General features: G+C 69.7%; 99 protein-coding genes, 6 tRNA genes, 1 other RNA gene and 3 pseudogenes (1 of these 109 cut by a window edge). 62 read left to right on the forward strand and 47 right to left on the reverse strand.

Annotation, left to right across the window (positions count from 1 at the left end; genetic code table 11):
* From DIZ27_RS01845 to ffs, 4 genes are all read right to left on the reverse strand, one after another.
* Positions 1-521: the 5' portion of a hypothetical protein gene (locus DIZ27_RS01845; RefSeq protein ID WP_109376665.1), read on the reverse strand. 1342 nt of this gene lie to the left of the window's left edge; the window shows 521 of its 1863 coding nt (coding positions 1-521); its start codon is at positions 519-521; the stop codon falls past the left edge of the window.
* Between the two features lie 291 nt (positions 522-812).
* Positions 813-2066 carry a phosphoribosylamine--glycine ligase gene (gene purD, locus DIZ27_RS01850; RefSeq protein WP_109376457.1) on the reverse strand — a complete coding sequence of 418 codons (1254 nt, stop codon included), beginning with the start codon at positions 2064-2066 and terminating at the stop codon, positions 813-815.
* Between the two features lie 126 nt (positions 2067-2192).
* A complete protein-coding gene (locus DIZ27_RS01855) occupies positions 2193-4472 on the reverse strand; it encodes a DNA polymerase III subunit gamma and tau (RefSeq protein WP_109376458.1) in 2280 nt (759 codons plus the stop codon).
* 74 nt (positions 4473-4546) lie between these two features.
* Positions 4547-4641: signal recognition particle sRNA small type (gene ffs, locus DIZ27_RS01860), an RNA gene on the reverse strand.
* A 73-nt stretch (positions 4642-4714) separates the two neighbouring features.
* Here ffs and DIZ27_RS01865 point away from each other — a divergent pair.
* A tRNA-Ser gene (locus tag DIZ27_RS01865) sits at positions 4715-4802 on the forward strand.
* A 98-nt stretch (positions 4803-4900) separates the two neighbouring features.
* Here the strand turns inward: DIZ27_RS01865 and DIZ27_RS01870 are convergent.
* Together DIZ27_RS01870 and DIZ27_RS01875 are read right to left on the reverse strand one after the other, a co-directional pair.
* On the reverse strand, positions 4901-6733 hold the full coding sequence (locus DIZ27_RS01870; RefSeq protein ID WP_109376459.1) for a stealth conserved region 3 domain-containing protein: 1833 nt from the start codon (positions 6731-6733) through the stop codon (positions 4901-4903).
* 14 nt (positions 6734-6747) lie between these two features.
* On the reverse strand, positions 6748-8349 hold the full coding sequence (locus tag DIZ27_RS01875) for a stealth family protein (RefSeq protein ID WP_258308189.1): 1602 nt from the start codon (positions 8347-8349) through the stop codon (positions 6748-6750).
* A 387-nt stretch (positions 8350-8736) separates the two neighbouring features.
* Here DIZ27_RS01875 and DIZ27_RS01880 point away from each other — a divergent pair, with 387 nt between their 5' ends.
* On the forward strand, positions 8737-8958 hold the full coding sequence (locus DIZ27_RS01880) for a hypothetical protein (protein ID WP_109376461.1): 222 nt from the start codon (positions 8737-8739) through the stop codon (positions 8956-8958).
* A gap of 94 nt (positions 8959-9052) precedes the next feature.
* Here the strand turns inward: DIZ27_RS01880 and DIZ27_RS01885 are convergent, their stop codons facing one another.
* The 3 genes from DIZ27_RS01885 to DIZ27_RS01895 form a co-directional block, all read right to left on the reverse strand.
* A complete protein-coding gene (locus DIZ27_RS01885) occupies positions 9053-11005 on the reverse strand; it encodes a copper resistance CopC/CopD family protein (RefSeq protein WP_109376462.1) in 1953 nt (650 codons plus the stop codon).
* Between the two features lie 206 nt (positions 11006-11211).
* Positions 11212-11820, reverse strand: a complete 609-nt coding sequence (locus tag DIZ27_RS01890) for a GNAT family N-acetyltransferase (protein ID WP_109376463.1) — start codon at positions 11818-11820, stop codon at positions 11212-11214.
* The gene (locus DIZ27_RS01895; protein WP_109376464.1) at positions 11813-13927 is read right to left on the reverse strand and encodes a penicillin acylase family protein; all 2115 of its coding nucleotides are present in this window, start codon (positions 13925-13927) and stop codon (positions 11813-11815) included. The genes DIZ27_RS01890 and DIZ27_RS01895 overlap by 8 nt, the downstream gene beginning before the upstream one ends.
* A gap of 316 nt (positions 13928-14243) precedes the next feature.
* Here DIZ27_RS01895 and DIZ27_RS01900 point away from each other — a divergent pair, with 316 nt between their 5' ends.
* Both DIZ27_RS01900 and DIZ27_RS01905 read left to right on the forward strand, forming a co-directional pair.
* A complete protein-coding gene (locus DIZ27_RS01900) occupies positions 14244-14540 on the forward strand; it encodes a type II toxin-antitoxin system VapB family antitoxin (RefSeq protein ID WP_109376465.1) in 297 nt (98 codons plus the stop codon).
* Between the two features lie 258 nt (positions 14541-14798).
* Positions 14799-15425, forward strand: coding sequence for a LytR C-terminal domain-containing protein (locus DIZ27_RS01905; protein ID WP_109376466.1), 627 nt, complete (start codon positions 14799-14801; stop codon positions 15423-15425).
* Positions 15426-15539: 114 nt separating this feature from the next.
* On the opposite strand, the gene upp is transcribed toward DIZ27_RS01905, so the two are convergent.
* Positions 15540-16175: a uracil phosphoribosyltransferase gene (gene upp / locus DIZ27_RS01910; RefSeq protein WP_109376467.1), complete on the reverse strand. Its 636-nt coding sequence runs from the start codon at positions 16173-16175 to the stop codon at positions 15540-15542.
* 362 nt (positions 16176-16537) lie between these two features.
* On the opposite strand from upp, the gene DIZ27_RS01915 reads away from it, so the two are divergent.
* From DIZ27_RS01915 to DIZ27_RS01950, 8 genes are all read left to right on the forward strand, one after another.
* Positions 16538-16726, forward strand: coding sequence for a hypothetical protein (locus tag DIZ27_RS01915; protein WP_109376468.1), 189 nt, complete (start codon positions 16538-16540; stop codon positions 16724-16726).
* Between the two features lie 359 nt (positions 16727-17085).
* Positions 17086-17625: a hypothetical protein gene (locus tag DIZ27_RS01920; protein ID WP_109376469.1), complete on the forward strand. Its 540-nt coding sequence runs from the start codon at positions 17086-17088 to the stop codon at positions 17623-17625.
* 50 nt (positions 17626-17675) lie between these two features.
* Positions 17676-18107, forward strand: coding sequence for a tRNA adenosine(34) deaminase TadA (gene tadA / locus DIZ27_RS01925; RefSeq protein WP_109376666.1), 432 nt, complete (start codon positions 17676-17678; stop codon positions 18105-18107).
* Positions 18108-18152: 45 nt separating this feature from the next.
* Positions 18153-18237, forward strand: a tRNA-Ser gene (locus tag DIZ27_RS01930).
* A gap of 104 nt (positions 18238-18341) precedes the next feature.
* Entirely contained in the window at positions 18342-18518 is a 177-nt protein-coding gene (locus DIZ27_RS01935) for a hypothetical protein (protein WP_109376470.1), read from the forward strand.
* The gene (locus DIZ27_RS01940) at positions 18518-18811 is read left to right on the forward strand and encodes a Dabb family protein (protein WP_109376471.1); all 294 of its coding nucleotides are present in this window, start codon (positions 18518-18520) and stop codon (positions 18809-18811) included. The genes DIZ27_RS01935 and DIZ27_RS01940 overlap by 1 nt, the downstream gene beginning before the upstream one ends.
* A gap of 170 nt (positions 18812-18981) precedes the next feature.
* The gene (locus tag DIZ27_RS01945) at positions 18982-19971 is read left to right on the forward strand and encodes an RNA polymerase sigma factor SigF (protein ID WP_375231921.1); all 990 of its coding nucleotides are present in this window, start codon (positions 18982-18984) and stop codon (positions 19969-19971) included.
* A gap of 245 nt (positions 19972-20216) precedes the next feature.
* Positions 20217-21119: an RNA polymerase sigma factor SigF gene (locus DIZ27_RS01950; protein WP_109376473.1), complete on the forward strand. Its 903-nt coding sequence runs from the start codon at positions 20217-20219 to the stop codon at positions 21117-21119.
* Between the two features lie 151 nt (positions 21120-21270).
* Here DIZ27_RS01950 and DIZ27_RS01955 read toward each other — a convergent pair whose 3' ends face one another.
* The gene (locus DIZ27_RS01955) at positions 21271-21468 is read right to left on the reverse strand and encodes a hypothetical protein (RefSeq protein WP_109376474.1); all 198 of its coding nucleotides are present in this window, start codon (positions 21466-21468) and stop codon (positions 21271-21273) included.
* Between the two features lie 260 nt (positions 21469-21728).
* Between DIZ27_RS01955 and DIZ27_RS01960 the strand changes: the two genes are divergently transcribed.
* The 3 genes from DIZ27_RS01960 to DIZ27_RS01970 are packed head-to-tail and all read left to right on the forward strand — an operon-like array spanning position 21729 to position 24444.
* On the forward strand, positions 21729-22223 hold the full coding sequence (locus DIZ27_RS01960) for a MarR family winged helix-turn-helix transcriptional regulator (RefSeq protein ID WP_109376475.1): 495 nt from the start codon (positions 21729-21731) through the stop codon (positions 22221-22223).
* Between the two features lie 13 nt (positions 22224-22236).
* Positions 22237-23937, forward strand: a complete 1701-nt coding sequence (locus DIZ27_RS01965; RefSeq protein ID WP_181383334.1) for an MDR family MFS transporter — start codon at positions 22237-22239, stop codon at positions 23935-23937.
* 9 nt (positions 23938-23946) lie between these two features.
* Positions 23947-24444, forward strand: a complete 498-nt coding sequence (locus DIZ27_RS01970) for a PPOX class F420-dependent oxidoreductase (protein ID WP_109376477.1) — start codon at positions 23947-23949, stop codon at positions 24442-24444.
* A 42-nt stretch (positions 24445-24486) separates the two neighbouring features.
* Here DIZ27_RS01970 and DIZ27_RS01975 read toward each other — a convergent pair whose 3' ends face one another.
* The 5 genes from DIZ27_RS01975 to DIZ27_RS01995 all read right to left on the reverse strand — a co-directional run bounded on the left by DIZ27_RS01975 (position 24487) and on the right by DIZ27_RS01995 (position 29947).
* A complete protein-coding gene (locus tag DIZ27_RS01975; protein WP_109376478.1) occupies positions 24487-25260 on the reverse strand; it encodes a TetR/AcrR family transcriptional regulator in 774 nt (257 codons plus the stop codon).
* Between the two features lie 80 nt (positions 25261-25340).
* The gene (locus DIZ27_RS01980; protein ID WP_109376667.1) at positions 25341-26867 is read right to left on the reverse strand and encodes an MFS transporter; all 1527 of its coding nucleotides are present in this window, start codon (positions 26865-26867) and stop codon (positions 25341-25343) included.
* A 250-nt stretch (positions 26868-27117) separates the two neighbouring features.
* Positions 27118-27858, reverse strand: a complete 741-nt coding sequence (locus DIZ27_RS01985; protein ID WP_181383335.1) for a response regulator transcription factor — start codon at positions 27856-27858, stop codon at positions 27118-27120.
* 97 nt (positions 27859-27955) lie between these two features.
* Entirely contained in the window at positions 27956-28918 is a 963-nt protein-coding gene (locus DIZ27_RS01990) for an amidohydrolase family protein (protein WP_258308190.1), read from the reverse strand.
* A gap of 123 nt (positions 28919-29041) precedes the next feature.
* On the reverse strand, positions 29042-29947 hold the full coding sequence (locus DIZ27_RS01995; protein ID WP_109376481.1) for a DUF2797 domain-containing protein: 906 nt from the start codon (positions 29945-29947) through the stop codon (positions 29042-29044).
* Between the two features lie 147 nt (positions 29948-30094).
* Between DIZ27_RS01995 and DIZ27_RS02000 the strand changes: the two genes are divergently transcribed.
* The 8 genes from DIZ27_RS02000 (at position 30095) to DIZ27_RS02035 (ending at position 42241) form a co-directional block, all read left to right on the forward strand.
* Complete coding sequence (locus DIZ27_RS02000; protein ID WP_109376482.1) at positions 30095-30526, forward strand: hypothetical protein; 432 nt, start codon at positions 30095-30097, stop codon at positions 30524-30526.
* Between the two features lie 54 nt (positions 30527-30580).
* Positions 30581-31132 carry a potassium channel family protein gene (locus DIZ27_RS02005; RefSeq protein WP_109376483.1) on the forward strand — a complete coding sequence of 184 codons (552 nt, stop codon included), beginning with the start codon at positions 30581-30583 and terminating at the stop codon, positions 31130-31132.
* A gap of 982 nt (positions 31133-32114) precedes the next feature.
* Positions 32115-33662, forward strand: a complete 1548-nt coding sequence (locus DIZ27_RS02010) for a class I SAM-dependent DNA methyltransferase (RefSeq protein ID WP_219933579.1) — start codon at positions 32115-32117, stop codon at positions 33660-33662.
* Positions 33659-35197, forward strand: coding sequence for a class I SAM-dependent DNA methyltransferase (locus DIZ27_RS02015; RefSeq protein WP_109376484.1), 1539 nt, complete (start codon positions 33659-33661; stop codon positions 35195-35197). Before DIZ27_RS02010 ends, DIZ27_RS02015 begins: the two co-directional genes overlap by 4 nt.
* A complete protein-coding gene (locus DIZ27_RS02020) occupies positions 35194-36411 on the forward strand; it encodes a restriction endonuclease subunit S (RefSeq protein ID WP_181383336.1) in 1218 nt (405 codons plus the stop codon). The genes DIZ27_RS02015 and DIZ27_RS02020 overlap by 4 nt, the downstream gene beginning before the upstream one ends.
* A 42-nt stretch (positions 36412-36453) precedes the next feature.
* A complete protein-coding gene (locus tag DIZ27_RS02025) occupies positions 36454-39405 on the forward strand; it encodes a type I restriction endonuclease subunit R (protein ID WP_109376486.1) in 2952 nt (983 codons plus the stop codon).
* A 176-nt stretch (positions 39406-39581) separates the two neighbouring features.
* Positions 39582-40766 (forward strand): DUF262 domain-containing protein, encoded by a 1185-nt coding sequence (locus tag DIZ27_RS45045; RefSeq protein WP_146228895.1) that lies wholly within the window; start codon positions 39582-39584, stop codon positions 40764-40766.
* 392 nt (positions 40767-41158) lie between these two features.
* Positions 41159-42241: an AAA family ATPase gene (locus DIZ27_RS02035; RefSeq protein ID WP_181383337.1), complete on the forward strand. Its 1083-nt coding sequence runs from the start codon at positions 41159-41161 to the stop codon at positions 42239-42241.
* A 414-nt stretch (positions 42242-42655) separates the two neighbouring features.
* Here the strand turns inward: DIZ27_RS02035 and DIZ27_RS48675 are convergent, their stop codons facing one another.
* Together DIZ27_RS48675 and DIZ27_RS02045 are read right to left on the reverse strand one after the other, a co-directional pair.
* The gene (locus DIZ27_RS48675; RefSeq protein ID WP_109376489.1) at positions 42656-43090 is read right to left on the reverse strand and encodes a helix-turn-helix domain-containing protein; all 435 of its coding nucleotides are present in this window, start codon (positions 43088-43090) and stop codon (positions 42656-42658) included.
* A gap of 294 nt (positions 43091-43384) precedes the next feature.
* Positions 43385-45448 carry a hypothetical protein gene (locus DIZ27_RS02045; protein WP_146228897.1) on the reverse strand — a complete coding sequence of 688 codons (2064 nt, stop codon included), beginning with the start codon at positions 45446-45448 and terminating at the stop codon, positions 43385-43387.
* A gap of 783 nt (positions 45449-46231) precedes the next feature.
* Between DIZ27_RS02045 and DIZ27_RS02050 the strand changes: the two genes are divergently transcribed.
* Complete coding sequence (locus tag DIZ27_RS02050) at positions 46232-46765, forward strand: NUDIX hydrolase (RefSeq protein ID WP_109376491.1); 534 nt, start codon at positions 46232-46234, stop codon at positions 46763-46765.
* On the opposite strand, the gene DIZ27_RS02055 is transcribed toward DIZ27_RS02050, so the two are convergent.
* Positions 46743-48083, reverse strand: a complete 1341-nt coding sequence (locus DIZ27_RS02055) for a helix-turn-helix transcriptional regulator (protein WP_109376492.1) — start codon at positions 48081-48083, stop codon at positions 46743-46745. The two genes, DIZ27_RS02050 and DIZ27_RS02055, sit on opposite strands and share 23 nt — an antisense overlap.
* Before the next feature lie 125 nt (positions 48084-48208).
* On the opposite strand from DIZ27_RS02055, the gene DIZ27_RS02060 reads away from it, so the two are divergent.
* The 4 genes from DIZ27_RS02060 (at position 48209) to DIZ27_RS46745 (ending at position 51726) form a co-directional block, all read left to right on the forward strand.
* A complete protein-coding gene (locus DIZ27_RS02060; RefSeq protein ID WP_109376493.1) occupies positions 48209-48439 on the forward strand; it encodes a hypothetical protein in 231 nt (76 codons plus the stop codon).
* Between the two features lie 247 nt (positions 48440-48686).
* On the forward strand, positions 48687-49130 hold the full coding sequence (locus DIZ27_RS02065) for a hypothetical protein (protein WP_109376494.1): 444 nt from the start codon (positions 48687-48689) through the stop codon (positions 49128-49130).
* 70 nt (positions 49131-49200) lie between these two features.
* Entirely contained in the window at positions 49201-50037 is an 837-nt protein-coding gene (locus DIZ27_RS02070) for a protein kinase (RefSeq protein WP_109376495.1), read from the forward strand.
* 1563 nt (positions 50038-51600) lie between these two features.
* Positions 51601-51726: a hypothetical protein gene (locus tag DIZ27_RS46745; protein ID WP_258308191.1), complete on the forward strand. Its 126-nt coding sequence runs from the start codon at positions 51601-51603 to the stop codon at positions 51724-51726.
* Here the strand turns inward: DIZ27_RS46745 and DIZ27_RS02075 are convergent.
* Positions 51707-52111 (reverse strand): winged helix-turn-helix domain-containing protein, encoded by a 405-nt coding sequence (locus tag DIZ27_RS02075; RefSeq protein WP_109376496.1) that lies wholly within the window; start codon positions 52109-52111, stop codon positions 51707-51709. The genes DIZ27_RS46745 and DIZ27_RS02075 overlap by 20 nt on opposite strands.
* Before the next feature lie 185 nt (positions 52112-52296).
* Here DIZ27_RS02075 and DIZ27_RS02080 point away from each other — a divergent pair, with 185 nt between their 5' ends.
* From DIZ27_RS02080 to DIZ27_RS02115, 8 genes are all read left to right on the forward strand, one after another.
* A complete protein-coding gene (locus tag DIZ27_RS02080) occupies positions 52297-52653 on the forward strand; it encodes a hypothetical protein (protein WP_109376497.1) in 357 nt (118 codons plus the stop codon).
* Positions 52650-52847 carry a hypothetical protein gene (locus DIZ27_RS02085; RefSeq protein ID WP_109376498.1) on the forward strand — a complete coding sequence of 66 codons (198 nt, stop codon included), beginning with the start codon at positions 52650-52652 and terminating at the stop codon, positions 52845-52847. The genes DIZ27_RS02080 and DIZ27_RS02085 overlap by 4 nt, the downstream gene beginning before the upstream one ends.
* A complete protein-coding gene (locus DIZ27_RS45535; RefSeq protein ID WP_309074834.1) occupies positions 52844-54262 on the forward strand; it encodes a cell division protein FtsK in 1419 nt (472 codons plus the stop codon). Before DIZ27_RS02085 ends, DIZ27_RS45535 begins: the two co-directional genes overlap by 4 nt.
* Before the next feature lie 46 nt (positions 54263-54308).
* A complete protein-coding gene (locus tag DIZ27_RS02095; RefSeq protein ID WP_109376499.1) occupies positions 54309-55010 on the forward strand; it encodes a DUF2637 domain-containing protein in 702 nt (233 codons plus the stop codon).
* A 157-nt stretch (positions 55011-55167) separates the two neighbouring features.
* Positions 55168-56652, forward strand: coding sequence for a replication initiator (locus tag DIZ27_RS02100; protein WP_109376500.1), 1485 nt, complete (start codon positions 55168-55170; stop codon positions 56650-56652).
* A complete protein-coding gene (locus DIZ27_RS02105; RefSeq protein ID WP_109376501.1) occupies positions 56649-56831 on the forward strand; it encodes a helix-turn-helix domain-containing protein in 183 nt (60 codons plus the stop codon). Before DIZ27_RS02100 ends, DIZ27_RS02105 begins: the two co-directional genes overlap by 4 nt.
* On the forward strand, positions 56831-58114 hold the full coding sequence (gene xerC, locus DIZ27_RS02110) for a tyrosine recombinase XerC (protein WP_109376502.1): 1284 nt from the start codon (positions 56831-56833) through the stop codon (positions 58112-58114). Before DIZ27_RS02105 ends, xerC begins: the two co-directional genes overlap by 1 nt.
* Positions 58115-58239: 125 nt before the next feature.
* A complete protein-coding gene (locus DIZ27_RS02115) occupies positions 58240-58434 on the forward strand; it encodes a DUF1918 domain-containing protein (RefSeq protein WP_109376503.1) in 195 nt (64 codons plus the stop codon).
* A gap of 94 nt (positions 58435-58528) precedes the next feature.
* On the opposite strand, the gene DIZ27_RS02120 is transcribed toward DIZ27_RS02115, so the two are convergent.
* Together DIZ27_RS02120 and DIZ27_RS02125 are read right to left on the reverse strand one after the other, a co-directional pair.
* A tRNA-Arg gene (locus DIZ27_RS02120) sits at positions 58529-58601 on the reverse strand.
* A gap of 189 nt (positions 58602-58790) precedes the next feature.
* Positions 58791-58881, reverse strand: a tRNA-Ser gene (locus tag DIZ27_RS02125).
* A gap of 411 nt (positions 58882-59292) precedes the next feature.
* Between DIZ27_RS02125 and DIZ27_RS02130 the strand changes: the two genes are divergently transcribed.
* Positions 59293-63873 carry a PAS domain-containing protein gene (locus DIZ27_RS02130; protein ID WP_109376504.1) on the forward strand — a complete coding sequence of 1527 codons (4581 nt, stop codon included), beginning with the start codon at positions 59293-59295 and terminating at the stop codon, positions 63871-63873.
* A gap of 98 nt (positions 63874-63971) precedes the next feature.
* Here DIZ27_RS02130 and DIZ27_RS02135 read toward each other — a convergent pair whose 3' ends face one another.
* From DIZ27_RS02135 to DIZ27_RS02145, 3 genes are all read right to left on the reverse strand, one after another.
* Positions 63972-65624 (reverse strand): long-chain fatty acid--CoA ligase, encoded by a 1653-nt coding sequence (locus DIZ27_RS02135; RefSeq protein WP_181383338.1) that lies wholly within the window; start codon positions 65622-65624, stop codon positions 63972-63974.
* A 124-nt stretch (positions 65625-65748) separates the two neighbouring features.
* A complete protein-coding gene (locus DIZ27_RS02140; protein WP_109376505.1) occupies positions 65749-66309 on the reverse strand; it encodes a SigE family RNA polymerase sigma factor in 561 nt (186 codons plus the stop codon).
* A gap of 266 nt (positions 66310-66575) precedes the next feature.
* Positions 66576-66899 (reverse strand): hypothetical protein, encoded by a 324-nt coding sequence (locus tag DIZ27_RS02145; protein WP_109376506.1) that lies wholly within the window; start codon positions 66897-66899, stop codon positions 66576-66578.
* Between the two features lie 358 nt (positions 66900-67257).
* Here DIZ27_RS02145 and DIZ27_RS02150 point away from each other — a divergent pair, with 358 nt between their 5' ends.
* Both DIZ27_RS02150 and DIZ27_RS02155 read left to right on the forward strand, forming a co-directional pair.
* Positions 67258-68139 (forward strand): bifunctional DNA primase/polymerase, encoded by an 882-nt coding sequence (locus DIZ27_RS02150; RefSeq protein WP_109376507.1) that lies wholly within the window; start codon positions 67258-67260, stop codon positions 68137-68139.
* A gap of 266 nt (positions 68140-68405) precedes the next feature.
* Positions 68406-68984 (forward strand): DinB family protein, encoded by a 579-nt coding sequence (locus DIZ27_RS02155; RefSeq protein WP_109376508.1) that lies wholly within the window; start codon positions 68406-68408, stop codon positions 68982-68984.
* Between the two features lie 36 nt (positions 68985-69020).
* Here DIZ27_RS02155 and DIZ27_RS02160 read toward each other — a convergent pair whose 3' ends face one another.
* The 4 genes from DIZ27_RS02160 to DIZ27_RS02175 form a co-directional block, all read right to left on the reverse strand.
* Entirely contained in the window at positions 69021-69395 is a 375-nt protein-coding gene (locus DIZ27_RS02160; protein ID WP_109376509.1) for a transcriptional regulator, read from the reverse strand.
* Positions 69392-69802, reverse strand: coding sequence for a hypothetical protein (locus DIZ27_RS46750; RefSeq protein ID WP_258308192.1), 411 nt, complete (start codon positions 69800-69802; stop codon positions 69392-69394). Before DIZ27_RS46750 ends, DIZ27_RS02160 begins: the two co-directional genes overlap by 4 nt.
* Positions 69803-69847: 45 nt before the next feature.
* A complete protein-coding gene (locus tag DIZ27_RS46755) occupies positions 69848-70285 on the reverse strand; it encodes a hypothetical protein (RefSeq protein WP_258308193.1) in 438 nt (145 codons plus the stop codon).
* Positions 70286-70739: 454 nt separating this feature from the next.
* The gene (locus DIZ27_RS02175) at positions 70740-71027 is read right to left on the reverse strand and encodes a hypothetical protein (RefSeq protein WP_109376510.1); all 288 of its coding nucleotides are present in this window, start codon (positions 71025-71027) and stop codon (positions 70740-70742) included.
* A 291-nt stretch (positions 71028-71318) separates the two neighbouring features.
* Here DIZ27_RS02175 and DIZ27_RS46760 point away from each other — a divergent pair, with 291 nt between their 5' ends.
* Complete coding sequence (locus DIZ27_RS46760; RefSeq protein WP_258308194.1) at positions 71319-71684, forward strand: DUF6083 domain-containing protein; 366 nt, start codon at positions 71319-71321, stop codon at positions 71682-71684.
* A 161-nt stretch (positions 71685-71845) separates the two neighbouring features.
* On the opposite strand, the gene DIZ27_RS02185 is transcribed toward DIZ27_RS46760, so the two are convergent.
* The gene (locus DIZ27_RS02185; protein WP_219933581.1) at positions 71846-72817 is read right to left on the reverse strand and encodes an EamA family transporter; all 972 of its coding nucleotides are present in this window, start codon (positions 72815-72817) and stop codon (positions 71846-71848) included.
* Between the two features lie 52 nt (positions 72818-72869).
* On the opposite strand from DIZ27_RS02185, the gene DIZ27_RS02190 reads away from it, so the two are divergent.
* Both DIZ27_RS02190 and DIZ27_RS02195 read left to right on the forward strand, forming a co-directional pair.
* Entirely contained in the window at positions 72870-73394 is a 525-nt protein-coding gene (locus DIZ27_RS02190) for a MarR family winged helix-turn-helix transcriptional regulator (RefSeq protein ID WP_109376671.1), read from the forward strand.
* Between the two features lie 308 nt (positions 73395-73702).
* Entirely contained in the window at positions 73703-73906 is a 204-nt protein-coding gene (locus tag DIZ27_RS02195) for a hypothetical protein (RefSeq protein ID WP_109376511.1), read from the forward strand.
* 134 nt (positions 73907-74040) lie between these two features.
* On the opposite strand, the pseudogene DIZ27_RS02200 reads toward DIZ27_RS02195, so the two are convergent.
* The 3 genes and pseudogenes from DIZ27_RS02200 to DIZ27_RS02210 all read right to left on the reverse strand — a co-directional run.
* A pseudogene (locus DIZ27_RS02200) lies at positions 74041-74127 on the reverse strand (IS5/IS1182 family transposase); the annotation flags it as partial.
* 252 nt (positions 74128-74379) lie between these two features.
* Complete coding sequence (locus DIZ27_RS02205) at positions 74380-75867, reverse strand: penicillin-binding protein 2 (protein WP_109376512.1); 1488 nt, start codon at positions 75865-75867, stop codon at positions 74380-74382.
* A gap of 122 nt (positions 75868-75989) precedes the next feature.
* Positions 75990-76508: a GNAT family N-acetyltransferase gene (locus DIZ27_RS02210; RefSeq protein WP_109376513.1), complete on the reverse strand. Its 519-nt coding sequence runs from the start codon at positions 76506-76508 to the stop codon at positions 75990-75992.
* Positions 76509-76584: 76 nt separating this feature from the next.
* Between DIZ27_RS02210 and DIZ27_RS02215 the strand changes: the two are divergent.
* Positions 76585-76973, forward strand: a pseudogene (locus DIZ27_RS02215) (alpha/beta fold hydrolase); the annotation flags it as partial.
* Between the two features lie 53 nt (positions 76974-77026).
* On the opposite strand, the gene DIZ27_RS02220 reads toward DIZ27_RS02215, so the two are convergent.
* Together DIZ27_RS02220 and DIZ27_RS02225 are read right to left on the reverse strand one after the other, a co-directional pair.
* A tRNA-Ser gene (locus tag DIZ27_RS02220) sits at positions 77027-77113 on the reverse strand.
* A 64-nt stretch (positions 77114-77177) separates the two neighbouring features.
* The gene (locus DIZ27_RS02225; protein WP_109376514.1) at positions 77178-78722 is read right to left on the reverse strand and encodes a S1C family serine protease; all 1545 of its coding nucleotides are present in this window, start codon (positions 78720-78722) and stop codon (positions 77178-77180) included.
* A 318-nt stretch (positions 78723-79040) separates the two neighbouring features.
* On the opposite strand from DIZ27_RS02225, the gene DIZ27_RS02230 reads away from it, so the two are divergent.
* The 3 genes from DIZ27_RS02230 (at position 79041) to DIZ27_RS02240 (ending at position 81882) form a co-directional block, all read left to right on the forward strand.
* Positions 79041-79868 (forward strand): glycerophosphodiester phosphodiesterase, encoded by an 828-nt coding sequence (locus DIZ27_RS02230; protein WP_109376673.1) that lies wholly within the window; start codon positions 79041-79043, stop codon positions 79866-79868.
* 206 nt (positions 79869-80074) lie between these two features.
* Positions 80075-80713 (forward strand): ATP-binding protein, encoded by a 639-nt coding sequence (locus DIZ27_RS02235; RefSeq protein WP_109376515.1) that lies wholly within the window; start codon positions 80075-80077, stop codon positions 80711-80713.
* A 203-nt stretch (positions 80714-80916) separates the two neighbouring features.
* Complete coding sequence (locus DIZ27_RS02240; RefSeq protein ID WP_109376516.1) at positions 80917-81882, forward strand: DUF5926 family protein; 966 nt, start codon at positions 80917-80919, stop codon at positions 81880-81882.
* A 493-nt stretch (positions 81883-82375) separates the two neighbouring features.
* Here DIZ27_RS02240 and DIZ27_RS02245 read toward each other — a convergent pair whose 3' ends face one another.
* Positions 82376-83041, reverse strand: a complete 666-nt coding sequence (locus DIZ27_RS02245) for a bifunctional DNA primase/polymerase (RefSeq protein ID WP_109376517.1) — start codon at positions 83039-83041, stop codon at positions 82376-82378.
* 639 nt (positions 83042-83680) lie between these two features.
* On the opposite strand from DIZ27_RS02245, the gene DIZ27_RS02250 reads away from it, so the two are divergent.
* Entirely contained in the window at positions 83681-85138 is a 1458-nt protein-coding gene (locus DIZ27_RS02250) for a PP2C family protein-serine/threonine phosphatase (protein ID WP_109376518.1), read from the forward strand.
* Between the two features lie 168 nt (positions 85139-85306).
* On the forward strand, positions 85307-86818 hold the full coding sequence (locus tag DIZ27_RS02255; protein WP_375231922.1) for an aminopeptidase P family protein: 1512 nt from the start codon (positions 85307-85309) through the stop codon (positions 86816-86818).
* 93 nt (positions 86819-86911) lie between these two features.
* Here DIZ27_RS02255 and DIZ27_RS02260 read toward each other — a convergent pair whose 3' ends face one another.
* Positions 86912-87376 carry an ATP-binding protein gene (locus DIZ27_RS02260; protein WP_109376519.1) on the reverse strand — a complete coding sequence of 155 codons (465 nt, stop codon included), beginning with the start codon at positions 87374-87376 and terminating at the stop codon, positions 86912-86914.
* A gap of 220 nt (positions 87377-87596) precedes the next feature.
* Between DIZ27_RS02260 and DIZ27_RS02270 the strand changes: the two genes are divergently transcribed.
* The 9 genes from DIZ27_RS02270 to DIZ27_RS02310 all read left to right on the forward strand — a co-directional run bounded on the left by DIZ27_RS02270 (position 87597) and on the right by DIZ27_RS02310 (position 97766).
* On the forward strand, positions 87597-88424 hold the full coding sequence (locus tag DIZ27_RS02270) for a hypothetical protein (RefSeq protein WP_109376520.1): 828 nt from the start codon (positions 87597-87599) through the stop codon (positions 88422-88424).
* A gap of 271 nt (positions 88425-88695) precedes the next feature.
* Positions 88696-89445 carry a YcnI family protein gene (locus tag DIZ27_RS02275; protein ID WP_109376521.1) on the forward strand — a complete coding sequence of 250 codons (750 nt, stop codon included), beginning with the start codon at positions 88696-88698 and terminating at the stop codon, positions 89443-89445.
* 92 nt (positions 89446-89537) lie between these two features.
* Positions 89538-90194, forward strand: a complete 657-nt coding sequence (locus tag DIZ27_RS02280; protein WP_109376675.1) for an SCO family protein — start codon at positions 89538-89540, stop codon at positions 90192-90194.
* Complete coding sequence (locus tag DIZ27_RS02285; RefSeq protein WP_109376522.1) at positions 90191-90649, forward strand: copper chaperone PCu(A)C; 459 nt, start codon at positions 90191-90193, stop codon at positions 90647-90649. Before DIZ27_RS02280 ends, DIZ27_RS02285 begins: the two co-directional genes overlap by 4 nt.
* A gap of 13 nt (positions 90650-90662) precedes the next feature.
* Complete coding sequence (locus DIZ27_RS02290; RefSeq protein ID WP_109376523.1) at positions 90663-92750, forward strand: copper resistance CopC/CopD family protein; 2088 nt, start codon at positions 90663-90665, stop codon at positions 92748-92750.
* Between the two features lie 6 nt (positions 92751-92756).
* Complete coding sequence (efeB, locus tag DIZ27_RS02295) at positions 92757-94049, forward strand: iron uptake transporter deferrochelatase/peroxidase subunit (RefSeq protein WP_109376524.1); 1293 nt, start codon at positions 92757-92759, stop codon at positions 94047-94049.
* A gap of 70 nt (positions 94050-94119) precedes the next feature.
* Positions 94120-95052, forward strand: coding sequence for a prephenate dehydratase (gene pheA / locus DIZ27_RS02300; protein ID WP_109376525.1), 933 nt, complete (start codon positions 94120-94122; stop codon positions 95050-95052).
* A 636-nt stretch (positions 95053-95688) separates the two neighbouring features.
* Positions 95689-96966 carry a serine--tRNA ligase gene (gene serS, locus DIZ27_RS02305; RefSeq protein ID WP_109376676.1) on the forward strand — a complete coding sequence of 426 codons (1278 nt, stop codon included), beginning with the start codon at positions 95689-95691 and terminating at the stop codon, positions 96964-96966.
* On the forward strand, positions 96963-97766 hold the full coding sequence (locus tag DIZ27_RS02310; RefSeq protein WP_109376526.1) for an HAD family hydrolase: 804 nt from the start codon (positions 96963-96965) through the stop codon (positions 97764-97766). Before serS ends, DIZ27_RS02310 begins: the two co-directional genes overlap by 4 nt.
* Positions 97767-97794: 28 nt before the next feature.
* Here DIZ27_RS02310 and DIZ27_RS02315 read toward each other — a convergent pair.
* The 5 genes from DIZ27_RS02315 to DIZ27_RS02335 all read right to left on the reverse strand — a co-directional run bounded on the left by DIZ27_RS02315 (position 97795) and on the right by DIZ27_RS02335 (position 101732).
* Positions 97795-97884, reverse strand: a tRNA-OTHER gene (locus tag DIZ27_RS02315).
* 304 nt (positions 97885-98188) lie between these two features.
* Complete coding sequence (locus DIZ27_RS02320) at positions 98189-98908, reverse strand: ABC transporter permease subunit (RefSeq protein ID WP_109376527.1); 720 nt, start codon at positions 98906-98908, stop codon at positions 98189-98191.
* A 13-nt stretch (positions 98909-98921) separates the two neighbouring features.
* Positions 98922-99833, reverse strand: coding sequence for an ABC transporter ATP-binding protein (locus DIZ27_RS02325; RefSeq protein ID WP_109376528.1), 912 nt, complete (start codon positions 99831-99833; stop codon positions 98922-98924).
* A complete protein-coding gene (locus DIZ27_RS02330) occupies positions 99830-100747 on the reverse strand; it encodes a hypothetical protein (protein ID WP_109376529.1) in 918 nt (305 codons plus the stop codon). Before DIZ27_RS02330 ends, DIZ27_RS02325 begins: the two co-directional genes overlap by 4 nt.
* Positions 100737-101732 carry an ABC transporter ATP-binding protein gene (locus DIZ27_RS02335; protein ID WP_109376530.1) on the reverse strand — a complete coding sequence of 332 codons (996 nt, stop codon included), beginning with the start codon at positions 101730-101732 and terminating at the stop codon, positions 100737-100739. Before DIZ27_RS02335 ends, DIZ27_RS02330 begins: the two co-directional genes overlap by 11 nt.
* 301 nt (positions 101733-102033) lie before the next feature.
* On the opposite strand from DIZ27_RS02335, the gene DIZ27_RS02340 reads away from it, so the two are divergent.
* From DIZ27_RS02340 to DIZ27_RS02360, 5 genes and pseudogenes are all read left to right on the forward strand, one after another.
* On the forward strand, positions 102034-102582 hold the full coding sequence (locus DIZ27_RS02340) for an RNA 2'-phosphotransferase (RefSeq protein WP_109376531.1): 549 nt from the start codon (positions 102034-102036) through the stop codon (positions 102580-102582).
* An 84-nt stretch (positions 102583-102666) separates the two neighbouring features.
* Positions 102667-103134, forward strand: a pseudogene (locus DIZ27_RS02345) (hypothetical protein).
* Between the two features lie 260 nt (positions 103135-103394).
* A complete protein-coding gene (locus DIZ27_RS02350; protein WP_109376532.1) occupies positions 103395-104267 on the forward strand; it encodes a DUF72 domain-containing protein in 873 nt (290 codons plus the stop codon).
* A 9-nt stretch (positions 104268-104276) separates the two neighbouring features.
* A complete protein-coding gene (locus DIZ27_RS02355; RefSeq protein ID WP_109376533.1) occupies positions 104277-105173 on the forward strand; it encodes an LLM class flavin-dependent oxidoreductase in 897 nt (298 codons plus the stop codon).
* Between the two features lie 144 nt (positions 105174-105317).
* A complete protein-coding gene (locus tag DIZ27_RS02360; protein WP_109376534.1) occupies positions 105318-106226 on the forward strand; it encodes an HAD family hydrolase in 909 nt (302 codons plus the stop codon).
* A 15-nt stretch (positions 106227-106241) separates the two neighbouring features.
* On the opposite strand, the gene DIZ27_RS02365 is transcribed toward DIZ27_RS02360, so the two are convergent.
* The 5 genes from DIZ27_RS02365 to hisC all read right to left on the reverse strand — a co-directional run bounded on the left by DIZ27_RS02365 (position 106242) and on the right by hisC (position 114965).
* A complete protein-coding gene (locus DIZ27_RS02365; RefSeq protein WP_109376535.1) occupies positions 106242-107300 on the reverse strand; it encodes a peptidoglycan DD-metalloendopeptidase family protein in 1059 nt (352 codons plus the stop codon).
* A 179-nt stretch (positions 107301-107479) separates the two neighbouring features.
* On the reverse strand, positions 107480-111022 hold the full coding sequence (gene cydD, locus DIZ27_RS02370; RefSeq protein WP_109376536.1) for a thiol reductant ABC exporter subunit CydD: 3543 nt from the start codon (positions 111020-111022) through the stop codon (positions 107480-107482).
* A 12-nt stretch (positions 111023-111034) separates the two neighbouring features.
* Entirely contained in the window at positions 111035-112039 is a 1005-nt protein-coding gene (gene cydB / locus DIZ27_RS02375; protein WP_109376537.1) for a cytochrome d ubiquinol oxidase subunit II, read from the reverse strand.
* An 18-nt stretch (positions 112040-112057) separates the two neighbouring features.
* On the reverse strand, positions 112058-113563 hold the full coding sequence (locus tag DIZ27_RS02380) for a cytochrome ubiquinol oxidase subunit I (protein ID WP_109376538.1): 1506 nt from the start codon (positions 113561-113563) through the stop codon (positions 112058-112060).
* Positions 113564-113885: 322 nt separating this feature from the next.
* On the reverse strand, positions 113886-114965 hold the full coding sequence (gene hisC / locus DIZ27_RS02385; protein WP_109376539.1) for a histidinol-phosphate transaminase: 1080 nt from the start codon (positions 114963-114965) through the stop codon (positions 113886-113888).
* Positions 114966-115343 lie beyond the last annotated feature (378 nt).

The following is a 115343-nucleotide window of genomic DNA, read 5'->3' on the forward strand; positions in this document are numbered from 1 at the left end:
GGGGAGCCGATCACCAGCACGGGCGCGGCGACGGTCGTCCGGCGGTGCGGAGGCCGGCCCGAGCCCGCTATGTCGCCGTGTTCCTCGACGGGCGGGGGGCCGTGCGCCGGGTGGGTGCGGTCCTCCAGCCAGCTGTCGCAGTCCGGGGTGAGCGCTATCGCGGACGGAACGGGGACATCGAGCCGGTCGGCGAGGTCGCGCACCATCCGGTACAGGTCCGGGGCCGCCCCCTCGGCGATCGGGACCGTCGGACTCACGGCGGGCCGGGCACGGGCGACGACCAGGGCGACTCCGGCGGCGGCGAGCAGGACCAATACCGCGAGCGGCGTGAGCGTCCAGCGGACGACGTCCCAGCCGGTGCCGACGAAATGGCCGGTGGAGCCGCCGACGAGCAGGATCACGGCGACGGCTGCGGGCAGCAGGGCGACGGCCAGTGCCCTGCTGCGCAGGCGGAGTACCGCGAGCGCCCGTGAACGCGCCGACTGCGCGCCCGCATCCCTGCCCATGCCACCTCCGCTCATGCTCATGCCCCTGCCTCACCCCCTCCCGACGGTCCTGACGCTCTCCTGGCGCTGCCCACTCCCCACTGTGACACCCGTCACTGACATCGCAATGCCGGTGAGCCAAGTGCCGGAGCGTGCCGGAACACTTGCGCGGCACCCTAGTTGGGGCCCCGGCCCTCGTCAGCCGGATGGCGCATCGGTCACTCGATGGAATGGCTCAGGGCAAAGGTGAGTGACGGACGGCAAAGTTCGGGCCCCGGATCCTGAGGCGGATCGGGGCCCGTGGGGTTCATCGGTGTCTGCGAGGGCTCATGTGCCCTTGGCCGCCTCCGCCGCGATGTCCGTGCGGTGCTGGGAGCCGTCGAGGCGGATGCGGGAGACCGCGCGGTAGGCACGGTCGCGGGCCTCGGTGAGATCCGCGCCGGTCGCCGTGACGGACAGCACCCGGCCGCCCGCGCTGACGGTCTCGTCGCCCACCTGCTTCGTCCCCGCGTGCAGCACGTACGCGTGCGGGGCGTCCTGGGCGACGACCTCGTCCAGGCCGGTGATCGGGTCGCCGGTGCGCGGGGGGCCGGGGTAGTTGTGCGAGGCGACGACGACCGTGACGGCGGCGTCGTCGCTCCAGCGCAGCGGCTCCAGGTCGGCGAGGTTGCCGGTGGCGGCGGCCATCAGCAGTCCGGCCAGCGGGGTCTTCAGACGGGCCAGCACGACCTGCGTCTCGGGGTCGCCGAACCGGGCGTTGAACTCGATCACGCGCACACCGCGCGAGGTGATCGCGAGACCGGCGTAGAGCAGGCCGGAGAAGGGGGTGCCGCGCCGCCGCAACTCGTCGACGGTCGGCTGCAGGACCGACCGCGTGACCTCGTCGACCAGCTTCGGATCGGCCCACGGCAGCGGGGAGTACGCCCCCATGCCGCCGGTGTTGGGGCCCGCGTCGCCGTCCAGCGCGCGCTTGAAGTCCTGGGCGGGCTGGAGGGGCAGCACGGTCTCGCCGTCGGTCACGGCGAAGAGGGAGACCTCGGGGCCGTCCAGGTACTCCTCGATGACCACCTGCCGGCAGGCGTCGGCGTGTGCCCTGGCCACCTCGATGTCATCGGTGACGACCACGCCCTTGCCGGCGGCGAGCCCGTCGTCCTTGACGACGTGGGGAGCGCCGAAGGCGTCGAGGGCGGCGGCGGTCTCGGCGGGGGTGGTGCAGACGTACGACCGCGCCGTGGGCACGCCCGCACCCGCCATGACGTCCTTCGCGAAGGCCTTGGAGCCCTCGAGCCGCGCGGCCTCCTTGGAGGGACCGAAGGCGGCGATGCCCGCTTCGCGCACGGCGTCGGCGACACCGGCGACGAGGGGGGCCTCCGGGCCGACCACCACGAGGTCCACGCCGAGCCGTGCGGCCAGCGCGGACACGGCCGCGCCGTCCAGGGCGTCGACCTGGTGCAGCTCGGCCACCTCGGCGATACCGGCGTTGCCGGGGGCGCAGTGGAGCGCGGTGACGTCGGGATCGAGGGACAGAGAACGGCACAGGGCGTGTTCGCGGGCACCGCTGCCGATGACGAGGACCTTCACGGGGTCAGCCTAACGGGACCGGCGGCGTTCGCCTTGTGCGGGCTTCCGAAGGACCGGGGCGGACGGGTTCGTGTGTTCCTCCAATCCACCCGGCCACTCGGCTCGTTCGGGTCCATTCGTTCGTGCCTACTCGTTCATGAGCTCCTCGATCACGGTCGCACCCAGCTCCCGGACGATCAGCTCCTGGCCGGAGAGGGCGGACTCGTCCAGGTCGGGGTCGTCCTCCTCGGGGACGTCGTCCTCGGGGGAGACGGGGGGCGGTGGTTCCGGAGCGGAGGGCCGAGGCGCCGGTGCCGGAGCGGGCACGGGGGGCGCCTGCTGTGTGGAGGCGTACCCAGACGGACCGGACGCCCCCGACGGCTGGGCGGCCCCGGAGCGTTGACCGGCGCCCACACTCCCGTGACCACCGCCACCGCCGCCCGACCCACCGCCACCGTCGCCGTAACCACCGGCGCCGTAGCCCGCAGCGCCGCCGCCGTTCCGGCCCCCGGCGGGGGCCGGAACCGCCGCACCGCCCCCGGACGGGTCGACGACGGCCTCGATCTTCCACTGCACGTTGAACTGCTCACCCAGGGCCTGCCGCAGCACGTCCTCGCTGCCGCTGCTCAGGAAGTTGTCCCGCGCGCCGGAGTTCACGAAGCCGATCTGGAGGGTCGTACCGTCGAAACCGGTCACCTGGGCGTTCTGGCTGAGCAGAATCCAGGTGAACCGACGGCGGTTCTTGACCACCTCAAGGATGTTCGGCCAGAGCGCGCGGGGATCGAGCCCGCCGCCACCGCCCCCGGAGGGCCCTGGGCCCACCTGGGATGCCTGGGGCGCGGGGGCGAGGGCGGGGGCGGAAGCACCCGGAGCGGCGGCCTGGGGCCGCCCGCCGCCCGCCGCCGCGGCCGTCGGCCAGCCGCCGGGCCGGCGACCGCCTCCGGCGGAGGCCGCGGTGGGCCAGGCCCCCGGGGCGGGCGCACCGGGCGCGGGCTCGCTCGGCCCCGCAGCGGGCGGAGCCGCCGAAGCCGCAGCCGGGGGCTGAACGGGAGCCGGAGCCGGAGGCGCGGCAACCGGAGGCACCGGAGCCGGAGGCTGCACCGGCGAGGACGAGAGCGAGGGCGGGGCCTGTCCCCGAGCCGCGGCCCGAGCCGCGGCCGGACCGCCCCCCGGCGGAACCGGGGCGCCCTCGGCTCCCCCGTGGGCACCGCCCCCCGGCACGTACCCCATGGCCGGCATGCCGGCGGCGGGACCGCCCGCCGAGAAGTTCACGCCCCGCTCGATCCGGTCCAGGCGGGCCATGACCGACCGCTCGTCGCCGTACGCGGCGGGCAGCAGCACGCGGGCGCAGATCAGCTCGAGCTGGAGCCGGGGCGAGGTGGCGCCCCGCATCTCGGTGAGCCCCTCGTTGACGAGGTCGGCGGCGCGGCTGAGCTCGGCGGCGCCGAAGACACCGGCCTGGGCCTGCATCCGCTCGACGACATCGGCGGGGACGTCGATGAGCCCCTTCTCGGCGGCATCCGGGACCGCGGCGAGGATCACCAGGTCACGGAGGCGCTCGAGCAGGTCGGCGACGAACCGCCGGGGGTCGTTGCCGCCCTCGATCACGCGGTCGACGACCTCGAAGGCCGCCGCGCCGTCACCCGTCGCGAACGCCTCGACCACGGAGTCGAGCAGCGAGCCGTCGGTGTACCCGAGCAGGGAGGTGGCCATGGCGTACGTCACACCGTCGGGCCCGGCGCCGGCGAGCAGCTGGTCCATGACGGACATGGAGTCACGCACGGATCCGGCACCGGCCCGCACGACGAGCGGCAGCACACCGTCCTCGACGTGGCTGCTCTCCTTGTCGCACACCTCGCCGAGGTAGTCCCGGAGGACCCCGGGCGGCACCAGCCGGAACGGATAGTGGTGCGTACGCGACCGGATCGTCCCGATGACCTTCTCGGGTTCGGTGGTCGCGAAGATGAACTTCAGGTGCTCCGGAGGCTCCTCGACGACCTTGAGCAGGGCGTTGAAGCCCTGCGGGGAGACCATGTGGGCCTCGTCGATGATGTAGATCTTGTACCGGCTGTGGGCGGGCCCGAAGAACGCCTTCTCGCGCAGGTCACGGGCGTCGTCCACACCACCGTGGGACGCGGCGTCGATCTCGATGACGTCGATCGAGCCCGGCCCGTTGCGCGCGAGGTCCTGACAGGACCGGCACTCGCCGCACGGCGTCGGCGTGGGGCCCTGCTCGCAGTTCAGGCACCGGGCCAGGATGCGCGCGCTGGTCGTCTTGCCGCAGCCTCGCGGACCGCTGAACAGGTACGCGTGATTGACCCGGTTGTTCCGCAGCGCCTGCTGCAGCGGGTCGGTGACATGTTCCTGCCCGATGACCTCGGCGAACGACTCCGGGCGATAGCGGCGGTACAGCGCGAGAGACGACACACCTACGAGGTTATAGGCGCCCACCGACATCGGGCCCCGCCCTCGGGCGCCCCCGCGCGTACGGGCCAGGAGACGCGAACGCCCCCCACGCACCCGCCAGAGCCGACCTACCCTTGCTGCCTTCCGGCCCTGGGGGAGTTCAGTCAGATAGCGCCGCGTGAGGGGCTGCGCAAAGGCTACCTCATGTCGCGGTGAGGGAACGAGTTCGCGAGCACTCCCCTCGGTCATGTAATGTTCCTGCCGGAGGATTCGCCTAGTGGCCTAGGGCGCACGCTTGGAAAGCGTGTTGGGGGCAACCCCTCACGAGTTCGAATCTCGTATCCTCCGCCAGTGCCTCACCGGGCACGAAGTCGAAGGGCCCCACCGTTCGCGGTGGGGCCCTTCGACGTGTTCCGGGCCCTCCCTACGGGGTACCTCGCCCGTGCCCGTCAGTCGCGCAGCTGGGCCCCCTCCCGCGCCGGCTGCGGCAGGAGACTCGCCGTGAGCGGCGCGACCGGGCGCGGGGTGGTCCGGGCCGCTCTTTCGAAGCGGCTCGGGAACGGGTACTTCCGCTCCAGGAAGGCGCGGATGGCGGTCCGGGCCGCCGCCCTGTCCGCCGGGGCGGTGTCCACGTCGTTGAGGCAGAAGAAGTCGATGTCCTCACCGGCCGCGAGGCGGGCCAGGCGCCGCCTCATGTCCGGTGCGCCCAGTTGCACGTAGCGGAAGCGGTAGTCGGCCGGGACGGCCCGGCCGGTCGCGATCGCCCAGTGGTGGTGGAGCGTGGACGCCGGGGCGACGTCGGAGGTGGAGCGGAAGCGCGAGTAGGAGGTCCGCTCGAGCTCCTCGATCCCGAGGCTCTCCATCTCCCGCAGGACCGACAGCAGCTGGGGATGCGGAGTGTGCAGCGACTTGTGGGTGATGTGCCTGCCGTGGAAGCGCCTGATCACCTCGCGGGTGTTCTTGCCCGCGGAGTTCGGGGCCGGCTCCAGTGGGTGCGGGGCACCGACGCCGAGCTTCAGCGGGGACAGCGGGATCCGGGCGATGCCGTTGCCGTGGAAGAAGTGCTCGGCCCGTACCGGGCGGTTGATGAAGACGTCGTCGTTGAAGTAGAGGTAGTGCTCCGGCAGACCCGGGATGTGATGCAGCCGACTCTCTATCGCGTGCGAGTTGAAGACGGGAAGCGCGTCGGCCGGGAGGATGTCCCGGTGGTCGACCACGGTCAGACCCTCCGCGTCCGGGTCCAGCCAGGCGGGGATCTGGGAGTCGGTCACGAGGTAGACGTGCCGGACGAACCCGGCGTACATCCGCAGCGAGCGCAGCGAGTACTTCAGCTCGTCGTGGCTGGTGTAGCGGGAGGCGCCGGTCTCGCGCGGAGCGATGACACCGTCGGAGAGCACCTGATGGGCGTGGCGCTTCGCGGCCATCGCCGGGTCGTCCCCGTCGACCCAGGTGTACACGGCGTCGACGGGGAAGCGCACCTCGTCGATGCCCGGCTCGGCGAACGGGGCGAACGTCGGCACGCTGCGGTGGCGGCACGCCACCGCGGCGGGCCGCTGCGCCGCCACCGGGAGCACTTCCGACACGGGGTTGCGGCGCGGGGCGACGAGTGCCGGGCCGAAGACGTCCGGCAACCGGCTGCCGGGCACGGTGAGCCAGGAGGGGTCCGTGCCCGGGGCGGCGAGGTCCCGGCCGTGGCACCAGAACTCGATGTCGCACCCCGTTTCGAGGCCGGTGAGCACCTGCCCTCCCGGGCCGAGGCGCACCGTGCCGGTGCGGAGCACCGAGGCCCGCCTCAGCGCCCGCGGCAGCTTCCCGTCGGCCCACAGCGCCGCCTTCGTCACGGCGCCGTCCGGTCCGACGGTGCCGACGTACCCGGCGGTGTCGGCGAAGCGCTGGGCGGCCTGCGAGAGGATCACTCCGCGGTACGTCTCCTCGACGCCGATGACCTGTCGCGGCGCACCGTGCCCGTGGTCGGCGGGGACCAGGAAGTACGGGACGCCGAGCCCCTCCAGCAGGGCGCACACCCGCTCGAGGTCGGCTTCGGCGGCGTCCGCGGCGGTGTAGTCGGCGACCGTGCGGCCGTACAGCCGCATCGGTCCGAAGGTGACCCGGCGCAGCCCGGGGACGGTGGCCCGCAGGCGCCGCCGGGAGCGCGCCGCGCGCAGCGCCCAGAGCCGGGTCGACGGCCAGAGCCTCAGGCGCACCAGCGAGCCCTGGGCGGCCCGCACGCCCCCGAGCGCTCCGAGGCGGTGACGGATGTCCGTGCTGTCCGTGCCGCGCATGCTCCCGGCCCCCGTCACTTCTGCTTCTCGAAGGGGCTCGCGAAGGGGAAGTAGTGCTCCAGGAACTCGTTCATCCGGACACCGACCTGCTCCCGCTCCTCGGGCGGCACGTCGACGTCGTTGAGGCAGAAGAAGTCGAAACGGCGGTTGCGGCGCAGATCGGCCAGGCGTCGTTCGGCGTCCGGGCGGCTGATGTTCACATACCGGAAGCTGTACTTGCCCGGCACGCCGCGGCCGGTCATCAGCGCGTACTGGTAGAGCAGCGGGGCCGTCACGGCGATGTCCTGCGGCGAGCGGAAGCGGGACGCCGTGGTGCGGCGGATGTCCTCCGGGAAGAGCTCCTCGAGCGCCTCCAACGTCTTGCGTTGCTGCGGCAGCGGGGTGTGCATGAAGTTGTTCGTCGTCATCCGCCCGAACTTCTCCAGCAGCAGCCGACGGACGTTCTTGCTCGCGGAGTTGGTGGCCGTCTCCTCGGCGTGCGGCTTGCCGACGCCTATCTTGAGCGGGGACACCGGGATCTTCATCAGACCGCTGCCGTGGAAGAACTGTGCCGCGGTGACCCGGCGACCGACGAACACGTCGTCGTTGAAGTACAGGTAGTGCTCCGACAGGCCCGGGATGTGGTGCAGCCGCGTCTCGATCGCGTGTGAGTTGAACACCGGAAGGACGCCCTGCGGGAAGATGTCGCGGTGGTCGACGACCGTGATCCCCGGGGCCCGGTCGTCGAGCCAGTGCGGCTTCTGGCCGTCGGTCACGATGTAGATGTGCCGGACGAAGTCGGCGTACATCGCGAGCGAGCGCAGCGAGTACTTCAGCTCGTCGTGGCTGGTGTAGCGGGAGGCGTTGGTCTCCTTGTCCAGGATCTCGGCGATGCCGCGTTCCTGGTACCGGGCCCGCTTGGCCCTCATCTCCGGCTCCTCGCCGTCCACCCAGGTGTAGACGACGTCGACGGGGAAGGTCACGTCGTTCACGGTCGGCAGGGTGAGCGGGACGAAGCTCGGCAGCTCCCGGTCGCCGACCCGCACCGTGGCCGGCTTCTGCTCGGACGCCGGCAGTACGTCCGTGATGCCGTTGTTCCGCGGTGCGACGAGGGACTCGGCGAAGATGTCCTCGGACGCCTGCGGCTGCACCTTGGCCAGTCGGCGAGGCCCGTCGTCGGAGGCGAGGAGCTGTGCCCCGTCCTCCCAGAACTCGATGTCGCAGGCGAGTTCCGGCCCGGCGAGCAGCTGGCCCGAGGGCCCCAGGTGGTTCTCCCCGACCCGCAGTATGGGGGCCGTACGCAAGGGGGTCGGCAGTACGCCGTCCATGAACAGTGCGGGGTGCTTGAGTTTCGCGCCGGGCAGCGGTCTGCCGATGAACACCGCCTTCCCCGCGTTCTGCGCCTCGAGGGCGGTGAGGAGACGCTCCCGGTCGACGGCGTTCACGCCGACCGTGTGGCGCGTACGCGAGGCCGGCACCAGGAAGTAGGGGATGCCTCCCTGCTCCAGCGCGGCGACGACCAGGTCGAGGTTGGCGGCGGCCGCGTCGGCGGCGCTGAACCGCGTCACGACCCGTCCGTAGAGCTGCTGGCCGCGCACCGCCACCGGGCGGAGCACCGGGTCCGTGGTCGCTGCCATGCGGCGCCGCCGCATGGTGCGCAGCTGCCACACCCTTTCGGCGGCTTTTCGTTCGACTCGCGGTCTCATCCGCCGGGCAAAGGAACGCACGGTCACGTTCTGAGCTCCTCTACATGAAGCCTTATGAACCCTTGAACATCTCTGCGCTAACCAGACAGATACATGCGACGAAAGGTTGTGGAAGAGTTCCTCAAGAGTTCACAAATGGCCGACTGCGTGCACAACTGACCCACAGTCGGGCATCGGAGGGAGTCGTTGCCCGATGGGGCGGTCGCAAGGCGCCGGGCGCATACGGACACGTGCGACCGCCCGGCTCACCGGATGCGTGCGCGCCTTCGACGATCACGCCCTGGGCCCCCACGGGCACACAGGCCCATACTGGTGGCGATGACAAAGCCAGCTGCACCGAAGCGCATTCTGCCCACCAGCCCCTTCAAGGCCCCGGTCGCGCCGCCTCCCAAGCACTTCGCGGTGGGTGACCAGGTCACACACGACATGTACGGTCTCGGCCGCGTGATCGGCATCGAGGACGGAATCGCGGCACTCGTGGATTTCGGTTCGGCGCGGGAGCGGATCCTGAGCCCGTACGCCAAGATGAGCAAGCTCTGACCGGCTCCCCGGGCTGAAGTCCGGGGACTCCCGGCCTCCTCGCCGGTGCCGTGCGGGTCCGTTCCCGCACCGGTGCGGTCCCGGTGAGGGCGCCTCAGGGGTCGATGCGAATGGGGTGGGATTCGGTCACCTGGTCCACGTCCGAGACCCTGACGGTCGCCTTCATCGTCCAGGTGCCGGGAAGGGGGAGGGTGAGATCGCTGGTGGCCCAGTAGCCGCCGCGGTCGGTCAGGCCCGCGTCGATGGGGCCGACGTCCTTCTCCTCGAGGGTGAAGGACAGGCGGAGCTCCGGGATCGAGTCCAGGGCGCCGTTGGGGGCGAACGCCACCGCCTGGATGCCGTTCTCCCCGACCCGGCCCGGGTCCAGGGTGATCTGCACGCTGCCCCTCCCGCCGGGGGTGCCGATGGCGTAGGGGATGGTGACCACCGTCGCCGCGGGCAGTCCGGCGATCGGGGCGCTCTCGGCCGCATCCGCCGCCTCGGCCTCGGCGCGGGCCGGGAGGGTGCTGGTCAGCACCGACGTGATCAGCAGCACCACGGCCGCCACGACCGCTTCCGCCAGGACGGAGACGCGCAGACCTCGCCGATGGCGGTCGGGAGCGGACGCCTCGGGGGCGGGGGCATCGGGAGCGGGGGCGTCCGGTTCGGGTGACGTCCGGGCGTCGGGGGGCAGGGGTGCGGGAGGTGCGGAGGGTGTCTTGCCCGGGGCGGAGGCGGTCACGAGTTCCGGGACCCGTTGCCGCGTCGCCGACGGTGCCTTCTCCGCAACCGCAATCGCAACCGCTGCCGGTGCCGGTGCCTCCGCCGTCTCCCCGTCCGCCGCGTCCGTCGCCGGCGCCGTCTCCGTCGCCGGCGCCGCGGCCGTCGCCAGGCGGGTGGTCCAGCGGCGGGACAGGGCCGCCGCCAGGAGCAGTACGACCGTCATCACGAGCTTGGCGGTCAGGACCCTCCCGTACGCCGAGTCCCCGAGCGCCGTCCAGGAGCCGAGACCCCGCCAGGACTGGTAGACGCCGGTGACGACCAGCACCGTCACGGAGAGGAAGGCGAGGCGGGAGAAGCGGATGACCGTGGCGACGGGCAGCGGGGCCCCGGCGCGGAACAGGGTGGTGAGCAGGGCCACGAGGCCGCCGAGCCAGCAGGCCATCGCCAGCAGGTGCAGCACGGACGACGCCATCGCCAGCGGGACCTGGATACCGGCCGAGGCGTGTTCGGCGGCCGCCCAGGTCAACGCCAGCGCGACGGCCAGGACGCCGCCCACGGCGAGCTGGGCGGGCGGTGTCCGGTCGCCGGCGTCCGGCTCACGGCGGCGGGTGAGGCGGGGCAGCCACAGGAGGACGGCCGCCGTGAGCACCAGCAGCGCCACCCGGGCCAGCATGGCGATGCCCGGCCGCCCGGTGAGGATGCCGGTGAAGGCCGAGAGGTCGAACGCCGTCGCGGGCGACGTGCCCTTCTCGTACGGGGCCCGCAGGACGAGGAGGACCAAAGTGGCCGTCAGCAGCGTCCACCAGCCCGTGACCAGCGGCATCCGCAGCGGGGCGGTGTCCGGCGGGCGGCACAGGGCCGCGAACGCCACCGTGCCGATGAGCAGGGCGGCGGCGACGTACGCGAGGTAGCGGCCGGTGTTGTAGAGGCTCGAGGTGACCGGGTGCTCCGTCGGGGCCTCGGGTGCGGCGGGCGCGGCGGGCGAGGGCTTGCCGATGGAGAACGTGAAGGCACCGGAGACGGGGTGGCTGTCCGCGGAGACCACCCGCCAGGCGACCGTGTAGGTGCCGTCGTCGAGCCCGTCGGGCAGGTCGACACGCGCGGTGTCGGACCTGCCGTCGGCGTGCCGCGGCTCGCCCAGCTTCACCCGGTGGTTGTCGGGGCTGTAGACGCGGAACGAGTCGTCGAGCAGGGCGACGGACTCCGTGAAGGTCAGGGTGACGTGCTGCGGGGCGGACTTGACGACGCTTCCGTCCTCGGGGACGGCCTCGCGGACGGCCGCGTGCGCGCTCGCCGGTCCGGCGCTGCCGAGGAGGAGCAGCACCAGCACGGTGCCCAGCAGCACCAGCCCTTGAAGTCGCCGGGTTCCGCGGCCCGTTCCTGCGTCGCGTCCGCCATCGCCCACCGCCCGGCTGCCCCGTCGCTGCACCTTGTTCCCCGCCTTTCGGCAATCCGGCTTCAGGCTGAGTACGGACGGGGGGCGCAAAACACTCACCTCCCCCGGGGAAACCACGGCTTCCCCGGGGAGCCACGGCGGCACGGGCAAAGCCGTCACCCGCCGAGGGCCGCCTCCCGGGTGAAGAAGGCGAGTCGGGCCCTCTTCTCCGGCAGGTACACGTCCGGCAAGTCGATCTCGGGCAGGACGACCGCGGGGCCGGCCGTGAAGCCCTGCCGCAGGAAGCGGGCGATCGCCTTCTCGTTGGCCACGTCCGGGTCGACCACCACGCGCTCGCGGTCCAGGCCCAGCAGCACGAACGTGACGACGCCGGCGATCAGCGCGGCCGTCCACCCGGGGCGCGCGCCGCCCGGTGCGGCGGGCGCGAGCAGCAGATGGAGGCCGATGTCGCCGGGTTCGACGGGGTAGCACTCACCGACCCGGTCGGCCTCCGGTTCGTAGGTCTGGAACAGGGCGGCCGGCTCACCGTCCTTGACGAGGAGGTACGCGTGGTGGGTGTCGAGCGTGTCCATGTGGGCGTAGATCTCGGCCACTTGCCGCTCGGTGAGGCCGTTCATGCCCCAGAAGACGGCGCGTTCCCCGCTCACCCAGCGGTGCAGCAGGGGCGCGTCGGCCGACGGGGCGAGCGGCAGGACGCGCAGGGAGCCGAAACCGTCGACCACCTGCTCGTGGACGGCCGCGCGGGAGTCGTACGGGTCAGACATCGGTCTCCTTCCGCAACCGCGCCCAGTCGGTGACGACCGGGACGAGATCTCCCGTGAGCCACAGGGCCAGTTGGTCTCGGTGATGGGGTGATCCGGGGACGCCCGAGGCGCCGAGCGGCACCACCCAGCGGCTGTCCTCACGGCGGGCCAGGTCCCAGACGTACCGGGCGGCCGGGCCGCGTGCCGCGAGGTCGGTGAGGCCGGGCACGGAGGAGGTGCACAGCACGCAGTCGTGGTCGCCCGACAGACCGGGTTCGTCGTACGGCGTCGTGGGCGGCAACGCCCGCCAGGGCGCCGACCGGTGGGTGTCGCCCCAGGTGCCGGCAGGCGGCCGGACGGCCACCTCCTCCAGTGCCGCGCGGACCGCGGCCGGGCGGTCGATGCCGTACAACTCCTCTGCGGTGAGGAGGTGTTCGAGCGCGAAGCCGATGCGCGGGAGCAGCGCCAGCCAGGGCAGGAAAACCTCCGGCCAGGCCGGGGACGTGGTCAGTGCGGCGAACGCGGGGTGCTCCGCGAGCCGCCGTACGACCGCGCCGCGCACCGCGGCGAAGACAGCCGCGTCGGCGCTGTCCGCGTCCATGCGCCGGTCCCAGCGCAGCAACCGGTCGCGCAGACCGGCCGCCGGACCGGTCAGGCCCTCGAGGGCGGCGAGGTGGTCCAGCAGGGCGGTGGCGGAGGCGAGGTGGGTGTCCATGTGGAGGGCGGGCATGTCGGCCGCGGACCAGTGCTCCTTCCGCGCGAGCAGGGCGGCGATGCGGTCGGCGCGGTGCGGCGGTGCGAACTCGACCCCGAGGGGGGAGGCCGGGCCGCGCTGGTTCGCCATCACGGCGACACCGTCGGTCAGCCCGGCGCGCGGTGGCTCGTGCCATCCCTGCCAGTCGTGGCCCGGCTCCCACGCGGGCACCGGACGGGTCCCGTTGGCCTCGGCCCGGACCGGCACCCGGCCGGCCACCCGGTGCAGCGTGCCGCCTTCGGTGTCGGCGGCCTGGATCACGTTGACGGGCTCGGCCCACAGGTCGACGGCCCGGTCCACGTCGGCGACCCGGCGGGCCCGCAGCAACGGCAGCAGGGCACCGAAGCCCAGGTCCCCGGTGACGCGCGGCGGGTAGCGCAGGGCGAGAGCGACCGGGGGCACGCCGGGCTCGGGCACGCCGTCGTCGAGGCCCTCGGGGCCACCGATGACCACCGGCCCGCGGTCGGTCTCGATCACCTCGACCCCGACCGGTTCCTCACCGGCGACCTCGATGGTCTCGGTGTGCCGGGCGGCCCGCCGCCAGACCCCGTCCGGACCGAGCGCCTCCACGCCTGCGCCGGTGCGCCGGAGTTGCTCCCGGTAGAGGTCCTGGTAGTCGGCCATGGCGTTGGTGATCGCCCAGGCGACCGTGCCGGTGTGACCGAAGTGGGCGATGCCGGGGACACCGGGCACGGCGAGGCCGACGACGTCGAACTCCGAACAGGACAGGTGGATCTGCTGGTAGACGCCGGGGTCCTCGATGAAGCGGTGCGGGTCCCCCGCGATGACGGCCCGCCCGGTCACCGTCCGCTCCCCGGCGACCAGCCAGCCGTTGCTGCCGGAGCTGTTGGGGCCGTCGGCGGCGAACAGCCCGACGGCGTCCGCGCCGAGGTGCTCGGCGACCCGCTCGCGCCAGAGCTTCGCGGGGAAGCCGGCGAACAGGATGTGCGTGGCGATCCAGACCGCGAGCGGTGTCCAGGGCTCCCAGCGGCCGGGCGTGAGGCCGGTGCGAGCGAACTCGGGGGCGGTGGCGGAAGCCAGCCCCTCGTTGACGCCCGCCACGTACGCCCGTAGCCAGTGCGCCGTCTCTGCATCCCGTCGTCCCTGTCGTCCCCGTCGTCCCCGTCGTTCCAGCTCGGCGAAGCAGCGGCGGGCCGTGTCGGCCAGGCGGGCGCGGCGGGCGAAGCGGTCCCAGGGGAGGGCCTCGGGGCCGAGGAAGGACGCCGAGGTGCCCTGCGCCCTGTGCCGCTCGACCTCCAGTTGCCAGGCGCGGTCGAGGGCGGTGACCCGGCCCTGGAGACGGGCGAGTTCGATCGCGTCGTCCGCGCGCAGATGCGGAATTCCCCAGTCGTCCCGAAAGATCTCACCGGCCACTGTGCCCCCGTTCCTTTAGGTTAGGCTCCCCTAAGTAAGCCGTGGGCGGAATCGTACGCGAAGGGTGAGTACGCGATGGGGCGGGGTCGGCAGGGCCACGGGGTACGCGAAGGCGACCGCGAAGTGGTCACGGCGTCAGCCACGTGTCCTGCCCCAGGTGATGGGCCGCTCGGGAGATCGTCCACGGGAGGAATGCGTCGGCAACCCGGCCACACCCACCCCCTTTGACGGAAATCGACCACGACTCGCCCGGACTTGCCCACGTGTCCGAGCCGTGAGGCTGCGCCCGGAACGTCTTGACCGGTAGGCTTTCCGTGTGATCTTCAAGCGCATCGGAAACGGCCGGCCGCACCCCGACCACGGCCGGGAAAGCACCCGGCAGTGGGCGGACGTCGCGCCGCGCCCGGTCCGCCTCGATCAGCTCGTCACGACGAAGCAGCAACTCGACCTCGAGACCCTCCTCGCCGAGGACTCGACCTTCTACGGCGACCTCTTCGCGCACGTCGTGAAGTGGCAGGGCGATCTCTATCTGGAGGACGGCCTGCACCGCGCGGTGCGGGCGGCGCTCCAGCAGCGCCAGGTGCTGCACGCCCGCGTCCTCGAGCTGACCTGACCCTCCCCCGGACTCCGTCCGGGGGGACCCCAGCCGCCGGCACGTCCGCGCGGAACCGACCCCGGCCCAGGAGCCCTCGGCGTGCCGCCGGGCACCTTCGGCTTCCCCCGGTCGACCCGCCCGCGGCCCCGGGCGAAACCTGACCGAGCCCGCTTTGGCCCTTTCGGGTTGGACTGCGTGGCATCCGATGATCATCTAGTAGGCATTACCGGCGGAGCGCACTACGCTGCGCCCATGAGCATGCTGACTCCTCCCGGCATGGGCGGCCAGTACCGGATCCGGGGTGACAAGTACCCGCGGATGCGCCGACCCCGTCGCCGCGGCAGGCTCGTCGCCCTGGCCACCGCGTCCCTCGCGGTGCTCGGCGTGGCCGGCTGGGGCACGCTGCAGCTCTTCGACGTCTTCACCGGCGACAAGAACCCCGCCTCCGCGGTCGGCGTCAAGGCGGGCTGTGCCCCCAAGGCGAGCCCCTCGCCGAGCCCCAGTCCCGCCCGCAGCGCCGCGCTCCCCGAACCCGGCCGGATCACGGTCAACGTCCTCAACGCCACGACCCGCAGCGGCCTGGCCCAGAAGACCGCCGACGAGCTGGAGAAGCGCGGCTTCAAGATCGGCGACGTCGGCAACGCGACCGAGGAGTACGACAAGAAGGTCAAGGGCACCGGTGTGCTGCTCGGGCCCACGTCCGCGCTCAAGTCCTCGCTGCCGGTGCTCGGCGCTCAGCTCGCCGACGCCGAACGCCGTACCGAGGCCTCCCGCAAGGGCGGCGAGCTCGACCTCATCATCGGCGACGGCTTCACCCGGCTGACGGCGAAAGCGGACGCCGACCGGGCCCTGACCGCACTGACCGCCCCCAAGCCGGCGCCCACCGCGAAGAAGAGCTGCTGAAGCCGCGGCGGCCGCACGGGAGCACGGCACCCGGACGGCCGCGGGACAGGGACCCACGCGCGCACCGGACGAGGGTCCACGCGCACTACCGGGCTGCCACTCGGCCCTGTTCGGCTATTCGGCCGCCCCGTACATCCGGTCCCCCGCGTCGCCGAGGCCCGGCACGATGTAGCCGTGCTCGTTGAGGCGCTCGTCGACCGACGCGGTCACGACGGTCACCGGGGTGCCGGCCAGCTCGCGCTCCATGACCTCGACGCCCTCCGGCGCGGCCAGCAGCACCACGGCGGTCACGTCGTCCGCGCCCCGCTTGATCAGCTCCTGGATCGCGGCGACCAGCGTGCCGCCGGTGGCGAGCATCGGGTCCAGGACGTACACCTGGCGGCCGGACAGGTCCTCCGGCATCCGGGTGGCGTACGTCGCCGCCTGCAACGTCTCCTCGTCGCGGATCATGCCGAGGAAACCCACCTCGGCGGTCGGCAGCAGCCGGACCATGCCGTCCAGCATGCCGAGACCGGCCCGCAGGATCGGTACCACCAGCGGGCGCGGGTGGGACAGCTTGACACCCGTGGTCGGCTCCACCGGCGTCCGGATGTCGACCTGTTCGGTGCGCACGTCACGCGTGGCCTCGTAGGCGAGCAGGGTGACCAGCTCGTCGGCGAGGCGACGGAAGGTCGCGGAGTCGGTGCGCCGGTCGCGCAGCGTGGTGAGCTTGTGTGCGACCAGGGGGTGGTCGACGACGTGGAGACGCATGTCCCCACATTAACCGGGCCGAGCCGGGCCCTGCTCCCCCGTGGGTGGCAAGCTCTTCGGCCCGCGACCACTCCTTCGCTGGCGTCAAACCGCCTGTCCGGGGGAAAGTGGGAGGGACGGACTGGGGTGATGAAGCAATGCCTGAACGGGATTCCCGAGACGAGCCGTCGACACGCGGGACATCCGGAGCACGCGAGATACGTGACATGCGCGGCATACGCGAAATACGCGGCATACGCGGAATACGCGGCATACCAGGAGCACCCGGTGCACCCGGAGCACGTGGAAGACGCGGAGCACCCGGCGGCACGCCCGGCACTTCCGGCGAGTCCGACGCATCGGAGGCGTCCTACGCATCCGGCGTGTCCGGCGTACCCGGTATGACCGGCCCGCCCGGGGCGGACGAGACGGAGGCCGAGCGGCGGCAGCGCCGTGCCCGGTTCCTGCGCGAACTCGCCGAGGCCAGGGAACTGCGCAACCGGGTCCAGCCGCGCCGCGCCAAGGCGGCCCGGCTGCGGCACGCGATGCGCATGCGGACCTTCCGCTGGTAGGGCCCCGCGAGGAGTCCCCCGCCGGGCCCCCGGTGGGGGCGGCGCCGAAAGGGTGAGCCGGGCGCGGGAAGCTCACGACGCATGCGGGTGTTTGCCGCAGTGGCCCTACGGGCTGGACGGGCAGAGCCGCGTACGATCCGCGTATGGCGAGGGCGAGCGCGCCGACGGGTCCCCTACGGGAACACCGGCGGCGTGGGTGCAAAACTGCCGGACACAGGGGACCGAAGACATCCCCTGACGGCCTTGTTTCTGCCACGATTCCGAGTGGGCGGGGGCGGGGCTCGAAGAGCACTCCCCGTCCGCAACCTCCGCCGGGGGGACCCCCGACCGGCACACCTAAGACCAGTGGGAGAGTCACGGTGTACTTCGCCGCACTGCTCGCGCGCACCGAAGACGGGTGGGAAGCGAGCGACACGGAACTCGACGATGTGGAGACCCTGTCGGATCTGGCCGACCTGGCCCGGGAGGCCGCACCCGACGAGGACACGGTGCTCGTACTGATCGAGCAGGAGGACGGCTGGTTCGGCGTCGTCCGCGTGGACGGCGAGGAGGACCCTCGTATCTACGTGTCCGACGCCGCGGCCGCCGCCCGCAGCAGTTACGGCGAGATCCTGCTCACCGACGAACTGCTCGGCCGGGAGCCCGGGGACGACGGCACCGACCTGGACGCCCTCGACCTCGACGGCACGGAGGACGGTGAACCGGACGACGACGGCGCCGACGAGGTCGTCGCGGGCGCCGGCTCCGGCGAGTCCGTGCCGCACGGGCCGGTCGGCGACGCCCGGGTCCTGGACGACCTGGGCGTGAGCGAGAAGGAACTGCGTTCGCTGTCCGGAGACGCGCTCGGCGAGATCGCCGAGGTCCTGGGCGCCTCGGAGGTCCTGGAGACCGTCCGCTGACCGGGAACACCCATCCGCCCGACCCGGTGCGCGACCCCTGGCGGGCCGCGATGCGGCTCGCCCTGGACGAGGCCGAACTGGCCGTCCGGGGCGGGGACGTACCCGTCGGCGCGGTCGTGCTGGCCCCGGACGGCAGCACCGTGCTGGCCTCCGGGCACAACGAACGCGAGGCCGGTCCCGACCCCACGGCCCACGCGGAACTGCTCGCCCTGAGGCGGGCCGCCGCGAAGCTGGGGGAATGGCGGCTGGCCGGCTGCACCCTCGTGGTGACGCTGGAACCGTGCACGATGTGCGCGGGCGCGATCCAGCAGTCGCGGGTGGACCGGGTCGTCTACGGCGCCCGGGACGAGAAGGCCGGCGCGGTCGGCTCCCTCTGGGACGTCGTCCGCGACCGGCGACTCAACCACCGGCCGGAAGTCGTCGAGGGAGTGCTCGCCGAGGAGTGCGCCGATCTGCTCACGGCGTTCTTCCGGAACCGCTGAATACCGATTTCAAACCATCGCGCCCCTTGCTGTAAGGTCTCCCTCGGTAGCGTGTCCGAGCGGCCGAAGGAGCTCGCCTCGAAAGCGAGTGTGGCGCAAGTCACCGTGGGTTCAAATCCCACCGCTACCGCTCTTGAAGGGCCTCGTCGGCAGACGGGGCCCTTCGTGCGATCATGGGCCCGCCCGGCACGTACGGGTGACGCCGGTGCACCACAGTGACAGGGGAGGGCCGCGATGGCGGTGAACGCGAAGAAGGTCGCCGTTTATGTCCTCGTGGTCTTCGCGCTGTATGTGATCATCACGGATCCCCTCAAGGCGACCGGCTACGTCCAGATAGTGTTCGAGGGCATCTCCGACGCCGCGAACGCCGTCGGCGACTTCATGACCTGGCTCGCGAACGGAGGAGGCTGATGATCCGCCATCTGGTCCTCTTCAGGCTGAACGAGGGTGTCGAGCGCGACGATCCGCGCGTCGTGCGGGGCGTGGAGGCGTTCCGTTCGCTCGACGGCGAGATCCCGGAGATCCGTTCCTGGGAGTGCGCCTGGAACATCAGCGACCGGCCCATCGCCTACGACTTCGTCATCAACTCGGCGTTCGAGGACGCCGACGCGCTGCGCCGGTACGTGGAGCACCCCAGGCACCAGGCGGGTGTCGGGCTGTGGCGCGAGTTCGCCACGTGGGTGATCGCCGACTACGAGTTCTGAGCCTCCGCCCCGGAAGCCCTCCACCATGACAGTGGAGGGCTTTTGCGCATCATTAGGAATGAACCGCCCCTCAACACGGAATATGCGGTGCTTGCACATACTGAGCATGTCTTGTGATGCTATGACCGCTTTTGACGGATGAGTCGACCGATGAAGAGGTGGCGTTGACCGTGTCGGCCAATACTGCGCCGCCCCAGGACCAGGTGTCCGCCCTGACCCCGGCTCCGGCTCAGTCCCCGGACTCGACCGCCCCGGACCCGACCGCCCCGGACCCGACCCCAGCCCCGGACCCGACCCCGGCTCACCCCTCGACGCAGTCCTCCGCGCCCCCGCCCACACCTCCGCCGACGGCCGAACAGCCACCGGCCCCGAAGCCCGCCCCGTCACCGGCCAAGCGTCGCGGCGCCGACACCCGGGCCCTGACCCAGGTGCTGTTCACCCAGTTCAAGGATCTCGAGCCGGGCACGCCGGAGCACACCCGGGTGCGCACGGCGCTCATCGAGGCCAACCTGCCGCTCGTGCGCTACGCCGCCGCCCGCTTCCGCTCCCGCAACGAGCCGATGGAGGACGTGGTCCAGGTCGGCACCATCGGGCTCATCAACGCCATCGACCGCTTCGACCCGGAGCGGGGCGTGCAGTTCCCGACGTTCGCGATGCCCACGGTGATCGGCGAGATCAAACGGTACTTCCGCGACAACGTCCGCACCGTCCACGTACCGCGCCGGCTGCACGAGTTGTGGGTGCAGGTCAACAGCGCCACCGAGGACCTCACGACCGCCTTCGGACGCTCCCCGACGACCGCCGAGATCGCCGAACGGCTGCGCATCAGCGAGGAGGACGTACTCTCCTGCATCGAGGCCGGGCGGTCGTACCACGCCGCCTCCCTCGAGGCCGCACAGGAGGGCGACGGGCCCCCCGGCCTGCTGGACCGGCTCGGTTACGAGGATCCGGCACTGGACGGCGTCGAGCACCGCGACCTCGTCCGGCACCTGCTCGTCCAACTTCCCGAGCGGGAGCAGCGGATCCTGCTGCTGCGGTACTACAGCAATCTCACCCAGTCGCAGATCAGTGTGGAACTCGGCGTCTCGCAGATGCACGTGTCCCGGCTGCTCGCGCGCAGCTTTCAGCGGCTGCGGTCCGCGAACAGGATCGACGCGTAACCCGAAAGGGGCAATCGCTCACTAGTGCCCATCTTGGCGCTTCTGGGCTGAAACACCGCCAGTTCCCTTGTTTCCAGGGCTGATTCGTCACTCGGATGTCGACATGTCACTACAGCGCGTTGCCGACATGTGACATTCTGCGGGAAGCGCGTTTGCCGAGGCTCCGGCTCCGGTATTCAGGTGAGGGCTGCGTTCCTCGGACGGGAACGTTCGCCCCGACCGTCCCGCGACCCAAAGGGGGTGGCATGTCCGCAGACCAGGGCAGCTCGAAGGTGCTCACGCTCGCGGAGAGCGAGACAGCTCCCAATGCTCTCGACGCACTCGGCCCCATCGATGACGTCCCGGCCCTCGCGGCCGCGCCCGCTCCAGAGCTTCCGGACACGGCGGCCATCGACACCCGCACCCTGTCCCGCTCCCTGTTCCTGCGGCTCGCCGCACTCGACGAGGACAGCCCGGAGCGCGGCTATGTCCGGGACACCCTGATCGAACTCAACCTCCCGCTGGTGCGGTACGCCGCGGCGCGCTTCCGCTCGCGCAACGAGCCGATGGAGGACATCGTCCAGGTCGGCACCATCGGGCTGATCAAGGCGATCGACCGCTTCGACTGCGAACGGGGCGTGGAGTTCCCGACGTTCGCGATGCCGACGGTGGTCGGCGAGATCAAGCGGTTCTTCCGCGACACGTCGTGGTCGGTGCGGGTGCCGCGCCGGCTGCAGGAGCTGCGCCTGGCGCTCACGAAGGCCGGCGACGAGCTCTCCCAGAAACTCGACCGCTCCCCGACGGTTCCCGAACTCGCCGCGGTGCTGGGCGTGTCGGAGGAGGACGTCGTCGACGGACTCGCGGTCGGCAACGCGTACACGGCGTCCTCGCTGGACTCCCCAGCCCCCGAGGACGACGGCGGCGAGGGCTCCCTCGCGGACCGCCTCGGCTACGAGGACACGGCACTGGAGGGCGTGGAGTACCGGGAGTCGCTCAAGCCGCTGCTCGCCAAGCTGCCGCCCCGCGAGCGGCGGATCATCATGCTGCGGTTCTTCGCCAACATGACCCAGTCACAGATCGGCGAGGAGGTCGGCATCTCCCAGATGCACGTCTCCCGGCTGCTCACCCGGACCCTGGCCCAGCTGCGTGAGGGCCTCATCTCGGACTGAGCACGGCTGAGCCACCGGTCGGCGGAGCGTCGGCGACTGCCGCCGCTCCGCCCCGGGAACCCCGTCCCGGAACCTCAAGTTCCGGGACGCGGACCTCCGGCCGCCGGAACGCCCCTCGTGGGCGTGACGGCGGCCTTCGCGCGTCCGGTCGTCAGGCCAGCGCCAGCCAGGCCACCGCCGCGACGATCGCCACGGCGACGACGACACCGATGATCAGGCCGATACGCGGACCGCCACCGCTCGTCGCGGCGGCCTGCTGCCCCTGAGGGGCGTCGTCGACGAACGCGCGGAACATCTGAGTGCTGCCGGCGGGGTCGTGGTTGCCCTGGGGGGCCTGGGAGTTAGCCATGGCCCGAGACACTAGCGAATTGCCGACGCGAGCCCCAAGTGGGGGCGTGCGTAACGCGCCTGACCGCCTCCACCATCGGTCGGGCCGTCCTCGGGCGCGGGACATCCGGCCCTGAGCACGCGACGCCGGGGGACTCACCTGCGGGTTTACGATTCGCAATACTTGCCTTTGCCAAGTTTTAAGGCGCCCGCACCCCTTTTTGCTTGTCTGTGGCAACCATCGACTTCTATCGTTGCCCTAAGCAACAAATGGGAGGTGTGATGGCCGAGCAGGCTCAGTACGAGGAGCTCGTACGGCAGCTCAGCGCTTTCAGCGCGGTGAAGCGGGAGCTCCGCCGGAACATGCCGGCCGACTGTCACAGCGGCTCCGCCGCCGTGTTGACGGCACTCGGCCGCCACGGCGACATGCACATGAGCAGGCTCGCCGAGCTGCTCGTCCTCGACCTGTCGGTCACCAGCCGCCACGTCGCCCATCTGGCCGAGCGCGGGTGGATCGAGCGCTCCCCCGACCCGGCCGACAAGCGCTCCCGCATCCTGCGCGTCACCCCGGCGGGCCACGCCCGGCTCGGCGAGCTGTTCCGGCGGACCACGCACCTGCTCGCCGAGCGCCTGGACGACTGGTCCGACGAGGAGATCGGGCAGCTCACCCAGCTCATGGCCCGGCTCAGGGACAGCTTCGGCGACTGCCGTCCCACGCCCCGCGCGACGCCGCCGCCCAGCCCCGCGGAGAGCACGTACACGCCCGCACACACTTAAGAGAAGGAAGCCCATGGCAACGACCACACCGACCGGTGTGCGAGCTCATGCCAAGCACGGGGGAGGCTCCACGAACAGCACTGCCCCGATGACCCACCGGCAGATCCTGGAGGCACTGTCGGGCCTGCTGCTCGGCATGTTCGCCGCGATCCTGTCCTCCACCATCGTCTCCAACGCCCTGCCCGAGATCATCACCGACCTCGGCGGCGGTCAGAGCGCCTACACCTGGGTCGTGACGGCCGCACTGCTGTCGATGACGGCGTCCACCCCCCTGTGGGGCAAGCTCGCCGACCTGGTCAGCAAGAAGGCGCTGGTCCAGCTGGCCCTGATCGTCTTCCTCCTGGGCTCCGTGTTCGCCGGCATGGCGCAGAACTCCGGCATGCTGATCGGGGCCAGGGTCGTCCAGGGGCTGGGCGCCGGCGGGCTGACCGCGCTGGCCCAGATCATCATGGCCGCGATGATCTCCCCCCGGGAACGCGGCCGTTACTCCGGCTACCTGGGCGCGACCTTCGCGGTCGCGACCGTGGGCGGCCCGCTGGTCGGCGGCGTGATCACCGACACCTCCTGGCTCGGCTGGCGCTGGTGCCTGTACGTCGGTGTGCCGTTCGCGCTGATCGCCCTGGTCGTCCTGCAGAAGACGCTGCATCTGCCGGAGACCAGGCGCAAGGTGAAGGTCGACTGGGCCGGCGCCTTCTTCATCACCGCGGCCGTCAGCCTGCTGCTGATCTGGGTCACCTTCGCGGACGACAGGTTCGCCTGGCTGTCCTGGCAGACGTACGTGATGCTCGGGGGCGCGCTCCTGCTCACCCTGGTCTTCCTCTTCACCGAGACGAAGGCCTCCGAGCCGATCATCCCGCTGCGGCTGTTCCGCAACAGCACCATCACGCTGGCCTCGGTCGCCTCGTTGTTCGTCGGTATCGCGATGTTCGTCGGCACCATCTTCTTCAGTCAGTACTTCCAGCTGGCGCGGAACGAGTCCCCGACCATGTCGGGCGTCCTGACCATCCCGATGATCGCCGGCCTGTTCGTGTCGTCGACCGCCTCCGGTCTGATCATCACCCGGACCGGCAAGTGGAAGGCCTGGCTGGTCTCCGGCGGTGCGCTGCTGACCGCCGGCCTGGGGCTGCTGAGCACCATGCGCTACGACACCCCGTACTGGCACATCGGCGTCTTCATGGCGCTCATGGGCCTCGGCGTCGGCATGATGATGCAGAACCTGGTGCTGTGCACCCAGAACCAGGTCGCCCCGAGCGACCTCGGGGCCGCCAGTTCGGTCGTCACCTTCTTCCGGTCGCTCGGCGGCGCGGTGGGCGTCTCGGTGCTCGGCTCCGTGATGACGACCCGGATCAGCCACTACGCCGAGGACACCATCGGCACGCTGAGCCCGCAGGAGCAGGCCGGTGCCGCCAAGGCGCTCGGCTCCGGTGAACTGCCGGACATGGACCTGCTGCCCGCGGGCATCCGCACCTGGCTGGAGAGCGCCTACGGACACGGCATCGCCGACCTCTTCCTGTACGTCGCCCCGGTCGCGTTCCTCGCCTTCCTGGTGACCCTGTTCATCAAGGAGGTCCCGCTGCGGACCACGGGCGCGCTGACCCAGGCCGCCGAGGCACAGGTCGACGCCCGGGTACCGGCGACGGTCGCGGCGGCGACGGGGACGGTCGAGGCCTCCGGGCCGGAGTCGCGCCGTTCTCCGGACGCCGAGTCCACCTAGGCTGCCCCCATGGCACCGAACATCGCGACGAACACCCGTGTATCGCTCGACGAGTTGCTGGACTTCGTACGACCCCGGCACCGCGCGATCCTGCTGACCCGGCGGGCCGACGGCAGCCCCCAGGGCTCCCCGCTGACCTGCGGGGTCGACGACTCGGGCCGGATCGTGGTCTCCACCTACCCGGAACGCGCCAAGACGCGCAACGCCAAGAGGGACAGCCGGGTGAGCCTGATCGTCCTCAGCGACGAGTGGAACGGGCCCTGGGTGCAGATCGACGGCACGGCCGAGGTCGTGGACCTGCCCGAGTCGGTGGAGCCGCTGGTGGAGTACTACCGGAACATCGCCGGGGAACACCCCGACTGGGACGAGTACCGGGCGGCCATGGTCAAGCAGGGCAAGTCGGTCATCCGGATCACCCCGGAGCGGTGGGGGCCGGTGGCGACGGGCGGGTTCCCGGCTCGGCTGGTCGAAGGGGAACAGGAAGAACAGGAAGAGCAGGGGAAGTAGGCAGAAGGGACAGGGGAGCACGAGGGGGGAGCGTGGGGCGGGTCAGCCCCTGCTTCGGGCCACCATCGCGTCGATACCCGCCACCAGCAGGTCCAGGGCGAAGGCGAAGTCCCGCTCCATCATCTCCTCGACCGTGTCGCCGCCCCGGGCCTCCATGACCTTCGTCGACTCCTCGACGACCCCGGCGGCACCCGGCCACCGCGCCACCTCGGTCATGGCGTGCCGGTGGTACTCGTCGAGGGTCATCCCGGTCGCGGCGACCCGGGCGTGGAAGTGGCTCTCGATCGTGCCGTATCCGTACACGAACTGGAAGACTGCCGAGATGGCACCGGTGATGCCGTGTGCCGGCAGCCCCGTCCTGCGGATGACCTGCTGCACGGCCCCGGAGAACGACAGCGATCGGGGCCCGATGTTGAGGAACCTCCCGGCCAGCGGTGACAGCCAGGGGTGACGCACGAGCATGGCCCGGTACTCCCCGGCCAGCGCACGCAACTGGTCGCGCCAGTCCTCGTCGGCGTCCGGGGCGGGCAGGGTGAGACCGTCGTAGGCCGTGTCCAGGGCGAGTTCGAGCAGGTCGTCCTTGGTGTCGACGTACCAGTAGACGGACATCGCCGTGACGTTCAGCTCGGCCGCGAGCCGTCGCATGGAGAACTTGTCCAGGCCCTCGGCGTCCAGCAGCCGCACGGCGGCCTCCGTGATCCGCTCCCGGTCCAGTCCCGACGGCTGTCCGCCGCCGCGCCCGCCGCGCCGGGCCCTGTCCTCCAGCCAGACGCTGGGGCGCGCCGAGCCCCCGGACCGCTGGGCTGCCCTCGCCATGGCGCACCTTCCTCGACTTTCCGACGCCGTTTCATGCTAGGGCCTGTCCGGGTCCCCGCAGGGACGCGGACGTGCGGGGACTACCCGGCCTGCGTCCCCGTGTCCGCCCTGCCCGCCCGGTGCAGCAGCGCTGCCGCCAGCAGCCCGCCGAGCAGCACGGCCAGCGCCCCCACCAGCTGGCTGGTCTCCAGTCCTGAGGAGAACGCGTCGGTGATACGGCCCCGTTCGCCCGCCGAGTCCGCCGCGGCCAGCGCCGCCGGGAGCGAGCCGGCCTCCACCGGGATCAGCGCGGCGAAACGGGCGCCCAGCACCGCGCCCAGTACGGCGACCCCCAGACCGTTGCCGAACTCGGCGAGCGTGCCGTTGATCCCGGCTCCGACGCCCGCCTTCTCCTGGGGGATGGAACTCATGATCGCGTGGGCCATGACCGGGTTGGCGACCGCGGTGCCCACCCCGATCAGGACCAGGCCCAGCAGGGTGCCCGGGTAGCCGTGCGCGGTGAGGGTGGCGATGGACACCAGCCCGCCGGACATCAGCGTCATGCCCAGGGCGATGGAGACCGGCACGCCCATCCTCGCCGTCGCCTTCGCGGCCAGTCCGGTGAAGTTGAGCGCGACGACGGCCAGGGCCAGCGGCGCCGTACGCAGGCCGGCCTCCAGGGGGCCGTAGCCGAGCACGAACTGCAGGTGCTGGGTGAGCAGGAACAGTGCGCCGCCCATGCCGAAGGTGATCAGCGTCGCCCCGGCGACCGCACCCGTGAACCGGCGGTTCCTGAAGAAGTTCAGGTCGAGCATGGGGTACGGGACGCGGCTCTCCCAGTAGGCGAAGACGCCGAGAACGGCGACGGCGGTGAGCGCGGTCACCAGGACGCGGACCGAGGTCCAGCCGTGCTCGGGCCCGGAGATGATCGCGTACACCAGGGCCGTCATGCCGACGGTGGAGAGCAGTGCGCCGAGCAGGTCGGGCCGCTCGCCCTCCGGGTTCTTCGATTCCGGGACGAGCGCCACGACGGCGACCAGGCCGAGCGCCGCGATCGGCAGGTTGATCAGGAAGATCGCGCCCCACCAGAAGTGGTTCAGCACGAAGCCGCCGAGGAGCGGGCCGGTGGCGAAGCCGAGCGCGTTGACCGCGCTCCAGACGCCGATGGCCCTGGTCTGCTCCTCGGGCGGGAAGATCTGCATCGCCACGGCCAGCGTGGTGGTCAGCAACAGGGCGCCGCCGATACCCATTCCGGCCCGCGCCGCGATCAACTGGCCCGACGAATCGGCCAGTCCGGCCACCAGCGAACCGGCACCGAACAGGGCCAGACCCGCGGCCAGCATCTTCTTCCGGCCGTAGCGGTCCGCGGCGTTGCCCGCGCTGAGCAGCAGGCCCGACTGCACGAGCGAGTACGCGTTGATCATCCACTGGATGTCGGCGGTCGACGCGTCCATCTCGCGGGTGAGCGAGGGGATCGCCACGTTCAGGACGGTGTTGTCGAGCAGGACGGTGAGCTGCGCGAGACAGATGACACCGAGGATCAGCCAGCGCCGGGGGTGCCCCCGGGGCCGCGGCACCCGGTTGTCCGAGACCCGGTCGGGGGTCTGCTCCTGGGGAGACGGGGACATCGTCATGCTGTACACCGTAGAATAGTTCTTATACGACGTACAGTCGGCCGGCCCGAGTCCGGCCGACGCACGCGGGGCGCCCTCGTCCGGCCGGCTGTCGAGCCGCTCGTACAGGTGCGACCACGACACGAGTGGGGGTCACGGTGCTGATCGCCTCACACACCACCGCGGTCAGTGCACGGAAACGACTGCACGGAAACGACGACGGGCCGCGTCCGCAGGGTGCGCGGGCACGGTCGTCGCCGTTCGCTCACGAGACCGCGGGCCTGATCATGTATCCGGCGCCGCGCCGGGTGTGGATCATCGGCTCCCGGCCGGCGTCGATCTTCCGGCGCAGATACGAGATGTACAGCTCGACGACGTTGGCCTTTCCGCCGAAGTCGTAGGACCAGACCCGGTCGAGGATCTGCGCCTTGCTGAGCACGCGCCGCGGGTTGCGCATCAGGAAGCGCAGCAGTTCGAACTCGGTGGCGGTGAGGTGGATGTGCTCCCCGCCCCGGGTGACGTCGTGGCTGTCCTCGTCGAGGGTGAGGTCGCCGACGACCAGCACGGACTCCGGCCGGCGGTCGACCGCGCCGGAGCGCCGGATCAGCCCGCGCAGCCGCGCGACGACCTCCTCCAGGCCGAACGGCTTGGTCACGCAGTCGTCGCCGCCCGCGGTCAGGCCCGCGACACGGTCCTCGACGGCGTCCTTGGCGGTGAGGAAGAGGACGGGGACGTCCGGCTGCTCGCGGCGCAGCCGTCCGAGAGTGGACAGCCCGCCCATGTCCGGAAGTGTCATGTCCAGGATGACAACGTCGGGCCGGAACTCGCGCGCGGCACGGACGGCGCCCTGGCCGTCCCCCGCGCTGCGGATCTGCCAGCCCTCGTAGCGCAGGGCCATGGACAGCAGTTCGGTGATCGACTGCTCGTCGTCCACCACAAGCACCCGGACGGGACTCCCGTCCGGCCTCAGCAGTTCGGCGCGCCCCCGGGGCGAGGTCGTGGTCATGCTCCACACCGTCGCGGGGGCCTCTGAGAGCGCCCTTTCGGAAGTCTGTGATTTCCCTGAGAAACGCCCCGGCATCCGTCCCCGGGGGGCCGGATCCTCAGGAGGCCGACGGCCCCTCACTCTCACCCAGGCCGAAGAGACGGGCACCGTTGTCGTGGCACACCGCCCGCAGCCAGGCCTGCCCGAGCCCGAGCCGCTCCAGGGCGTGGAGCTGGTGGACGTACGGATACGGGATGTTGGGGAAATCCGTGCCGAGCAGGATCCGGTCGCCGAGGTCGGCCAGCCGGGGCAGGGCCCGCCGGGGGAACGGCACCATGCGCTCGGTGAAGTCGGTGAACGCCATGGTGGTGTCCAGCCGCACCTCCTCATAGCGCGCGGCGAGGTCGAGGAAGTCCTCGTACTCGGGCATCCCGAGGTGCGCCACGATCAGCCGCAGCCGGGGATGCCGGGCCAGTACCCGCGCGATCGGCTCGGGTCCGGTGTGCTTTCCGGGCGCCCGCCCGGAACCGCAGTGGATCACCACCGGGACGCCCGCCTCGGCGAGCACGCCCCAGGCCCCGTCCAGCAACGGGTCGGCCGGGTCGTACGCCCCCACCTGCACATGCGCCTTGAAGACCCGTGCCCCCGCTTCGACGGCCTCCCGGACCTGCGCCTCGGCCCCGGGCTCGGGGAAGAGCGTGGAGGTGTGCAGGCAGTCCGGCGTACGGCGGGCGAAGTCGACCGCCCAGCCGTTCAGCCACCGCGCCATGCCGGGCTTGTGCGGATAGAGCATGGCCGTGAAGGCGCGGACTCCGAACTCCCGCAGCAGCCCGGCCCGTTCGCTCTCCTCCTGCCGGTAGGTGATCGGCCACTCGACCCCGCCGGTCAGCGGCCCGAGCGCGTCGAAGTAGGCCCACACCTTGCGCAGCACCCGCTCCGGCATGAAGTGCGTGTGCACGTCGACGAGCCCGGGAAGCCCGAGCCCCTCCCAGAACCGCCGCACCTCGGCGGATTCCGCTACGGATTCCGAAGCCGGTGCCCGTTCCGGCGCTGCTGCCGGTGCCGTGGAGTGATCACTCATGCTGCCACGATCACCCCTGACCGCGCCCCGGGTCCACTCCCGTGCAAGGAGAACGGACCGGAGACCGAACAGCACCGGACAGTCCGGCCGAGCCCGCAGACCCGGAACGAAGCCGGGCCGGGATCAGAACAGCCCGTCCTGCACCCCCGCCCCCTCACCGGTCCCCTTCAGCGCCCTCACCGGCAGGTCGAACCCCCGCCCCGCGCCCGGCACCAGCCCCCACCCGGCCAGCAACCGCGCATCCAGCACCACGACCCCGCTCCCGCCGAGGCTCCGGCTCCCACCTCCCGTCGCCAGATGCAGATCCGGCCCGGCGGCGGCCACCAGCTCCCCGCTCGCCGCACCTCCGGCGACCAGCTCGCTCACCTCCCCCGCGGCGGCCGGCACCCCGGCCAGCCCGAACACCCGCACATGATCGACGGGCCGGAAGGGCGCACGGTCGAGCGACTCGGGCCACCCGGTCAGGGCGAGGGCCCGCGCATGCAGCTCCGCGAGCTCCGCCGCCCGCTCCGCCTCCGTGTCCGGAAGCACCGCCCGCACCGCCCGCTTGTCGGCGTACGGAATCCGGTCGGGCACGTGGAGCGCGGCACGCAGCAGCTCCTCGGCGCGCCGAGCCGCCATCAGCGGCCCGATCCCCAGCCAGCTGAAGCAGACAGCTCCCTGCTCCAGCAGCCGCGCCGGCCCCCGCTCCACCGCGGTGATCCCGACCTTGACCATCCCCGGCCCGAACCACGCCAGGTATACGCGGTACGGCCGCGGATCGTCCGCGAGGGTGTCGGCGGCCACGGAATGCGCCCGGTCCAGCCGCGCACACTCCTCGCAGCGCGCCCCCGTGCTCCGCCCCGGCACCACCGCGCCGAGCGGGCACGCATGGCCCCGCGCCCCCACGCATGTCCGCACGCCCCCTTCCTCGACCCCGAAGGCCACCCGTTTCCCCCAGGTCAGCGCGGTGCGCCGACCGGCCTCCCACTCCAGCACGGGACCGTCCGCCGACCAGCGCAGTCCCGAGCACTTCCATGTCCGTGCCATCCCTCACGAGAGTAGGGCCACCCACTGAAATCGACTGCCATCGACGGTGGCAGGCGCCTCACCGCCCACCGAGGTGCCGCCCGCCCGGCCCGGTGCAAACCTGGAGGAGGAGCCGTACCGCTCGGGGACGACCGAAAGGGCGAACACATGGCCAGCAACGTCGGCGGAACGCAACACCGGACCGAATGGGCACCACGGAGCACCTGGGCGATGGGCTGGACCGCGGCCGCGGCAGTGCTGATGACCTTCGGCGGGATCATGGCGATCTTCGAGGGGATCTCCGCCATCGCCAAGGACGACATCTTCATCACCACCCCCAACTTCACCTACGCGTTCAGCCTGACCGGCTGGGGCTGGATCCATCTGATCCTCGGCGCCCTCGCACTGGTCGCAGGGCTCGCCCTGTTCACCGGGGCGACCTGGGCCCGCGTCACGGGTGTCGTACTGGCCGGACTGGGCATGATCTCCAACTTCGTGTGGCTGCCCTACGCGCCGGTCTGGTCGATCACCCTCATGATCATCTACGGATTCGTCATCTGGGCCCTGTGCGCACCGCGCGGCGAGCCGAGCCATACCTAGGACACCGGACACCGGACACCGGAACCCTTCGCCCCTGCCGACCCCGGCACCCCCATGGGCAGCGGCCGCAAGCCCTTCACGCCCCGGACCCCCCTGTGGCGCTGGCTCGTCCAGACGGCCGGCGCGACCCTCATGGTCGTCGCCTACTTCCTGCTCCCCCTCGACGGCCTGGGCCCGCAGCGCCCCGCCCTGAGCTGGACCTTCTTCGTCCTGGCCCTGGCGCTCATAGCCGCCCTGCTGCTCCAGCAGATCGTCCATGTCCTCCTCAACCATCCGCACGCCCGGCCCGGACTGGTCATCCCCCTGCTGATGTGCCTGGCCATCCTGGTCTTCGCGACGGCCTACCAGGCCCTGGCCCGACACCCCGGCGAAATGATCGGCCTCAGCACCCGCCTGGACGCCCTCTACTTCACGCTGGTCACCCTCGCCACCATCGGCTACGGCGACATCACCCCGCACGGCCAGGCGGCTCGCCTGGTCGCCATCCTCCAGATCCTCTACACCTTCATCTTCCTCACCGCGGCGGCCACAGCCCTGAGCCACCAGCTCCGCACGGTGTTCCTGCACCGCGGAACCGACCGCCGTCGCCACAAATCCGGAACCTGAACCGGCGGCGCACGGACAACGCGAAAACCCAGCTGGACACCCAGCGGGGCTCTCACACTGTGCACTCGGCAGGATGCGAACCTGCAACCTTCTGATCCGTAGGATCGGGCAGCACGCCATGAGGACGGCTCACGGCCTTGGGCTTCGATCGCTGACATCCGTGATCATGCGCGTCTGTGTGCTGCCGTTGCCGTCAGAGCTGCCGTCAAGTGTCGGCGCCCGTCGCAGCCTCAACGAACCCGCTGCTGACGCATCAACCGCACCGGTCTCAGACCCCGAGCTGAACAGAGCTCTCCTGTGAGTTGCAACTTCTCCTACCAGTTCAAGGGCCCGAGCGAAGCGCGGGCTGGCCCCTCTGCGTTTTCGGCGTTGGGCCGGCCCCTGGGGCCGCAAGCACGTTACGACCCAGAAGCAGAAACCTAGACGGGCAAACCACGGTCAGAACGAGCCTCCGGCGGGGGGCGCTCAGGCTCCGAGACGGAGGGGGGGCACCGTCCGCGAGTGCAGGCCGAGTAGTGGCGTGCGCGGGGAACTCCCATCCCGTCTGCCATCGGCCCAGGCAGAGCCGAGCAGACGGGATGGGAGCTGGGTAGCGGTGGCGGGTTGAGGATCAGGCATCGTGTGCGGCAGGAGTCCGAGGTATGGGGCCTACCCGTTGGTCAGCGCACGTCCCGGTCCGCTGACCCTATGTCGTTCACCCCACCGAGCGACAGCAGCGAGACACGGCTGCTCCACAGCCCGAGACCCGCCTAACGCGACCTTGGTTGGCCTTCGTGGGAGCAGATCACAGAGTGAGTTGCCCCGCTCCCACCACTGGCGTGTGGGCAGCCGTCCTAAACTGTCACGGCCACCTGCAGCCGACGCTGGCCGCTCCGAACATCCCCTGGAGCCTCCGGGATAACCTGACGGACCGCGAGGATGCCAACCAACTGCCACCCTTCGCACATTTCCGGATGCTTTACGTACAGAACGGAGTCTCACTGTGGCCCAGCAGGAAGCGTCTGAGCAGCTGGAACTGCTGCCAGATGCGGCCGGAGGGCTCACGCTCAGTGAGCTGGAGTCGCATTTGCTCGGCGCAGCTCATCTCCTGCGGGGGCTGGTCGACCAGGCTGACTTCAAGAGCTACATCTTCCCGCTGCTCTTCTACAAGCGTCTGTGCGATGTCTACAGTGAAGAGTTCGACGACGCTCTCGCACATTCCGACGGAGACCGCGACTTCGCAGCTAAGGCGGATCAGCACCGTTTCGTCATCCCGGAAGGCCATCGCTGGGAAGATGTCGTAGCGGCGCCCGATGAGAAACTCGGCCGCGCACTCACTGACGCGCTACGCGCAATCGAGAAGGCCAATCCGGAGACACTTGACGGTATTTTCGGTGACACACCCTGGACCAACCGCGACCGAATTCCACCCCACGTATTGCGAGCGCTCCTCAACCACTTCTCCGCACGATTCCTGGGCGATGCACACACAGACTCCGACCTCCTTGGTCAGGCATACGAGTATCTGATCAAGAAGTTCGCGGATCTGTCTAACAAGAAGGCTGGCGAGTTCTATACACCTCGCGCCGTGGTCGAGCTGCTGGTGAACATCCTCGCCCCGAAATCGGGCGAGACGGTATATGACCCGGCATGTGGCACCGGCGGGATGCTGATCGAGGTAACCCACCACTTCGCTCGAAAGGGAGTGGCTCCCCAGCTGCTGTGGGGAAAGATCTTCGGCCAGGAGAAGAACCTCACGACCTCGGGCATCGCCCGCATGAACCTCATCCTGCATGGGATCGAGGACTTCCGGGTGGCGCGCGGAGACACCTTGCGCGAACCCCGGTTCTTCGCAGCAGACGGAAGCCTGCGGGCCTTCGACTGCGTGATCGCGAACCCCCCGTTCTCGCTGGCCGCGTGGGGTGAGAAGGGGTGGGCCAGAGACCCATACGGACGGGGCGAGACTGGTGTGCCGCCGCGCAGCACGGCTGACTGGGCTTGGGTCCAGCACATGCTCGCCTCTATGCGGCCCGGCACCGGCAGAGCGGTTGTCGTACTGCCACAAGGCATTCTCTTCCGGGACGGCGCCGAAGCCCGTATCCGCAGGAAGATCATCGAGTCAGACGCGATAGAAGCCGTCATTGGACTTGGGGAACGTCTTTTCTACGGCGCGCCGCTGGCTGCCTGTGTCCTCGTGCTGCGGGCGAACAAGCCCAAGGACCGACAGAAGAAGATCCTCTTCATCGACGCTGCCGACCAGTTGCGCAAAGAGAGCAAACAAAACGTACTGGAGGCCGAGCACACCTCCCGAATCCTGGGCTGGTATCGCGCCTTCGCGGACATCAAGGAGCGCAGCCGCTTGGTGGGTCTGCCGGAGATCGAGAAGAACGATGGCAGCCTCAACATCGCACTCTACGTAGGAAAGGACCGCTCGGCCGGGCTACCCCCGTTGAGTGAGGCCGTCGCCGCCCTGGAAAGCGCCCTGGTGGACGCCGCAACAGCCGAGACCGAGCTTCGTGATCGGCTCAAGGAATGGAGGCTCCTCGGATGAACGGCACCAGAAGCACGGCGGACGTGCTGCCCGGAACGGATGTAGCAGCGGAGCAGTTGAATCAGCGGGAACTGGAGAACTACCTGTGGGGAGCAGCGGTCCGGCTCCGGGGACTCATCGACGCTGGTGACTACAAGCAATTCATCTTTCCGCTGCTCTTCTTCAAGCGGATCTGTGACGTGCACGACGAGGAGCGCGAGCAGGCCCTTGCCGCGTACGACGGGGACGCGGAGATGGCGGCGAAGGAGGAGAACTACCAGTTCCAGATTCCCGACGGTCACCACTGGGCAGACATCCGACAGACCCGTTCCGGGCTTGGCTCGGCGCTCGCCAAGGCTATGAAGGCCATCGAAAAGGCTAATCCGGAACAGCTCTTGGGAGTCTTCGGGGATGCCCAGTGGACGAACACCGAACGGCTCTCGGACGCCACGCTTCGTGACCTGCTGGAACACTTCTCCACGCAGATACTCTCCCTGGCCCGGGTCCCGGAGGACGAACTCGGCCAAGGGTACGAGTACTTGATCAAGAAGTTCGCGGACGATTCCGGGCACACGGCTCAGGAGTTCTACACGAACCGAACGCTAGTCCGGCTCATGACCCGGATGCTCGAACCAGAGCCTGGAGAGACGGTCTACGACCCAACCTGTGGCACGGGCGGCATGCTGGTCACTGCAGCGGCCGAGCTGAAGCGCCAGGGGAAGGACCATCGGCAACTCACCCTGTACGGGCAAGAGTTTAATGTGATGACCTCCTCGATCGCCCGCATGAACCTCTACTTGCATGGCATTGAGAACTTTTACATCGAGCGCGGGGACACCCTCGGCGAACCACTGTTCTTCGAAGGCGACGGGCTGCGGCGCTTCGACGTGGTACTCGCCAACCCCCCCTACTCGATCAAGCAGTGGAATCGCCGGCTCTTCGCCAAGGACCCTTACCAGCGGAACATGTGGGGTGTGCCGCCCCAGGGGAGAGCGGACTACGCGTTCTTCCAGCACATCGCCGCCTCACTGCACCCTGAAACGGGCCGGTGTGCCATCCTCTTCCCCCACGGTGTGCTCTCCCGGGAGGACGAGCGGGCCATGCGGGAGAAGCTGATCGAGTCCGATCTTCTGGAGTGTGTACTGGGACTCGGTCCGGGGCTCTTCTACAACTCGCCGATGGAAGCATGCGTAGTGGTTTTGCGCACCCGGAAACGACCAGAGCGGAAGGGAAAGGTCCTTTTCATTGACGCGGCGCACCTGTTTGAGCGGGTGCGAGGCCAGTCATTCCTGAGCGAAGATCACATTGCGGAAATTTTGGCTGCGTATCACGGGTGCCAGAACATCAACGGATTTACCCAAGACATGGATAAGGATGCGCTGCTCAGCAGGGGGTCCGACCTGGCGATAAACCGCATCGTGGGTACGCGGTCGTCGGAGAGTACGAGCGACGGACAGGTGCCGCTGCAACAAGCCCTTACTGAATGGGACGTACACGCCGCCAACACGGCTCGTCACCTGGCCGGACTGATCGCGCAGTTGAAGGGAGGGGAGTGAAGGTGCAGGAGGAGGCTTGGCGTACGGTACGGTTCGGCTCGCTTGTGCGACAGGTGAAGGACTCGACAAATCCCGTGCAAGACGGGTTGGAGCGGTTTGTGGCGGGCGAGCATATGGACTCCCGGCAGCTGCACATCACCCGCTGGGGAGAGGTGAAGGGGAGTTCCCTTGGCCCTGCGTTCCACCGCAGGTTCCGTCCCGGTCAGGTGCTCTACGGATCCCGGCGGACCTATCTACGCAAGGTCGCCTATGCCGAGTTCGAGGGGGTCTGCGCGAACACCACGTTCGTGATGGAAAGCGCCGATCCCGGTGAACTTATCCCGGACATTCTGCCCTTTTTGATGATGGCAGACTCTTTCCACCATCATTCGAAGTACTGGTCGCGAGGGTCAGTAAACCCCTACGTGAATTGGCCTGACATCGCCAAGTACGAGTTCCTTCTCCCGCCACCGCCCGAGCAGCGACGAATCGCCGAACTTCTGTGGTCGTTCGAACGCGCCTCGCGGGCGAAGGCCGCAGCGCTTGAGGCCGCGCGGCAGGCAGAGCTCACCGCACTCGCCGAACTGTACGACGAGTCGGAGTGGCCAGTGCGTCGAGTGGACGAGGTGGGGGAGGTGCAGCTGGGTATGAAACGTGAGCCCAAGGTGCACCAGGGGTCGGATCTACGTCCCTATCTCCGTGTCGCAAACGTCGGGGACGATGAGCTGTTCCTGGACGACGTTCTGGAGATGAACTTCGCCCCCTCCGCCTTCGCCAAATACGCGCTACGGCCGAAGGATGTGCTGCTCAATGAAGGGCAAAGCCTGGAGTATGTAGGCCGCGCGGCGATGTATCGTGGGGAGATCGAGGACTGCTGTTTCCAGATGACCCTGCTGCGCTTCCGTGCGAGCGATGAGGTGCTACCAGAGTTCGCTCTCGGCTGGTTCCGCCGCTGCCAGCGCCTCGGGGCATTCGCCCGGGTAGCCAAGCGCACCACATCCATGGCTCACCTTCCTGCTGGCCTCCTCTCGGCGCAGCCGATCCCCGTCCCCCCTCTCTCTGTCCAGCAACGCGTCGTCGAGCGGCTCGAAGCCGCCCGGGGGCTACGCACCGCCCTCGTCGAGGACCTGACACAGACGCGTAATCTGATGCAACGCACCTTGAACGTGCTGTTGCAAGGCCCGGGCGCGTCGGCAGACAGGGCGATAGTTGCGGGCGCCGATGGCATCAAGTAAGGCGCGGATGAGGGGCATCTGAGGGTGAGTGAGGGGCGGGGAATGTTTAGCGAGAAGGACACGGTCCAGGCGTTCGTCACTGACCGGCTCACTGCCCTGCCGGAGCTCGCGTGGATCCAGCAGGACACTCAACGGGATCGGGCCGAGCAGGACGTTCTCGTCGAGTCCGAGCTGCGCGACGCTCTGATCCGTCTCAACCCGACCATCTCGGCCGACCCCGATCTCGCCGACGAGGTGCTCTACCGGCTCACCGCGTTGATCCGGTCCGCACGGGGCGAAGGCATAGTCAAGGCCAATGAGGACTTCCGCTCCTGGCTACTCGGCGAAAAGTCGATGCCGTTCGGGCCGGACCACGAGCATGTCGCCATTCATCTGGTCGACTTCGACGAGCCGGCCCGTAACCGCTACCACATCAGCACAGAGGTCACTTTCTGCCGCGGTGCGACCCGTCGCCGTTTCGATCATGTGCTTTGGGTCAACGGGATTCCCCTGGTCGTGGGCGAGACGAAGTCCGCCACGCGCGCCGGCATAACGTGGGCAGACGGTGCCCTCCAACTCGACGGCTACCAGGACAACGTGCCGGAGTTCTTCGTCCCCAACGCCCTGTGTTTCGCCACTGATGGACGCGACCTACGCTACGGCAGTCTCCGGCTACCCCTTCACCTCTGGAGCCCTTGGTGGTCTCCGGGGCTGCGGGAGCAGCATCCCGAGCCCGGCCGCGAGTACCTCCGGCAGGCCGTCGACGGTCTGCTGAACCCGTTAACGGTTCTGGACATCATCCGGAACTTCACCGTTTACAGCACTGACGACCGTCACCGGAAGATCAAGAACGTCTGCCGCTATCAGCAGTACGAAGCTGGCCGGCGGATGGCCGACCGGGCCGCTGCTGCAGCGCAGGATCCAGACGCGCCCCGACAGGGACTGGTGTGGCACTTCCAGGGCTCCGGCAAGTCCCTACTGATGGTTTTCACGGCTCAGGCACTGCGCACCGATCCACGCACCGGAGCTCCCACTGTGCTGATCGTGGTGGACCGGCTGGACCTGGATACCCAGATCACCTCCACCTTCGGCGCCTCGGACATCCCGAACGTGGTCACGGCGGGCTCCGGCGACAATCTCGGGATCATGCTCGCGACGGGCCAACGGAAGATCATCGTCACCACCATCCACAAGTTCCAGAATCTGGACCGGGTCCTGTCCACTCGCCGTGACATCATCTGCCTTGTCGATGAGGCGCACCGCACCCAGGACCGGGACCTGGGGCAGAAGATGCGCGACGCCCTGCCCGGCGCCGTCTTCTTCGGACTGACCGGCACCCCGATCAACCGAACCGACGTCAACACCTTCAAAACGTTCGGCTACGAGAAGGATCCCGGACGCTACCTCTCGCGGTACACCCAGGCTGACTCGCTGCGTGACGGGACGACGCTTCCGCTGCACTTCGAGCCTCGTGACGCGCGTTTCCGGATCGACGGGGAGGTCATAGACGCCGAGTTCGAGAAGCTCGCCGAGCGGCTCACCCCACGCGAGAAGGCCGCCATGGCCAACCGGGCCGCCCGTATGGGGGCGTTGATCAAGGGTAGTGAGCGCATTCGCATGGTGTGCGAGGACATCGCGCGACACTTCCAGGAGAAGGTGGAGCCCGAAGGCTTCAAAGCACAGGTGGTGGTCTTCGACCAAGAGGCGTGCGTCCGTTACAAGAAGCATCTGGATGCGGTACTAGGGCCGAAGACCAGCGAGGTCGTGATGTCCACTCAAGGGCAGCCTCAGGAGATCCAGGAGCGCTTCGGGCGGGACAAGGACGAGGAGGCGGCGCTGCTGGACCGCTTCCGTGACCCAGACGATCCGCTCAAGATCCTCATCGTGACGGCGAAACTGCTCACCGGATTCGACGCCCCGATCGTGCAGACGATGTATCTGGACAAGGTCATGCGTGACCACACGCTGCTTCAGGCCGTCTGCCGGGTCAATCGCCCGTACCGGCGTCCGGGCAGTGAGCAGGCAAAGTCGCACGGCCTGATCGTGGACTACCTCGGCGTCTTTGCCCGCCTGGGGCAAGCGATGCGTTTCGACGAGCGGGCCGTCGAGCGTGCGGTGACCAATATCAAGGAGTTGCGGGACCAGTTCCCCGATGCTCTGCGTAAATGTCTGGACTTTTTCCCCGGAGTGGATCGTGCTGAGGACGGCTACGAGGCTCTGTTCACGGCTCAGGACAAGCTTCCCGATGACGGGACACGAGAGGCGTTCGCAGAAAAGTTCGCCCGGCTGTCCCGTCTGTGGGAAGCGCTGGCCCCGGACCCGAAACTGAGCAAACACGTCGACGACTACCGTTGGCTGGTGAAAGTGCACCAGTCCGTACGGCCTAGCAACGCCACGAGCCCTCTGTTGTGGCAGGTGCTCGGTCCCAAAACGCGCGAGCTGGTCAACGCCCATATCCACGCGGATGTGCCACCCGAACGGCTCGAGACACTCATCATCGACGCCAGGATGGCTGAGTACTTGCAGCGCGTCCCCGACAGGGGGATCCGGCAGCTTGAGCCCCGGCTTCAGGACCGGCTGGGCCGTCGCCGCGGTGAGCCGCGCTTCGACTCCCTGGCACAGAAGCTGGAGCGACTGCGTCAGCAGTACGAGACGGGTCAGCTGGTGAGCCGAGAGTATCTCTACCAGCTGCTGGACCTCGCGGAACAGACCGCGCGGGCAGAGGCCCAGGCAGAGGCTGAAGTGAAGGAGCAGGACCCGAGGGAACAGGGCAAGTACGCACTCACCCGGCTGTTTGAGTCGTCCCGCTCAGAGGGCACACCCGTGGCGGTCACGAAGCTCGTCGAGGAGATCGACAACATCGTCGACGCGGTGCGCTTCCCGGGATGGCAGCACACGGCGGGTGGTGAGCGCGAAGTGAAGAAGGCGCTGCGCCGCACGCTGGTGCGCTACCAACTGCAACGAGATGAAGAGCTCTTCCAGAAGGCGTACGACTACATCCGGCAGTACTACTGAGGTGGCCCTCGGATCATGACCCATCGGATGTCAGTGCTCGGCCGTATTGTGCCACCAGGCATAGATTTCACCCGCACCTCCCAGGCCGGCACTCAGCCCAGACGCGAGAGGAGGCGATCGTCATGACCCCGGCTCACGATCTGCGAGCCTCGGCGACCCGACCTACCGTCGTGACCGTGCGCGAAGCTCTCGCCCAGCTCCGCGACGGACAGCTACGCCAGGCGTCCGAGCCGTCCAGCAACGCGGAATGGTCAGACCACCATAAGCACGTGCTACTCGACTCCGTCCTCCGCGGCTGGCCAATCGGCACACTACTCGTAGCGCGTGAAGCAGATGGATCGAGAGTCCTGCTGGACGGTCAGCGACGCCTGGCAGCGCTTGAGGAATTCGTACGCGGCGACCTATTGGTCGACGGTAGACTCGCCCCTCCTGCCCGTGCCCTGCGGGAATCCGATGGAAAGACATACGACGCTCTGCCCCAGGGCCTGCGTACGGCGATCGACGACTACCCACTAGTGCTCCTTGAGCTCAACGAACTACCACCCGCCGAGTTGCGAACCGCCGTGCTGCGACTCAACGCCGAAGCCGGACTGACCGAAACGGGCCGCAAGCTCGTCGAATCGGGTTCGTTCGGTGAGCAAATCCGGGGCCTCGTGGCTGCGGCAGCCGACTGGGGCCTGGGGGAAGAGCGCGTCGGTTTCGGGAACGTCGGTCTGGCCTACGAGGATGTGATCAGTAGGGTGCTGGTCGCCGCAGAAGCTGGCAGCGTCCAGGCCGCAGCAGTCGGCAGCGAGCAACTCAATCATCGGCTGCGCTCTGGTGACGCGGTGGCCGACCACACCCGAGAAGAGGTGGCTGGCGCTCTCAAAGGGTTGCTGTCGCTGCCTGCACTCGACTTGCCAGCCGTTCGGTTCACCAAACCGACTCTACTGAGCTGGATGCTCGTGATGGTTCGGGCCCGGCGCGCGTTCGGTGCCGGCGCCGAACACCACCTCGGTTTTCTCCTCGAATGGCTAGAGCCGGAACGCCGGAGGCGAGCCGCCGAGCTCGGGCCGGGAGCAACTCCGCCGCTCAGGACCACTTTCCGTGAACTGCCGTACGATGCCCTGCTCGAGCGGTTCAACGAAGTGGCAGCGGTCGGCGCGCACACACCCGAATCGACAGTGCTGCGGGATGCGATCGCCTGGCTATTCCTTGTGGCCACAGGAGGCGCCCCATCGCGCCGGGCTTCCCCCGTTCCGGACGTGCTGCGCATGTATGCGGCGCTGACTAACGCAAATGACGCGCCATTCACAGAAGACAGGATCGATCAAGTGCTCTGGGAAGACGGAGTGCTGAAGTCCTGGGGGGAGTGGAGTTGAGCCGGGACGCTGAGGATGAGGAGGTCCTCCGCCGGGCCCAGATCGAGGATCAGTACCGCAAACTGGCCAGGGGCCAAGTACGTTCGCCGCTGCGTAAGGTCGAAATCAATGGGCACGCCCACCTCGGGTCGTTGACCGCTGAGATGGCGCCAGGCGTCACACTCCTGTGCGGGGTGAGCGGCGCAGGAAAGACACAGTTCCTAAGAACACTCGCACGGCATCTGCGGCGGCAGGCCCCTTCGGATGGATTGTCGCACCCCACTGCCGTACGAATGACGGGCCAGTCACGGCACCAGAAGAGCGACCGCAACGGACCGGCGACAGGCGACGTGGAGCTCGCTGACGCTAAGGCCCCGTGTGTATACATCGACACCGCGCGGGAATGCTTCGATGTGCTGACCCAGGTAAGCCGAATTCCTGCGCACGAGCTCGAAAGCGAGCGTGCCACGGCCGAGAAGGCACCCCGCAGTGCCTGGTTCGACCATGCGTTGGGCACCATCATGGGACGCCCGTATGACCTGGCTACACACCAGGAGCTGGACCGCCGCTCCCCCGCCTCCGGCGAGCCACCCACCTGGTTCTACTACGAGCTCAGTCGACACGGCGAAACCTACGGGCCGGGGCAGATGAGCTTGGGCGAGCTCGCAGCCTGTGTCATCTTGCGCGCTCTGCGTGGAGTGGCGCGCGGCAGCATCGTGCTGCTCGACGAACCCGAGAACTTCCTATCTCCTCGCGCGCGCGAACGGCTACTCGACATCATCGTCGCCCGCGCGGTCAAAATGGAACTTTCGGTCGTCCTCGCCTCGCACTCACCGGAGTTCGCCTACCGCCTACCCAACACGTCTCTGCGCACCCTGGAGCGTGGCGTGGGCGCCACAGCTCAGGCAACCATCTCGGCTGGCGCCATTCCTGCTCAGGTCAGCCGGAAGCTAGGCATGGCTCCGCGGACCGAGGCAGTACTGCTAGTCGAGGACCGCTTCGCCCGAATGATGTTGGAGGAGTTGCTCCGCTGCCACTTGCCGGAGTTGGCCCCCCATCTGCGTGTGCAGGATGTTCGTGGGGCTGACACCGTCGCAACCGTCGCACGTGTTCTGGGACCGACGAGACCTGCTGTGGCATTTCTTGGCGTACTGGACGGAGATACACGCTCCGAAGCGGGTCGTCAGGGGGAATGGCTGGAGTACCTGCCGGGCCACCACGACCCCGAGTTAGTCGTTATGCAAATGCTCCAGTTGCGCACGGGAGCGGCAGCCAGTGAGCTCGGGGTGGCGGAGGAGGCCCTGAAGCGCGCACTGGAAGAAGCACACGTCCACAACATTCACGACCAGCCTGCCGTCGTGAGCGATCACACGGGTGTGGACGAGGTTCGACTGGTCTCCTTCGCGGTGCGCAGAATCCGCTCTGTTCCGGATTTCCGTAGGGACACCGATCGACTCATGGAACGGATCCGCACACTCGTCGCCCCTTCTCCGTGAATATGACCAACCGGGAGGCGGAAATGGCTCCTTAATTCCTCGTCTCTTGCATCTAGCATGTACTTGCCCTGAGAGCACTTCGATTCCCTACTCAAGGGCGACGACGCCGTCGGGCGGAAAGGCGGCATCCGCCTTCTCGAAGAGTCCTTCCCCGCTGCCGTAACCACTCTGATAGGGCGGCTGGGTAGGAAATCGCGGTCTCGGCACAGGCTTTCTGGTCGAACAGATCCGCCTCAGCCTGTCCACCGATGGCCCCGGTTCCACGCGTAGGATTTCATCGCAGCTCCCAACCCATGGGCAACCGTAAGCGGCGTGGTTGAGAGTGCCGGCTGCTGATCTGTCAGCCACCACCTTGACGGTGGCTTCGGCAGCCCGGCGAGCACCACACACGCATACGGCAGTGCCGCCTTGGTGTCAGCCCGCGGAGTGGAGATAGCGCTGCACAGTTCTACGGGAGCAACCAAGCTCTTGCGCGATGTCATCGATCCGCCAGCCGTCCCGACCCAGACGAATGGCCGTGAGAGCTCGGTCCGGCAGGAGCTTTGCCCCCTTGGGAAGCCGGAGCATTGCCACGACGCGGTCGCGGTCTGCGGGGCCGAGGCCGCCGTACCAACCGTGACGGGCTTCCGGGTCCTCTGCCCGCAGCGCGAGGGCTAGGCACTCCAAGCGGCCCGCGCAGCCGACGCACCCTGCCAAGGGCCCCTCGGCGGGCCGCTCCCCGTCCATCGGGTGGTAAAGATTCACATCCACGTCCCTGCATGCGGCCCGTGTGGTGTCCGGCGGCTGAGACGACTGGATCAGATCGCGAAGCTCATGCTCGCGGTCGGCGAGAAAGTGCAAGCTGTCCATCGAGTGCTCCAGCTCGGGACCATGTCCGGTCTCCGGTGAATGACCGGGGTGAGCTGGGAGCTGCCCGGCACACCCACTTGATGTCTCCCAGGCCACGCCCGGTGTGACGGCAAGCGGCAGCGGACGCGGTTCGGCCCCAAGGGGTACCGGCTTTCCAGGCTTCGCCCGATAGGCCGGCGTTGCCGCCCTCACCCTGATCAGGTGGGTGGGCCTCGCCGTTCATCCGCGTCGCGTTCCCGGCGCGCGACCGGGTTGCTCTACCTGCCGGGAGGACTCCCGGGAGGCACTAGTGATTCAGGCGGCGTCGTCCTGCGGACAGGTGTCTTCGTCGGCCAGCTGATCACCGAACTCATCGTCCGGCTCGTCGTCTACCTCGTCGTCAAGGTCGGCGTCGAGCTCGTACGGGTCCTCAGCGATGATTCCATGTCGCTGGATGCTTCGTTGCTGCCACACAGGCAGTTTGAACAGGACATCCTGCAGGAGGTTCCGCCACGCCTCGCAGTCACCTCGGTCGGCACCCAGCGAATCGATGGCACGGGTCCCGTCGTCGGCTCGGACCGCCTCCACGGCCTTGACCGCACCCTCGACCGCCTGGATCGATGTGGCCAGGTCGTGCAGAGCGTTCCCGAGAATCTCAGCCGCATTCCGGGGAGCCGGTGTGGGCGATGGACCCTCGCCGACAGGAGGAAACGTACGGCGGAGGTCTGCGTCGGTGACGAGAATGTCGCGGCCGTCGTCGTTCTGGAGGACCTGTCCTGTCTCGTCAACCTTGCGAGTCCTGCGACCCGCCGCAGAGTCGAGAAGAGTCTGCTTCAGTTGATGCACTCCGTGCCGGGTGCTGCGCATACGGTCGATGACCTCGCCTGGGTGCCGACGATCAGGTTGATCGTTGTTTTTCGTGCCGCGGTCACCCGTGAGCTGGCCGTTGATCACCAACGGGTAGGCGCTGCGGGCCGCGAGTTCCCGGGTCGCCACGCCTGGTTCCCCCTTCCCCACCTCCTCGAGCGCGGCTTGAGCGAGCTCCTTCGTCCCACGGAACGTAGCTTCCCAATCCTTGGCCAATTCGCCCGGGAATGCCGACTTCAGGTACTTGCGCATCCGTTCCCGCTTGCGAGAGTCCTCTTCCGAAACCGAGCGCATGACCAGGGAGGAAGCTACGTCGAGCAGCAGCTTGGTGGTGATGTTCTTACGCGTGCTCTGTCCGGTGATGGCGACCCGCACGGCGGCGTGGACCGACTGGTCACGCTCTGCAAAGAGCCGGACAATCGCCGCCGCTCGCACGGCCGGATCGTCGTTGAATCCAGCGGCCTTCGCCTGGTCGGGGGAGAGGGCACCGCGCAGCCAGTCGGCCTTGGCGCCAGTGATCAGTTTCCGCCGCTCGATCTCGTCCACCACGGCGTCGGCAAGCGCCTCGTTCTCCGCAGCCTCACCCCATGGCTTGGGAGAGTCAACGTGCCGGAGCGCGACCAACGACTTCACGGCGACGCCGAAGTCGGCGGTGGTCCCGTCGTGCGGCTCGAAACCGACGAGCAGCAGCGCCGGAAGCCGTTCACAGCGCACGGTGACCGCCACTTCGGGTTCGACCTGCGCCGGGTCGCCCGCGGTCGTGAGCGCCTCATTGAGCTTGCGGATGTGGGAACGCAACTTCGTCGTGTCCCTGATGTAGGGAACGTCGGCAGACCTGAGGTCGAGCAGGTCGTGGGCACACGTCACGCGGCTCGACCCCTCGACGGTGACCGGAACCGTCACCCCGGGAGTGCTGTCCTCGTGCTGAAAGGCCGTCGCGGCCAGCCAGACCTCCGTCATCACTCCCTGGTGCCGGAGGGACTCCCTCCAGTCGTTGTGATCGAGCACGTACTCCTTGGCTAGTTGCGCGGCCCACGCGAGGTGCTCCTGGTTTGCGAGCCGCTGCACGAGTTCCGGGCGCTTCCCTGACGCTGCGATCGGCTCGGCCAGCGGACGGAAGCGTGTGCTCTCGCCGGTCCCGATCAGGTTCGAGGCCGGGTGCCGCCGCGACGGGCCGATCCGCGGGTTCCGCGGGTCCGGGATGACGTGGCGCGCCCATACGTCAGCCCGGATGGCCAAGATCACGCCGCCGGGCACCCGCAGCCGCTCAGGGGACTCCGCCGCCCGGCGGGCAGCGGATGGGTCCACGACTGCCTGTGCAAGGGCCAGTGCTGCGGGGTCGCCCATGGCAAAGTGTTCGATGAGTTTGTCGGCAAGCTTCCGCGTTGCGGACGCCAGCGCAGGCATGGGCAGTGCCTCGACGGGGCGTGGCAGCACAGTTTCGCCCGCGCCAGATGATGACTCCATCAGGTGTTCTCCGATCTTCGTCCCGGTGTCCGTCCAGGCATGCACCTGGACGCCGTGGTCGTCCAGGGAGATCGGTCACGCTGTTTCCCGTTCTCCCCCTCGGCTCGCCCGGGCAAGACCCGATGTGTCCGAGACGGCATCAGCACGCTCGACCGCGCTTCCGAGACGTACCGGCTTCGGCTGCCGGCGTTGTCGCCCACCGCCCCTATGGCGAAGGTGAGGAGCTTGAGTCCGCTGATGTGACTGCCTGAAAAACGCTAGCAGCAGGGGTGACATCCACTCAGCACCTCTTTGTTACATGCCTGTTGGCCACAAAACTGTGCTAGGAGGCATGCCCTGGGGCTGTGCTTCTTTGCCACTGCTCGTCGGATGGTGGCGTTCCGCCGAGTGGTGTGGGCATCCGGACCCTGTTGGCCCGGATGCCCTGTGGCCGGTCGCCACCACCGAGCAACCCGGGCAGCTGCATTAAGCGGAGCAGGGCAGACCACCAGATCGAGCGGGGAACAGCGGGGAACCACGGTGAAAGCAGCCGGGCCCGAGGAGGCCTCATACCGACCGTTCGCGCAGGTCAGCGCCCGAATCAGCCGCAAATGATCGCAGCTTCCCAAGTTGGGGTGATCTGGTGTGCCCCGGGCCCGCAGCAGGGCATACGCCGGCTCGACGACACTCCGCTATTCCCTGAATCCTTTCTCTTGGCGCTTAGCTGCTTCAGCAGGGGTGCGGGGCACGCGCTGGGCATCTCGTCAAGGTGACGTGAAAAGAGCCGAACGTGCGCCCTGCTCCGGATCGGTCTGAGATCCTGAAGACCGATCGAGAGGGGCCGCAGGTATGGAGTGGAAGACCCACGGTGAGCGACAGATCTACACCAACAACTGGGTGAATCTGTGTCTGGTCGACGTCCAGCAGCCCGACGGGCGCAGGTGGGAGTACCACGTCGTCCGCCTCCGGCACTTGGCCGTGGCCGCTGTGGTCAACGACCGCCAAGAGGTCCTGATGATGTGGCGGCACCGCTTCATCACCGAGTCGTGGGCCTGGGAACTGCCCATGGGCCTGGTGGAAGTCGGCGAGACGCCAGAAGAGGCGGCGGCCCGCGAGGTGTTGGAGGAGACGGGCTATCGCCCCGGCGCCATCAAGCCCCTGGTCTACGCCGAGCCGGCCAACGGGATCACCGACTCACAGCACCACATCTTCCGCGTCGACGGCGCCACGTATGCCGGACCGCCCACCGAGAAGAACGAGTCTGATCGCATCGAGTGGATCCCCCTTGCAGAGGTGCGCGGGATGATAGACCGCCGGGAGATCGTGAGCAGTGGATCGCTCGTCGGCCTGCTGTATCTGCTCATGGATGAGGCGATCCGCTGACCGGTGGGAGGAGTGCCCGTAGCCGCGCTTCGAACGCCAGGGCTACGGGCTCCTGCCTGCTCGGGGCCAACTGGTCGTAAAACTCCCTGAGATGCCCAGTCACTCGCTCCGAGGACACCGTGGAAGCGGACTCCAGGGCTTCCGTGGCCGTATGGCACGCCTGGTCAAGCTTGCCCTGGTCCAGCTGTGTCCTCGCCAACCAGAACGAGTGGAACGCACGGCCGCGCTGGTTGCTGCGGTCCTCTCTGCGCAGCGCATCCGCGATCAAGGGTTCGGCGGTCGCGGCCTCACCCAACCGTCCGTGAGCGATGCCTGTGTCGACCAGGAGCTTGGGCTCATCGAAGTAGGTGACCCAGGACGGGTCGGGGTCGCTCGTTCTGATCTGTTCGAAGTGACGGTGTGCCTCCCCGATCGCCCGGTGAGTGGAGTCCCTGGCGCCGAGGGTGGCGTGGGCGAAGGCTTCACGCATGGAGAGCATGGACAGGACGCGTGGCGTCGTGCCGAGAGAAGAGCGGGCCTGGTCCTGCGCGGCGGTCACCAGGGCAAGGGAGTCTGCCGGTTTGTCCTGGTAGGTGGCTTGCAGGCTCATGCAGGCGAGGACGTTGGCCATGAACTGGCGGTCATCGATCTCCTTCGCCAGTTGCAGAGCCTCTGTGAAATACGTGCGGGCCTGGTTGTACTGGCGGGCGTCGAAATAGGTCCAGCCGGTGAGGCGTGCCAGCTCCGCGGCGACTCCGTACAGGCCGTTCTGGATCGCCGGCGCTCGGCTCTCCTTCAAGAGGCCGACGACATAGCGCAACTGGCCGACGATGGCTGGCCGCAGTGCCTCGCCCCCGTGTTGGTTGTCTCGCTTCCAGTAGTCCTCGATCGACGCACGGAAGGCTTCCAGCGTGGCTGTGCTGAGGCTGGTCCGGGTAGTCAGGGCCAAGATGCTGTCCACATCCGGACTCGGCAGGGATTCCGGCGTCTGCTGCTCCGGGTCCGGCTGTTGCGGTGCTTCGCGCTCGGTGACGACGAGAGCCTGGGGCGTTTCCCACGGACGTCGGGCCAGCCCGAGCATGTGTCCCGGGATACGCAAGCCGTCCGCGATGCGCTCGATGACGTCCATGTGCAGCAGCTGGCGGCGGCCCGCGATCACTTCCCCGACTCGGCTGGGCGTCAACTCGCAGCGTCTGGCGACCATCGACGGGTAGATGCCCGCTCTCGTCTTCATCAGCCGGAAGACTCTCGCGAAGTCCCGCACTCGACACGCACTGATCATCTCGGGATCGGTGAGCAGCCTGGCAGGCAGTTCCTGCGGCCGGTCGGCGTCGGGCATTGGGCAAGCTCCCACACTTCGAGGGCTACGCAACGTCGCTGGTTCTCTACTTGCCGCGATGTTACCCAAGTTGGGTAATCAGCCTGACCTTTTAGTCGTGGTCCCTGAATCGCGATGCTCCTTGCATGGCGAGCAACCAGCAGACCAGACCAGGCATCGGTGAACTGGCGAAGGACAGTGCCAAGGGACGTCTCGGCGTCGTCATGGGTGAGGTCGGCGGCCGTGTGCAGATAAGGCCGATCGGCGGCGGCACGGAGTGGGATGCCATGCCGGACAACGTGGTGGCGCCGAGTGCGCGAGAAGAGCTGAGCGCACGCCTGGCCGTCAGGAACGGCAACAGCCGGGATGGGCTGTGATGCGCGCCATCGGGCGGTACGCGGGAGTCCTGTTCATCGTCATGGTCAGCGGGTCGTGTGGCCTGGTGATCGGCATGGCTCTCAGCATCCGCCAGTAGACCGGCCACCCCGGACGGGTGCCAATTCCAAGGCTCCCCACCCCGTCCGGGGCGGTCCTCCAAGCCCGCTCCTGGTCGTAACCGGGCAGGACTCAGCGATCAAAGCGGGTGGTAAATGCCCCGCACCATCTCATACGAGGAGATTGAGCATGACGGCAACGGCGAACGATCAGAGGACCGGTCGCGCGGTGGCTGGCGAGGAGCTGTTCGAGAGCCTCGCCCACTTCGTGGTCGCCCACAACGAGCAGTCGCCCGAGAGGGCCCAGCGGATCGCGGATCAAGCAGTCGCGTTCCTGGTCACGGCGGCCACCGCCACCGTCCCCATGGTCCCCTCGGACGACGTGGACCTCGGCCTGCACGCGCTCATCCTGCACACGAAGGAGTACGCCGAACTCTGCGAGCAGTACGCGGGCCGCTTCCTGCACCACAACCCGAAGCCGGGCGGGGGTGCCCGCGACCCGGAGAAGGTCACCGCTTCCGCTCGCGCCATGAAGGCCGCCGGGTTCATGGTCTTCGACGACCTCTGGACCGTGAACGGTGAGAACCTCGCGCAGTGCGACTCCGACTGCGGGCGACCGTACGGCCAGGCGTAGCACGCGACAACAGCGGCGCGGTCGGCCTGTGCTCGTGGCCGGCCGCGCTCGCCAGGAAGGAGAGGCTCCCTTGTTCGGCCCGATCCCTGAATTGCCGATCGTGGTGCTCGACGCGCTCATGCCCACGGCGCAGCACTTGGTCATCAACCGCCGGGGCTCCACGGTGTGGGAGGTGGAGAGTCATCGAGGGCGGTACGCCGTGAAGCTCGGCTATCCGATCGAGGCGACGCCCGACTGGCCTGCCCAGCCTTGGACCGCTCTTGCGCCCGCTCGCGAGGGGGCCGTTCTGTATCGCCTCGGCTTCGACGACGTCGCGTATGGCGAGTGGGAACGCGGAACGTGGAACTTTCAGCTGTGGCACGAAGGGCCGGACCTGTACCGGCTGTGGGAGCCGTGCCGTCAGCGAGTCTCGTCCGTCGAACCGCACACCGATGTGGCGCTGGGCTGCGTCGAAGCGCTGGCGGAACTTCATGCGAAGGGCTGGGCACACGGTGATGTGCAGCCCGCCCACTTCATCATCGGGCCGGACCGAACCCATCTGATCGACCTTGCCCTTGCCCGGGGCGAACGCATCCCCGAGGGGTACGACTTCCCGTTCCGCGGCTGCCTCGTCCACTACGAGGCTCCAGAGATCGCACGCAGCGTGCTCGCCACTGGCGAAGCCGAACCGACACGGGCAGCCGATATCTACGCCCTCGGGGCCTCCCTGCTCATCTCCGCCACAGGCTGGCGGGCGGTCGAGTACCCCGACGATGCTCCACGCCGTGTGCAGAGAGAGGCGGTGGCGAGTGGTCGGCGACGGCGTGTGAAAGTCCCCGGTGAGCTGGGCGAACTGATCGACGCGATGCTCAGCACTGCCCCGGAGGACCGCCCCACCATCTACGAAGTGGGTAAGGCCCTGAGCTGATCCCGAACCCACGGCTCGTCCTCCGCGCCTCATGCGACGGAGGCCAACAACAAGAGGCCGGACCACCCCTCAGCCTGGACAGCAATCCGGGGTGGTCCGGTCGCGGAATCCCTGATCAGGACCCCGGTGCCGATGGTACCGGGGCAGTCGGCGTGCTCGGATACGGGTGCGACTGCAACTCCGGTCCCCTGTTGCTGAGTTAGAGAGGATCACTGTTGCGGTCCGGCGACCTGAATCCCAGTTCTGACCTGAGCCACCGAAAGTCAGCCACGATGGCGGGCGTGCCGACCGAGCACCCGTCACGTGTGTTTCCAGCAACCCCCCGCCGACCTCAGCCACGCTTCTTCGATTCGTCACGGCCCTCGCCTCCATCCCGGCCTGGGCGTTGTCGACGTAGATGCCTTACGCATGGGCGTGCCTGCGGCTTTGCGCTCTGTCGGCTGCGGAGCGTGGGCCGGTGGGGTGGAGGGGACCCGCTTGATCGGTGTCGGCCTGGTCCTGGTGCTCGGACTGGTCGGGCTGCTTCCTGGTCTGGCTGTCCGCCTTGCTGGTGCTGCGCGCTGAGCGGGTGGGGGCCGGCGCAGCGGTGGCGGAGACAAGGAGCGGCGGCGGCCCTTGGCCGCCAGCGCGCGCGGACCGCCGTAGGCGGGCCGCCTTGATCCAGTAAAGAAACTCTGAACAGCTCCGGCGCGCTGGGCCTTGGTGCGTCATGCGGCCATGCGCTGTCCGCGCCTTCCCCATCGGCTCCGCCGCTTCGGCACCGCTTCGGACACTTATAGATGCATTGCCTCCTATTAGTTCCGGCGGTCGGCGGAATCTATCCACAGGTTGGCCGGTCCAGGGTTGGACCTGTGGATAAGCCGACGCCTTCGTTGTGCGCCCGCGATCGTGGTCGCCCCTTCGCGGTCGGCGGTGTGGTCGGCGGCGAGTGGTGGGCCAGCACGGAATCCCTGACAAGCAGTGATAGGGGTCACATGAAGAAGGTGGCGGGGAGCGTCACACCAGGGCGGGATTTTCCACCCGTAGCAAATGAAGGCGGGGATCGCCGACCACTGCGGAGGTGTCCGCTTTCGGTGATCTGCTGTCGCACACGCCGATGTCCGGCATGACTGAGCCCAAGAGAGGCGGAGCAGTGAGCGGGATCACATCGACTTGGTGTCACGCGAGACCCGAGAAACCAACCTCTATGGGCGCCCTCCGAGACGGGGCGGCTGAACATAGCCGACGATCGCCGGTTACCCAAACCGGCGATTTTCCAGACTATTGAGGCACTGCCCGGATGACAAGAAAGGACGACTGGCGGTGAGCGCGCAGCGATACGGGCCCGCCCGGCGGGACGCGAATGAAGGTTGTTGCCCGTCCGACGGGAGCCCGGAGCTGTGTGCCGCGCACCTGTCCGGTTCGGCCGATAGACCTGACTCAACAGCCGCGATGACGGCTTGCCGAGTGGTTCAGGCAAGCCCTGATCCGGCGGTGGTTGACCGCTGGGCAAGCCTTCGGACAAGCCCTCAGCGGTTGGCTGCACTCGATACGCGACAACGGCACAACAACGAACGGGTGGACATGACCAAGCACGAGGCGGCGCTTATCGCGGCGAAGCTCAAGAAGGTCGAGGAAAAGGTGGCGCTGCTGGAGGACCTGGCGCGTCGCGTCCTCGAAAAGGAGGCCGCTACTTCTTCGCCTCGCTGATGCCTAGCCGCTCCATAAGGACGTCGATCACGTTGTCCAGTCGAGTGCTTAGGGCATCGATTCGTTCGGATAGTTCGAGGTATTCCGGCGTGGGCATGTGCCCGCTGCCTGCCGTCGCGGGAGTGCCGGCCTTCGGGTCGGCCCCTGCGGGGAGGGGGTCCGCGACGAAGTTGCCCCGACCCGGCATGGTGTGGATCAGCCCTTCGTCGCGCAACATGCGCAGGGCGGAACGCGCGGTCATGTTCGCGATCTCGTAGGTCGCCTCCAGGTCGCGGGACGAAGGGACCCGCTCCCCCGGCTTGAGGCGCCCGGAGCGGATTTGCCGTCGTAGTTCCTCGGCCACCAAGCGGTACGGCGGAGTGTCGGAATCCTTGGGCAGCTTCATAGCCCGAGGGTAGCGGGCCTGGCTCGCTTACCGCAGTAAGACCTTGATGCACCCCTGCTTCTGTACGACTCCCGTACGAAGTAGGTGCGATGTGCGCTAGGCGCTTGACGCACCTATCGGAGATAGTGCACAGTTGATCTCGCTTCGCCGCCCGGCGGAGCACCTGCCGAAAGGACGTAACACCCATGGCTCGTATCCGTGTTGGCCTGCACTCCACCGCGTCGTTCATGGTCGGCACCCTGCCGGTGCCGAAGTACGCGGACGCTGAGAAGACCCAGTTCGCCACCGACCGCGAGACCGGCGCGAAGCTCTACACGATCACCCTCTTCTTCATGGAGGAGGGCCGCGCCGAGGCGATGAAGATCACCGTTCCGGAAACCGGTCTCCCCAACGGGCTGAAGCCGGGCATGCCGGTGATGCCGGTGGAGTTGTTCGCCACCCCGTGGGCCCGGATCTTCAACGGTCAGCTCTCGGACGGCATCGCCTACCGCGCTGACCGCCTGGACCTGGCCCTCCCTGCCCCTGCCGCTGACGCGGCGTGACCGGCACCGTCGACGCCTCCCGCACCTGCCGCGACGACATGCTTCGGCGCGTCGCGGCGGTGTGGGAGCGCGAGAGCTACCCGCCCGGTGAAGCCCTCGCTCGCGCGGAGATCTGCCTCATCATCACCGGGCCTCCTGTCCCCTGGGCCGATCGCGTGGCCGCACTCCGTAAGCAAAGGAAGGAAGCGAAGTGACCCTGCACGACATGAGCGAGGTGATGGGCTACGCCCCGGTTCTGGTAGGGGTGGGATTGGCAGGTCTCGTCGCATGGGCTTCCGTGTGGGTGGTCCGCTACCTGCTGGCCGACACAATGATGCGGGCCAGCATCCGGCAGGCCATACGGGTGCGCCGGATCTGGAAGCGGTTCGCTCCCATGGCGGGGCTGTCCGTGACGGACAAGACCCCGACCGCGATGGCGTCACTGTCCAACACGGACGGCAAGCCGCCCAAGCCCCGGGTGTTGACACCGACCCTGCAGGTGAGGCCCGACCCGTTCGGCGTGGTCGTGAGGGCCGGTTGCCTGCCGAAGGTGGGGCTGGAGGAGTTCCAGAAGGCTGCGCCCTACTTGGCGGACGCCTGGCGGTGCACGCGGGTGTCCGTCTCCCAGGACAAGCCAGGCCACGTCCTCATCCGCGGGGTGCGGGTGGACCCGTTGATCACCAAGACCTCCCACACGCCCACCGGGAAGGTGCCGGAGGAGCTGGCGACGTGGAACCTGGGGGTGGACGAGTACGCCCAGGCGGTGAGTGTCGACCTGGCGGAAGTGCCGGGCGTCACCGTGGCCGGCCTGCCCGGCTTCGGGAAGACCTCGCTGATCAACCGGTTCATCTGCGACTGCGCACCCTCCCCGGCGGTTCAGATCGCGGTGGCGGACGGCAAGGTGATGGCTGCCCACGAAGGCGACTACGCCGACCTCATGGGCCGCCTGTTCGCCTTCGTCGGAAGCGATCTGAAGGAAGCCAACGCCCTTTTCTGGAAGCTCGTGCGGCTGCGCCGCGCCCGGTCCACCGCGATCAAGACCGTGCTCGGCCGCAAGGACATGTGGCACGGTGGCCCGTCTGTCGCCTGGCCGTGGGTGGTGCTGATCATTGATGAGGCGCACACCTACTTCCGCGACCACAAGGGCTCCGACAAGGAGACCAAGCAGCTCGCCGCACTGGCCGCGCAGAACGCCCGGCTGGTGGAGGAGCTGGTGAAGATGGGCCGCTCGGTGGGCATCCTCGTCATCCTCGCCACGCAGAAGAGCACGGGCGACGCAATCCCGACCTTCATCCGCGATGTGTGCCCAGTCGGCCTGTCCTTCGCGCAGAAGACCACTGACGCGGCCGTGGCCGCCCTCGGCGACGACATCCGCGACTGGCCCGATGCCAGCCCGACCCTGCTGCAGGAGCCGGCCTACGTCGGCGTGGCGGTCATGAAGACCAACGGGCGGAAGGGCTTCACCCGCCTGCGCACCCCGTACGTCGGTGAGGACGACTCCGCCCACGTCGCCGCCCGGACGGCCCACCTCACCGCCGACCCGGCCGACCTGCTCGCCGCCCAGTTCCCCGGCATCGACCTCACCAAGGACGACCCGGACGACGACTCCGTACCGCCGCTGGCGGCCTGACCACAACGCCCGTTACAGGCTGACCTTTGAAAGGAGGTGAACCCCTGTGTCTGAGGACCGGATCACCCAGCGCACCGTGACCGTGGTCATGGTCATCATCGCCCTCCTGGCGTTCGTCTTCTCCTTTGGCAACGTCTGGGCCCTGGCGCTGCGCCTGGGCGTCCCCGCCCCCATCGCACCCCTGATCGCCCCCATGGTCGACCTGTCGGTGGTCGGGCTCCTGGTCGCCCTGCGCTATCTGTCCCTGCGCGGTGTCCCGCCCGAGCAGATGAAGGCGGCCACCCGGCTGATGCACTTCTCCGGATTGCTGACCCTGGCCCTCAACGTCGCCGAACCCATCGTCGCCGGGCACTATGGCCGCGCTGCCGTCGACGCCGTTGCCCCCTTGCTCCTCCTGGGCTGGGGAGCTGTCGGCCCACAGCTCCTGCGCTCCTTTCACACAGTCGCCGTCAATGCGGCCGACCTGGCCTCCGCTGTCGATCCGGAACCAGCCCGAACGCCCGACCTGGCCCCGGCCGAGCCGGAACCCTCCCCGACGCCGGCACCGCCCGTCATGCCGGAACCGGCCCCGGCCACTCCGGCCCCGGCCGCCCCTGCCATCAAGGTTCCTGAGTCGCTGCTCACCGAAGCACGCTCCATCGCCGCGGCCCACCACTCCGAACACGGCAACCCCATCACGGCGGCTCAGCTCAAGATGCGGCTCGGCATCGGCCTGCCCATGGCCACCGCCCTCCACGCCGCCCTGTAGCGCCGCCCCATCTGCCGGCCATCCCGGCATTTCCCGCCCTCGCCCGCCTCTGGGCCCGATCCGTCATGCCTGCGGGCAGCAGCCCGGACGCCTTCGCCAGCAACCGGCTGCTGCCCGCGGGTCCCACCCTCGCGCCAGAAAGGAGACCTCACCACTCATGCGCCGCCCCCTCGACCTACACCACGTGATCAGCCCCGGCCTGCGGGACCTGATCGAGCTGGCCAACACCCACGACTTCGACCGCGTACAGCAGCAGGTCCGCGACCTGCGCGGCTGCACCAGCCCCGTCAACCTCCACGGCTGGACCGTCACCACCGACCAGACCACCAAGGAAGTAGTCCGCTCCTACCGTTCCGAGGACGAACCCTCCGGACGCCTGCTGACCACCTGTGGCAACCGCCGCGCCTCCCGCTGCCCCGCCTGCTCCCGCGTCTACGCCGCCGACACCTACCACCTGATCAAGGCCGGACTGTCCGGCGGCAAGAACGTCGCCGAAACCGTCCGCGACCACCCCCGCGCCTTCGTCACCCTCACCGCCCCCTCCTTCGGCCCCGTTCACAACCGCCCCACCACCAACGCGGGCAAGCCCCGCCCCTGCGCCTGCGGCGACACCCACACCGAAGACGCCCCGGAACTCGGCACTCCGCTGAACCCGGCAACGTACGACTACACCGGTGCCGTGCTCTGGAATGCCCACGCCGGACAGCTCTGGGCACGCTTCACCACCTACCTGCGCCGCGCCCTGGCCGAACACCTCGGCATGACACAGAAGGCGCTCAACGCCGCCCTGCGTGTCTCCTTCGCCAAGGTCGCCGAGTACCAGAAGCGCGGCCTGGTCCACTTCCACGCCGTGATCCGCTTCGACGGACCCGGCGGCCACACCACCCCACCCCCGCCCTGGGCCACCTTCGACGCCCTGAGCGCTTCTGTGGGCCTGGCCGTCGAGCGTGCCCGGCTCACCGTCGAGTCCGACGCCATCGGCGAACGCGTCATCTCCTGGGGCCGCCGCTACAAGGTTGACCCGATCACCGCCCTGGGTGACGGCGAACTCACCGACGCCAGGGTTGCCGAGTACACAGACGCCAAGGTCGCCGGATACGTCGCCAAGTACGCCACCAAGAACGCCGAGGGCGCCGGCACCGTGGACCGCACCCTGATATGTCGCCCCTGCGGCGGACGCGGCTACGTACGCGGTCCCGACCGCTTCCACGACCGGTGCACCGACTGCGACGGCACCGGCCAGGCCGAACCCATCAAGGCCCTGCCCGTCCAGCAGCACGTACGGCAGATGATCCGCACCGCCTGGGCCCTCGGTCACCTGCCGGAGTTCGCCGACCTCAAGCTCTGGAAGTGGGCCCACATGCTCGGCTTCCGCGGCCACTTCTCCAGTAAATCCCGCGCCTACTCCACCACCCTCGGCGCACTCCGTGACGTACGCCGCGCCTGGCGCCTCGCCCAGGCCGAAGCCGCACGTGTCCGCGCCGGTCGTTCCACCACCGACGAGATCACCCTCGTCACCTCCTCCTCGTGGACCTATCTCGCCAGCGGCTACCGCCCCGGCGAAGAACTCCTCGCCGCCCAGGTCCGCCACGACATCGCCCACACCCAGCGCCTCAAGCAGGAAGGAGTGGTGCCCGTATGAAGACGGCCGTACTCACCGTGGACCAGGTCGCCGAGCACCTCGGCATCAGCCGCTGGAAGGTCCACGACCTGATCCGCTCACGCGAACTCGCCTCCTTCAAGATCGGCCGCTGCCGCCGCATCAGCGAAGCCGCCTTGGACACCTACGTATCCCTCCGCACCGAACAGGAAGCAGCCTGATGGCCACGCCGAAGAAGAACGCCAACAACGAGGGCACCCTCTACCAGCGCAAGGACGGCCGTTGGGAGGGCAGTGCATACGTACTGACGACGGACGGCACGTACAAGCGGCGCAGCGTCTACGGCAAGACCTGGGACGAGGCGCACGAGAAGTTGACCAAGCTCAAGGCCGACTCCCTCAACGGCCTCCCGATCTCCACCAGCAAGATGACGATCGCCGAGTACCTGACGTACTGGCTGGTGAACGTCGCCAAGGGCAAGGTCCGCAGAACGACATACGTCAACTACGAATCGCTCGTCCGCAACTACGTCACGTCCGAGTTCGGCAGGAAGAAGCTGGCCCGGCTCACCGCCCGCGACATCCGGGCCTTCCTGACCAAGACGGCGGCCACCTGCCAGTGCTGCGCACAGGGCAAGGACAAGAAGCGGCCTGAGCACAAGCGGCGCTGCTGCGCCCTCGGCACGTGCTGCAAGAAGCTTCCCTCTGATCGGACCGTGCGCTTCCTGCTGGTGATCCTGCGAGCCGCCCTCCAGCACGCCGTACGTGAGGACGAGCTGCCCCGCAACGTGGCCCGGAACGTGGAGCTGAGCATGGGAACGAAGCGCGAGATCGAACCGCTCACGGCCAAGGAGGGGCGTCAGCTTCTGATGGCGGCCCGGGACAACCGGCTGTGGGCCGTGTACGAACTGGCGGTTCGCATCGGCCTGCGCCGGGGTGAGGTGTTGGGGCTGCGCTGGTCAGACATGGATCTTCACGAAGGCGTCCTCACCGTCCGGCAGGCCCTCCAGCGGGTCGGCGGCGAGCTACTGATCGTCGCGCCTAAGACTCAGCGCTCGGCCCGCCGCGTCGCCCTGCCGGCCGAGTGCGTGACGGCGCTCCGTGCGCAGCGCGCACAGCAGGTGGCCGACCGGAAGGCCGCCGGTGCCAACTGGAAGGGCACGGGACAGGGCCTCGTCTTCACCACGAAGAACGGAACGCCTATCGAGCCGCGCAACCTGAACCGGTCCTTCGAGACCCTGTGCCTCCGCGCCGGGGTCCGCAAGGTCCGCTTTCACGATCTGCGCCACACTTGCGCCTCGCTCCTGCACGAACAGGGTGCCGACGCCCGCATGATCATGGAAGTCCTGGGTCACAGCTCCATCCGCGTGACCATGGACATCTACACCTTCGTGCGACTCGATTCCCAGCGCTCCGCCTTCGACCGGGTCGGGGATGCCCTGAGGAGTGACGGCAACGGGCCGGACGATGACGACGGCACGGCCGGTGTCCTCGTAGCCGTCTGATCGGCCCTGCACCCGCCTTCTGGCTTTGTTGTCACCGGTTAGGTCGAACTGGCGGCGTCGGCCGTTCGGACACGGCGACTCGCTGGGTAGGGCAGAAGAGGGTAGATCGACAGAAAGGTGCCAGCGTGCAGGCGAGTGTTGGTGACAGGCTTCTTGTTCACGGCCGGGTCGTGGGGCAGCAGGATCGCACCGCAGAGGTCATCGAGGTGCTCGGTGCTGATGGGAGCCCTCCCTACCGGGTTCGTTTCGAGGACGGTCACGAGACGGTGATGAGTCCTGGCCCGGACACAGTCGTCCGTCCTTTCGCGCCCGAGGGGTAGGCAGCCCCCGCCCCTGGCGGTTGCCGTCAGAGACTGCCGTCAAGGCAAAAGCCAGAGGCCCCGTGGATCTCTCCACGGGGCCTCTGACCTGCTGTGCACTCGGCAGGATTCGAACCTGCAACCTTCTGATCCGTAGTCAGATGCTCTATCCGTTAAGCTACGAGTGCCTGTGTCTTCAGTTTTCTCGCCGCTCCCGGGCCCGCTGGGCTCGCTCGCGGCGACAGGAAGAACATTACATGACCGCCGCCGTCATGTGAAATCCGTTTGGCTCACCCCTTGTGACCTGCGAAAACAAGGACGGAGGGCCGGGAATACGACGAAGCCCCGGTCGGGTGGACCGGGGCTTCGAAACGGTGCGGAGGCGGAGGGATTTGAACCCTCGATGGGCTTTAAGACCCAAACCGCATTAGCAGTGCGGCGCCATAGACCGGACTAGGCGACGCCTCCGTGCACAACCTTCCGCGCGCGAGCGCGGATCAAGTGGTGCGTGCCGATGATGACACAGTCATGCGTGCCGTCACCAATCGCCCCCCACGGTACTAGGCAGGGTGGCCACAGAGCAAAGCTCTTCCGACCGGCGAGTGGCGGGCGCGTCGCCGGCGCGGTGGGGGGGCCGGATCGGCACATCGGGGGAAAGGCGTAGAGGTCCCGCAACGGTTCGGGCGGCGTCGGTGCAGGCCGGTGTCGGTGCGCGGCAATGCGAGCGTCACATCCCCGTCACGTTACGTGCGACCTCGGTCTCATCCGGCATCGCGAGCGCAATCCCAACCCTTAGACTCCCTCGGGTGACACGTTGCGGGCCGGTTGGCAAGATGGCCCGCGCGGTCGGCACGTAGCGGAACAGGGAGGAAGCGTCTCGTGAGCAGCAGGCCATCCCGAGGCACTGCTCGCCTCGCAGCCATACTGGACGCGCTTCCCGACGCCTTGGTGCTGGTCAACGCCAACGGGACGGTCGTCAACGCCAACACCATCGCCCTCGAGGCGTTCGAGACGCCGGGCACGGCGCTGGTGGGGCGCGGGCTGCTCGACCTGCTGCCGCAATTCGACTCCAAGCTCATCCCCGGTTCCATGCGCCGGCCGGACCACATCGACCCGCGGGCCCGTACCAAGCCGACGCGCATGGTCGCCCGGCGGACCGACGGGACCGAGTTCCCGGTCGAGGTCACCAGTGCGAATCTGGAGACCGGCCAACAGGCCTACGACAATTACGGCTACACCGGTGACGAACTGCTGATGCTCGTCGTACGCGATCTGTCCGGCACCGTCGACACCGAGGCCGAGCTGGCGCGTTCGCAGCGGCAGACCGAGATGATCCTGCGGGCCGCCGCGGAGGGCGTCGTCGGGACGGACACCGACGGACGGATCGTCCTGGTCAACCCGGCCGCCGCCCAGATACTGGGGCACCGGGCCAGTGACCTCGGCGGGCGCGAGCTGCACACCCTCGTCCTCCACTCGCGCGCCGACGGCTCGCCCTTCCCCTACGGCGAGTCCCCGCTCGCGGACACCCTGCGCTCCGGGCGCAAGCACCGGGTGCGCGGGCAGGTGCTGTACTCCAAGAGCGGCGACAAGGTGCCGGTCGACCTGACGACCGCGCCGGTGCGTGACGGCGACCAGCTCGTCGGCGCCGTCATGACCTTCACCGACCGGCGGCCCTATGACGCAGTCGTCAAGGAGAAGGAGGAGGCCGAGCGGCAGCACACCGAGGAGCTGGAACGGCTCGCCGAGGAGCACGCCTCCGAGCTCACCGCCCTGCGCCAGAAGCACGTCGGCGAGCTGGAGGAGCTGCGCGAGGCGCACACCGAGGAACTCGCCGCGAACGAGGAGCGGTACGCCGCGCTCGGCGAGCGGGAGAAGGACCGCTACGAGGCCCTCTCCGGCCGGCACGAACAGCTCCTCACCCTGCTCGGGCAGTCGCTCAGGAGTCCACTGGAGGAACTGCGCCGCGAACTGACCGCGCTCGCCTCGGACGACGCCGGCCAGCTGTGGCCCGAGGCCAACCAGGTGCTCCACCACCTGTCGGCCGGCTACTCCCGGATCACCACCCTCATCGACAACGTCCTCGGCTACCAGCGGCTCGACGCCGGGACGGAGGGGATCACCCGTACGAAGGTGATGCTCGACGCCGTCGTCGCCGCCGGTGTCGACGGGGCCGTGGAGCTCATCGGGCCGGGCCGGGTGCAGTTCGCCGTGCACGCGCCGCCCATCGAGGCCGAGGTCGACTCACGGCTGCTCGCCACCGCCCTCGCGCATCTCGTCGCGGACGTCGCGGGCGTCGACGCCACCGGCAACACTCGCGTGTCGGCGGGCGGTTACCTGGACAACACGGTCGTGGTCGCGGCGGCGCAGCGCGGTGAGGTCGTACGCCTCGAGGTGCGCGGGCCGTACAGCGGTGGCGATCCGGTGCACGAGCCGATCGTGCGCGGGATCGTACGGGCGCACGGAGGTGTGCTGCAGACGCACGAGGTGCCGGGGATGAGCGGCAGCGCGTTCGTCCTCGAGGTGCCCATCGGGGGCGGAGCCGGGGCCGTCGCCGCGGGTCAGGGACAGCTCGCGCTGACTTCCGGGGGGCCTGCGGAGGTTCCGGAGGAAGCTCCGGTGCCGGTGTCGGTGCCTTCGCAGGGATCGGGACCGGGATCGGCGTCGGCGGACGCCTCGGTTGAGGAGGCCGGTTCGGCCCCGGGCGGTCAGCGGGGTTCCGGTGGCGGGCGGCGGAGGGCCCGGCGGGCCTCGGTGGACGCGTTCCTGGAGAGCGGGGTGCCGGGGGCCGAGGACGACTCCGGCTCCGGTGCGGAGGCCGCGGCGCCCCCCACCGGTCGGCGCAGGCGCCGGGCGGCGGCCGCGGCGGAGCCCGCGCAGCTTCCGGCTCAGGCGTCCGGTGAGGGCGCGGTGGTGGTGTCCGGCGGGACCGGACGGCGTCGTGGGCGACCGGCCGAGGGCGCGGAGGCCGCTGCCGCCGTACCGGGTGCGAGTGCGGCCGGTGCGGTCGGTGGGGCTGTCGTCACGGCCGCCGAGTCCGCGGCGGGGTCCGCCGCCTCGAACACGGGGCTGGGCGGGACCGTACCGCCGCAGGGAGTACCCGTCCCCTCCGGAGGGCTGCGCGCCGGACAGGCCTCCGGTGAGCAGCACGCCCTGCCGCCCGCGTTGCCCGCTGTGGGCGGTGCGGACGGAACGGCACAGGCCGCTCAGGGCCAGGACCAGGTGCAGGAGCAGGAAGAACAGCCTCAGTCGACCGGGCGGCGTCGGCGGGCGCTGGCGGCGGCCACCGAGCGGGCGGCGGCGCAGGAGGCCGCGCCCCGTACGGTGTTCGCGCTGCCGCCCGCCGAAGCGGACCAGGGGGAGCAAGCCGGGGTGGCCGAGGGTCCGCAGGAGGGCCCGGTGCCGGTGCCACTTCCCGGACCGGCCGCTTCCGGTGACGCCCTGTTCGACGGGCGCCATGACGCCGTCCCGCACGACCAGGCCGACGATCACACCCCGCCGCAACCGCATCCCACCAGCGCCCCGACGGGCCGACGCCGTCGCGCCGTCGCCCAGCCGGCCGAGCAGGGCGCGGGCCTTGCGCCGGTGCCGGCCCCGGCGCCGGTCCCGGTTCCGGCTCAACCGGTGGCGCCCGTGCAGGCTGCCCCGATTCCCCCGCAGGGCATGCCCGTACCGCCGCAGGGCGCGGCCCTTCCGTCGGCCGTTCCGCCCCAGGGCGAACCCGTGCACGGTCGGGGCGCCGCCGTCCCCGGACAGATGCCCCAGGTGCAGGCACCGGCACAGACACAAGCGGTACAGCCACCGGCACCGGCACCGGCACCGGCACCCCACGATCAGCCCCAGGTGGCCTCCGGCGGTCAGCCGATGCCCCAGCCCGCCGCGCCGGTCCCGGCACAGCCCGCCGCCCCGGCCGCGGAGCAGCCCGCTTCCGTCGCCCAGCCGCTGCCCGCCGAGGCCGCGCCGGGTCAGGGAACTCCGCCCGACGGCGCCCCGGCCGCGCAGCCGCCGTGGCCCGCCGCCGGCGCCCCCGTCCCGCCGCAAGGTGCCCCCGTGCCGCCGAGCGGTGTGGCGGCGCCCGCACCGGGCGCCCCGCTGCCTCCCGAAGCCACACCCGCGCCCGTGCCCGGGCAGCGGGCTGCTCAGCCTCAGCCTCAGCCGCTACCGGTAGAGACGCCGGCGCCGACGGCACCGGTGGACCCGAACTCGACGCAGGGGCGTGCGTTCAGCGTGCGCACTCTGGGGCAGGGTGTGCCGTTCACCCGACAGGCCGTCCAGGTCCAGCAGCCGCTGCCGACGGCCACGCCTCCCCCGCATCAGCCGGGCGGCTCGGGCCGTCGCCGCAAGCTCGGCACGCGTACCGCCCCGGCCGCGGACCACGAACAGGGCGCGCGCCCGCACGCGACGGCCGACTCCGCCCCCGCCCAGCGGCAGGCGCAGGCAGCGCCCCAGGCACCCGCGCGCGCACAGACACCGGCACAGGCACCGGCACAGGCGCAGCCCCAGCAGCCCCAGGCGCAACCCCCGTCGCCCCCGCAGTCGCCCCCGCTGTCGCAGCCGCAGCACTCGCCCGCCGGGCAGCCACTACTCACGCCGACGACCGAGGGCACGGGACGCTCGTACGCGATAGGGGCGCCGGACGCGGACGCGGCCGAGGGCCCCGAACCGCTGGACGGGCCGGGCGGGGCCGTCGAGGTGGCGGATCCCCCGCGTCCGCAGCCGATGGACGACGAACTGCCGCCGGAGCCGTTGGACAACCCGCGTCGGCTGCTGGTGTGGCCCGCGCCGGACGTCGCCACGCAGCAGGCGCTGAGCGACCGCGGCTACCGGCCGGTGATCGTGAACTCGCGCGAGGAGGTCGACGCACAGATCGCGGCGTTCCCCGCCGCGCTGTTCGTGGACCCGCTGACCGGGCCGATCACCCGGACGGCGCTCCAGTCACTGCGGAAGGCTGCGGTGGCCGCCGAGGTTCCGGTGCTGGTCACGGCCGGCCTGGGGCAGGCGTCGCGCGATGCCGCCTACGGCGCCGACCCCGCCGTACTGCTGAAGGCCCTCGCGCCGCGTGACAGCGAGCAGCACCCGCCGCGGGTGCTGCTGATCGAGGAGCACGCGGAGATCGCGCTGGCACTGACCGCGACGCTGGAGCGGCGCGGTATGCAGGTCGCGCGGGCCGCGGGCGACGCGGACGCGGTGACGCTGGCGGGGCAGTTCCGGCCGAACCTGGTGGTGATGGACCTGATGCAGATGCGTCGGCAGCAGACCGGGTCCGCCGGGATCATCGACTGGCTGCGGGCGAACGGGCAGCTCAACCGCACCCCACTCGTCGTCTACACCGCCGCCGTCGGACAGGCCGACCTGCCGCGGCTGGCCTCCGGCGAGACGGTGCTGTTCCTCGCGGAGCGGTCCACGAGCGACGAGGTGCAGGACAGGATCGTCGACCTGCTCGCCCGTATCGGCACCAACTGAGCGACGGCGTGAGCCGGGTGGGACGGGCCGAGGTTCGTCCGTCCCCACCCGGCGCGGCTGTGGTGCGTAACGGCGTCAGGGGTCAGGGGCGTTGAGCGTCAGAGCCGGGTGACGTCCAGCGTGCCCTCGGCGTACTGCCTGCGCAGCACCTTCTTGTCGAACTTGCCGACGCTCGTCTTCGGCACCGACTCGATGACCGTCCAGCGCTCGGGCAGCTGCCACTTGGCGACGCCCCCGTCGGCGAGGAAGGCGCGCAGGGTGGTGAAGTCGGCGGTGGACCCCTCCTTGAGGACGACCGTGGCCAGCGGGCGCTCCCCCCACTTGTCGTCCGGGACGGCAACGACGGCAGCTTCCGCGACATCGGGGTGGGACATCAGCGCGTTCTCCAACTCGACGGAGGAGATCCACTCGCCGCCGGACTTGATGACGTCCTTGGCCCGGTCGGTCAGGGTGAGGAAGCCGTCGCGGCTGATGGTGCCGACGTCCCCCGTCTTCAGCCAGCCGTCCTCGCTGAACTTGTCGGCGGGGCGCAGCGGTTCGGCGTCGGCGCCGTTGTAGTAGGCGCCGGCGATCCAGGGGCCGCGCACCTCCAGCTCGCCCGCGGACTCGCCGTCCCAGGGGAGCCGTTCGCCGCCGGGGCCGGTGAGCCGGGCCTCGACACCGGCCGGGAAACGGCCCTGGGTCAGGCGGTAGCCGAACTCCGCCTCGGTGCCCACGGCGTCGGCCGGCGGACGGGCGATGGTGCCGAGCGGGGAGGTCTCCGTCATGCCCCAGGCGTGGCAGACCCGCATGCCCAGCTCGTCGAAGGCCTCCATCAGCGAGGGCGGACAGGCCGAGCCGCCGATGGTGACCTGGGTGAGGGAGGAGACGTCCCGGGGCTTGGCCAGCAGCTCGGCCAGCAGGCCCTGCCAGATGGTGGGGACGGCGGCGGCGTGCGTCGGCCGCTCCCCCTCGATCATCTCGGCGAGCGGGGCGGGCTGCAGGAAACGGTCCGGCATCAGCATGTTGACGCCGGTCATGAAGGTGGCGTGCGGCAGGCCCCAGGCGTTGACGTGGAACTGGGGCACCACGACCAGGGAGGTGTCCCGGTCGGTCAGGCCCATCGACTGGGTCATGTTGACCTGCATCGAGTGCAGGTAGATCGAACGGTGGCTGTAGACCACGCCCTTGGGGTCCCCGGTGGTGCCCGAGGTGTAGCACATGGCGGCGGCGGCGCGTTCGTCCAGCTCCGGCCAGTCGTAGGCGACGGGCTTTCCGGCGATCAGGTCCTCGTACTCGTGCACCCGGGCGTCGGCGTCCGCCAGCGCGGAACGGTCTCCGGGCCCGGTCACGACGACGTGCTGAACGGTCTTCAGGTGCGGCAGCAGCGGAGCGAGCAGCGGGATCAGCGAACCGTTGACGATGATCACCCGGTCTGCGGCGTGGTTGACGATCCACGCGAGCTGCTCGGCCGGAAGGCGGAGGTTCAGGGTGTGGAGCACCGCGCCCATGCTGGGGATGGCGAAGTACGCCTCCACATGCTCGGCGTTGTTCCACATGAGCGTGGCCACCCGGGCGTCGCCGGTCACCCCGAGGTCCTCACGCAGGGCGTGGGCCAGCTGGGCCGAGCGGGCGCCGATCTCCGCGTAGGAGCGGCGCTGCGGGTCGCCCTCGCCGGTCCAGGTGGTCACCTGTGACGTGCCGTGGATCGTCGACCCGTGGGTCAGGATCCTTGAGATCAGCAGCGGTACGTCCTGCATGGTGCTGAGCACGGCGTCCTCCTGGGCGACATTGCCTACGCGGCGGTAACGGTTGTGCTGATTCTGCGCACATACCGCTTGGTATGTCACTAGGCGGACGGATGATCGATCACGTTCCGCGGAACTTCGTTCCCGGTCAGGACCGGACGAGCCCCAACTCGGCGTCGTCCCGCAACTTCCCGAGCGCCCGCGAAACGGCCGATTTCACCGTGCCCACCGATACGCCGAGCACCTCGGCCGTCTGGGCCTCGCTGAGATCCTCGTAGTACCGCAGGACGACCATGGCACGCTGTCGCGCGGGCAGCCGCATGATCGCCCGCCACATCGCGTCGCGCAGCGCCTGCTGCTCGGCCGGGTCGTCGCCGCCGGGGACCGGGTCCGGCTCGGGCAGCTCCTCGCAGGCGAACTCGTCCACCTTGCGCTTGCGCCACTGCGACGTCCGCGTGTTCAGCAGCGCCCGGCGCACATAGCCGTCGAGCGCACGATGGTCCTCGATACGCTCCCAGGCGACGTACGTCTTGGCGAGCGCGGTCTGCAGCAGGTCCTCCGCGTCGCTCGGGTTCCCGGTCAAGGACCGGGCGGTACGCAGGAGCACCGGCTGCCGGGCCCTCATGTACGACGAGAACGACGGGTACGGGAGGGTCTGCTTCGCCGGAGCAGCGGCGTTCGAAGCGCTGGTGCAGACGGGTCTGGTCATGACTCAACGCTATGAGCGGGGCACGTCCGGCAAATCGGCCGCAGGTCCCGAAGCCGCGTCCCCCTCAGGTTGTAGGGGTGGGGCCTGCCGCACCTCCTGAAGGTGGACGAGCGGGGGAGACCCCGTGCGGGTTCCCCCTTGGGGGAAGCACCGCGGAAACCCGAAAACGCCTGCGCGACGGTACCGGAGTACCGCCGAGCAGACGCTTCGCACCCCACGGATCGCACCCCACACGGCGTCAGAGGGCCGTCGGCCCTCTCACCTCATCACCACAGCGGGGTGAAGTTGACCACCACGTTGTCGTTGCCCTGGACGACGGACGTGAACGCGGAGCCGTTGACCTGGGCGGTGTTGCTCTGGTTCGAGGCACCGGAACCGACGGCCTGCTGCTGCGTGGTGGCCGCGTTGCCGAAGTTGTCGCCGCCGACGCCGCTGCCGAGCACTCCCGCCTCGGCGCTTGTGGCCGTGGCGTTCGATCCGTCGTCCGCTAGGGCGCCGGCGTCCGCCACAGCGACGCCGGCGAAGAGGGCAGCCGCGAGCGGAAGAGCGGAGACGGCGGCGATGACTCGGGCGGTACGGATGCTTGCCATGTTGTGTTCCCTCCAGAACCAAGGACGCACCGGCTCATGAGCGTGTGTGCGTGATGTACGGCTGCCACCAGGGGAGTCGGCCGACCACCCCGGCACTGTGCACGACGTCGCGAGATCAGGATTGCCCACCGAATCCTGGTGAACCACCTCGGAAGCCGTCATTAGCACGCAAGCGTGAGCACAAGTCGATAAACCTCCCTCTCCCCCCTGAGTCGCCTCTCCGCCCGACACGGCCGGCTCCGCGTCAACCCCCGCAAGAGGGGAAGCGTTTCGGCACTTTTTCCGCAAACCCTGTGAACCCCGGCGCGTCACACCCACCCCTCTTCCCCTTCTCGAACGTGCGTACGAAAATAGGTCCATGGCCACCACCGACCGGCAGGCCACCACGCTGGCCCTCGCACACGCTTTGTCAGCCGCCGAACGCGGACTGGCCGTCATCCCGCTGTCCCGGACCAAACTCCCCGCCCTACGCTCCCCGCACCGCGACGAACCTGTCCCCCGTCCCGGCCGAACCACCCCCTGTCACGGCGAGTGCGGCCGCTTCGGGCACGGTGTGCACGACGCCTCCACCGACCCCGCCCGCATCCGCGCGCTCTTCGCCGCGGCGCCCAGGGCCACCGGCTACGGCATCGCCTGCGGACTGCCCCCGCACCACCTCATCGGTGTCGACCTCGACACGAAGACCGGTACGGACTCCTCCGCCGCCCTGCGCGAACTGGCCCTGCGTCACCTGTTCACGGTCCCCGCCACGGTGACCGTCCTGACCCCCAGCGGCGGCCGTCACCTGTGGCTCAGCAGCCCGCCGGACGTCGTCGTCCCCAACTCCGCGAGCCGCCTCGCCCCCGGCATCGACATCCGCGGCGCCGGGGGCTATCTCATCGGCCCCGGCTCCCGCACGGACCACGGCACCTACACGACCGTCCCGGGGACCGCTCGCTCAGCCCCCGCCGCCTGCCCGCCCGCCCTCCTGCGGCTTCTCCTGCCACCGCCCCGCGCCCACCACCCCACGCCCCCGTCGGCCGGCGGTCACGGTCGGGGACTCGTCCAGTTCGTCCTCGCGGCGCACGAGGGCCAGCGCAACACCCGCCTGTTCTGGGCGGCCTGCCGCGCCTACGAGGACGGCATCGGCCCCGCCCTGGTGAACCCCTTGGTCGACGCGGCCCTCACCACGGGCCTGTCCGAACGCGAGGCCCGCGCGACCATCGCGTCAGCGGCCCGCACGACGGGCCACCACCTCTGACCCACAACCCGGGATCCACCGGTCGTCCCCTCCCCCGCGCCCCACGAAAACCGAAGGCCCCGGACACACCACCGCCCTAGAGTGCCGACCATGTCACTCGCCCGCGCCGCCTCCGCTTCCAACTGCTTCGCTCCCGGCCGCTTCACTTCCGGCTGCGCGGTCGCCGCCTCAGCGCGAGCCCCGCGCTGCGGTACGCACCCTGGGAGCAACCGGTCGAGGACGAGGAGATCCGACCGTACGCCCCGCACACACCTGGAAAGCCCCGAATGAGCACCCCGACCCCCGACCCGGCCTCCACGATCCCCGCTGCCCCCACTGCCCCGACCCCCCTCTCCCGAACAGAACTACTGCGCTGGCAGTTCGAACTGACCTGGTCCCTGTTCGAGTACCACCTGGAGCGGCTGGAGCCGGACGACTTCCTGTGGGAGCCCACCGCCCACTGCTGGACGATGCGCCGTGCCGCCGACGGCGCCTGGACCCCGGACTGGGCGGAGACCGAGCCCGACCCCGTACCCGTCCCGACCATCGCCTGGGTCAGCTGGCACATCGGCTGGTGGTGGAGCGTGGCCCTGGACCACGCGCACGGGCGTCGGCCCCGGGAGCGGACCGAGGTCACCTGGCCAGGAGAGGGGCCGGCGACCGTCCAGTGGCTGCGCGACCTGCGGACGGAATGGCTCGCGACGCTGGACGGCCTCACCGACACCGACCTGGACGCCACGGCACCGTTCCCCTGGCCGTCCGACCCGGCGTACACCGTGGCCCACACCGCCGCCTGGGTGAACACCGAACTCCTGAAGAACGCCACGGAGATCGGCCAACTCCGCCTCCTGCGAGCGGCGTCATGACCCCACGGGCCCGGGGGCCGAACTCCTGAGACAGCGTCACGCCTCGGGCGTACCGGGAGCCGGACGGGGGCTCTCCAGCCGGAGGACGAGTGCGCGCAGGGCACGAAGTTCGGCGTCCAGCGCCTGCGCGCCTTCACGGGTGAGGGCGATCCACGTTCGGGGACGCCGACCGACGTAGCCCTTGTCCACGGTGATCAGATCCGACTCCTCCAGCACCTTCAGGTGCCGGGAGAGGTTTCCGTCCGTGACGGCCAGTTGCTTCTTCAGGAAACCGAACTCGACTCGGTCTGCTTCTTTGGCGATGGTGAGGATGCCGAGTCGCACACGCTGATGGACGGTGTCGTCCAGCGACTGCGTCGGATGGAGGCCCTCCTGGCCGTCCCACGCCTCCGCCGAATCCCCGACACTCATGAGACAACCGTATCCGCATCGGCACTACCGGGCCCGGCTCGATGACGTGCCACCGCCCACTCGGCCAGGCCGGCGAGAAGCAGGATCGAGGCCAGGAGGAGCGCCTTGGCCTGCGGTCCGTCGGTCCAGCCGGGGTGGGCGGGGTGCTGCCAGGGGAGCCACCCCGCGCCCCAGGAGGCGCTGAGGTAGCCGGTGAGCAGCAGGGCATGAGCGGTGCCGGCGGCTACGGCGACCCAGCTGCGTTCGACCAGACCCAGGGCGACGAGCCCGATGCCGACCAGGTACCACGGGGAGGCGTAGCTGTTCTGCAGCAGGACGACCTCCCACGACTGGCTCCAGCCGAACAGCAGCGCCATCAGGGCGGTCGTGATCACGGCGGTGACCACGGCGGTCGTACAGATCCACACGCCGCGGCGGGGGACGACACCCCGGGCCTCGCCACGCAGGCGGTATCAGCGGGCGAAGGCGAACCATGCCAGGGGAAGGAGTGCGAACCACACCCCCCAGGCCACGAAGCGCAGGACGGCGCCGCCGAATTCGCCCTCCAAACAGGGGGTTCCCGGTTCGTGGACGACGCACAGGCCGGTCAGCTCGGCATAGGCGAAGGCCGGATAGGACCCGACGTTGCGGCCGTGGGCTCCGAAGTTGAAGGCGTACCGGGCAACCGGAGCGGCCGCCAGCGCGAGGAGGCCGAAGCCGAGGAGGGAGATCCACGAGCCGTTCATCTGTGCGCGGGTCCTGGCCCGCAGACCTTCCGTGGTCGCCAGCAGGTCGGCCACATACGCCCCCGGTTCAGGCCCCCCGCTGCTCAGTGACGGTTTCCCCACGATGTCCCCCTTGTGGTCGCGCTCCGGCAGCGCCGGGAAGCGGACGGTCGGTCGGCCGCCCACAGCTTTACTTTGGATCGCAAAGTACATGGCAGTCAAGAGTGGCTGCCCGCCGGGCGCGAGGCCACCGGCAGGAGCGGACGACCCACAGCACGCCGGTGCAGCTGTCGTCGTCCTCGTGTCCCTCGAGTCGGATGCCCGCCGCCTCGGCCACCCGGTCGTCGCGACCGGCGGCCCTCGTCCCGTGCGAGGCCCGGAACTCGTGCGGGGTCACGTCGGTCGACCCGGCCACCGACACCGTGGGACCGAAGTGCGCTTTGCACCACCGGTTGCCGCGCGGCGGTTTGCCACCGGGCGTGGCGAGAAACCCGAAAGGGCCCGCATGTGCGGGCCCTTTTCCGCGAGGGCTGGTGCACAGCCTGTGGAAGCGCACCCGCCCTCACCGAGGTCGCGCCGGCCGCGATCCGCGGGGTTCGGGAAGTCGCCGCCGTCTGATGTCGCTCACCGACCGGTGGCGTCAGGCGCCTTCCGCCCCGGTCGTCTCCTCGGGGGCCGCGGTCCGGGCGCTACGACGGCCCAGCAAGGCGCTTCCCACGATCACCAGACCGATGGCGACGATCTTGGCGGCCTGGTAGTAGCCGGTTGCCGGCTCCTCCGGAGTGCCGGGCAGCCGGAAAAAGACCCACGCTGCCGCGAGACCGCCGATGACGATCAGTGCGACCGCTCCCCACGTCCCGATGTCCGCCCACCAGGGCCCCAGGTCGTGACCCCGCTCGTCGTCATGCTCAACTTCCTTGCTGGTCAAGGTGGTTCCCCCTGTGCACGTGGTGAAAGTCGCGAGGAAAGACGCGGGCCCGGTGCGGGCGGTTGCCCGACCGAACGTTCCCTGCCGAGCGCCCCGCACGGGGAGCTGGGGCGGTTGGTGGACCGCGGTGAGCGCGAGGTCGGTCCAACGAGGCCGAACGCGACCTGCCAGGGCCTTGTGCGTCCGCTCACACTCATATGCATGGGGGCATCTCAGGGCAACAGGTGCGCTTCATGCCAGACATGCGGTAAGGGTGATCCAACCGTACGGGGGCGCGGACAGATCAGCCTCTTGGTCGAGCTCTGCGAGTCCTGTTGGCAGCGACTGGCCGACGACATCGCCGAGGAGGAAGGCGCCACGACCGCGCCACTGCCCGACCCCGACGACGTGACGTGGATCGAGGCACCGACCTGCCCTGACTGCGGCGCCGAAGTGCGCGTGTACCCGACCGACTACGACCGGTGGGGCAGTCTTGCCGTCCGAGAACGACCCGCCAAGGACGTGCCACCGCGGTATCGCTGGCGGCTGGTCACGACAGCCGGCGGCCCCGTCGCGGTCCGTGTCCGGAGGATCGAGCCGCCCCTCAGTGATCCGGTGGTTCCGGATCATCGGATGCTCCGTGTCCCCGATGAGGACGACCCTTGGGGCGTGGGCTGACGCGTGCCCCTCTCCTGCCCGATCGAGCGGCCGCGGACGGAGAACCACGGGGAGCACCGGGCAGTCACGGTAGCCGGACACAAGAACGGCCCCCGATCAAACATCCAGGTCAGGGGCCATTCTCACTGTCCATCCGGCGGAGGTGGTGAGATGGCGGGGCTTCACTCGTCCTCGTACACATCCGGGCCGGCGCCCTGCCCACGCCTCCGGCCCTCTTGGGGGATCGCGCACAGAGGACGCTCACGCGGGACGCTCGTCGGACACGGACGGGGAGGTGCCTGTCTGCTGTCGCGTCGACCCGCGCTCTTGGGTTGGCCCAGAACGACTCCGACCAGGACCAGGACCAGTCCGCACAGTTGCTGCACGGTCAGCACCTCTCCGGCGATCGCGGTGCCGAGCAGTACGCCTGTCACGGGGTTGAGCAGTCCGATCATTCCGACTGTGCCCGCGGGCAGGTGCCGCAACCCGGTGAACCATGCGGCGAAGGCCAGTGCGGTGGCGACCAGGGCGACATAGCCGAACGCGAGGGAGGTCGATGTGGAGAGCGTGGGCGGAGGGCCCTCCACGGCTGCGGCGACCGGAAGCAGGAACAGACCTCCGGCGGCGAGTTGCCAGGCGGTCGAGGCGAGCACATCCGCACCGCCACTCCACCGTTTGGCCAGGATGTGCCCGAAGGACGACATCAGCATGGCGGCGGCCGAGGCGAGGACTCCCGGCACGCTCACCCCTTCCACCCCTGCGAGCAGCATGAGACCGACCCCACCGAGTCCGATCGCGGCGCCGACCAGGTGGGCGGCCCGGGGTCGCTCGGACACCAGGGGCCAGGCGATGAGCATCATCGTCAGCGGGGCCACCGCCATGACGGTCGAGGCGACGCTCGTCGGAAGCAGTTGGGAGGCGGTATAGACGAGGACGAAGAACGCGCTCATGTTGAGCAGCCCGAGCACGGCGGACCGCCACCACCACGCGCCGCGCGGCCGCCGCCTGCACAAGGCGAGCAGGACGAGGCCGGCGGGCAGGGCCCGCAGGACGGCACCGTAGAGCGGGCGGTCGGCCGGCAGGAACTCGTGGGTGACGAAGTAGTTGGTCCCCCAGGCCACCGGCGCGACTGCGGTCAGTGCCACCCAACGCATAGTAGCTTCCATGGAAGCCAATATAGCTTCCTGGGAAGCTACTATGGTGTTCATGGAGCATGGTGAACCACTGGACCGCGTTGCCCGCATCCAGGCCGACTGGCGCCGGGAGCGCCCCGACGTCGACGTCAGCCCGCAGGGTGTGATCGGCCGACTGCACCGCCTGGCCGACCTGCTCACCGAGGAGCTCTGCCTTGTCTACGGCCGTTACGGCCTCAGCGAGGGAGAGTTCGACGTCCTGTGCGCACTGCGCCGCGCCGGGGAGCCCTACGAGCGGGCACCCGGCGAGCTCGCCGCGCACACCATGGTCACCACCGGCGCGATGACGAAGAGGATCGACCGCCTGGAGCGAGCCGGACTCGTCACCCGCCGCCGTTCCCACGACGACCAGCGCGGCCGGATCGTCGCCCTCACCAGGCCCGGACGCGAACTGATCGACCGAGCGTTCACCGACCACATGCGCAACGAACGCCACCTGCTGGCTCTGCTGACGCCCACCGAGGCCGAGTCACTCGAAACGCTGCTCACCACCTGGCTCTCCCGCATGGAACATCCGCGCGCTCCCGGCAGCGGGTGACCCGCCGCCCCTCCGAGCTGCGACCAGGGGGCTGCCGAAACCGGCGCGCACCACCGTGTCCCGGAGGGTGGCGCCCGAGCGGGTCGACAGGGGTGCCCGGTGTGCCGGATGTCGTAGAAACGGAAGCCGTCCGGGAGACGGACGACCGCGCGCCCGACGCCGCTTCCACCCGAACGAGGGGCCGGAGAGCCCCACATGATGAGGCACAACCCGATCCTGGTGGGCCTTGGGGCCGCTGGGCCTCCGCGCTCGGTCTCTTCACGTGCCGCCTTCTGGGATGATCATGCTGCACGGGAAGGGAGCGGTGCATGCCTCAGGACCAGGAACGACCCCCCGCGGAAAGCCCCGGCTGGATGGTGCTGTGCATCGTCTGGTCCGGGTGGTCGGCCACCAGTACGACCAGTCCGCTGTGGGTCCGCTTCGGCTGCCTGGTGTTCCTCGTCGCCTTCGTCGCACTCCTGCTGCGTCATGTGGTCAAACGCCGCCAGAGCGGCAGGTCCCGCCCCTCGTGACATCCGCCTCTGACACCGACGTCGGCGCACAGCGGCGCATCAGGCAGACCGTGAGAGCCCCGGTGATCCGACTCCGCACCTCGTTTCGACAGCGCCTCAGGGCCCGGGAGCGAACCCCCTGAGACCGTGTCCTGTGTGATGAGTCGGACGAGTCGCTTGTAGCAGCACAAGGCGGCGGCGAGGCCGAGGAAGGCCAGGTGGTTGCGGGATCGGCGTTCGTAGGAGGACGCGGTCTCAGGCCGCTCGGTCGCCCCACCCCGGCCTTGGCCCGCCTGGGGCGGAGCAGTTACGGCCCACCGACCGGCACACCGCACGGAGTTCGTGGTCCGCACAGGGTCCACCGGCGGACCTCCCGGGTCCTTGGGTCGGCCACGTCACTGGGCGGAAGCCCCGGCTCCTCCTCCACCAGTGAGCGCCCCCGGTGACTCACTTCCCCGGACAAGGCACCGCCGTCCCCTGCTCCGCATCCGGCTTCACTGCTGCAGGACCGCCTTCATGACGCTGCGGGCGATGGGTGCTCCGAGGCCGCCGCCGGAGATGTCCGCGCGCGAGATGTCCATGTCGGTCGGGTCGATGAAGACGGCCACGGCGACCGAGGATCCGTCCTGCTTCTTGCCGTAGGAGACGAACCATCCGTACGGCACCTGGTCGGCCACGTCGACACCGCGTTGCGCGGTACCGGTCTTGCCGCCGACCGTGATGCCGTCGATCTGGGCGCGGTGGGCGCTGCCCTCCTTGGCGGTGAATTCCATCATCTGCTGCACCTTCTGCGCGGTCTCGGCGGAGACCGCCTCGCTCATCACCGCGGGTTGGGTCTTCTCCAGGGTGCTGAGGTCCGGGCCGCGGACCTCGTCGACGATGTAGGGCTGCATCAGCTTTCCGTCGTTGGCCAGTGCGGCGGTGACCATGGCCATCTGCATCGGCGTGCTGGTGAGGCTGCCCTGTCCCATACCGGTGAGCGCGGTACCGGGCGCGTCGAGGTTCTCGGGGTAGAGGCTCTTGGTGGCGAGCAGGTCGCCGAAGTCGTCGGAGTAGACGTCCTCGTTGAAGCCGAACTTCTCGGCCGTCTCCCGCAGCTTGTCCTGTCCCAGTGCGGACGCGGCGTCCAGGAAGACGTTGTTGCACGAGTACTGCATGGCGGTCTTCATCGACGCCTTGCTGCAGACCGCGTCGCCGGCCTCGCTGCCGATCCTGTTGGTGGACTGCGGCAGGGGGTACGGGGAGACGGCGTCCGTACGGGCGTCGATGTCGGTGACGATCCCGTGCTCCAGGGCGGCGGCAGCGGTGAGGATCTTGAAGGTGGAACCCGGCGGATAGGTCTCCCGCAGCGCGCGGTTGGCCAGCGGCTTGCGCTTGTCCTTGTCGAGGGCCACGAACCGGTCGGACTCCTTGAACGTGCCGCCCGCGAACCGCGCCGGATCGTAGGAGGGCGCCGAGACCAGGGCCAGCACCTTGCCCGTCCGGGGATCCAGCGCGACCACGGCCCCCCTCGCGCCCTTCAGGTCGGTCAGCCCGTCGTAAGCGGCCTTCTGTGCCTTCGGGTCGATGGTGGTGACCACCGAGCCGGGCCGCTGGCCCTCGCCGCTGATGACATCGGCGAACTGCTGGAAGGCCAGGCGGTCGTCCTTTCCGGTCAGGATGCCGTCGTACGTCTTCTCCAGCAGCGTCATGCCCTGCGCCTGGGACGCGTATCCCGTCACCGGCGCGTACATCGGCCCGTCGACGTAGGTGCGCTTGTACTTGAGGTCGGTGCCTTGTACCTCGGTGGAACCGGTGACGGCCCGGCCCCCGACGATGATGTCTCCGCGTGGGGTGGCGAACTGCGCGATCTGCACCCGCCGGTTCTTCTGGTCGGAGGCGAGCTCCGGGGCTCGCACGTACTGCAGCCAATTCGCGCGGAGCAGCAGGCTGAGCACCAGCAACCCGCAGAAGATCGCCACGGCCCTCAGAGGCTTGTTCACCGGCGTCTTCCGTCGAGGCTCGGCCGGATGGATATGGGGATGTGTCGTCGCGGCATATGCACACCTTAGACACACCTGAGAGTGGCAGATGCTCAACAGTCAAGGCCTGGGGAGCGTCGAAGTCATCGCCCGAGGCTCCGGTGCCATCGGATCTCGCCTTCGTGCCATTCTTCGGTGGGTGTGAGCCCGGCGGCGGTGGCGACGGCGGCGGAGGCCCGATGGTCGGGGTGGATGTGTGCGATGACGGTGTGCACCGGCTGCCGGGTGAGCCAGGTGACGAGTCCTCGGGCCGCTTCGGCGGCGATGCCCCTTCCCTGCCACGGGGTCCCCACCACCCAGGCGATCTCCGCGATGGGGCCGTGGCCGGAGGGGCCGACCGTCGCCTGGACGGTGCCCGTCAGGCAGGACTCGTCACGGAGCCGGATCACCCAGTTCAGCCAGGAGACGGCCGGATCGGGAGAGCCTGCGGTCATGCGCTGGTAGCGCGAGCGCAGGGTGTGCGGGGTGTCCGGAGCGCCGCCGGTGAAGGTGTGCAGAGCCGGGTCGGACAGCACGGCGGCCATCTCCTCTGCGTGCTCGACGCGCAGCGGCAGCAGGTCCAGCCTGCTGGTGCCGATCGTCCGGGCTGCGAGAGCGCTCACGCCGCGGCCGCCTCGGGGCGTTCGACGAGCCGGCCGCGGCGTGATCGAGGCCGGCCGATTCCCTGGGGGCTCCGACGTGGCATGGTCCGAACACGTGGTGGTGCGAGACGGCGTCCGGCTTGCCTGCCGGGACCGGAGCGGGCCGGGACAGCCCCTCGTGCTGCTGCACGGCCTGGCCGGTCACGCGGGTGAATGGGACGCATTGGCACAGCGCTTGAGCTCCAGATATCGGGTCGTCGCGGTCGACCAGCGCGGGCACGGCGCCGGCCAGCGCCACCCGCGGGACGTCTCCCGCGCCGCCCACGTCGCCGACGTCATCGCCATTGTCGATCAGCTGGCGCTGCGGCGGCCCGTCCTGTCGGCCAGTCGCTGGGCGGGCACACCGCCATGCTCACCGCCGCCGCGCATCCCGGGCTCGTCCGCACACTCGTGCTCGTCGAGGCCGGTCCCGGCGGTCCACACCCGGCCGGCCCCCGACCGACTTCCCAGGTCAGGGGCCGTTTGCACTGCTCGCAGAGCGGAGGCGGTGGGATTTGAACCCACGGTGACATCGCTGCCACGACGGTTTTCAAGACCGTTCCCTTAGGCCGCTCGGGCACACCTCCCCGCGCCGGCCGGGTGATCGGCGGCGCGGGACAAGGGTAACGGGTCGGTGCGGGAGGGGTGGCGTCAGCTGTCGCCGATGCGGGAACCCAGGGTGAGTTCCGTGGTCTGCTGCTTGCCGCCGCGTTCGTAGGTGAGCGTGACCTTGTCGCCCGGCTTGTGGGTCCAGATCTCACCGATCAGGGTCGGGCCGGAGTCGATGACGCGGTCGTCGAGCTTGGTGATGACGTCACCGGGACGCAGGCCTGCCTGGTCGGCGGGGCCGCCGGGGTCGACCGCCGCGGAGCCGCCGGCGCCCTGATCGGTGATCTTCGCGCCGCCCGCTCCCTCCTCCAGGGAGACCGAGGCGCCGATCTTGGCGTACACCGGCTTGCCCGTCTTGATCAGTTCCTGGGCGACGTACTTGGCCTGGTTGATCGGGATGGCGAAGCCCAGGCCGATGGAGCCGGCCTGTCCGGTGCCGAAGCCGCCATTGCTGGTCGACTGGATCGCGGAGTTGATGCCGATGACGTTGCCCTGCGCGTCCAGCAGCGGCCCGCCGGAGTTGCCCGGGTTGATCGAGGCGTCGGTCTGCAGGGCGCTCATGTACGAGGCCTGGTTGCCGGTGCCGTCGCTGGAGGCCACCGGGCGGTTCTTCGCGCTGATGATTCCGGTCGTCACCGTGTTGGACAGGCCGAAGGGCGCGCCGATGGCGATCGTCGAGTCGCCGACGGCGACCTCGTCGGAGTTGCCCAGCGTGAGGGGTTTCAGGTTCGAGGGGGCGTTCTTCAGCTTGATGACCGCGACGTCGTAGCCCTGGGCGTGGCCGACCACCTCGGCGTCGTACTTCTTGCCGTCCGGGAAGGTCGCCGCGACCTTCCCGCCTTCGACGGCTTCCGCCACCACGTGGTTGTTGGTGACGATGTGGCCCTGTGTGTCGAACACGAATCCCGTGCCGGTGCCGCCCTCGCCGCTGCTGCCCTGGGCCTCGATGGTGACCGTGCTGGGCAGCGCCTTGGCGGCCACTGCGGCGACCGTGCCCGGGTCGCGCTTGACGTTGCCGCCGCTGGTGGACGAGGAGACCGTCGTCGAACCGTTGCCGTCGTCGTTGTTCTTGGCCAGCGTGTATCCGAGGCCGCCGCCCAGGCCACCCGCGACCAGCGCGGCCGCCAGGACCGCGGCGGCCAGGCGACCGCGCTTGCCGCCGCCGTTCTTGGGGGCGGGCTGCTGGTACGAGCCCCAGCCGCCCGCGCCGTGACCGGCACCGCCGTCATACGACGGGATGCCCGGAGCCGGGGGCGGGGGCCAGGAGGGGTCGGGAGCGGAAGAGGTGCCCGCCGGGGCTCCCGAAGGGGCTCCGGACGGAGGGCCTGCGGGGGCCTGTTCCCGGGCGCCGTGCCCTCCGTATCCGGCGTGATCGCCGTATGCGGGGTGTTCCGGCGTGCCGTGGCCCGGTGCCGCCCCCGGAGCGGTCGGCGGGACCGGGGGCATGGAGGTCGTCGGACTGCCCCCCTCCGGGGCCGGGCGCTCCTGATGCGCCGGAGCTGCGGGAGCGTCCACCGGCGTGGGCGGTACGGACGGGGCCGGGGGTACCGATGCGCCCTCGTTTGTGCCCTCGTTCTCGGTGCTCACAGCTCTCTCTCCTCGATCCACGGCTGTCGTATCGGTCACACTCGGTCTCGCCCGTTCACGCTCATTCACGCTCGTTCACGCATGTCGACGAGTCCGGCGCGCTTCAGCTGTGCGTGTCTCTTTGTATGACGCCAGCTTTTCCTATGAGCCGTCAGGGCACCATAAGCCGTTCCTGTGGGTGCGAGACCATTCTCCATATAGGGCATTACTCACTAAGGGTGCACCATCGCGATGCCTCCGATCAGACGACCGCAGCGTCCACACCACCGACGCCTGGACGACCACACATGTGCCCCCGTGCGGTGGCACCATGACGCGGTGACCCCTGCACGTCAGCGCCCGCCCCAAGTCGTCGCCCACCGCGGAGCCTCCGAGGACGCTCCCGAGCACACCCTGGCCGCGTACCGCAAGGCGATCGCGGACGGTGCGGACGCGCTCGAATGCGATGTACGCCTGACCGCCGACGGCCATCTGGTCTGCGTCCACGACCGTCGCGTCAACCGTACGTCCAACGGCCGCGGTGCGGTTTCGGCGCTGGAGCTCTCCGATCTGTCCGCCCTGGACTTCGGCTCCTGGAAGACCCGCCACCCGCTCGGGGGGCGTGTCGAGGAGCCCGACTGGGTGCACCGGCCGGAGGACAGGGAGGCGACCTCCGTCCTCACCCTGGAAAGGCTGCTCGAGCTCGTCGTCGACGCCGACCGCCGGGTGGAGCTGGCGATCGAGACCAAGCACCCCACACGGTGGGCGGGGCAGGTGGAGGAGCGGCTGCTGCTCCTGCTGAAGCGGTTCGGTCTGGACGCCCCCGGTGCCGCCGAGGAGTCTCCGGTACGCGTGATGAGCTTCTCCGCGCGGTCGCTGCACCGCGTGCGCGCCGCCTCGCCGACACTGCCGACGGTCTACCTCCAGCAGTTCGTCTCGCCCCGCCTGCGCGACGGGCGGCTGCCGGAGGGCGTGGACATCGCGGGCCCCTCGATCCGGATCGTACGCAGCCACCCCGCGTACATCGAGCGACTGAAACAGTCCGGCCACCAGGTGCACGTGTGGACCGTGAACGCCCCGGAGGACGTGGATGCCTGTGTCGGCCTCGGAGTGAACGCCATCATCACCAACCGGCCCCGCGCGGTGCTCGACCGGCTCGGCCGCTGACCCGTGCAGACCGCCTGACTCCCGGGGCCTGCGGGGCCTGCAGGGTTCGTGTGACTCAGTGGCTCATGTGGCTCATGTGGCTCGTGCAGGGCTCTTGACCGGACACGCCTCCCGGCGCATCCTCACATCTCGGCCACATCGACGAGATCCAGCCATTCGGTTACAAGGAGTGCTCCGGCGCATTCGGTGCGTACCCGATCGTTCAAGTGCGTCACCGCACACGGATTGGCCGGTTTCCGGTTCAGGCCCGTGGGGCATTCACACCGTGGCGTGGGGCGAAGGAGGTCTCGGGGGTGGCGTTGGTGGTGGCACAGGAAGTGCCCACGTCGTCGAGCATGGCCGTACCTCATGGCCCTGCGGGCGTGGGGAAGGCGAGGCGCCGTATGCGCCTGCAACTGCGTGACGGCGGAGTGGCGGACACGGTCATCGACGATGCCGTACTGATCCTTTCCGAATTGCTGAGCAATGCGTGCAGACATGGCCGGCCCCTGGGCGGCGCCCTGGCCGGGGACGGCGCCGTCCGTGCGGCCTGGCATGTGCACCCCTGCGGCCGGCTGGTCGTGGAGGTGACCGACGGCGGCGGCCCGACCCGCCCGGCGCCGGCCACCCCGTCGGTCACCGCGCACGGCGGCCGGGGGCTGAACATCATCACGGCGCTGGCCGACGACTGGGGCGTACGCGACGAGGTACCCGGCGAGGTCACGGTATGGGTCGTCGTCCACGACGACGTGCACGACCCGGACGCCGGACACCGGCGCGACGACTTCGCCACACGGGTGACGGCCCCCGCGGTGTCCGAGATACCGGGACTGGAGTTCGCGGAAGCCTTCGACACCTTCGACTGACCGCGCAGCCGTGCGGTGATCCCATGGTCTTCCCCGGCCACCCGCGCGGTTCTGCGCGCGTCGGGCGATCCCGGCCCGTGGGGCTCACGCGTCACGGCCCGCTGTCCGCAGGCGGCACGTCGTCCACAGGGTCCCGTCGGTCGCGTCGTGAACGGCTAGGCTCCCGCCCGTACGAGACGAGCCGTAACCGGGAGACACCCACGATGGCCAAGAAGCGCCCCCAGACGAAGGCCAAGCGCCCCCAGCTCACAGAGGGAGAGATCCCGGTCGTCGGCGCCCGTGAGCCCTGCCCCTGCGGCAGCGGTCGCCGCTACAAGGCCTGCCACGGCCGTGCCGCCGCGCACGCCGTGACCGAGCTGGTACACCGTCCGTTCGAGGGCCTGCCGGGCGAGTGCGACTGGGTGGCACTGCGCGAGCTGGTGCCGGCGGCCACCGTCGAGCTGCACCTCAAGGGCGGCCTGCCCGAGGGTGTCCCGTCGGTCACCCTGGCCACCGTGCTGCCGATGGCCTGGCCCGCGCTGCGCCGTGACGACGGCTCGGTCCTCCTCGGCCTGCAGAACGACACGTCGTCCGGGGACATCAGCCGTGACCTCGCCGACACCCTCCAGCGCGCGCTCACCGCCGACCCGGGCACCCCGGTGCAGGCCCGCCGCGCTTCGGCCGAGGGGGCCCGCCTGCAGGATCTGCTGGACCTCGGGGGTGCGTTCGAGCCTGTCGTGCACAGCGGATTCGAGTTCTGGGTCCCCGACCCGGAGAACGCCGCGCCGGACGTGACCGCCTCCTTGGAGCGGGCCAACGCGGCGGCCATCCCGACCGTCAAGCTCTCGGGCGTGGACGCCGCGTACTGGTGCGAGACGCCGGAGAAGAACCATCTGCGGTGGGTCATGCCGCACCCCGAGGAGCAGCTTCTGGACGCCTTGGCGCGACTGCACGCGGCGGGCTGGTCCTCCCTCGGCGAGGGCACCCGTCTCGTGGGCTCCTTCCGTGCTCACGGGCTCACGGTCCCGGTCTGGGACCTGCCCAGCGGGGTCGGCGCCGAGGATGTGGAGAAGCCGGCGGCCGAGTTCGCCGAGCGTCTCGCCGCCGCCCTGGCCACCGAGGCTCCGCTCACCGCCGACGAGCGCCGCGCGCGTGGCGGGCTGACCAACCGGCAGGTCACCCTCAGCTGAGACAGGCCGAGAGGCGTGGCGGCACGGGCGTGCGCCCCGGTCGTGCTGACTTACCGGTCAGCACGACCGTCCCGCCGGAACCACCAGCTTCCTTCACAACTTCCGGCGTGGACAAGCCAGTCGGTGACCGGAAAAGCTGAGTTCGAATTTGCTAACAGCCGATCTCTTGTTACCGTTCCAGTAGCCCGGTTGCTGGTGCATCCCCCGTCGCCAGCAACCGGGTCTTTGCGTGACCGCCGTTGCTGACAGAGCGCAGTCGCATGCCAACCGGCGGTTTCCACCGGCGGGTTGCTCCCGGTCGGACGCGCCCGTCGAGGGCAGGTCGGTCCCGCGGATGGCCACCGCGTCGACGTGGGCGAGGGCGAACGAACTCTTCCAGGGCCCCGGCGCGGCCCTGGCGTGCGTGACGGTGCAGCCCCGGGCCTGACGACGGTGCGGCCCCGGCAGGTACGCGCTTCAGCGGACGGGTGCACGGTTCGCACGCCGACGGCCGCTACATCTCGGGCGCGCTCACACCCGTACGCGTGAGGGTCTCGACCACGGCGTCCACCACGGCCTCGACATCGGGCACCCACGGCGAGGCGGAGCCGGGCAGTGGCGCACGCTCCCAGCGGACCCCGCCCCGGCCGGTACCGGACGGGGGCAGGGCGAGGTAGCCGCCCTCGCCGTGGAAGCGGAGGGAGCCGGGGACGAAGTCCTTGGCGTAGAGCAACTCGCCCAGTTGTTCCAGGGAGTACGGCTTGACCAGGATCGACCAGCGGTCCGGTGCGGCGACGACCGGGCCGAGCCGCATGCCGAGGCGGTCGAGGGCATCCAGGGCGCGGGCGGCCGGCACCGCGGGCAGGGAGACCGCACAGGGCGCCCTGCCCCCGGTGGCCAGGATGACGGGCGCCGTGGGCCGGTTGCCCCACCACCAGCGCACCATGCGCGCGTCGGTGGTCGCGGCGAGCAGGCCGGGGTCGAAGGGATGAGCGCCCGGCACCGTGCATTCGGGGTCGGGGCAGCCGCAGCGGGACCGGCCCTGCGGATCCGCCGCCACACCCGGGAGTACCGGCCACCGCCAGTCCGAGGCGAAGGTCAGAGCCGCTTCGATCAGTTCGGGCCCGCTGTCGCCACCCTGGGACAGGAGCCTGCGTCGCCTTCCGAGGATCTCGCGCATGAGCGCTCGTTCCTTTCCGTTGCACGCCTGGCAACACCGTGGTCCACGTCACAACATGAGTCGATCACTGCACTGTGCGTACCTACTGTGCGTACCTGTTGGCGCATCACACCCCCGCACCGGGCAAGGGGAGCCCCTATGGGCCGAGGCCGAGCAGGGGCTGCCTCCACGGCCGTACCACCCATACCGCGTCGAGCAGAAGCACGGGGATGGCGTGGGGTGGCGAAGTCCGGCGTTTACTGTCGCGCTTGTTTCTCTCCGCCTCCGCCACGGGAGGATGGGGCACGGTCGTCGGTGGTTAAGACGCCCGGGTCCGTCGCCAGGTTCCCGGGTGATTCCCAACCACCCCTGGCCTTCACCGAGTACGTACCCATCACGACCGCTGTGACGCTCCGTTCAGCAAGCCCAGTCGACCGCAATCAGCCTCCCCCTGAGGCAGTTTCAAGCCAAGTTCGTTTTTCGGCAAGAGGTCGGGAGTGAGTTCCCTTCAGGCCCACGGACACCAGGAATCCCAGCAGGACAATGCTGGACATCTCCTCACGAGTACGTGTACATGTGGAGACACTGCCGGCGACGCAGAATGACATGGGGGTTTGCGATGCTTTTGAGCAGTAAGTACCGGCCGGAAAGCCGGACGCCATGAACGCCCCTCATCCTTCGAAAGTGGCCGGAATCGATTCAACGGTCCCCGCACCCGCGCACACTGTCGCGTCCGTCGCCACAGGTACCTCCCCGGCCTCCCCGGCAAACCCCCAGAACGCCCCGGGCGCGCTGCTCCAGGACCGTCTCGCGGGATGGGTCTCCGACCTCACCACCCTCCACGAGCTGACCGAACGCCTGGCCCGTACGCGTGCCCTCGACGAAGCGCTCCGGGAAACGCTGCGCGCCGGCGCCGCCCTGGTGGGCGCCCCGCGCGGTCTCGTCGTCCTGGAACCCGCCGACGGTCTCGGTCCGGACAACATGATCGGCCTCGGCCTGGCCCGCGCGGACCTCGGTCACATCGAGACCATCCCGCGCAGTTCTCTGCCGTACGGCAGGATCCTCGACGGACTGCCCGGCGCCGACGACGGCATCGCCGAGCCCGACCTGCTCGCCGAGAAGGGGCTCGACCCCAGGCACCGCGAGGTCGCCGCCCGCCTCGGCTACGCCGCCAGCTACACCCTGCCCCTCATGCCGGAGCCGCCGGAAACCCCACAGCCCACGGACGCCCCGCTCACCGCAGGGCCCGGGCTGCGCCTGGGCGCGGCGGTGTGGCTCTACGACGAACCGGCCGAGCCGTCGGAGCGGCAGCGTCATCTCATCGGCCTGTACGCCCGGTACGCCGCCGAGCATCTCGCCCGCCTGCTGGAACTCGAGCGCACGCGCGCGTCCATGGCCACCATCTCCGAGGAGCTGCTCCCCTCGCGCCTGCCCAGGATCCCCGGCGTCCAGCTCGCCGCCCGGCACCGCACCTCCTCGCACGGCGGCGACTGGTACGACGCACTGCCGCTGCCGGACGCCGCCCTCGGCCTCGCTGTGGGGTCCGTCACCGGGGCGGGGCCCAGCGTGGTCGCCGCGATGGGCCGGCTACGGGCGTCCCTGCGCGCGTACGCCGTGATGGAGGGCGAGGATCCGGTCGCCGTCCTGTCCGACCTGGAACTGCTGCTGAGGCTCACCGAACCGGCCCGGTCGGCCACCGCCCTGTTCGGCTACTGCGAACCCGCGCTGCGCAAGATCACGCTGGCCGGTGCCGGGCACAGCCCGCCGCTGCTGATCGGCGAGCGCCGCACCGAGTTCGTGGAGACGTCCGTCTCGGCTCCCCTGGGCATGCTCGCCTGCTGGGAGGCACCGAGCGTGGAGGTGCACCCGGAACCGGGCGAGACGGTTCTGCTCTACACCGACGGGCTGCTGCACCGCACCGGCGACCCCACCGACCGCGCCTTCGCGCGGCTGCACGCGGCAGCGGCAGGCGTGCCGCAGGCGCTGCGCCGTGACCCCGGTGCGATCGCCGACCACATCCTGCGCACCGTGCTGCCCGAGGGGGCGGCCTCGTCGAAAGGGACGTCCGCGGCGGACTCCGCGGAGGACGTCGTCCTGCTGGCCGCGCGGTTCGAGTAGCGGTTCCAGAGCGCCCGGCGGCCGGTCCGGGACGTCATCCTCCGCATGCCCTCGGTAACGGGCCCTTCCGCTCTGCGACTGTTTCGCCGACGACCGTACGATGGTGGTGGTCCCCCCTGCCCGGACGAAGCCGCGAGCTCGGGGGAGTCCAGAGCCTTACCAAGGAGGATGACCGCTGTGGCAGAAGAGCTCCCGACCGCGTTCGACCAGGCTGCCGACGCGGCGGCCCCGGAAACCGCGGAAGGCCCGGAGACTGCCGAGGAAGCGCCCATCAAGCAGCGCAAGAACGGCCTCTACCCCGGCGTGTCCGACGAGCTGGCCGAGAACATGAAGAGCGGCTGGGCCGACACCGAGCTGCACGACCTGGAGCCGATCCCCCAGGCCGCCGAGACGGCCGCCCGCCGCGCCGCGCTGTCCGCCCGCTTCCCGGGTGAGCGCCTGGTCGTCCCCGCGGGCAACCTGAAGACGCGGTCCAACGACACCGAGTACGCCTTCCGCGCGTCGGTCGAGTACGCCTACCTCACCGGCAACCAGACCGAGGACGGCGTCCTCGTCATGGAGCCGACGGACGACGGCCACCAGGAGACGATCTACCTCCTGCCGCGCTCGAACCGTGAGAACGGCGAGTTCTGGCTGGACGGCCAGGGCGAACTGTGGGTCGGCCGTCGCCACTCCCTCACCGAGGCCGAGCGGCTGTACGGCATCCCCGCCTCCGACGTCCGCGAGCTGGCCGGAGCGCTGCGCGAGGCCACCGGCCCCGTACGGGTCGTGCGCGGGTACGACGCCGGGATCGAGGCGGCGCTGACCGACAAGGTCACCGCCGAGCGCGACGAGGAGCTGCGCGTCTTCCTCTCCGAGGCACGGCTGGTCAAGGACGCCTTCGAGATCGGTGAGCTGCAGAAGGCCGTCGATTCCACCGCACGCGGCTTCGAGGACGTCGTGAAGGTCCTCGACAAGGCCGAGGCCACCAGCGAGCGCTACATCGAGGGCACGTTCTTCCTGCGTGCGCGGGTGGAGGGCAACGACGTCGGCTACGGCTCCATCTGCGCCGCCGGCCCGCACGCCACCACCCTGCACTGGGTGCGCAACGACGGTCCGGTCCGCTCCGGCGACCTGCTGCTGCTCGACGCGGGCGTGGAGACGCACACGTACTACACCGCCGACGTCACCCGCACGCTGCCGGTCAACGGCCGCTACAGCGAGCTGCAGAAGAAGATCTACGACGCCGTGTACGACGCCCAGGAGGCCGGTATCGCGGCGGTCAAGCCGGGCGCCAAGTACCGGGACTTCCACGACGCCGCGCAGCGGGTGCTGGCCGAGCGGCTCGTCGAGTGGGGTCTGGTCGAGGGCCCGGTCGAGCGGGTTCTGGAGCTGGGTCTGCAGCGCCGCTGGACGCTGCACGGCACCGGGCACATGCTCGGCATGGACGTCCACGACTGCGCGGCCGCGCGCACCGAGACCTATGTCGACGGCACGCTGGAGCCGGGCATGGTGCTCACGGTCGAGCCGGGCCTGTACTTCCAGGCCGACGACCTGACCGTGCCCGAGGAGTACCGGGGCATCGGCGTCCGCATCGAGGACGACATCCTGGTCACCGAGGACGGCAACCGGAACCTGTCCGCCGCGCTGCCCAGGCGGTCGGACGAGGTCGAGGCATGGATGGCCGCCCTCAAGAGCTGACGCACGCAGGTCGGCCGGGTACCACGAGTGGTACCCGGCCGACCTGCGCTCAGGGGCGCGACCGCGAGCGCGTTTGGAGGCCCGGTGGTGTGGTCAGACCACCATCAGCGGCGCGTCCTTCCGCCATTTGAGAATCTTGTCGAAGCTCACCACGGCGCCGCCCAGCCCCGGTTTGTTGCCGATGTGGACGTGGTCGGCGAGTTCCTGGATGAGGCAGAGGCCGCGGCCGTGTTCCGCGTCGGACGGCACGGGGCGGGCCGACGGACGTGCACGGCCGCCGGTTCCGGCGGGAAAGCCGGGTCCCACGTCGGCGACCTCGATGCGGCACTTCTCGCCGTCGAGGTAGGCGGTCACCCGGTATGCCTCCGAGGAACCGCCCCGGGCGGCGCCCCCACCGTGCTCGACGGCGTTCGCGCATGCCTCGCTGAGGGCCACGGAGAGGTCGTAGGAAATGTCGGGGTCGACGCCCGCGGTCTCCATGACGCCGATCAGCAGACGTCGGGCGAGCGGCACGCTCGCAGCGTCTCGCCGCAGATGGAGTGACCACCAGATGCTCATGCTCCAGCCTCCCGGCCGCGGCTCGACATACCGTTACTTATTGCCCTGCGTACTCGGTTGTAAGCGCGCAGCTGACGTGACACCCCCCATACGGCGGGCGCGCCGTGGAGCCGAACGGTGTATGTGGGGCGGCTGGTGACAGAGGTGATCTTCCGGTCGTACCTCATCTTGCGGACCTGCCGTACGGCGGCGTCGGGGCCAGTGCGATGATGGGGCCGCCATGACTGCCCCCCACGTGCGCACGACGCGCTCCGGACGCGGGCTCCGGACCCTGCGGGCCGCGGTGTTCGCCGCGGTCTGTGTCGTGCTGGCCGGGGCAGGTCACACGCTCGCCTCCCACGCCCCCGTTCCCCTGTGGACGCTGGGCGCGGGGTTCCTCGGGACGGTCGCGGTCGCGGCACCGCTCGCCGGACGCGTGCGTTCCCTGCCGGGGATCACGGCCATGCTGGCGGCCGGTCAGACCGTACTGCACATCGTGTTCGGCATCGGTCAGCACGGCGCGGCGGCCCCTGCGGACGCGGCGTCGCCCCTTTCCGACGCCTCGCTGATCGAGCAGGCCGCACGACTGGTGTGCGGCACCACCGCGGCGGCCATCAGTCCCGCGCAGGCACAGCGCATCCTCATCGACGCGCGGGTCCACCCCGGCGCGACCGGCGGCACCCACGCGCACGCCCAAGGGGACACGCTGTCCTCGGCCGCGGTGGACTCGTCGGCGCCGGCGCTACTGCCGACCCTGCCGATGCTGCTCGCACACGTCCTCGTGGCGCTCGCCACGGGCTGGCTGCTGCGCCGCGGTGACCTGGCGCTGCTGCGGCTGGCCGAACTGTCGGCACACGGTGTCGCCGAAGGTGCCCTCGTACGGTCGCTGCGCGCGGCGCTCACCCTGGTGCTCGCCCTGCGCGCGGGCCTCCCGGGGACTCCGCAGGTCACCCCGTGTCCGGTGCGCACCGCACCGCCCGCGCCGCCCGTACCCCGTACTGCCGCACTCCAGCACACGGTGATCCGCCGGGGTCCGCCGACCGGTACCGCACTCGCCCTCGCCGCCTGACGCGACCGGGCCGCACTCCGCCACCACCGGACAACCGGAGGGGAGGGGGGCGCCGGCGTGCGGCACGTGCGTGTGCGTCCGTTCTCCCGCGTACGACGAGCCGTCGGTGACCCAGGCGTCACAGCCCCGCAGTCGGCGACCCGGCGGCCGGACAACAGAGCCGTCGCCGGCACAGGTGCGCACCGCCACAGGTGCGCACCGGCGCAAGTGCCCGCCCGTACGCGTATCCCTCACCGCCAGCGAAACCCAACTGAAGCGGAGTGCTTCTGCCATGAAGGCTTCCCGTATCGCCGCCGCCGGCGCCGTCGCCGGTGTCGCCGTCCTCACCCTGTCCGCCCCCGCCTTCGCGCACGTCAGCGTGCAGCCCGAGGGCGAGGCCGCCAAGGGCGGCTACGCGGTGGTGAACTTCAAGGTCCCCAACGAGCGTGACGACGCGTCGACGACCAAGCTCGAAGTGACCTTCCCGACCGACCACCCGCTGGCCTCCGTGATGCCGCAGCCGGTCGACGGCTGGGACGTCAAGGTCACCAAGTCCAAGCTGGACAAGCCGCTGGAGATGCACGGCAAGAAGATCGACGAGGCCGTCACCAAGGTCACCTGGACCGCCGACGGCGACGGCATCGAGCCGGGCTTCTTCCAGAAGTTCCCGGTGTCCGTCGGCACCCTGCCGGAGAACGCCGACGAACTGGTCTTCAAGGCCCTGCAGACGTACTCCAACAAGGAGGTCGTCCGCTGGATCGAGGTGCCGCAGGAGGGCAAGGACGAGCCCGGCTACCCGGCTCCCGTCCTCGCCCTGGCCGAGGCCTCCGCCGACGGCCACTCGCACGGTGCGTCGGACGACAAGGCCGACGACGCCAAGTCCGCCGGGGACGCCGAGAAGGCAGCCGCGGAAACCACCGCGGCCGCCGACTCCGGCGGCACCGACACCACCGCCCGCGTCCTGGGCATCGTCGGCATCGTCGTCGGTGCCGCGGGCGTCGCCTACGGCGTGCTCGCCGGGCGTCGGCGCACCTCCGCCTGACCCCTCCCCCCCTGGACGGCGCGCGCCGGGGCCACCCACGGTCCCGTGGAGCCCCGGTGCGCGCCGGAGAACTCACATCCCTGGAAAGCATCATGCGCAAGAAGACCTTCACCGCGGCGGCCCTGCTCGCCGCCGCCACCCTGACTCTCTCCGCCTGCGGCAGCGGCGACGGCGACAGCGGCAAGCCCGTCGCCGTGGTCTCCGAGGAGGCCGGCGCGGAGAAGGCGGCCACAGCCCTCGACAAGCCGTTCGAGAAGCCGGATCTCGTCCTCACCGACACGCAGGGCAAGGAGTACGACTTCCGCGAGGAGACCGCCGGCAAGCCCACGCTGATCTACTTCGGCTACACGCACTGCCCCGACGTCTGCCCGCTGACCATGAACAACCTCGCGGTGGCCAAGAAGCAACTGCCCCAGGACCAGCAGGACAAGCTGCGGATCGTGTTCGTCACCACCGACCCCGAGCGGGACACCTCCGCCGCACTCGGCAAGTGGCTCAAGGGCATCGACGACCAGGTCGTCGGCCTGACCGGCGACTTCGACACGATCCAGGCCGGCGCCCGCACCCTCGGCATCTCGATCAACGCACCGCGCAAGGACGACAAGGGCCAGGTCGTCTCCGACCACGGCACCCAGGTCATCGCCTTCTCCCCGAAGACCGACGGCGGCTACCTCCTGTACGGCGAGGACGCCACCGTCGAGGACTACACCAAGGACCTCCCCCGCATCATCGAGGGTGAGAACCCGTGAGGCGTCGTCTCGCGTTCGCCGCGGTGGCCGTCGCCGGGGCGCTGACCCTGGCCGGCTGCGGCGGCTCGGACTCCGGCAGCGACACGGCCGAACTGTCCGTCGACTCCGCGTACATGCCGCAGCCGGTGTCGGACCTGGCGGCCGGCTTCCTGGTCATCAGCAACAAGGGCGGCGCGGACGACCGGCTGACCTCGGTCAGCAGTGACATCGCCGAACGCGTCACCGTGCACGAGACCGTCGACGGCTCCATGCGGGAGGTCGACGGGCTCGACATCCCGGCCCGCGGCAGCCTCGTGCTCGAGAGTGGCGGCAACCACCTGATGTTCGAGCAGCTGAAGCGGAAGCCGAAGCAGGGTCAGAAGGTCTCCGTCGAGCTGCGTTTCGCCCACTCCGACCCCGCCACGGTCGAGATACCGGTGAAGCCCGCCACCTACACCCCGAAGCACGGACACTGAGGGAGACACCCCCGTGACCCAGACCATCGCCCCCCGCGCCCGGATCCTGCTGCTGTTGTTGCTGGCCGTCACCGGCGCGCTCCTCGCCGGGGCCGCTCCCGCGTCCGCGCACGCCGCGCTGACCGGCAGCGACCCCCGGCAGGGGACGGTGGTCGACAAGGCCCCCACCCAGGTCTCGCTCGCCTTCTCCGAACCGGTCGCGGTGAGCGACGACTCCCTGCGCGTCCTCGACCCCAAGGGCAAGCGGGCCGACAAGGGCGACCCCGCCAACCCGAGCGGCACGACGTACACCGTGCAACTGCTCAGCGGACTGCCCGACGGCACCTACACCGTCACCTACCAGGTGGTGTCCGCGGACAGCCACCCCGTCGCCGGCGCCTTCACCTTCTCCATCGGCGCCCCCTCCGAGACCTCCGTCCAGGCCTCCGCCCAGGCGTCCGACGACGGCCCGGTGGGCTGGCTGTACGGCTTCGGGCGGTACATGTCGTACGCCGGGTTCGTGGTCATGGCCGGTGGGGCCGCGTTCGTGCTGGCCTGCTGGCGGCCCGGCACCGGTGTACGGGCCGTGCAGCGGCTGGTCGTCTCCGGGTGGCTCACCCTCACCGCGGCTACCCTCGCACTACTGCTCCTGCGCGGCTCCTACACGCGCTCCGGCAAGGTCGGCGACATCTTCGACATGTCGCTGCTCGGGGAGGTTCTGCAGACCAAGACCGGCGCGGCACTGGTGTCGCGGCTGCTGCTGCTCGCCGCGGCGGCGCTGTTCATCGCGGTGCTCTTCGGGGCCGCCCAGGACCAGCGGGACGACGCGGAGAAGCGGGACCTGACCTTCGGGCTCGCGATCGGGGGAACGGTCGTGGCGGCCGGACTCGCCGCGAGCTGGGCCATGTCCGAGCACGCCTCCCAGGGGCTCCAGCCCGGCATCGCGATGCCGGTCGACATCGTCCATCTGCTGGCCGTCGCCGCCTGGCTCGGCGGACTCACCGCCCTGCTCGTGGCGCTCTACCGGGCCCCCGCCGAGACCGCCGTCGACGCGGCCGCCGTCCAGCGGTTCTCGCGGCTCGCGTTCGGCAGTGTGGTCGCCCTGGTCGTCACCGGGATCTACCAGAGCTGGCGGCAGCTCGGCTCTTGGTCGGCGTTGACCGACACCCGGTACGGGCAGTTGCTGCTCGCCAAGATCGGGCTCGTGGTGGTCATGGTCGGGCTGGCGTACTTCTCACGGCGGTGGACGGCACGACTCGTCGGGACAGGCGAGCCGGCGGGCCGCCGGGAGACGGCCGAGACGGAACCCGTGGCGGCCGTGGCCACTGTGAGGACCGGTGCCGGGGAGACCGGTGCTGAGACGGCCGGTGCCCGGGAAGCCGGGACCGGGACGGAGGAGGCCGGGCCCGAAGTCACGGCTCACACCGACACCGACACCGACGTGGAACGGGTGACGGCCGCGGTCGGCACGGGGCAGGCCGAGATCCGGAGGGCGGAAGCGTCCGGCCCCGGGGCGAAGGCCGGCGAGGACTCCGCGCGGGCCGCTCAGCTCGCCCGGCAGCGGGCAGCCGTGGAGACCGCCCGGCAGAAGCGGCTGCGGGACGCCGACCCGAACCGCTTCGGGCTGCGTCACTCGGTGCTCGCCGAGGCCGGTGTCGCCGTCGTCCTGCTCGCGATCACCACCGTGCTGACGCAGACCGAGCCGGGGCGTACGGAGCAGGAGGCCAAGGCCGCTTCCTCGTCCTCCGCCCCGTCGTCACCCTCGTCCGCCCAGGGAACCGGTGCGGTGACCCTGAACATGCCGTTCGACACCGGCGGCAAGGAGGGCGAGGGCGTCGTCACGATCGATCTGAACCCCGCGCGCGTGGGCGGCAACGACATGCACATCTATGTGGAGCGAACCGACGGCGGGACCCTCGACGTCCCCGAACTGAAGGTCGCCTTCACCCTCTCCTCCAAGGACATCGGGCCGCTGCCCGTCGTGCCCGACCGCATCGCCGCCGGGCACTGGTCGGCGAGTGGTGTGCAGATCCCCATGGCGGGCGACTGGACGGTCGAGGTGACCGTGCGGACCTCCGACGTCGACCAGGTGACCGTCTCCAAGAACGCGCAGATCGGCTGAACCACCATGACTGACCAGTCCACTCCGGAGGCCCGCATCCCCGCGGCGCCGGAAACCCGGGAAGGAGTCGCCGTACCGGCCGACCGGAAGGGCATCTCCCGCCGCCGTCTGCTCGGCACCGCCGGGGCCACCGGGCTCGTGCTCGGCTCGGCGGGCAGCGCCGTGGGCTACGCCGCCGCGCCCTCCGGGGCGACCCCACTGGCCTCGGTGGGCGAGGGCAAGGCAATGTTTCACGGGAAACATCAGCCCGGCATCACCCAGGGGCTCCCGGCCCGCGGCCATCTCGTCGCCTTCGACCTGGCGCCGGGCGCCGGACGCAAGGAGGCCGCTGCCCTGCTGCGCCGCTGGTCGGAGACGACCCGGCGGCTGATGGCGGGCGAGCCGAGTGCCGACGGCGACACCGATGTGGCCCGCGACGCCGGTCCCTCCTCGCTGACCGTCACCTTCGGCTTCGGCCACAGCTTCTTCGAACGCACCGGTATGGAGGAACAGCGTCCGGTCGCCCTGGACCCGCTGCCCGACTTCTCCTCCGACCACCTGGACAAGGCACGCAGCAACGGCGACCTGTGGGTGCAGATCGGCGCCCATGACGCCCTCGTCGCCTTCCACGCACTGCGCGCCGTACAGAAGGACGCCGGTTCGGCGGCCCGGGTGCGCTGGCAGATGAACGGCTTCAACCGCACACCGGGTGCCACCGCCCGTCCCATGACCGCCCGCAACCTGATGGGCCAGGTCGACGGCACCCGCAATCCGAAGCCGGCCGACCCGGACTTCGACCAGCGGATCTTCGTACCGGAGAACGGCGAGCCCGCGTGGATGGCGAACGGCTCCTACGCCGTCGTACGGCGCATCCGCATGCTTCTCGACGACTGGGAGAAACTCGCGGTCAAGGAGCAGGAGGCCGTCATCGGGCGCCGCAAGTCCGACGGGGCACCGTTGTCCGGAGGCACCGAGACGTCCGAGATGGACCTGGAGAAGACGGACTCCAGAGGAAATCTGGTCGTCCCCATCAACGCCCACGCCCGGATCACCCGCCCCGACCAGAACGGCGGCGCGGCGATGCTCCGGCGCCCGCTCTCGTACCACGACGGCATCGACGCGGACGGCGTGCCCGACGCGGGTCTGCTGTTCATCTGCTGGCAGGCCGACCCGCTGCGAGGCTTCGTACCGGTACAGCGCAAGCTGGACCGGGGGGACGCGCTGACGCCGTACCTCCGACACGAGGCGAGCGGACTGTTCGCGGTGCCGGGCGGCGCGGCGGAGGGTGAGTATGTGGGACAGCGGTTGCTGGAAGGGTGAAATTCGCCTCGCGTCACTCCTGGGAGCACAGACGAAGGTGCGGTCGGCGTGAGCCCATTAGGGTGAGGCCATGCCATCGAGCTATGCGTATCTCGGCCCCGAGGGCACCTTCACCGAGGTGGCCCTGCGCACCCTTCCGGAGGCGGCCACCCGGGAGCTGATCCCGTATGTGTCCGTGCAGTCCGCACTCGACGCGGTACGGGCCGGTGAGGCCGAGGCCGCGTTCGTCCCCATCGAGAACTCCGTCGAGGGCGGCATCACCACCACCCTCGACGAACTGGTCGCGGGCACCCCTCTGATGATCTACCGCGAGGTGCTGCTGTCGATCACCTTCGCGCTGCTCGTCCGCCCCGGCACCGAGCTGTCGGACATCAAGACGGTCACCGCCCACCCTGCCGCCCAGCCACAGGTGCGCAATTGGCTGAAGCAGCACCTCCCGGACGCCGCCTGGGAATCGGCCGCCTCCAACGCGGACGGGGCCCGTCTGGTGCAGGAGGGCCGGTACGACGCGGCTTTCGCCGGCGAGTTCGCGGCGGCCCGGTACGGGCTGGAGGCCCTGGAGACCGAAATCCATGACGCGGAGAACGCCCAGACCCGCTTCGTGCTGGTCGGACGCCCGGCCCGGCCCGCCGCACCCACTGGTGCGGACAAGACGTCCATCGTGCTGTGGCAGCGCAACGACCACCCCGGTGGCCTGCGCGACCTGCTGGGCGAGTTCGCCACACGGGGCGTCAACCTGATGCTGCTCCAGTCCCGGCCCACCGGTGCCGGTATCGGCAATTACTGCTTCTGCATCGACGCCGAGGGCCATATCTCGGACCGCAGGGTGGCCGAGACGCTGATGGGACTCAAGCGGGTCTGTCTTCAGGTGCGATTCCTCGGTTCGTACCCGCGTGCGGATGTGCGGCCGTCAGAGGTACGGGATCCGCTGCCCGGGACGTCGGACACCGAGTTCGCGTCCGCGGCGGACTGGGTGGCGCGATGCCAGGACGGCCGGTTCTGAGGGGCCCCAGCCGGGGTGGGCCGGTCCTACCTGCTGATTTTCGTTATCCACAGAAGTTATCCACAGGCCCGCTTCTCGACCTGGGGACAAGTCGACAGCATTGCCCCGTTCGGTCGATAAATCTCCCCGGTGTCCATGATTGCATTCACACGCCCATGGATCGCCCTTCGCCCACTCTTTTCCTTTCAGTAACCCTTTGGGGCGACCCCTCCCTCCTCGAAAGTGGAGGTAAGGGGAGTTCGCGCCGGGAATCCCCCCTCCGGCCACGCGTTTCGGAGTGATCGATTCCGGCGTCCACAGATTTCCTTCACACCCTGTGGATAACTTTCGAAAGGCTGTGGACACCTGTGGACAACCAGACCTCGAGTCCCGTTTCTCGCAAGGAATTCCAGTCAACGAGCCCCCTGTGTGACTGACTCCTTCCAGGGAGTGGGCCCCTCGCATTGACCACCCAGGACACCTTCCGGCGACCACCCGTCGATCACCCCGTCGCTCCGTCACCCCGTCACTCCGCCACCCCCGTTGACCTCATCGACTTCGGGGACATATCGCACACATCCCCCATAACGGAATGTGATCGGTCCCCTCGGAATAGTGAGTCGTGTGCTGTCACCGCGCACCGGTAGCCTTGACCGCGTGATTGACCTTCGCCTGCTCCGTGAGGACCCCGACCGTGTGCGCGCTTCGCAGCGTGCCCGTGGAGAGGACGTCGCGCTCGTCGACTCCCTCCTGTCCGCCGACGAACGGCGGAGGTCGTCCGGCGTCCGCTTCGACGAGCTGCGCGCCGAGCAGAAGGCGCTCGGCAAGCTCATCCCCAAGGCGACCGGCGACGAGAAGGCCGAGCTGCTGAAGAAGGCAGGCACACTCGCCGCCGACGTCAAGGCGGCCGACGCCGAGCGGGACGCGGCAGCGGCCGAGGCCCAGGAGCTCCTGGGCCGGCTGAGCAATCTCGTCCACCCCGACGTCCCCGTCGGCGGTGAGGATGACTTCGTCACGCTGGAGACGCACGGCACCGCCCGCGACTTCGGCGCCGAGGGATTCGAGCCCAAGGACCACTTGGAGCTCGGTCAGCTCCTCGGCGCCATCGACGTCGAGCGCGGCGCCAAGGTCTCCGGCTCCCGCTTCTACTTCCTGACCGGCGTCGGCGCCCTGCTCGAGCTGGCGCTGGTGAACGCCGCGATCGCCCAGGCCACCGCGGCCGGCTTCACACCGATGCTGACCCCGGCCCTGGTCCGTCCCCAGTCCATGGCGGGCACCGGCTTCCTCGGCCAGGCGGCCCAGGACGTCTACCACCTCGAGAAGGACGACCTCTACCTGGTCGGCACGTCCGAGGTACCGCTCGCCGCGTACCACATGGACGAGATCATCGACGCCGACCGGCTGCCGCTGCGCTACGCGGGCTTCTCGCCCTGCTTCCGCCGCGAGGCCGGCTCGCACGGCAAGGACACCCGCGGCATCTTCCGCGTGCACCAGTTCGACAAGGTCGAGATGTTCTCCTACGTCACTCCCGAGGAGTCGCAGGCGGAGCACCAGCGGCTGCTGGAGTGGGAGAAGCAGTGGCTGACGTCGCTGGAGCTGCCGTTCCGTGTGATCGACGTCGCCTCGGGCGACCTGGGCTCCTCGGCCTCGCGCAAGTACGACTGCGAGGCGTGGATCCCGACCCAGGGCAAGTACCGCGAGCTGACCTCGACCTCGGACTGCACCGAGTACCAGTCCCGCCGGCTCCAGATCCGGGTGCGTGACGGCAAGACGGTGCGTCCGCTGGCCACGCTCAACGGCACCCTGTGCGCCGTGCCCCGCACCATCGTGGCGATCCTGGAGAACCACCAGCAGGCGGACGGCTCGGTGCGGGTGCCCGAGGTGCTGCGTCCGTACCTGGGTGGTCGGGAGTTCCTGGAACCGGTCGCCAAGTGAGCACGCCGTTCCCCTACCAGCTCATCGCCACCGACCTCGACGGCACGCTGCTGCGTGACGACCACTCGGTCTCCCGCCGCACCCGTGACGCGCTCGTCGCGGCCACCGAGGCGGGCGCCGCCCACATCGTCGTCACCGGGCGCGCGGTTCCCTGGACCCGGCCCATCCTCGACGACCTCGGCTACCGGGGGCTCGCCGTCTGCGGCCAGGGTGCCCAGGTGTACGACGCGGGAGCACACCGGCTGCTCACCTCGGTGACGCTGGACCGGCAGCTGGCCGCGGTGGCGCTGGCCAAGATCGAGGCGGAGGTCGGTCCGCTGCACCTGGCCGGGAGCCGTGACGGGCTGGACGGCGAGGTGCTGGTGGGGCCCGGCTACGAAGTGCGGGGACCGCTGCCCGCGATTCCGTTCACGGATGCGTCGGACCTGTGGGCTGCGCCGCTGAACAAGGTGTACATCCAGCACCCGACCCTCACCGACGACGAACTCGCCGATGCGGCCACACGCACCGCGGGCGGCTTCGTCACCGTCACCATGGCGGGAGAGGGCATCGTCGAACTGCTCCCTCTCGGTCTGTCCAAGGCCACCGGGCTGTCCCTGGCCGCTCGTCGGCTGGGGGCGAAGGCCACGGGGACGATCGCGTTCGGCGACATGCCGAATGACATCCCGATGTTCGCCTGGGCCGCGCATGGCGTCGCCATGGCCAACGCCCACCAGGATCTGCGGGCGGTGGCCGACGAGGTGACGTCCTCCAACGAGGAGGACGGAATCGCGGTGGTGGTGGAGCGGTTGCTGGGCTGAGGCCCGGCGTTCGGCGTTCGGCGTTCGGCGGAGGATGCACGGATCGAACGTGCGCGGGCTTTCCAGGCCCGACCATGGCTTGAACCAAGCCAGTGCCTTACCACTCGGCCAATCCTCCGGGTGGGCGGCCCACGCGACGATGTGCGCGTGCTCGAAACGGCCGCCCCGGGCAGGTCCCCGTGCGGGACGGACTCGACGGAGCAGTATGGACTACTCCGGAATCCGCCGTGGGCTGCCCTGACGGGAGCCGGACGTACTGCCGTGCATGGACATCGCCCCGCTCCTCTCCCAGCAGACGGCGCCGGACCTTCCCGGCGATGCGGACACCACCACTCTGCCCGCCGAGGGGGTCCGGCGCCACCGAATTTGAACGCGGCGGGCGGCGCCTGCCCGGCCGCCGCCCGCCGCTCGACCGAAAGCCCTCACTCCTCGCCTGCGAGCGTGAGCGTGCGCAGCTTCTGCCCGGCGTACCAGGTGGCCAGCACGGTGACGACGACCAGCAGGATCGTCGCGGTCGTCAGACCGACGTCCGAGGTGACCAGGTCACCGCCGGCGACCTTCTGGGCCACCGCCAGCGACCACTGCTGGATGCTCAGCGTGCGGGCACCGGGCACCAGGGAACCGAACAGGGCCTCCCAGACCAGCGCGTAGACCAGACCGAACACCACCGCGTGCCGGGAGACCGTGCCGAGCAGCAGGAAGAGCGCCGCGTACGCGATGGAGGCGACCAGTGCGGCCACCGTGTAGGCGACGGCGATCTGCTGGCCGTTGCCGTTGAGGATGAAGCCCGCGACCAGGGTGGGCACCGCCGAGAAGACCATCGTCACGGCGATCGCCACGATCAGCTTGGTGTAGATGATCGTGGGCCGTTTGATCGGCTTGGACAGCAGGTAGACCACCGAGCCGTCGTCGATCTCGGGGCCGATCGCACCGGTACCCGCGATGACACCGATGATCGGCACCATGGTGGCGAGCGCCAGCCCGCCGAGGACGTCGGCCGCAGTCTGGTCGTCGGCACCGGCGAGGGCTCGCACCGCCAGGGAGATCGCGACCAGCAGCAGCGGCAGGGCGCCGAGGATGAGGGCCCGGCGACGGCCGAGCAGGGCCCGGTAGGTGAGCCGGGCGACTGTGGGGTCGTACATGGTGTTCGGCCTCCTACGCCGCGACGAGATACGAGAAGACGGACTCGAGGGACTCGTCGGACGGCGAGACCGTGAGCAGGCGGATGCCGTGTTCCTTCGCGACCCTGGGCAGCAGGGACGTGAAGCGGCCGAAGTCGACGGCCTGGATCCGCAGCACGCCCTCACTGTGGTCGACCTCGATGCCGGACGTGGACGGGTCCGCGATCAACGCGGCCGCGAGGGCGCGGTCGTCACTGGAGCGCACCAGGTAACGGTGCGGGCGGTCCGTCATCAGCCGGCGGATCTTGCGGAAGTCACCGCTGGCCGCGTGCCGGCCGGCGACGACGACCTCGATGTGCCAGGCGAGCTGCTCGACCTCCTCGAGGATGTGGGAGGAGAACAGCACGGTGCGGCCCTCGTCGCCCATGCGCCGCAGCAGGTCCATCAGCTGCATGCGCTGGCGCGGGTCCATTCCGTTGAACGGCTCGTCCAGCAGGAGCAGGGACGGCTCGTGGACCAGCGCGGAGGCCATCTTCACGCGCTGTCGCATGCCCTTGGAGTACGTGGCGATCTTGCGGTCCTGCGCGTACTCCATCTCGACCGTCGCCAGTGCCCGCTGAGCCTCCTTGGCTCCCAGTCCGTGCAGTTCGGCGTTGGCGAGGACGAACTCGCGGCCGGTGAGGAAGTCGTACATCGCCTCGCGCTCGGGGACGATGCCGATGTGCCGGTAGATCTTCTCGTTGCGCCACACCGCCTGCCCGTCGAGGGTGACGGTGCCGGTGGAGGGAGCGAGGAAGCCGGCCATCATGTTGATGAGGGTGGACTTTCCGGCGCCGTTGGGGCCGAGCAGGCCGGTGACGCCGGGGCCGACGGTCATGGTGATGTCGTTGACGGCGACCACGTTGCCGAACCAGCGGGAGACATGGTCGATGGAGAGCGTGGTCACAGGCCCACCTTCCGGTAGCGGCGCGTCAGGAGGCCGTAGCAGGCCGCGATCAGGCCGAGGGTGAAGAGGACGTACACCACGCCCTCGCCGTTCGTCGGGCCCACTCCGCCCGGGAAGGTGGAGACCGCACCGAGGAAGGCGGACTGCACACCGTCGATGAGAGTGACCGGCGAGAACAGCCCGATCCAGGCGATCGCCCCGGAACTGCCCTGGAACTCGGCGATCGCCTGGAGGGTGGAGACCGCTCCGTAGGAGATGGTCAGGACGGCGATCACGGCGGCGATGCCGAAGCCGCGGCGCGGGGTGACCGCGGCGATGACCAGGCCGATACCGGCGAAGAGCAGCGAGAGCAGTGCCACGGAGACGAGTCCCTGTGCGAATCCCTTGGTCTGGTCGGTGAAGTCGAGTTCGGCCAGCAGCGCACCCGCATAGAGCACCAGCAGGGGGGTGGCGGTCAGGATGAACAGGGCCGTGGCCAGGGCCGCGAACTTGGCGCGTACGTAGTCGGCGGTCTCGATGGGCCGCGAGAAGTACAGCGGCACGGTCTTGAAGCGCAGGTCGCGCGAGACGGACTGGGGTGCCTGCGAGGCGACGTACAGGCTGATGACGGCCTGCATGATGATCGCGTAGCGCGTGTAGTCGACGGGCAGTTCCTTCGCCTTGGTGGCCACGGCGACGGCCACCATGATGGCGGCGGGCACGCACATCACCACGAACAGCAGCATCGGCAGCACCTTGGACTTCACCGAGCGGCCGAGGCCGTAGGAGCCGCGCAGGGACTGCGAGAACAGCGAGAGCCTGGCGTAGGAGCGGCCGAGGCGGGGGCCGTCGTAGGAGCGGTAACCGATGTTGTGGATTCGGGTCTGGTCACCCGACGTCGGTGCGGGTGTCCGCAGGGGCTGCTCAACCGCCATGGCCGACCGCCTCCTTCCGCTGCTCGCCGTTGCCGGTGTCGGGGCCGGCCGCGGTGTCGGTGTCGTTCTTGAAGACCTCGGAGATGTGGTGGCGGCGCTGTTCCATGCGCACCAGGCCGAGCCCGAGGTCGGCGATCACGTCCCGCACCAGGTCGTAGGTCTCCTCACCCTGTGTCGTGAGCAGGAGGATGTGGCCGGCGCCCGGCAGTCCGCTGCCGTCCTGGACGGTCACCCCGCGCGTGTGGAGCGCGTCACGCACCGCGCGGGTGCCGTCCGGGTGCTCGTCGGTGTCGGTGACCTCGATCGCGAGGGTCGTCGTGATCTGGGTGAAGTCCGTGGTGGAGCTGGAGCGCAGCAGCTTGCCGCCGTCGACGACGACCACGTGGTCGCAGGTGCGCTCGAGTTCGCCCAGCAGGTGGGAGGTGACCAGGACCGAGATGCCGAAGTCGGTGTGGATCCGGCGGATCAGGCCGAGCATCTCGTCGCGGCCGACGGGATCGAGACCGTTGGTCGGCTCGTCCAGGAAGACCAGTTCCGGGTCGTGCACCAGGGCCTGTGCGAGCTTCACACGCTGCTTCATACCGGTGGAGTAGCCGCCCATGGGGCGGTAGCGCTCCTCGTACAGGCCGACATGGCGCAGGGTGTCCGCGGTGCGCTCCCGCGCGGCGGTGGGCGGCAGGCCGGACATGCGGGCCATGTGGACGACGAACTCGGTGGCCGAGACGTCCGGCGGCAGGCAGTCGTGCTCCGGCATGTAGCCCACCCGCTCGCGGATGGCGGCGCCCTCGGTCGCGACGTCGAGGCCGAGCACTTCTGCGCGGCCCTCCGTGGCGGGGGACAGACCCAGAAGGATCTTGATCAGTGTGGACTTGCCGGCTCCGTTGGCTCCGACGAGTCCGGTCACACCGGGCCCGACATCCATGGAGAGCCGGTCAAGCGCGGTCACCCTGGGGAACCGCTTGCTCAGGCTTTCGGTCGCGATCACAGTCACGCCCCCGACGTTAGTGGCCCGCGCCACGTGAGTCGTCAGACCGGAGAGCCGTCTTGGAGTCCCCCTGGAGTCGTACGGGCCCGTAGGGGGTCCTTCACCGGGGAGTGGTACGGGACGTGGGCGGTGCGCCGGATCGCCCGGGTGAAGCCGTCCTTCTGAGAAGACCGGTGGAACTTCGAAGCGGTTGTCCACAGGAGAACCCAATTCCGCTGTGGATAACCACACCTGACTGTGGATCAAACATCCTGGGCGAAATTGATCGCGTGATGCACATCTCTTCCGGCAGGCTGGACGGATGGATGAAGGACGCACCGTGAAGGTGTCGAAGTACCTCGCCAGGCATCTGCGCCATACGCCCGAGGAGATCGGGCTCGCCCTCGACGAGGCCGGCTGGGTCGAGATCGAGGCGCTGATCGCCGCGGCGACCACGCACGGTTTCCGGTTCACCCGGGCGGAACTGGAGCACGTGGTCGCCGCCAACGACAAACAGCGCTTCGCGATCGAGGGCACCCGGATTCGCGCCAGCCAGGGTCACAGCGTCGAGATCGACCTGGGACTGCCGTCGGCCGTCCCACCGCCGTATCTCTTCCATGGCACCGTCGGCCGCCACTTGGCCGCCATCCGCGCCGAGGGCCTTCTGCCCATGGACCGGCACGACGTACACCTCTCCGCCGACCGCGCGACGGCGGCCCGCGTCGGTGCCCGCAGGGGCCGCCCGGTGGTGCTCTCCGTGGACGCGGCAGCCATGCACCGCGACGGCCACGTCTTCCGGGTGAGCGCGAACGGCGTATGGCTGACCGCCGCCGTACCCGCTCGGTATCTGCGGTTCTCCGAGAGCCACTGACACGACGGTTCCCCTCCGGCCCCGCCACCCACGAGTTCCTCCTGGGCGGTGCTGGCGTGCTTTCCCGACGGCCGACGACGCCGCATGATCAGCGGTATGGACCACCTGCCCACCACCGAGGCCGCCGTCACCGCCCTTCGGGCGCTCGCCGAGAGGTACGAGCGCGAGATCCCTCAAGATCAAGATCACCCATGACGTAGGCGCCGACCAGACGTCACGCCGCACCGCGCGGGCGTGGGAGTCACCACCGACCCGGACGGCTCCCTCCCCCATGAGGCCTACGTCGAGTTCGGCGACCTGCCCAGGGTCAGTGTGCGGCTCTATCCCGAGGACGACGCGCTGATCGACGTGGAGGACGTGGAGTGCCCCGACATCCCCCGCGACCAGGTCCCGGCCTTCCTTCGCTCCGTCTTCGGCGGTCTCGCCTACGTCAGAGGGCGGCGCTTCCCGCCGGGTCACTTTCTGATGGTGCCGCTGCCCGGGGACCGGGCGCACAAGGAGTTCATCCCGATGATCGTCCTCACACCCTGGCTGAGCGCGCGCGTGCGGTGAGCGTCTTGCATTGATCGTTTCACGTGAAAGACCAGGGTGCTCAGAGTCGAGCAGGCTCTGGTCTCGAAGGCATGATCCTGCGCCCGAGCACCATGCCCCTTCCGGAACGAGCCGTGGTTCGCTGCGCTCCCGATCCTGACCGGCGGCTCCGGCGGAACCACCGGGGTCCGTTGCGGACCGCCGGGCGGATGGCCCCACATGCCGAACGAATCCGTCACCGCATGATGAATCCGTCACCGCCTGCGGGGAAGACAGGCGGGATGGGAGAGATCCGGGTCGGAACCTGCTCGTGGACGGACAAGGCGCTGGTGTCCAGCGGCTGGTATCCGGCAGGCCACCGCGACGCGGAGGGCAGACTGCGGCACTACGCCACACAGTTCCCGGTGGCAGAGGTGGACTCCACCTACTACGGGCTGCCCAGCGCCCGTAACAGCGTTCTGTGGACCGACCGCACTCCTGAGGGCTTCCGGTTCGACGTGAAGGCGTTCTCCCTGCTCACCGGACATCCGACACGGCCGGAAGCGCTGCCCGCCGAACTGCGCCCGGCCCTCGCACGGCAGCGGGGGCGGGCAGGCATCGACCCCGGACTGCTCGACGATGTGTGGGATCGGTACAGCGCGGCCCTCGAACCACTGCGCACGTCCGGTCGTCTGGGGACACTGGTTTTCCAGTTCCCGCACCGACTCGTACCAGGGAGGCCGGCAGTGGAATTCCTGCGCCGGTGCCGTGAGCGTGCCGCGGGATGGCCGATGGCCGTGGAGTTCCGACACCCCGGCTGGTGGCGCGAGGAGCAGGTCGATGCGACGGCCGCCCTGCTGACGGAGCTGGACACGACCGCTGTGGCCGTGGACATGGTGCAGGCGCTTCCCGCTTCCGTGCCACCGGTCGTACGGGTCACCACCCCGGAACTCGCCCTGGTGCGCTTCCACGGTCGCAACAGCGCGTGGGGAACCGGCACCAAGGAAGAGAGGTTCCGCCACTCGTACACGCCCGAAGAACTCTCCGAGTGGACACCGCGCGTCCGCGAGATGGCCGAGCAGGCGCGGGAGGTCCACGTCCTGTTCAACAACTGCTGCGGTGACGCCGCCGTCCGTGCCGCGCAGTCGATGCGGCACCTGCTCGGTCTCTCGTAGGGTCTTCCCATGCGACTGAGCACTGTGATTCTGCCGATCGACCGCTGGCACGAGGGGGGCCGCGACAAGTGGCGGCGCGCCGAGGAGCTGGGCTTCCACGCCGCCTACACCTACGACCACCTGTCCTGGCGGACCTTCCGGGACGGCCCCTGGTTCGGCGCGGTCCCCACGCTCACCGCCGCCGCGGCGGCCACCGAACGGCTCCGGCTCGGCACGCTCGTCACCTCGCCGAACTTCCGGCACCCGGTGACCCTCGCCAAGGAGCTGATCTCCCTCGACGACATCTCCGGCGGGCGCGTCACCCTCGGTATCGGCGCGGGCGGAACCGGTTTCGACGCCACCGCGCTCGGCCAGGAGCCGTGGACACCGCGCGAGCGGGCCGACCGCTTCGCGGAGTTCGTTCCCCTGCTCGACCGGCTGCTCACCGAGGACTCCGTGTCGTACCAGGGCGACTTCTACTCGGCGCACGAGGCCCGCGGCATCCCGGGTTGTGTGCAGCGGCCCCGGTTGCCGTTCGCCGTGGCCGCCACCGGACCGCGCGGACTGCGGCTCGCCGCACGGCACGGGCAGGCGTGGGTGACCACGGGCGACCCGAAGCTGTACGAGAGCGGAACGCCCGAACAGTCGGTTCACGCCATGCGCGGTCAGATGGAGAAGCTGGCCGACGCCTGCGCCGAGCGCGGGCGGGACGTGGCCGAACTGGACAAGATCCTGCTCACGGGATTCACCCCGGACCGGGGCCGTCCGCTGGAGTCCCTGGACGCGTTCGTCGACTTCGCGGGCCGCCACACGGAGCTGGGATTCACCGAGATCGTGCTCCACTGGCCCATCCCGGACTCGGACTTCGCGGCGGACCAGAAGATCTTCGAGCGGATCGCCATGGAGGCGCCGGCGCAGCTGCCCTGAGCAGGAGCCCGACCGGACGGGACGATGCCCGTGCCCCCACGGCAACCGCTTCACCGCGCACTCCGGGGAGCGTCGAAGAGCGGTAACCACTCATATGCGCGGAGTACCGCACGGTCGTGCGGGCGCATACGGGACAATGACCGGGTGACCTCAGCGATCCGACAGCCCGCGGCTCCGGGCTCTCCCCAGTTCTCGACCTCGCTCGAGCAAGAAGGCAGCCCCGTCGCCCCACCGCGGCTCATCGCCACCGACCTCGACGGCACCCTGCTGCGCGACGACAAGTCGGTGTCCCCCCGCACGGTCGCCGCGCTGGCCGCCGCCGAGGAGGCGGGCATCGAGGTTTTCTTCGTCACCGGCCGCCCGGCCCGCTGGATGGACGTCGTCAGCGACCATGTCCACGGCCACGGGCTCGCCATCTGCGGCAACGGCGCCGCCGTCGTCGACCTGCACGGCGGCCCCGGCACCCACCGCTTCGTGAAGGTGCGGGAGCTCGCCCGGCAGAACGCGCTGGACGCGGTGCGGCTGCTGCGCGACGCCGCACCGGGCACCGTGTACGCCGTCGAGCAGACCTACGGCTTCAACCAGGAGCCGGCGTACCCGAAGCTGCACATGGAGGTCCCGGACCTCCTGGCCCCGGCCGAGGAACTGCTGGCGCCGGACGCCCCCGCCGCCGACGAACCGGTACTCAAGATCCTCGCCCACCACCCCGAACTCGAACCCGACGCCTTCCTCACCCTGGCACGGCTGGCCATCGGCACCCGTGCCAACGTCACCCGCTCCAGCCCGAGCGCCCTGCTGGAGATCAGCGGTCCCGACGTGTCCAAGGCGAGCACGCTCGCCCTGTGCTGCGCCGAGCGCGGAATCTCACACGAGCAGGTCGTGGCGTTCGGGGACATGCCCAACGACATCGAGATGCTCACCTGGGCGGGTCGTTCCTATGCGATGAGCAATGCCCACCCGGACGTCCTCGCCGCCGCCTCGGGGCAGACGGTCGCCAACAACGAGGACGGAGTGGCCGTGGTGATCGAACAACTGCTTGCGGAACACTCCTGAGCGTCGGGGGCCCGCTCAGAGGGTCAGGCCTCGTTGTGCCAGCCACGACACCGGATCCACCGCCGAGCCCATCTCCGGTGTGACCCGCACCTCGAAATGCAGATGTGGTCCGGTGGAGTTGCCGCTGGTCCCGGACTGACCGATCCACTGCCCGGGCGAGACACGGTCGCCCTGGTCGACGGCGACGGCGGCCAGATGGGCGTACTGCGTGTAGTAGCCGCCCGTGTGCTGGACCACGATCTCGATGCCGAAGGCCCCTCCGCAGGACACCTTCACCACCCTGCCCGCGCCCACGGACCGCAACGGCGTGCCGATCGGCACCGCGAAGTCCTGCCCGGTGTGCCGGTTCGCCCAGAGTGCGCCGCCACTCCCGTAGGACGCGGACAGCACATAGGTCTCCACCGGTGACACCCAGGAATCGGTGAGCCGGAACTCCGGCTGGTCGAGCCGCACCGCACCACGGCAGGAGCCGGCCGTGACCGAGGCGTCCGCCTGCCCCTGCAGCTGCCACCGCGCCGACTCGAGTTTCTGCTCGATGCCGTTCTTCAGGTCGGCGAGTTCCTTGTTCCGCTTTTCCAGCGCCTTCCACGCTCCCGCCGCCTTCGCCTCGCTACGGGCGATCCGTGCCTCGGCCCGTGCGTTCTTCTCGATCGCGTGGTCGAGGGCCACATGCGCCTTCCACAGGGCTCGCTGACCTCGCATCATCTCCTCGGGATCGTCCGCGAGGAGGATGTGCGCGGTCAGCGGCACCCCACCACCGGTGCGGTACTGGGACCGCGCGATCCGGCCCAGATCCCCGCGCAGGACAGCGGACTCCTCCCGCTCCCGGTCGAGCAGCTTCTCCAGCCGCTGTGCCTCGGCCCGCTGCCGGTCGGCCTCGCGCCTGCCCGCCTCGTACTTCAGGGTCGCCGCGGCCGCTTCCTCGTAAAGCCGCACCACCTGTGCACTGATACCGGATTCCGGGCCACGGCCGGGGGCCTGGGGCACCTCGCCGTCGGTGGGCCGGGCGGCGAGCACGGCGAGCGCGCACAGCGGCACGGCGACGAGCAGCGGATGACGGCGGGTGAGGCGCATGACAGCGATCCTTGCGCCGCTCGGGCACCCGGTCCTGTTCATGTCGTACGCCTGGGGGAGCGTGCGACCCGGATGGACCAGCGATACCGCCGAAAAGGGGCCCATCCGGTCGGGGGTGACGCCTTGTCACGCGTGCCCCTCGTGGTCACGCTTGCGGCGTCCCGGACTCCGCGTCCCGGTCAGTTCACCACCGCCAGCCGGTCCGACTCGGCTTCGCGCCGCAGCATCCGCCGCAACGGCCCGGCCACAGCGGCCAGTTCCCCGTACGTTCCGCGCTGCACCACGCGTCCCTCGTCCAGCACGATCACCTCGTCCACCGCCGCCAGTCCGGCCAGCCGGTGGGTGATGAGCAGTGTCGTACGGCCCTCGGTGGCGGCCAGCAGATCGGCGGTGAGCGCGTCCGCGGTCGGCAGGTCGAGGTGCTCCGCGGGCTCGTCCAGCACCAGCACGGGGAAGTCCGCGAGCAACGCCCTGGCCAGCGCCAGGCGTTGCCGCTGGCCCCCGGAGAGCCGTGCCCCGTGCTCGCCGACGAGGGTGTCCAGGCCGTCGGGCAGACTGTCGGCCCACTCCAGCAGCCTGGCACGAGCGAGCGCGTCGCGCAGTTCGCCCTCGGTGGCGTCCCGCTTCGCGAGCAGCAGGTTCTCGCGCACCGAGCTGTCGAAGAGGTGGGCGTCCTGCGCGCACAGCCCGACCAGCCGTCGCACGTCGTCGCCGTCCAGGGCGTACGCGTCCACACCGGCCAGCGTGTACGAGCCCGCCCCCGGGTCCAGGAGCCGCAACAGCACCTGTGCGAGCGTCGTCTTGCCGGAGCCGGACGGGCCGACCACCGCGATCCTGCGGCCCTGCTCCAGCCTCAGGTCCAGCCCGGCGAGCGCGTCCCGTTCCTGCCCGGCGTGCCGGGCCTCGAGCCCCTTGACCACGAGCGGGAACGGCGACGCGGGCGCCTGCCGGGGCCGTTCCGGCTCCTGCACGGGCACCGGGGCGTCCAGCACCTCGTACACGCGTTCGGCGCTCTTGCGCACTCGCTGCCGGTACTGCACGGCGAGCGGCAGTCCGAGTACGGCCTCGAAGGCCGCCAGCGGGGTGAGGACGACGACGGCCAGCGCCACGCCGTCCAGTCGACCGGCGGCCACCGCCTGCACGCCGACGAGAGCCGCGGCCGTGACGGTCAGGCCCGAGATCAGTGCGGTGAGTCCGTCTCCGAGGGCGGTGGCGGTGGCCGCGCGCGAGGCGATCCGGGTGAGCACTCCGTCGGCCCGTCGTGTCTCTGTGGTCCGCGTGGGCAGAGCGCCCGCGACCGTCAGCTCCGCGGTTCCGGTGAGCAGGTCGGTGACGCGGGTCGCGAGGACTCCGCGGGCGGGCGCCAGTCGGCGCTCCGCACGCCGGGCCACGGCGCCCGTGATCGCCGGTACACCGGCTCCCGCCGCGAGCAGCCCGGCCGCGAGCACGGCTCCGGCCTCGGGGAGCAGCCAGGCCGTGAAGCCGACGGACAGAGCCGAGACGACCACCGCCGCACCCGCCGGAAGCAGCCAGCGCAGCCAGTAGTCCTGCAGTTCGTCCACGTCGGCGACCAGCCGGGAGAGCAGATCGCCCCGGCGTGTCCCTCGCAGTCCGGCAGGTGCCAGCCGCTCCAGCCGCCGGTACACGGCGACCCTGGTGTCGGCCAGCATCCGCAGCACCGCGTCGTGCGACACGAGTCGCTCGGCGTACCGGAACACGGCCCGTGCGAGGCCGAAGGCCCGCGTCGCCGTCACGGCGATCATCAGATAGAGCACGGGCGGCTGCTGCGAGGCCCGGGAGATGAGGTATCCGGACGTCGCCATGAGGCCCACGGCGCTGCCCAGCGCGACACTGCCGAGCAGCAGCGCGAACGTGAGTCGCCCTCGTCGGGCGCCGGACAGCGCGCGGACGCGGGCCAGCACCCCACGCGCGCCGGTCTCCGCGGCAGCCTCTGCCGGGACGCCCTCCGGGCCGGACCGCGCCGAGTCTTCGGCGGAGGCGGGAGCGGCCCCGGGGGTGCGTTCGGTGAGCAGAGGCTCCCGGTCGACGCCGACGTGGTCCGCCGGTCCGGGCCGCGCCCGGTCACCGGGAGCGGGTTCCGTCACGCGCACCACGCGGTCCGCCACCGCCAGCAGAGCCGGCCGGTGCGCCACCAGCAGCACGGTCCGACCGGCCGCCAGCCGCCGTACCGCTGCCACGACCTCGGCCTCGGTGGCCCCGTCCAGCGCGGCCGTCGGCTCGTCGAGCAGCAGCACGGGCCGGTCCGCGAGGAAGGCGCGGGCCAGCGCGAGCCGTTGCCGCTGCCCTGCGGACAGTCCCGCCCCGTCCTCGCCCAGCGCGGTGTCGGCGCCCTCGGGCAGCGCGTCCACGAATTCCAGGGCGCCCGCGTCCCGCAGGGCGCGGCGAACGGCGTCGTCATCCGCGTCGGGCCGGGCCAGGCGTACGTTCTCGGCGATCGTCCCGGCGTACAGGTGCGGTCGCTGCGGCACCCAGGCCACCCGACTGTGCCACTGTGCCGGATCGACACCGGCGAGATCGGCTCCCCCGATCCGCACCCGTCCCTCGGTCGGCCGCACGAAGCCCAGCAACACGTTCAGCAACGTCGACTTGCCGGCCCCGCTCGGCCCGACGAGCGCGACCGTCTCCCCTGGCTCGACGGAGAAGGACACGTTCGACAACGCGTCCACCGACCGTCCGGGATAGCGGACGGTCACGTCCTCGAAGGACAGGGCACCCGACGGCACCGCGCCGGTCCCCGGCGTCGGCACGGGTGTTTCCAGGACCGAGAAGATCTCCTCGGCGGCGGCCAGTCCCTCCGCTGCGGCGTGGTACTGCGTACCGACCTGCCGCAGCGGCAGATACGCCTCGGGCGCGAGGATCAGGATGACCAGGCCGGTGTACAGGTCCATCTCGCCGTACACGAGCCGCATGCCGGTCGTCACGGCGACCAGCGCCACCGAGAGGGTGGCGAGAAGTTCCAGCGCGAAGGAGGAGATGAAGGCGATCCGCAGGGTCCGCATGGTCGCCCGGCGGTATTCGGCGGTGATCCGCCGGATCGACTCCGCCTGCGCCTTGGCCCGCCCGAACACCTTCAGCGTCGGCAGGCCGGCGACGACGTCCAGGAAGTGGCCGGACAGCCGGGACAGCAGCTCCCACTGCCGGTCCATCCGGGACTGGGTGACCCAGCCGATCAGCATCATGAAGACCGGGATGAGCGGCAGGGTGACGACGATGATCGCCGCCGAGACCCAGTCCTCGGTGACGATCCGCGCCAGCACCGCCACCGGAACGACCACAGCGAGCCCCAGCTGGGGCAGATAGCGCGAGAAGTAACCGTCGAGGGCGTCGACCCCACGGGTCGCCAGGGCGACCAGCGAACCGGTCCGCTGCCCGGTCAGCCATCCCGGGCCGAGTGCCGTGGCCCGCTCCAGCAGCCGACCCCGCAGCTCCGACTTGACCGCCGCGCTCGCCCGGTGCGCGGCCAGCTCGGTGAGCCAGCCGACCAGGGCACGGCCGACCGCGACACAGGCCAGGAGCACCACGGGAGTGCCGAGTTCGGTCAGGTCCAGGCCGTGCTGGAAGGCACCCACCACCACCTCGGCGATGAGCATGGCCTGAGCGATCACCAGCCCCGCGCCGACGACGCCCAGGGTGACGACCGCCACCAGGAAGAGCCGCGTGGCACGGGCGTAACGGAGCAGTCGCGGGTCGATTGGTTTCACGTGAAACACACCTCAGTGCACGGGATCGGCGATGTGCTGGGTGCCGATCCGCTTGCGGAAGACCCAGTACGTCCAGCCCTGGTAGAGCATGACGAACGGCGTGGCGATCACCGCGAGCCAAGTCATGATCTTCAGGGTGTAGGGGCCGGAGGAGGCGTTGGTGACGGTGAGGCTCCAGTCCGCGTTCAGCGTGGACGGCATGACGTTCGGGAAGAGCGTCAGGAAGAGCATCGCCACGGCGGCCACGATGGTGACACCGGACAGGGTGAACGACCATCCCTCGCGCCCCGCCCGGTTCGCCACCAGGGCGCCGACCAGCGCGGCGACCGTGACCACCAGCGCGATCAGACTCGCGCCGTCACCGCCGTCGGCCTGCGTCCACAGCAGGAAGACCAATGCCAGCGCGGCCGTGACCAGCCCCACGCGCTGCGCCAGCTGTCGCGCCCGTCCCCGGATCTCACCGACGGTCTTGAGCGACGCGAACACCGCACCGTGGAAGGTGAAGAGCGTCAGCGTGACCAGGCCGCCCAGCAGGGCGTACGGGTTGAGCAGGTCCAAGACGCTGCCCACGTACTCGAACTCGGAGTCGATCTTCACTCCGCGCACGATGTTCCCGAACGCCACGCCCCACAGGAACGCGGGGATGAGCGAGGTCCAGAAGATCGCCGTCTCCCAGTTGCGCTGCCAGCGCTCCTCCGGCCGCTTCGCCCGGTACTCGAAGGCGACGCCCCGGATGATCAGGCAGACCAGGATGACCAGCAGCGGCAGGTAGAAGCCGGAGAAGAGCGTGGCGTACCACTCGGGGAAGGCGGCGAAGGTCGCGCCGCCGGCCGTGAGCAGCCACACCTCGTTGCCGTCCCAGACAGGGCCGATGGTGTTGATCAGCACCCGCTTCTCGGCGCGGTCGCGGGCGAGCAGCCGGGTGAGGATCCCGATCCCGAAGTCGAAGCCCTCCAGGAAGAAGTAGCCGATCCACAGGACGGCGATCAGAACGAACCAGACGTTGTGCAATTCCATGACTGTGGCTCCCTCGGCCTAGTACGAGAAGGCCATCGGCTTGTCGGCGTCACGGGGATCGCCGCCGATCTTCGTGGGCGGGTTGAGGTCGGCCTCGGTGAGCTCGGGCGGACCCGCCTTGACGTACTTGGCGAGCAGCTTGACCTCGATGACGGCCAGGACGGCGTAGAGCAGGGTGAAGACACTCATCGAGGTGATGACCTCGGCCTGGGACACACCGGGGGAGACCGCGTGGCGGGTCTGCATCAGGCCGTAGACGACCCAGGGCTGCCGGCCCATCTCTGTGAAGATCCATCCCCAGGCGTTGGCGATCAGCGGGAACGCCATCGTCCAGAGCGCCAGGCGCCAGTACAGCCGGGTGAGCCGTGCCCCGAGCGGCTTCTTCAGCAGCACCAGATGCGGGACCTCGTCCTCCCCGGTGCGCAGGGCGGCCGGCAGCAGGAACCTCTTCCGCGTGAGCCAGAGTCCCAGCAGGGCGAGCGACAGGGACGCCATGCCGAAGCCGATCATCCATCGGAAGCTCCAGTAGGCGACGGGGACGATGGGCCGGTAGTCACCGGGCCCGAACTCCTCCTGCAGGGCCTCATTGGTGTCGTTGATTCCGGGCACATGCGACTCGAAGTCACCGTGAGCGAGGAAGGACAGCAGCCCGGGGATCTCCAGCGCGACCTTGTTGTGTCCCTTGTCGACGTCTCCGTACGCGAACACGGAGAACGGTGCCGGGCCCTCGCCGTCCCACAGCGCCTCCGCGGCAGCCATCTTCATCGGCTGCTGCTCGTACATGACCTTGCCGAGGGTGTCCCCGCTGACCGCGGTGAGCAGCCCGCCGACCGCCATGGTGACCAGGCCGAGCCGGAGCGACGTCCGCATCACGGGTATGTGCTTCTTGCGCATCAGGTGGAAGGCCGCGATGCCCACCACGAAGGCGCCGCCCGTCAGGAAGGCCGCCGAGAAGCTGTGGAAGACCTGGTTGAGCGTGGTGTTCTGGGTGAGCACCAGCCAGAAGTCGGTGAGCTCGGCGCGGCCCTTCTCCTCGTTGATCCGGTAGCCGACCGGGTGCTGCATCCAGGAGTTGGCCGCGAGGATGAACCAGGCGGACAGCAGGGTGCCGAGCGAGACCATCCAGATGCAGGCCAGGTGGATCTTCTTGGGCAGCTTGTCCCAGCCGAAGATCCACAAGCCGATGAAGGTGGACTCGAAGAAGAAGGCGAGCAAGGCCTCGAAGGCGAGCGGGGCGCCGAAGACGTCACCGACGAACCGCGAGTAGTCGGACCAGTTCATGCCGAACTGGAACTCCTGCACGATGCCGGTGACCACGCCCATCGCGATGTTGATCAGGAAGAGCTTGCCCCAGAACTTCGTCGCCTTGAGGTACTTCTCCTTCTCGGTGCGCACCCAGGCGGTCTGCAGCCCGGCGGTGAGGGCGGCCAGCGAGATCGTCAGGGGAACGAAGAGGAAGTGGTAGACGGTGGTGATACCGAACTGCCATCGCGCCAGGGTCTCCGGCGCCAGAGCCAGGTCCACGTCGTCGCTCCTTACATCGCTGCGTCACAGCGACCGCTTGATCCCGTTCATCCCCCACATCCCGGAAGAAACAGGATGCGCTTGTGAACGCGTTCACATTCACAAGCAATTATGACCTACTGCTTTTCGTATCCGGAAGGGGGGTCCCCTGTGACGTCAACCCCTTGGGGATCGCTTCGGGGAGACAGGGGTGGCAGGGGCGACAGGGTCGACATGAAGGCGACACGCTGCCAGGGGGAGGAACATCAACAGCCGGCCGACGGCTGAACCGTCGGCCGGCTGTTCCGGTTGCGAGACTGGGGCGGTCCGAGGCCCCGGGCGGCTACAGCTCCCTGTGGAAGGCCTCCGTCACCTTCAGGAAGATGTCGTTGGCCTCGGTCTCGCCGACCGTCACTCGCGCCCCCTCCCCAGGGAACGGCCTGACTACCACGCCCGCCTGCTCGCACGCCTGCGCGAACGCCGCCGTGCGCTCCCCCAGCCTCAGCCACACGAAGTTGGCCTGGCTCTCGGGCACCTTCCAGCCCTGAGCACGCAGCGCGCCCATGACCCGGTTGCGCTCACACACCAGCGAACCGACCCGGCCGATGAGCTCGTCCTCGGCACGCAGCGAGGCGATCGCCGCGTCCTGCGCGACCTGGCTCACACCGAACGGCACCGCCGTCTTGCGCAGCGCCGCGGCCACCGGCTCGTGGGCGATCGCGAAACCTACGCGCAGCCCGGCCAGCCCGTAGGCCTTGGAGAAGGTCCGCAGCACACAGACATTGGGCCGCTCCCGGTAGATCTCCACGCCGTCCGGCACCTCGGGGTCACGGATGAACTCACGGTAGGCCTCGTCGAGCACCACCAGGACATCGCGGGGCACCCGGTCGAGGAAGCGCTCCAGTTCGGCCCGCCGGACCACCGTGCCGGTCGGGTTGTTGGGGTTGCAGACGAAGATGAGCCGGGTCCGATCGGTGACCGCCTCGGCCATCGCGTCGAGATCGTGCACATCGCCCGGGGTCAGGGGCACCTGCACGGGGGTGGCACCGCTGATCCTGGTGATGATCGGGTACGCCTCGAACGAGCGCCAGCCATAGATCACCTCGTCGCCGGGGCCCGAGGTGGCCTGCAGCAGCTGCTGGGCGATGCCGACCGAGCCGGTGCCGGTGGCCAGGTGGGAGACCGGGACGGCGAAGCGCTCGGCCAGCTCCGCCATCAGGGCCGTGCAGGCCATGTCGGGGTAGCGGTTGAAGGAGGACGCCGCGGAGGCGATGGCCTCCATCACCCCCGGCAGCGGTGGATACGGGTTCTCGTTGGAGGACAGCTTGTAGGCCACCGGACCACCGGCCGCCGCCGGTTTGCCCGGTTTGTACGTAGGGATACCCTCCAGCTCGGCGCGCAGCTTGGGGCTGGTCTCGCTCACCGCAGTCCTCCTCCGAAGACCGGCGGCCCATGACCGCCGCCGACATCCAATACTGCTCACCTTATGAGGATTCGACGCGGCGGAGTAGAGAAGCCGTTGCGGGGAGACACCGCTGCGTGGGCACGTACAGCGGCAACAGAAGGCGCCTCCGTGCCATCCGTCCCTTCAGCAACAGGGGCATCGCTGTGTGAAGGCACACAAAGGGCGTCCGAGCCGGGGGCGCGCCGCACATATATCTACGCGCCGGTGGCTCGCGCCGTGGCGCGCATCCCCCGTGCAGGTGAGTTGAGACCTCTTCGCAACATCGCCCCCTCGGCAGGCCCGCATGGGCCGACACGCCAGGTCTTGGCATTGGAACATCCAACATCCTTGCTTTGC

The organism is Streptomyces sp. NWU339 (assembly GCF_003143855.1).
In the GTDB taxonomy this organism is placed as follows: Bacteria; Actinomycetota; Actinomycetes; order Streptomycetales; family Streptomycetaceae; genus Streptomyces.

What these genes read in the sequence shown, in the direction of transcription:
- DIZ27_RS01980 (WP_109376667.1), bottom strand. Translation starts at nt 26,867, where the DNA reads ATGTCCCCGTCTCCCCAGGAGCAGACCCCCGACCGGGTCTCGGACAAC.
- DIZ27_RS02140 (WP_109376505.1), bottom strand. Translation starts at nt 66,309, where the DNA reads ATGACCAGACCCGTCTGCACCAGCGCTTCGAACGCCGCTGCTCCGGCG.
- DIZ27_RS02015 (WP_109376484.1), top strand. Translation starts at nt 33,659, where the DNA reads ATGAACGGCACCAGAAGCACGGCGGACGTGCTGCCCGGAACGGATGTA.
- tadA (WP_109376666.1), top strand. Translation starts at nt 17,676, where the DNA reads ATGCGGCTCGCCCTGGACGAGGCCGAACTGGCCGTCCGGGGCGGGGAC.
- DIZ27_RS02270 (WP_109376520.1), top strand. Translation starts at nt 87,597, where the DNA reads ATGACTGCCCCCCACGTGCGCACGACGCGCTCCGGACGCGGGCTCCGG.
- DIZ27_RS02000 (WP_109376482.1), top strand. Translation starts at nt 30,095, where the DNA reads ATGGCCAGCAACGTCGGCGGAACGCAACACCGGACCGAATGGGCACCA.
- DIZ27_RS02145 (WP_109376506.1), bottom strand. Translation starts at nt 66,899, where the DNA reads ATGGCAAGCATCCGTACCGCCCGAGTCATCGCCGCCGTCTCCGCTCTT.
- DIZ27_RS48675 (WP_109376489.1), bottom strand. Translation starts at nt 43,090, where the DNA reads ATGGACAGCTTGCACTTTCTCGCCGACCGCGAGCATGAGCTTCGCGAT.
- DIZ27_RS02065 (WP_109376494.1), top strand. Translation starts at nt 48,687, where the DNA reads ATGACGGCAACGGCGAACGATCAGAGGACCGGTCGCGCGGTGGCTGGC.
- DIZ27_RS02350 (WP_109376532.1), top strand. Translation starts at nt 103,395, where the DNA reads ATGGGAGAGATCCGGGTCGGAACCTGCTCGTGGACGGACAAGGCGCTG.
- xerC (WP_109376502.1), top strand. Translation starts at nt 56,831, where the DNA reads ATGGCCACGCCGAAGAAGAACGCCAACAACGAGGGCACCCTCTACCAG.
- DIZ27_RS02330 (WP_109376529.1), bottom strand. Translation starts at nt 100,747, where the DNA reads ATGGCGGTTGAGCAGCCCCTGCGGACACCCGCACCGACGTCGGGTGAC.
- DIZ27_RS02050 (WP_109376491.1), top strand. Translation starts at nt 46,232, where the DNA reads ATGGAGTGGAAGACCCACGGTGAGCGACAGATCTACACCAACAACTGG.
- DIZ27_RS02320 (WP_109376527.1), bottom strand. Translation starts at nt 98,908, where the DNA reads ATGTACGACCCCACAGTCGCCCGGCTCACCTACCGGGCCCTGCTCGGC.
- DIZ27_RS02185 (WP_219933581.1), bottom strand. Translation starts at nt 72,817, where the DNA reads ATGCGTTGGGTGGCACTGACCGCAGTCGCGCCGGTGGCCTGGGGGACC.
- DIZ27_RS02100 (WP_109376500.1), top strand. Translation starts at nt 55,168, where the DNA reads ATGCGCCGCCCCCTCGACCTACACCACGTGATCAGCCCCGGCCTGCGG.
- DIZ27_RS02160 (WP_109376509.1), bottom strand. Translation starts at nt 69,395, where the DNA reads ATGAGTGTCGGGGATTCGGCGGAGGCGTGGGACGGCCAGGAGGGCCTC.
- DIZ27_RS01950 (WP_109376473.1), top strand. Translation starts at nt 20,217, where the DNA reads ATGTCCGCAGACCAGGGCAGCTCGAAGGTGCTCACGCTCGCGGAGAGC.
- DIZ27_RS02080 (WP_109376497.1), top strand. Translation starts at nt 52,297, where the DNA reads ATGGCTCGTATCCGTGTTGGCCTGCACTCCACCGCGTCGTTCATGGTC.
- pheA (WP_109376525.1), top strand. Translation starts at nt 94,120, where the DNA reads ATGCCATCGAGCTATGCGTATCTCGGCCCCGAGGGCACCTTCACCGAG.
- DIZ27_RS02255 (WP_375231922.1), top strand. Translation starts at nt 85,307, where the DNA reads ATGACCGCTGTGGCAGAAGAGCTCCCGACCGCGTTCGACCAGGCTGCC.
- DIZ27_RS01965 (WP_181383334.1), top strand. Translation starts at nt 22,237, where the DNA reads ATGGCAACGACCACACCGACCGGTGTGCGAGCTCATGCCAAGCACGGG.
- DIZ27_RS02190 (WP_109376671.1), top strand. Translation starts at nt 72,870, where the DNA reads ATGGAGCATGGTGAACCACTGGACCGCGTTGCCCGCATCCAGGCCGAC.
- DIZ27_RS01975 (WP_109376478.1), bottom strand. Translation starts at nt 25,260, where the DNA reads ATGGCGAGGGCAGCCCAGCGGTCCGGGGGCTCGGCGCGCCCCAGCGTC.
- DIZ27_RS02245 (WP_109376517.1), bottom strand. Translation starts at nt 83,041, where the DNA reads ATGCGCGAGATCCTCGGAAGGCGACGCAGGCTCCTGTCCCAGGGTGGC.
- DIZ27_RS01970 (WP_109376477.1), top strand. Translation starts at nt 23,947, where the DNA reads ATGGCACCGAACATCGCGACGAACACCCGTGTATCGCTCGACGAGTTG.
- DIZ27_RS01880 (WP_109376461.1), top strand. Translation starts at nt 8,737, where the DNA reads ATGACAAAGCCAGCTGCACCGAAGCGCATTCTGCCCACCAGCCCCTTC.
- upp (WP_109376467.1), bottom strand. Translation starts at nt 16,175, where the DNA reads ATGCGTCTCCACGTCGTCGACCACCCCCTGGTCGCACACAAGCTCACC.
- DIZ27_RS02075 (WP_109376496.1), bottom strand. Translation starts at nt 52,111, where the DNA reads ATGAAGCTGCCCAAGGATTCCGACACTCCGCCGTACCGCTTGGTGGCC.
- DIZ27_RS01875 (WP_258308189.1), bottom strand. Translation starts at nt 8,349, where the DNA reads ATGGCAGCGACCACGGACCCGGTGCTCCGCCCGGTGGCGGTGCGCGGC.
- DIZ27_RS02005 (WP_109376483.1), top strand. Translation starts at nt 30,581, where the DNA reads ATGGGCAGCGGCCGCAAGCCCTTCACGCCCCGGACCCCCCTGTGGCGC.
- DIZ27_RS01890 (WP_109376463.1), bottom strand. Translation starts at nt 11,820, where the DNA reads ATGTCTGACCCGTACGACTCCCGCGCGGCCGTCCACGAGCAGGTGGTC.
- DIZ27_RS02195 (WP_109376511.1), top strand. Translation starts at nt 73,703, where the DNA reads ATGCCTCAGGACCAGGAACGACCCCCCGCGGAAAGCCCCGGCTGGATG.
- DIZ27_RS02340 (WP_109376531.1), top strand. Translation starts at nt 102,034, where the DNA reads ATGGATGAAGGACGCACCGTGAAGGTGTCGAAGTACCTCGCCAGGCAT.
- DIZ27_RS01935 (WP_109376470.1), top strand. Translation starts at nt 18,342, where the DNA reads ATGGCGGTGAACGCGAAGAAGGTCGCCGTTTATGTCCTCGTGGTCTTC.
- DIZ27_RS02355 (WP_109376533.1), top strand. Translation starts at nt 104,277, where the DNA reads ATGCGACTGAGCACTGTGATTCTGCCGATCGACCGCTGGCACGAGGGG.
- DIZ27_RS02155 (WP_109376508.1), top strand. Translation starts at nt 68,406, where the DNA reads ATGAGCACCCCGACCCCCGACCCGGCCTCCACGATCCCCGCTGCCCCC.
- DIZ27_RS01995 (WP_109376481.1), bottom strand. Translation starts at nt 29,947, where the DNA reads ATGGCACGGACATGGAAGTGCTCGGGACTGCGCTGGTCGGCGGACGGT.
- DIZ27_RS46745 (WP_258308191.1), top strand. Translation starts at nt 51,601, where the DNA reads ATGACCAAGCACGAGGCGGCGCTTATCGCGGCGAAGCTCAAGAAGGTC.
- DIZ27_RS02250 (WP_109376518.1), top strand. Translation starts at nt 83,681, where the DNA reads ATGAACGCCCCTCATCCTTCGAAAGTGGCCGGAATCGATTCAACGGTC.
- DIZ27_RS01955 (WP_109376474.1), bottom strand. Translation starts at nt 21,468, where the DNA reads ATGGCTAACTCCCAGGCCCCCCAGGGCAACCACGACCCCGCCGGCAGC.
- DIZ27_RS02280 (WP_109376675.1), top strand. Translation starts at nt 89,538, where the DNA reads ATGCGCAAGAAGACCTTCACCGCGGCGGCCCTGCTCGCCGCCGCCACC.
- DIZ27_RS02240 (WP_109376516.1), top strand. Translation starts at nt 80,917, where the DNA reads ATGGCCAAGAAGCGCCCCCAGACGAAGGCCAAGCGCCCCCAGCTCACA.
- DIZ27_RS01905 (WP_109376466.1), top strand. Translation starts at nt 14,799, where the DNA reads ATGGGCGGCCAGTACCGGATCCGGGGTGACAAGTACCCGCGGATGCGC.
- DIZ27_RS02055 (WP_109376492.1), bottom strand. Translation starts at nt 48,083, where the DNA reads ATGCCCGACGCCGACCGGCCGCAGGAACTGCCTGCCAGGCTGCTCACC.
- DIZ27_RS02275 (WP_109376521.1), top strand. Translation starts at nt 88,696, where the DNA reads ATGAAGGCTTCCCGTATCGCCGCCGCCGGCGCCGTCGCCGGTGTCGCC.
- DIZ27_RS02060 (WP_109376493.1), top strand. Translation starts at nt 48,209, where the DNA reads ATGGCGAGCAACCAGCAGACCAGACCAGGCATCGGTGAACTGGCGAAG.
- cydB (WP_109376537.1), bottom strand. Translation starts at nt 112,039, where the DNA reads ATGGAATTGCACAACGTCTGGTTCGTTCTGATCGCCGTCCTGTGGATC.
- DIZ27_RS01990 (WP_258308190.1), bottom strand. Translation starts at nt 28,918, where the DNA reads ATGAGTGATCACTCCACGGCACCGGCAGCAGCGCCGGAACGGGCACCG.
- DIZ27_RS02150 (WP_109376507.1), top strand. Translation starts at nt 67,258, where the DNA reads ATGGCCACCACCGACCGGCAGGCCACCACGCTGGCCCTCGCACACGCT.
- DIZ27_RS01870 (WP_109376459.1), bottom strand. Translation starts at nt 6,733, where the DNA reads ATGCGCGGCACGGACAGCACGGACATCCGTCACCGCCTCGGAGCGCTC.
- DIZ27_RS02025 (WP_109376486.1), top strand. Translation starts at nt 36,454, where the DNA reads ATGTTTAGCGAGAAGGACACGGTCCAGGCGTTCGTCACTGACCGGCTC.
- DIZ27_RS02105 (WP_109376501.1), top strand. Translation starts at nt 56,649, where the DNA reads ATGAAGACGGCCGTACTCACCGTGGACCAGGTCGCCGAGCACCTCGGC.
- DIZ27_RS01985 (WP_181383335.1), bottom strand. Translation starts at nt 27,858, where the DNA reads ATGACCACGACCTCGCCCCGGGGGCGCGCCGAACTGCTGAGGCCGGAC.
- DIZ27_RS02260 (WP_109376519.1), bottom strand. Translation starts at nt 87,376, where the DNA reads ATGAGCATCTGGTGGTCACTCCATCTGCGGCGAGACGCTGCGAGCGTG.
- DIZ27_RS01960 (WP_109376475.1), top strand. Translation starts at nt 21,729, where the DNA reads ATGGCCGAGCAGGCTCAGTACGAGGAGCTCGTACGGCAGCTCAGCGCT.
- DIZ27_RS01940 (WP_109376471.1), top strand. Translation starts at nt 18,518, where the DNA reads ATGATCCGCCATCTGGTCCTCTTCAGGCTGAACGAGGGTGTCGAGCGC.
- efeB (WP_109376524.1), top strand. Translation starts at nt 92,757, where the DNA reads ATGACTGACCAGTCCACTCCGGAGGCCCGCATCCCCGCGGCGCCGGAA.
- DIZ27_RS02365 (WP_109376535.1), bottom strand. Translation starts at nt 107,300, where the DNA reads ATGCGCCTCACCCGCCGTCATCCGCTGCTCGTCGCCGTGCCGCTGTGC.